This window comes from Agrobacterium sp. P15N1-A (assembly GCF_044626815.1).
Taxonomy (GTDB): Bacteria; Pseudomonadota; Alphaproteobacteria; order Rhizobiales; family Rhizobiaceae; genus Agrobacterium; species Agrobacterium leguminum.
Window position 1 is genome coordinate 342119 of sequence record NZ_JBIUPF010000004.1, and the last position, 115343, is coordinate 457461.

Annotated in this window: 99 protein-coding genes, 1 tRNA gene and 1 pseudogene (1 of these 101 cut by a window edge); 48 read left to right on the top strand and 53 right to left on the bottom strand. The window is 59.3% G+C overall.

The window, feature by feature from the left end; genetic code table 11:
• Positions 1–295 precede the first annotated feature (295 nt).
• Complete coding sequence (locus ACIK7D_RS16645) at positions 296–1288, bottom strand: site-specific integrase (RefSeq protein WP_400156846.1); 993 nt, start codon at positions 1286–1288, stop codon at positions 296–298.
• A 182-nt stretch (positions 1289–1470) separates the two neighbouring features.
• On the opposite strand from ACIK7D_RS16645, the gene ACIK7D_RS16650 reads away from it, so the two are divergent.
• The 3 genes from ACIK7D_RS16650 to ACIK7D_RS16660 all read left to right on the top strand — a co-directional run bounded on the left by ACIK7D_RS16650 (position 1471) and on the right by ACIK7D_RS16660 (position 4825).
• A complete protein-coding gene (locus tag ACIK7D_RS16650; protein ID WP_400156847.1) occupies positions 1471–2742 on the top strand; it encodes a PAN domain-containing protein in 1272 nt (423 codons plus the stop codon).
• A gap of 9 nt (positions 2743–2751) precedes the next feature.
• Positions 2752–3990, top strand: a complete 1239-nt coding sequence (locus ACIK7D_RS16655; protein WP_309510198.1) for a PD-(D/E)XK nuclease family protein — start codon at positions 2752–2754, stop codon at positions 3988–3990.
• Between the two features lie 160 nt (positions 3991–4150).
• The gene (locus ACIK7D_RS16660; protein WP_309510199.1) at positions 4151–4825 is read left to right on the top strand and encodes a hypothetical protein; all 675 of its coding nucleotides are present in this window, start codon (positions 4151–4153) and stop codon (positions 4823–4825) included.
• Between the two features lie 21 nt (positions 4826–4846).
• Here the strand turns inward: ACIK7D_RS16660 and ACIK7D_RS16665 are convergent, their stop codons facing one another.
• The 8 genes from ACIK7D_RS16665 to ACIK7D_RS16700 form a co-directional block, all read right to left on the bottom strand.
• Complete coding sequence (locus ACIK7D_RS16665; protein ID WP_174024419.1) at positions 4847–5689, bottom strand: DUF3037 domain-containing protein; 843 nt, start codon at positions 5687–5689, stop codon at positions 4847–4849.
• Positions 5686–6423, bottom strand: coding sequence for a HipA family kinase (locus tag ACIK7D_RS16670; RefSeq protein ID WP_174024421.1), 738 nt, complete (start codon positions 6421–6423; stop codon positions 5686–5688). The genes ACIK7D_RS16665 and ACIK7D_RS16670 overlap by 4 nt, the downstream gene beginning before the upstream one ends.
• A 167-nt stretch (positions 6424–6590) precedes the next feature.
• A tRNA-Ser gene (locus ACIK7D_RS16675) sits at positions 6591–6680 on the bottom strand.
• A gap of 197 nt (positions 6681–6877) precedes the next feature.
• A complete protein-coding gene (locus tag ACIK7D_RS16680; RefSeq protein ID WP_400156848.1) occupies positions 6878–7759 on the bottom strand; it encodes a dihydrodipicolinate synthase family protein in 882 nt (293 codons plus the stop codon).
• Positions 7756–9399 (bottom strand): ABC transporter ATP-binding protein, encoded by a 1644-nt coding sequence (locus ACIK7D_RS16685; RefSeq protein ID WP_400156849.1) that lies wholly within the window; start codon positions 9397–9399, stop codon positions 7756–7758. The genes ACIK7D_RS16680 and ACIK7D_RS16685 overlap by 4 nt, the downstream gene beginning before the upstream one ends.
• On the bottom strand, positions 9392–10315 hold the full coding sequence (locus ACIK7D_RS16690) for an ABC transporter permease (protein WP_080819582.1): 924 nt from the start codon (positions 10313–10315) through the stop codon (positions 9392–9394). The genes ACIK7D_RS16685 and ACIK7D_RS16690 overlap by 8 nt, the downstream gene beginning before the upstream one ends.
• A gap of 15 nt (positions 10316–10330) precedes the next feature.
• The gene (locus ACIK7D_RS16695; protein WP_035262398.1) at positions 10331–11245 is read right to left on the bottom strand and encodes an ABC transporter permease; all 915 of its coding nucleotides are present in this window, start codon (positions 11243–11245) and stop codon (positions 10331–10333) included.
• A gap of 76 nt (positions 11246–11321) precedes the next feature.
• The gene (locus ACIK7D_RS16700) at positions 11322–12830 is read right to left on the bottom strand and encodes an ABC transporter substrate-binding protein (RefSeq protein WP_127755496.1); all 1509 of its coding nucleotides are present in this window, start codon (positions 12828–12830) and stop codon (positions 11322–11324) included.
• A 323-nt stretch (positions 12831–13153) separates the two neighbouring features.
• Between ACIK7D_RS16700 and ACIK7D_RS16705 the strand changes: the two genes are divergently transcribed.
• From ACIK7D_RS16705 to ACIK7D_RS16715, 3 genes are read left to right on the top strand one after another with little or no spacing between them, the layout of a single operon-like run.
• Positions 13154–14350, top strand: coding sequence for an exo-alpha-sialidase (locus ACIK7D_RS16705; RefSeq protein WP_400156850.1), 1197 nt, complete (start codon positions 13154–13156; stop codon positions 14348–14350).
• Positions 14347–15303 carry a 4-hydroxythreonine-4-phosphate dehydrogenase PdxA gene (gene pdxA, locus ACIK7D_RS16710; RefSeq protein WP_400156851.1) on the top strand — a complete coding sequence of 319 codons (957 nt, stop codon included), beginning with the start codon at positions 14347–14349 and terminating at the stop codon, positions 15301–15303. The genes ACIK7D_RS16705 and pdxA overlap by 4 nt, the downstream gene beginning before the upstream one ends.
• Positions 15300–16427 carry an iron-containing alcohol dehydrogenase gene (locus tag ACIK7D_RS16715; RefSeq protein ID WP_400156852.1) on the top strand — a complete coding sequence of 376 codons (1128 nt, stop codon included), beginning with the start codon at positions 15300–15302 and terminating at the stop codon, positions 16425–16427. Before pdxA ends, ACIK7D_RS16715 begins: the two co-directional genes overlap by 4 nt.
• A 47-nt stretch (positions 16428–16474) precedes the next feature.
• Here ACIK7D_RS16715 and ACIK7D_RS16720 read toward each other — a convergent pair whose 3' ends face one another.
• From ACIK7D_RS16720 to ACIK7D_RS16735, 4 genes are all read right to left on the bottom strand, one after another.
• Positions 16475–17182 carry a FadR/GntR family transcriptional regulator gene (locus ACIK7D_RS16720; RefSeq protein WP_003506041.1) on the bottom strand — a complete coding sequence of 236 codons (708 nt, stop codon included), beginning with the start codon at positions 17180–17182 and terminating at the stop codon, positions 16475–16477.
• Between the two features lie 4 nt (positions 17183–17186).
• Positions 17187–18227: a four-carbon acid sugar kinase family protein gene (locus tag ACIK7D_RS16725; RefSeq protein WP_400156853.1), complete on the bottom strand. Its 1041-nt coding sequence runs from the start codon at positions 18225–18227 to the stop codon at positions 17187–17189.
• Positions 18228–18460: 233 nt separating this feature from the next.
• Complete coding sequence (locus tag ACIK7D_RS16730) at positions 18461–20704, bottom strand: polysaccharide deacetylase family protein (RefSeq protein ID WP_400156854.1); 2244 nt, start codon at positions 20702–20704, stop codon at positions 18461–18463.
• A gap of 161 nt (positions 20705–20865) precedes the next feature.
• Positions 20866–21255 carry an acyl-CoA thioesterase gene (locus ACIK7D_RS16735; RefSeq protein WP_035260778.1) on the bottom strand — a complete coding sequence of 130 codons (390 nt, stop codon included), beginning with the start codon at positions 21253–21255 and terminating at the stop codon, positions 20866–20868.
• Positions 21256–21389: 134 nt separating this feature from the next.
• Between ACIK7D_RS16735 and ACIK7D_RS16740 the strand changes: the two genes are divergently transcribed.
• Positions 21390–21623, top strand: a complete 234-nt coding sequence (locus ACIK7D_RS16740; RefSeq protein ID WP_127755489.1) for a hypothetical protein — start codon at positions 21390–21392, stop codon at positions 21621–21623.
• Positions 21624–21654: 31 nt separating this feature from the next.
• Here the strand turns inward: ACIK7D_RS16740 and ACIK7D_RS16745 are convergent, their stop codons facing one another.
• Positions 21655–23463 carry an ABC transporter ATP-binding protein/permease gene (locus ACIK7D_RS16745; RefSeq protein WP_400156855.1) on the bottom strand — a complete coding sequence of 603 codons (1809 nt, stop codon included), beginning with the start codon at positions 23461–23463 and terminating at the stop codon, positions 21655–21657.
• A 292-nt stretch (positions 23464–23755) separates the two neighbouring features.
• On the opposite strand from ACIK7D_RS16745, the gene ACIK7D_RS16750 reads away from it, so the two are divergent.
• From ACIK7D_RS16750 to ACIK7D_RS16780, 7 genes are all read left to right on the top strand, one after another.
• Positions 23756–27082 carry a DUF2126 domain-containing protein gene (locus ACIK7D_RS16750; protein WP_400156856.1) on the top strand — a complete coding sequence of 1109 codons (3327 nt, stop codon included), beginning with the start codon at positions 23756–23758 and terminating at the stop codon, positions 27080–27082.
• Position 27083: 1 nt separating this feature from the next.
• On the top strand, positions 27084–29489 hold the full coding sequence (locus ACIK7D_RS16755) for a circularly permuted type 2 ATP-grasp protein (RefSeq protein ID WP_400156857.1): 2406 nt from the start codon (positions 27084–27086) through the stop codon (positions 29487–29489).
• Between the two features lie 4 nt (positions 29490–29493).
• Positions 29494–30372, top strand: a complete 879-nt coding sequence (locus ACIK7D_RS16760; protein WP_080819591.1) for a transglutaminase family protein — start codon at positions 29494–29496, stop codon at positions 30370–30372.
• A gap of 168 nt (positions 30373–30540) precedes the next feature.
• On the top strand, positions 30541–31779 hold the full coding sequence (locus ACIK7D_RS16765; protein ID WP_080819592.1) for a TadE/TadG family type IV pilus assembly protein: 1239 nt from the start codon (positions 30541–30543) through the stop codon (positions 31777–31779).
• Between the two features lie 111 nt (positions 31780–31890).
• The gene (locus tag ACIK7D_RS16770) at positions 31891–33513 is read left to right on the top strand and encodes an ABC-F family ATP-binding cassette domain-containing protein (protein WP_003519640.1); all 1623 of its coding nucleotides are present in this window, start codon (positions 31891–31893) and stop codon (positions 33511–33513) included.
• 60 nt (positions 33514–33573) lie between these two features.
• On the top strand, positions 33574–34584 hold the full coding sequence (locus tag ACIK7D_RS16775; RefSeq protein WP_400156858.1) for a 2-hydroxyacid dehydrogenase: 1011 nt from the start codon (positions 33574–33576) through the stop codon (positions 34582–34584).
• A gap of 135 nt (positions 34585–34719) precedes the next feature.
• On the top strand, positions 34720–35472 hold the full coding sequence (locus tag ACIK7D_RS16780) for a FadR/GntR family transcriptional regulator (protein ID WP_127755484.1): 753 nt from the start codon (positions 34720–34722) through the stop codon (positions 35470–35472).
• Between the two features lie 55 nt (positions 35473–35527).
• Here the strand turns inward: ACIK7D_RS16780 and ACIK7D_RS16785 are convergent, their stop codons facing one another.
• Both ACIK7D_RS16785 and ACIK7D_RS16790 read right to left on the bottom strand, forming a co-directional pair.
• Positions 35528–36325: a carbohydrate-binding protein gene (locus tag ACIK7D_RS16785; RefSeq protein ID WP_127755483.1), complete on the bottom strand. Its 798-nt coding sequence runs from the start codon at positions 36323–36325 to the stop codon at positions 35528–35530.
• 10 nt (positions 36326–36335) lie between these two features.
• Positions 36336–38123 (bottom strand): heparinase II/III family protein, encoded by a 1788-nt coding sequence (locus tag ACIK7D_RS16790; protein WP_400156859.1) that lies wholly within the window; start codon positions 38121–38123, stop codon positions 36336–36338.
• A 247-nt stretch (positions 38124–38370) separates the two neighbouring features.
• Here ACIK7D_RS16790 and ACIK7D_RS16795 point away from each other — a divergent pair, with 247 nt between their 5' ends.
• From ACIK7D_RS16795 to ACIK7D_RS16835, 9 genes are all read left to right on the top strand, one after another.
• Entirely contained in the window at positions 38371–39300 is a 930-nt protein-coding gene (locus ACIK7D_RS16795; RefSeq protein ID WP_400156934.1) for a carbohydrate ABC transporter permease, read from the top strand.
• A gap of 3 nt (positions 39301–39303) precedes the next feature.
• Positions 39304–40140, top strand: a complete 837-nt coding sequence (locus ACIK7D_RS16800; protein ID WP_135397017.1) for a carbohydrate ABC transporter permease — start codon at positions 39304–39306, stop codon at positions 40138–40140.
• A gap of 4 nt (positions 40141–40144) precedes the next feature.
• Entirely contained in the window at positions 40145–41317 is a 1173-nt protein-coding gene (locus ACIK7D_RS16805) for a glycoside hydrolase family 88 protein (protein ID WP_400156860.1), read from the top strand.
• 13 nt (positions 41318–41330) lie between these two features.
• A complete protein-coding gene (locus ACIK7D_RS16810) occupies positions 41331–42440 on the top strand; it encodes an ABC transporter ATP-binding protein (protein ID WP_400156861.1) in 1110 nt (369 codons plus the stop codon).
• A gap of 19 nt (positions 42441–42459) precedes the next feature.
• Positions 42460–43164, top strand: coding sequence for a DUF624 domain-containing protein (locus ACIK7D_RS16815; RefSeq protein WP_400156862.1), 705 nt, complete (start codon positions 42460–42462; stop codon positions 43162–43164).
• A 47-nt stretch (positions 43165–43211) separates the two neighbouring features.
• Positions 43212–44492 (top strand): ABC transporter substrate-binding protein, encoded by a 1281-nt coding sequence (locus ACIK7D_RS16820; RefSeq protein WP_080819601.1) that lies wholly within the window; start codon positions 43212–43214, stop codon positions 44490–44492.
• 70 nt (positions 44493–44562) lie between these two features.
• Positions 44563–46428, top strand: coding sequence for a DUF2264 domain-containing protein (locus tag ACIK7D_RS16825; RefSeq protein ID WP_400156863.1), 1866 nt, complete (start codon positions 44563–44565; stop codon positions 46426–46428).
• A gap of 5 nt (positions 46429–46433) precedes the next feature.
• Positions 46434–48101, top strand: a complete 1668-nt coding sequence (locus ACIK7D_RS16830; protein WP_400156864.1) for an acyltransferase — start codon at positions 46434–46436, stop codon at positions 48099–48101.
• 50 nt (positions 48102–48151) lie between these two features.
• Positions 48152–49297 carry an alpha-hydroxy acid oxidase gene (locus ACIK7D_RS16835; protein ID WP_400156865.1) on the top strand — a complete coding sequence of 382 codons (1146 nt, stop codon included), beginning with the start codon at positions 48152–48154 and terminating at the stop codon, positions 49295–49297.
• Positions 49298–49336: 39 nt separating this feature from the next.
• On the opposite strand, the gene ACIK7D_RS16840 is transcribed toward ACIK7D_RS16835, so the two are convergent.
• Positions 49337–49681, bottom strand: a complete 345-nt coding sequence (locus tag ACIK7D_RS16840) for a hypothetical protein (protein ID WP_400156866.1) — start codon at positions 49679–49681, stop codon at positions 49337–49339.
• 234 nt (positions 49682–49915) lie between these two features.
• Between ACIK7D_RS16840 and ACIK7D_RS16845 the strand changes: the two genes are divergently transcribed.
• Positions 49916–50857: a GNAT family N-acetyltransferase gene (locus ACIK7D_RS16845; protein ID WP_400156867.1), complete on the top strand. Its 942-nt coding sequence runs from the start codon at positions 49916–49918 to the stop codon at positions 50855–50857.
• 73 nt (positions 50858–50930) lie between these two features.
• On the opposite strand, the gene ACIK7D_RS16850 is transcribed toward ACIK7D_RS16845, so the two are convergent.
• The 15 genes and pseudogenes from ACIK7D_RS16850 to ACIK7D_RS16920 all read right to left on the bottom strand — a co-directional run bounded on the left by ACIK7D_RS16850 (position 50931) and on the right by ACIK7D_RS16920 (position 64340).
• Positions 50931–51962 carry an L-idonate 5-dehydrogenase gene (locus ACIK7D_RS16850; protein WP_080854168.1) on the bottom strand — a complete coding sequence of 344 codons (1032 nt, stop codon included), beginning with the start codon at positions 51960–51962 and terminating at the stop codon, positions 50931–50933.
• Positions 51963–52027: 65 nt separating this feature from the next.
• A complete protein-coding gene (locus ACIK7D_RS16855; RefSeq protein WP_046799012.1) occupies positions 52028–52702 on the bottom strand; it encodes a 4-carboxy-4-hydroxy-2-oxoadipate aldolase/oxaloacetate decarboxylase in 675 nt (224 codons plus the stop codon).
• Between the two features lie 94 nt (positions 52703–52796).
• Positions 52797–53633 carry an ABC transporter substrate-binding protein gene (locus ACIK7D_RS16860; RefSeq protein ID WP_400156868.1) on the bottom strand — a complete coding sequence of 279 codons (837 nt, stop codon included), beginning with the start codon at positions 53631–53633 and terminating at the stop codon, positions 52797–52799.
• Between the two features lie 31 nt (positions 53634–53664).
• Positions 53665–54432 (bottom strand): amino acid ABC transporter ATP-binding protein, encoded by a 768-nt coding sequence (locus ACIK7D_RS16865; protein WP_127755471.1) that lies wholly within the window; start codon positions 54430–54432, stop codon positions 53665–53667.
• Entirely contained in the window at positions 54429–55190 is a 762-nt protein-coding gene (locus tag ACIK7D_RS16870; RefSeq protein WP_400156869.1) for an amino acid ABC transporter permease, read from the bottom strand. The genes ACIK7D_RS16865 and ACIK7D_RS16870 overlap by 4 nt, the downstream gene beginning before the upstream one ends.
• On the bottom strand, positions 55187–55894 hold the full coding sequence (locus ACIK7D_RS16875; protein ID WP_400156870.1) for an amino acid ABC transporter permease: 708 nt from the start codon (positions 55892–55894) through the stop codon (positions 55187–55189). Before ACIK7D_RS16875 ends, ACIK7D_RS16870 begins: the two co-directional genes overlap by 4 nt.
• Positions 55891–56709, bottom strand: a complete 819-nt coding sequence (locus tag ACIK7D_RS16880) for an SDR family oxidoreductase (protein ID WP_400156871.1) — start codon at positions 56707–56709, stop codon at positions 55891–55893. Before ACIK7D_RS16880 ends, ACIK7D_RS16875 begins: the two co-directional genes overlap by 4 nt.
• A 170-nt stretch (positions 56710–56879) precedes the next feature.
• A complete protein-coding gene (locus ACIK7D_RS16885; RefSeq protein WP_400156872.1) occupies positions 56880–57815 on the bottom strand; it encodes a 2-hydroxyacid dehydrogenase in 936 nt (311 codons plus the stop codon).
• Positions 57816–57824: 9 nt separating this feature from the next.
• A complete protein-coding gene (locus ACIK7D_RS16890; protein ID WP_400156873.1) occupies positions 57825–58580 on the bottom strand; it encodes an SDR family oxidoreductase in 756 nt (251 codons plus the stop codon).
• Positions 58577–59563: a D-erythronate dehydrogenase gene (gene denD / locus ACIK7D_RS16895; protein ID WP_400156874.1), complete on the bottom strand. Its 987-nt coding sequence runs from the start codon at positions 59561–59563 to the stop codon at positions 58577–58579. The genes ACIK7D_RS16890 and denD overlap by 4 nt, the downstream gene beginning before the upstream one ends.
• A gap of 42 nt (positions 59564–59605) precedes the next feature.
• Positions 59606–61118, bottom strand: a pseudogene (locus ACIK7D_RS16900) (tripartite tricarboxylate transporter permease).
• Positions 61115–61567, bottom strand: a complete 453-nt coding sequence (locus tag ACIK7D_RS16905; protein ID WP_262531813.1) for a tripartite tricarboxylate transporter TctB family protein — start codon at positions 61565–61567, stop codon at positions 61115–61117. Before ACIK7D_RS16905 ends, ACIK7D_RS16900 begins: the two are co-directional and overlap by 4 nt.
• Before the next feature lie 72 nt (positions 61568–61639).
• Positions 61640–62308, bottom strand: a complete 669-nt coding sequence (locus ACIK7D_RS16910) for a 4-carboxy-4-hydroxy-2-oxoadipate aldolase/oxaloacetate decarboxylase (RefSeq protein ID WP_135396989.1) — start codon at positions 62306–62308, stop codon at positions 61640–61642.
• Positions 62309–62404: 96 nt separating this feature from the next.
• Positions 62405–63358: a tripartite tricarboxylate transporter substrate binding protein gene (locus ACIK7D_RS16915; protein ID WP_400156875.1), complete on the bottom strand. Its 954-nt coding sequence runs from the start codon at positions 63356–63358 to the stop codon at positions 62405–62407.
• Between the two features lie 94 nt (positions 63359–63452).
• Positions 63453–64340: a LysR family transcriptional regulator gene (locus ACIK7D_RS16920; RefSeq protein WP_135396985.1), complete on the bottom strand. Its 888-nt coding sequence runs from the start codon at positions 64338–64340 to the stop codon at positions 63453–63455.
• Between the two features lie 198 nt (positions 64341–64538).
• Here ACIK7D_RS16920 and ACIK7D_RS16925 point away from each other — a divergent pair, with 198 nt between their 5' ends.
• Positions 64539–65468 (top strand): DMT family transporter, encoded by a 930-nt coding sequence (locus tag ACIK7D_RS16925; protein WP_400156876.1) that lies wholly within the window; start codon positions 64539–64541, stop codon positions 65466–65468.
• Here ACIK7D_RS16925 and ACIK7D_RS16930 read toward each other — a convergent pair.
• Complete coding sequence (locus tag ACIK7D_RS16930) at positions 65437–66363, bottom strand: DMT family transporter (RefSeq protein ID WP_400156877.1); 927 nt, start codon at positions 66361–66363, stop codon at positions 65437–65439. The genes ACIK7D_RS16925 and ACIK7D_RS16930 overlap by 32 nt on opposite strands.
• Before the next feature lie 193 nt (positions 66364–66556).
• Between ACIK7D_RS16930 and accB the strand changes: the two genes are divergently transcribed.
• Genes accB through ACIK7D_RS16960 form a run of 6 tightly spaced genes read left to right on the top strand, consistent with a single transcriptional unit; the run spans position 66557 to position 71335 of the window.
• Positions 66557–67012, top strand: a complete 456-nt coding sequence (accB, locus tag ACIK7D_RS16935) for an acetyl-CoA carboxylase biotin carboxyl carrier protein (RefSeq protein ID WP_400156878.1) — start codon at positions 66557–66559, stop codon at positions 67010–67012.
• On the top strand, positions 67009–68400 hold the full coding sequence (gene accC, locus ACIK7D_RS16940) for an acetyl-CoA carboxylase biotin carboxylase subunit (protein WP_400156879.1): 1392 nt from the start codon (positions 67009–67011) through the stop codon (positions 68398–68400). The genes accB and accC overlap by 4 nt, the downstream gene beginning before the upstream one ends.
• Positions 68397–68837, top strand: a complete 441-nt coding sequence (locus ACIK7D_RS16945) for a biotin/lipoyl-containing protein (protein ID WP_137453540.1) — start codon at positions 68397–68399, stop codon at positions 68835–68837. The genes accC and ACIK7D_RS16945 overlap by 4 nt, the downstream gene beginning before the upstream one ends.
• Complete coding sequence (pxpB, locus tag ACIK7D_RS16950) at positions 68834–69547, top strand: 5-oxoprolinase subunit PxpB (RefSeq protein ID WP_080819631.1); 714 nt, start codon at positions 68834–68836, stop codon at positions 69545–69547. The genes ACIK7D_RS16945 and pxpB overlap by 4 nt, the downstream gene beginning before the upstream one ends.
• Positions 69544–70542 (top strand): biotin-dependent carboxyltransferase family protein, encoded by a 999-nt coding sequence (locus ACIK7D_RS16955; protein ID WP_080819633.1) that lies wholly within the window; start codon positions 69544–69546, stop codon positions 70540–70542. Before pxpB ends, ACIK7D_RS16955 begins: the two co-directional genes overlap by 4 nt.
• A gap of 25 nt (positions 70543–70567) precedes the next feature.
• On the top strand, positions 70568–71335 hold the full coding sequence (locus ACIK7D_RS16960) for a 5-oxoprolinase subunit PxpA (RefSeq protein ID WP_065656631.1): 768 nt from the start codon (positions 70568–70570) through the stop codon (positions 71333–71335).
• 152 nt (positions 71336–71487) lie between these two features.
• Here ACIK7D_RS16960 and ACIK7D_RS16965 read toward each other — a convergent pair whose 3' ends face one another.
• Genes ACIK7D_RS16965 through ACIK7D_RS16980 form a run of 4 tightly spaced genes read right to left on the bottom strand, consistent with a single transcriptional unit; the run spans position 71488 to position 75435 of the window.
• A complete protein-coding gene (locus ACIK7D_RS16965) occupies positions 71488–72591 on the bottom strand; it encodes an ABC transporter ATP-binding protein (RefSeq protein WP_400156880.1) in 1104 nt (367 codons plus the stop codon).
• A 9-nt stretch (positions 72592–72600) separates the two neighbouring features.
• A complete protein-coding gene (locus tag ACIK7D_RS16970; protein WP_400156881.1) occupies positions 72601–73677 on the bottom strand; it encodes an ABC transporter substrate-binding protein in 1077 nt (358 codons plus the stop codon).
• A gap of 25 nt (positions 73678–73702) precedes the next feature.
• Positions 73703–74506, bottom strand: a complete 804-nt coding sequence (locus tag ACIK7D_RS16975; protein WP_400156882.1) for an ABC transporter permease — start codon at positions 74504–74506, stop codon at positions 73703–73705.
• Positions 74503–75435: an ABC transporter permease gene (locus tag ACIK7D_RS16980; protein WP_174022889.1), complete on the bottom strand. Its 933-nt coding sequence runs from the start codon at positions 75433–75435 to the stop codon at positions 74503–74505. The genes ACIK7D_RS16975 and ACIK7D_RS16980 overlap by 4 nt, the downstream gene beginning before the upstream one ends.
• A gap of 429 nt (positions 75436–75864) precedes the next feature.
• Here ACIK7D_RS16980 and ACIK7D_RS16985 point away from each other — a divergent pair, with 429 nt between their 5' ends.
• The gene (locus ACIK7D_RS16985) at positions 75865–77067 is read left to right on the top strand and encodes a pyridoxal phosphate-dependent aminotransferase (RefSeq protein WP_400156883.1); all 1203 of its coding nucleotides are present in this window, start codon (positions 75865–75867) and stop codon (positions 77065–77067) included.
• Positions 77068–77077: 10 nt separating this feature from the next.
• Positions 77078–77770, top strand: a complete 693-nt coding sequence (locus ACIK7D_RS16990; RefSeq protein WP_400156884.1) for an SDR family NAD(P)-dependent oxidoreductase — start codon at positions 77078–77080, stop codon at positions 77768–77770.
• A 63-nt stretch (positions 77771–77833) separates the two neighbouring features.
• Here ACIK7D_RS16990 and ACIK7D_RS16995 read toward each other — a convergent pair whose 3' ends face one another.
• From ACIK7D_RS16995 to ACIK7D_RS17045, 11 genes are all read right to left on the bottom strand, one after another.
• Positions 77834–78739, bottom strand: coding sequence for a LysR substrate-binding domain-containing protein (locus ACIK7D_RS16995; RefSeq protein ID WP_135396959.1), 906 nt, complete (start codon positions 78737–78739; stop codon positions 77834–77836).
• A 125-nt stretch (positions 78740–78864) separates the two neighbouring features.
• Positions 78865–81069, bottom strand: a complete 2205-nt coding sequence (locus ACIK7D_RS17000; protein WP_400156885.1) for a methyl-accepting chemotaxis protein — start codon at positions 81067–81069, stop codon at positions 78865–78867.
• A 273-nt stretch (positions 81070–81342) separates the two neighbouring features.
• Positions 81343–82842 (bottom strand): FGGY-family carbohydrate kinase, encoded by a 1500-nt coding sequence (locus ACIK7D_RS17005; RefSeq protein WP_162936885.1) that lies wholly within the window; start codon positions 82840–82842, stop codon positions 81343–81345.
• Positions 82835–83677, bottom strand: a complete 843-nt coding sequence (locus tag ACIK7D_RS17010) for a class I fructose-bisphosphate aldolase (RefSeq protein ID WP_262532831.1) — start codon at positions 83675–83677, stop codon at positions 82835–82837. The genes ACIK7D_RS17005 and ACIK7D_RS17010 overlap by 8 nt, the downstream gene beginning before the upstream one ends.
• A gap of 2 nt (positions 83678–83679) precedes the next feature.
• On the bottom strand, positions 83680–85404 hold the full coding sequence (locus tag ACIK7D_RS17015; protein ID WP_400156886.1) for an FAD-dependent oxidoreductase: 1725 nt from the start codon (positions 85402–85404) through the stop codon (positions 83680–83682).
• A 120-nt stretch (positions 85405–85524) separates the two neighbouring features.
• Positions 85525–86523, bottom strand: coding sequence for an aldo/keto reductase (locus ACIK7D_RS17020; protein WP_400156887.1), 999 nt, complete (start codon positions 86521–86523; stop codon positions 85525–85527).
• On the bottom strand, positions 86520–87494 hold the full coding sequence (locus tag ACIK7D_RS17025) for a sugar-binding transcriptional regulator (RefSeq protein WP_059757988.1): 975 nt from the start codon (positions 87492–87494) through the stop codon (positions 86520–86522). Before ACIK7D_RS17025 ends, ACIK7D_RS17020 begins: the two co-directional genes overlap by 4 nt.
• A gap of 41 nt (positions 87495–87535) precedes the next feature.
• On the bottom strand, positions 87536–88537 hold the full coding sequence (locus tag ACIK7D_RS17030) for an ABC transporter permease (protein WP_127755445.1): 1002 nt from the start codon (positions 88535–88537) through the stop codon (positions 87536–87538).
• A 12-nt stretch (positions 88538–88549) separates the two neighbouring features.
• Complete coding sequence (locus tag ACIK7D_RS17035) at positions 88550–90070, bottom strand: sugar ABC transporter ATP-binding protein (protein ID WP_400156888.1); 1521 nt, start codon at positions 90068–90070, stop codon at positions 88550–88552.
• Positions 90071–90140: 70 nt separating this feature from the next.
• Positions 90141–91154, bottom strand: a complete 1014-nt coding sequence (locus ACIK7D_RS17040; protein ID WP_127755443.1) for a substrate-binding domain-containing protein — start codon at positions 91152–91154, stop codon at positions 90141–90143.
• A 341-nt stretch (positions 91155–91495) separates the two neighbouring features.
• Positions 91496–91765, bottom strand: a complete 270-nt coding sequence (locus tag ACIK7D_RS17045) for an acyl carrier protein (protein ID WP_127755442.1) — start codon at positions 91763–91765, stop codon at positions 91496–91498.
• A 484-nt stretch (positions 91766–92249) separates the two neighbouring features.
• On the opposite strand from ACIK7D_RS17045, the gene ACIK7D_RS17050 reads away from it, so the two are divergent.
• The 8 genes from ACIK7D_RS17050 to ACIK7D_RS17085 all read left to right on the top strand — a co-directional run bounded on the left by ACIK7D_RS17050 (position 92250) and on the right by ACIK7D_RS17085 (position 101174).
• On the top strand, positions 92250–93308 hold the full coding sequence (locus ACIK7D_RS17050; RefSeq protein ID WP_400156889.1) for a LacI family DNA-binding transcriptional regulator: 1059 nt from the start codon (positions 92250–92252) through the stop codon (positions 93306–93308).
• 1 nt (position 93309) lies between these two features.
• Positions 93310–94920, top strand: coding sequence for an FAD-dependent oxidoreductase (locus tag ACIK7D_RS17055; RefSeq protein ID WP_400156890.1), 1611 nt, complete (start codon positions 93310–93312; stop codon positions 94918–94920).
• A 29-nt stretch (positions 94921–94949) separates the two neighbouring features.
• Positions 94950–96209, top strand: coding sequence for an ABC transporter substrate-binding protein (locus tag ACIK7D_RS17060; RefSeq protein ID WP_400156891.1), 1260 nt, complete (start codon positions 94950–94952; stop codon positions 96207–96209).
• A gap of 54 nt (positions 96210–96263) precedes the next feature.
• A complete protein-coding gene (locus ACIK7D_RS17065) occupies positions 96264–97190 on the top strand; it encodes a carbohydrate ABC transporter permease (protein ID WP_400156892.1) in 927 nt (308 codons plus the stop codon).
• Positions 97180–98022, top strand: a complete 843-nt coding sequence (locus ACIK7D_RS17070) for a carbohydrate ABC transporter permease (RefSeq protein ID WP_080813145.1) — start codon at positions 97180–97182, stop codon at positions 98020–98022. Before ACIK7D_RS17065 ends, ACIK7D_RS17070 begins: the two co-directional genes overlap by 11 nt.
• Before the next feature lie 15 nt (positions 98023–98037).
• Positions 98038–99081 (top strand): ABC transporter ATP-binding protein, encoded by a 1044-nt coding sequence (locus ACIK7D_RS17075; protein WP_400156893.1) that lies wholly within the window; start codon positions 98038–98040, stop codon positions 99079–99081.
• Between the two features lie 13 nt (positions 99082–99094).
• Positions 99095–99577 (top strand): hypothetical protein, encoded by a 483-nt coding sequence (locus ACIK7D_RS17080; protein ID WP_262531830.1) that lies wholly within the window; start codon positions 99095–99097, stop codon positions 99575–99577.
• Between the two features lie 181 nt (positions 99578–99758).
• A complete protein-coding gene (locus ACIK7D_RS17085) occupies positions 99759–101174 on the top strand; it encodes a SecDF P1 head subdomain-containing protein (protein ID WP_400156894.1) in 1416 nt (471 codons plus the stop codon).
• Between the two features lie 81 nt (positions 101175–101255).
• Here ACIK7D_RS17085 and ACIK7D_RS17090 read toward each other — a convergent pair whose 3' ends face one another.
• Positions 101256–102176 (bottom strand): LysR family transcriptional regulator, encoded by a 921-nt coding sequence (locus ACIK7D_RS17090; RefSeq protein WP_262531833.1) that lies wholly within the window; start codon positions 102174–102176, stop codon positions 101256–101258.
• A 129-nt stretch (positions 102177–102305) separates the two neighbouring features.
• Here ACIK7D_RS17090 and ACIK7D_RS17095 point away from each other — a divergent pair, with 129 nt between their 5' ends.
• From ACIK7D_RS17095 to ACIK7D_RS17125, 7 genes are read left to right on the top strand one after another with little or no spacing between them, the layout of a single operon-like run.
• On the top strand, positions 102306–103856 hold the full coding sequence (locus tag ACIK7D_RS17095; protein ID WP_400156895.1) for an ABC transporter substrate-binding protein: 1551 nt from the start codon (positions 102306–102308) through the stop codon (positions 103854–103856).
• Between the two features lie 23 nt (positions 103857–103879).
• Positions 103880–104761: a dihydrodipicolinate synthase family protein gene (locus ACIK7D_RS17100; protein WP_400156896.1), complete on the top strand. Its 882-nt coding sequence runs from the start codon at positions 103880–103882 to the stop codon at positions 104759–104761.
• 33 nt (positions 104762–104794) lie between these two features.
• Complete coding sequence (locus ACIK7D_RS17105; RefSeq protein ID WP_080819665.1) at positions 104795–105754, top strand: nucleoside hydrolase; 960 nt, start codon at positions 104795–104797, stop codon at positions 105752–105754.
• Positions 105751–106731: a nucleoside hydrolase gene (locus ACIK7D_RS17110; protein WP_400156897.1), complete on the top strand. Its 981-nt coding sequence runs from the start codon at positions 105751–105753 to the stop codon at positions 106729–106731. The genes ACIK7D_RS17105 and ACIK7D_RS17110 overlap by 4 nt, the downstream gene beginning before the upstream one ends.
• Entirely contained in the window at positions 106728–107702 is a 975-nt protein-coding gene (locus tag ACIK7D_RS17115; RefSeq protein ID WP_400156898.1) for an ABC transporter permease, read from the top strand. Before ACIK7D_RS17110 ends, ACIK7D_RS17115 begins: the two co-directional genes overlap by 4 nt.
• Positions 107702–108640: an ABC transporter permease gene (locus tag ACIK7D_RS17120; RefSeq protein ID WP_400156899.1), complete on the top strand. Its 939-nt coding sequence runs from the start codon at positions 107702–107704 to the stop codon at positions 108638–108640. The genes ACIK7D_RS17115 and ACIK7D_RS17120 overlap by 1 nt, the downstream gene beginning before the upstream one ends.
• A 4-nt stretch (positions 108641–108644) precedes the next feature.
• Complete coding sequence (locus ACIK7D_RS17125) at positions 108645–110450, top strand: ABC transporter ATP-binding protein (RefSeq protein ID WP_400156900.1); 1806 nt, start codon at positions 108645–108647, stop codon at positions 110448–110450.
• 298 nt (positions 110451–110748) lie between these two features.
• Here the strand turns inward: ACIK7D_RS17125 and ACIK7D_RS17130 are convergent, their stop codons facing one another.
• The 4 genes in view from ACIK7D_RS17130 to ACIK7D_RS17145 are tightly spaced (at most 54 nt apart) and all read right to left on the bottom strand, a layout consistent with a single transcriptional unit that may run on beyond the window.
• On the bottom strand, positions 110749–112359 hold the full coding sequence (locus tag ACIK7D_RS17130) for an ABC transporter ATP-binding protein (RefSeq protein WP_400156901.1): 1611 nt from the start codon (positions 112357–112359) through the stop codon (positions 110749–110751).
• A 1-nt stretch (position 112360) separates the two neighbouring features.
• Positions 112361–113491, bottom strand: coding sequence for an ABC transporter permease (locus tag ACIK7D_RS17135; RefSeq protein ID WP_400156902.1), 1131 nt, complete (start codon positions 113489–113491; stop codon positions 112361–112363).
• Positions 113484–114407: an oligopeptide ABC transporter permease OppB gene (oppB, locus tag ACIK7D_RS17140; RefSeq protein ID WP_080819678.1), complete on the bottom strand. Its 924-nt coding sequence runs from the start codon at positions 114405–114407 to the stop codon at positions 113484–113486. The genes ACIK7D_RS17135 and oppB overlap by 8 nt, the downstream gene beginning before the upstream one ends.
• Positions 114408–114461: 54 nt before the next feature.
• A protein-coding gene (locus tag ACIK7D_RS17145; RefSeq protein ID WP_174022899.1) for a peptide ABC transporter substrate-binding protein crosses the window boundary here: on the bottom strand, positions 114462–115343 show its 3' portion. The gene runs 714 nt beyond the window's last position; 882 of the gene's 1596 nt are visible here — the last part of the coding sequence; its start codon lies off the right edge, out of view — the gene reads right to left on this strand; it ends in the stop codon at positions 114462–114464.

A 115343-nucleotide genomic window follows, 5' to 3' on the forward strand; every position in this document is an offset into this window, starting at 1 on the left:
AAGGCTGCTTGGCTGATAGGAAACGAAGAGGAAGGCGCGAGATGCAACTCAAGCGCGTTGCATAACCTTTACATCAGCACCAAAAACGCTTGAAATGGGAAAAATCCGCAAGGTGATGTAAACATCATGACAAGGTTGGGTCTAAATCGGCAGCGTTTTTGAGGTTGGAGGCGAGGTATAACACAACCTAAGATACACATTTATGACCGATTTCGTCCCTCGACCTTGACGGATTTGGCGCTGAGGCAAGATTATGTAAACATAGCGCAAGGCGACGGCATTGGCGTAGATGGATCTACCCGAGACGAGTGACCAGATCATCAGCAGCAAGATGCGTGTAGCGTTTCAACATACGCATCTCCCTATGCCCGCTGATGCTGCTGACCTCGATCACGTTCAGCCCACGCTCGAAGAGGCGGCTGACGCCCTCGTGACGCAAATCGTGAAATCTTAGGCCGGTGATGCCAACCCGAGCCAACAGACGATACCACACTTGCTCCAGGGAACCGGGTTTCATCGGAAAGACGATAGCTTGATCTACGTCTGCGAGTGACTTCCAGTCCATCAGTGCATCGAAGGCACGCTGGGACAGCGGCACCTCGCGGCTGGTTCCGTTCTTAGTCATCGCCAGACTGATCACCCTGCGATTGTGCGAGACATCCGCCCATCGAAGGCCGAGAAGCTCGCCACGACGCATCCCTGTCTCGATCGCTAGGATTAGCAGCGTCCGGAAGTAGGGAATCTTTCCACCAGCACAGCCATCGAGCAGACGCTGCTCCTCGTCGCCGATCAGTCGGCGGCTCCGCTCATTTCTTATCACCGGACGACGAACCAACTTCACGACATTCTTTGCAAGCGGCAGCCCCCAATCGCGGATAGCGACCTCAAGGACATGGCTGAGGATGGCAAGCTCGCGGACAGTGGTAGATGGAGCCACCGACTGGAGCCTTTCATCACGAAATGACGCAATGTCCTGCTGGCTCAGTCCGATCATCGTCCTGTATGCGAGTTCGTGGCGACGGAGCACGTCGATCCGCTGTATCTCTTGGACCGAGCCACGCTTCAAAGGCGACACTTCGCGCTGGTAACGTTCAAGAAGCTGCCCGAGCGTAGTGATTTCGAGTATTTTTGTGTCCGGCGCAGCTCCAAACCTATCAACCTGCGCCTCAAGGTCGCGCGCCCACTTCTCGGCTTCGAGCTTCGTGTCGAAAGATTTGCAACGCGGCTTCATACCACGCCGACGAACCTGCGCCTGCCATCTTCCCCTGAGTTTTCTGATTGTCGCCATCGTGATCTCCAACGTTCATTGTCGATCAAGCGTAGGATGCCCCGACGAGGGGGCCAAGGATTAACCCTGCGCAGCAATCACACGCTTTAACTGCAATCAAAAATCATAGGCGATTTATGATTGAGCGCCTTGCATGCGCGGCGTCAGTATAGTTTGATATGCATGGGTAAAGGGTATTGCGTATGCGTGGATTACTTCGCTTTGTTAGCGCCAGCGTTATTTTAGCGGCAACTTTTTCCGGAGCATTTGCCGGAGAGAGAACATTCGGCCCTTTTGCTGTAAGTGACGCAAATCCGGACGTGATCGCATTGAATGGCGACATCGACGTCAATTCAGGCCTAAATTTTCGCCGCGCGCTCCAAGCAACGCCAAATGCGAAGCTCGTCACTCTCAATAGTCCCGGTGGCAATGTCCAGATGGGCTTGCTCATTGCGGACGATATCCATCAACGTAAGCTGGCGACCTACATTCCAAAAGAAAGCAAGTGCTTATCAGCCTGTTCGTTCGTCTTTCTCGCCGGTAATGAACGGAAGGTCGATGGAGCCCTGGGTGTTCATCAGATTTCGTCCGACTCGCCAGACCTCGTAGGCGCACAACTCGCGATCTCGGACATTATCGAAGTCCTCAATCGCTTTGGGACGCCCGTGGACGTCATGCACGTCATGTTTAAGACGCCGCCTGATGATATGCATATATTCAGCCAAGACGAGGTGGATAAATACAAGCTCAATCGAACGGCGCATGAGCGATCAACGACGCCGACGATTGTCGACGTTCCCGTTGCAGTCGCTGGCCAAGATAGTGACCAGAAACCAAGTGATGCGAACCTTCTGGGAGATGGTCCCACGTCGCCCTCTGCGCCAGACTCAAAACAGCAGGCAAAACTGTCAACCCTCGACGAATTTACCCGGCGACCCAATCGCATTGCTATCTACACCGGGCTGGACCTCTTCGGTGACGACATCTCATCGCAGCGTGTCGTCGACGCCAGCGAATGTGCTCAACGTTGCCTGATCATGAACGGCCAGTGCAAAGCTTTCACATACAATGCCAACCCCAAAATCAAGAGAGGCCCGAACTGCTTCCTGAAATCGAACGCGGGACGAGCCGATGGAAATAGCGTTGCGTTTTCGGGCCGCTTTCTGAGTGGAGCCGAAGCAGATCCATCTGCCATCACGCTTGGAACGATCGATCCGCAATCAGCGCTGTTTGATGACGTCGATTTACCCGGTGGCGATTTATCTCGGCGTCCAGAACGTTCGGCGAAGACTCCTCTGGAATGTCGTCTGGCTTGCATCGATGAGAAGCAGTGCGTGGCCTTCACGTATATTAAGCCAAAGAAGGAATGTTGGCTGAAAGGCACGCTCGGAACGCCCATGCCTGGCAAAGGAATGGTATCCGGACTGAAAAAGCTGGAACGGTTTGCACCCGCCAAGATCATTAGCCTAGACTGAGAAATTTCCATGAACTCACCATCCCCTAATATTGAGTTAGATCTTGAAAAGCTCCTTAACGACAGCGAATTCCAGCACCTTGACAAAGAATTTGATCATTTCTGCCCTTTCGAAGCATTGGGGATGGTTCGCTCGGAGGTTCGGCACGGTAATTTTCTTGCCTACATGCTCAATCCGGGTCGGCCTCACGGGTTCCATAGCGAAGTGCTCAGAGCATTTCTGCTGGCAATCTCACGAACAACTCTACCTGCGAGCGGCGAGTTTCATTTGAAACCTTTGGATGTTCATCTGATGGATATCGAGCAGGCTGACGTTCGACGCGAGTGGCGCAATATTGACCTACTCATCATCATTCAATCGGAGAAAATAGTTATCCCGGTGGAATTGAAAGTGGAATCGACGCAAGGCACCGATCAGCTCCGTCGGTATCGAAAAATCGTCGAAAGCCAGTGGCCCAAGGAGCAAGGATGGAAGCAGGTTAACGTATTCCTCACGAAGTATGAGGAGGAGCCGCTTGACGGAGACTATTGGCAGCCTCTGGTAATAAATGATCTTGCAAAAGAGCTGGAACTGATCTCTGGCAAAACAAATACGGGTCCGGGCAGTGAAAGCTTAGCAGCGTATCTTAGGATGTTAAGGAGACACCATTTGGATGACGTTCGCTTAGAAGAAATCGCGCGCAAGCTTTGGTCTCGTTATGGACAAGCGCTTGATTTCCTGTCCGAGAGAAAACCCGACGCCGCTGGGAATTTTTTCGAAGCCCTAAAGGACCGAAAGGTCGATATTGTTAAGTCGCTGACCGATAGCGGACTAAGCGTCGTTTTGGACGCAGATTATAAAACCATCATTCGCTTTGCGTTTGAATCTTGGGATTCCCTTCCAGGATTCAAAAAATCTACCTGGACGGAAAGCAAACGTCTAGTTCTGTTGGAGCTTAAACGTGAGGGGTCGAAAGTTAACGCCTATCTTTATCTTGGACCTGGTGAAGAAGAGTTCCGAAAGGATTACGTGTCGTTGCTAGTCGGAACTAGGTTGCATAGGCCGAACGCGAAAGTTGGCAGGGATTGGATGTGTCTTGCCAAAGCTGAGATGCTCAGCGGTCAAATCGATGATGACACAGATTTGGACAGGTCGATTGAAATTGTAACAAAGAACCTGCAGTTGTTCGCGCGCCGTGTCTTTGACCATTTCGATCCAATTCTTTCCCGCATCCCACCGGCGCGAGTGAGCATTGGCGTGCCGTCGTAAATCCGGTGTGTTATGCTGAATCTGCATGATTGGCACGCTGGCCTCCGAGAAGGAGACAAGAATCACATAGACACTTTCATCTTCCAGCCGTCAGCCACACTGACCGAGCGGGACCGCAGGACCATCACGCGATGGATCAAGCCAGTGACAGGATGCGTCGTTGAACAATGAGGAGCCAGCAGAAGTGCTGATCGTGCCAGAACATCCCAGAAAAATTTCACGAATTGCAGCAACGGTCGCGGTCATGGGATCGCTTATCTGGGTGCAATGGCCAATTGATCTGGCAAAAATCGGTATCGCTCCCGTAGTTGCTCTCATTGCATCTTCTTTAACCTGGATCAGTGTCGAACTCGCGGAATTCGTTTCTGACAACAGCACACGCGACAGCATCCTGGTTGATGACGTAAAGAAGTTGAACGCGATCCTTAAGCTCGTAGATCGACATCAAGCTTACATTTTACGTGAGCACGCTATTGAAACATCTATTCGAGACACCGACTATGACGGCATCCGAGAACTCGTCCATTATTACAAGGACGACATTTTTCCGTTCCACAACGAAGGTCTCCAAGCCCGCTACGAACAGCTTTGTCGCGATGCTGAGCATTTTCTTCACGATTTCTTCAATCTCTACACCTCGGATGGGCGCGGTTGGATGACTTGGCGCGCTGCCGAAGATGGTTGGGTGCCACAGGACGTATATGATCGAGTAATGGGCAGAATCGCAAACTTGAATCGTCAAACCACGGCGCTAAGTAGCGCATGGGAAGAGCTTGTAGCACTCGCATTGCAAGAGCTCAAAGGGGCTTCTGTGGCTATCGACCGCTATGAGTAGAACTCTGCAAGCGCACCTATCCTATGGTTTGAAAGTAGCTATAGCGCCTACTAGTTCGCTCTCTTTTGTAGCATCTACCACTTGAATATCGTTTTCACGAAACTGTTCAACAGTCTCACGGAATGCTCGCTGTCGCAATGAAGGTCCGTTTGGCCCTTCGACCGCGAAAACAATATCTTGAGGAAGCAACTGTCTTAGTCGTTTGATTGTAAATAGCCACTTGTTTCCGTGGTCAAGAATGCGGGTAGGGTCATCTTGGCCAAGATAGATCGGTTTTAAAATTTTGATCGGCTTGTCCCCGGCAATTTCGACGAATGGGAACGTCGCCGAATAAACTCCGTCGTTGAACGTCCGCCGCTTGAAATTTTTGTCGATCGCCTGGAGCCGGAGCATGTTACGAACATGCTTTTCCAACAAGCCCTCGCGGTAAACCGAATTCGCAAAATTCCGCTTCACATAATAATTGAACAGTTCTTCGAGCTTTGCCTTGGGATTTTCAGTCATCGCAAAGCGAACGTCGCTGAATCGGATGATCCCCTCGCGATCTTTCGTCAAGGCGTGAAAAAGGTGCTCTGCATTGTCGCTCAGCTCGAACTCAAATCTACTTTGCCCATCGCCTGTATGTCTGGCGAGATCTTTAATGCGCTTGAGCTCTGCGTTGTAGCTTTTGAGAACGCTACGAATAGTCGTTGCTTCAACGCTGTCGAAGAAGCTGGTCAGTCTGCCCAAGCGTCTTGTTTCGAGCCTAAAGTCTAAATAGCTTAAGCGAGGCGCGACAAGCACTATACCGATGTTCGCGAATTCCTCCGTCTCGATGTGAGGCTGGAAACGGATTATCGCATAGCTTACAGCATGCTTTTTCATGTTCGTTCCCAAAACGCAGGCACTCTATGTCGCTCCAATATGGCCTCAATACGGTCTAGCGACAAATTAATATCGACCGTGCAGGCATCGTCTACATAAAACCACCGTTCCGGTATGTCACGAAAGATCTGGGGCAATTCTACAAAAGCTTCCTCAAACCGAGCGGTATAGCGCGCGCGTAGATCTGCCCGGTCACATATTTCAGACAGAGACTGACGAAAGATATGACTTTCAAGCTGTGAACGAAGCGTTACCTCTTCGTCAAAAGCTAGATTATGATCAATGACCACGAGACGATGATCTGTCTCGGACCAAAGAAGGTTGGGATTACCTCCAGCCTCCGTTAGCGTTCGATCGCCATTTTTTATCCACCAGTCAAACGCAGCAATGTCACGCTTTAGCTCTGCCGGGGCCTGATCAACGTTCACGAAAGATATTTCGTTGACATTCTCGACGTTCTCGGAACCGAACAGCAGCCCTGCCCCCAAATCACCTAGAGGTCCACTCCGACCGGCCTCATATAGACCCTGCGGCACGTCGACGAAGCAAAAGGTTGGGATTGGCAACCCTAATCGGCGCGCAAGTTGACCCGCAACCCACTCTTTTACCAGCGAGTCATAACCAGCCCCTCTCCCCTTAACAAAATAGAGTTTTCCGTCCGAGCCACGACAGATGTAGGGCTCAGTTGCTCCCTGCTCAGAACGTCTCAGCACTTCATCGATCTCGATCGGCATCGGTCCCCACGCACGCCACATAGTAGCAAGCGTTTAGATCACACAGTCACGAGAAGTCCAAGCGCAAGAGCGTGCCGCGATCGTGGCCCTGACCAATTTTGCGTTGACAGCGAATATCAACAGAAGTCTGCTGACGGGGAGAAACCCTACCTACCCAAGGAATTTTATGGCGGAGAGGGTGGGATTCGAACCCACGATACCCTTGCAGGTATGCCGCATTTCGAGTGCGGTGCATTCGACCACTCTGCCACCTCTCCGCATGCGCGAACGCTTGCGTTGCGCGCTCCTCTTAAACATCAATGGCGTGACTGACAAGGGGAATTTCGTGTTTGTGTCACAAATTATTCGTCATGGGTGAGGCTGGGGAAAGGCATCGGCTTCTGGCCGTTTTCACAGATATTTTCAAGATGACGCGCACGATCCGCAGGGGTGCGCGCCACATTCGATAGCAGCGTCAGATCCGTTGATAACGCCGTAAGATTTCCAGGATTTTTTCATCCTGCTCTCTATCGGGCAGAAGGGCTGGTTGGCGGCTGGCGCCGACGGAAGAGTCCTGGAGATAAAGCGAGCGTTTGACCATGGCCGGTGCGAAGCCGAGGGCATAGAGATCGGTGCGGAAGTCGGCATAGATTTCCTGCTGGCGTTCGGCCTCGGTGATGTCGCCGGCGTTGAAAGCATTGAGAATGCCGGCCAGCACATCCGGCAGCGCGTTGCCGAGGCCGGAAATGCAGCCTGCGGCACCATTCTGCAACGACCAGAGAACGAGGTGATCCGGGCCGGAATAGACCTCGAAACCGGGCATCTCCTTTGCCACCTGAAGATAGGCTTCGAGCGTCTGCTGCGCGCCGCCGGAATCCTTGATGCCGGCGATATTGCCATGGGTGGCGAGTTTGCGCGCAGTTTCCGGCTCTATGTGGTTCTGGGTGCGGGCGGGAATGTCATAGAGATAGACCGGCGTTTTAACGGCGTCAGCCACTGCCGAGAAATGGCGGATCAAGCCGTCCTGCGTGCAGGCGATGAAGAAGGGCGTGATGACGGCGATGCCATCGACGCCGATGCGGTCGAAGGCTTTGGCAAGTTGCAGGGTTTCGAATGTGGCGGGCATGCCCGCATTCACGATCACCTTGGCACGGCCTGCAACTTCGTCCACCACCTCTTCCGTCAGCCGGATTTTTTCCTCATGCGTGAGCGCGGTAAAATCGCCATTGGTGCCGGCGCACATGATGTTGTTGCCGGCCGCCACCTGACGGCGCACCTGCGCGCGGGTCGCTTCGTAATTGATGGTTTCGTCCTCGTTGAAACAGGTGACGAGCGCGACGAAAGCTTGTTTGCTCATGAAAGAACTCCGCTTGAATTTGCGATGGCGTCGCCGGCGACGGCCGGATGACGCTGAGATTGCATATCGGGGTCGGGATCGAGGCTCGCGGATAGAAGGGCACGGGTATAGGCCTCGCGCGGCGTTTCGAACACCTGGCGGACCGTTCCGAACTCCACAACCTCTCCCCGCTGCATAACCATGACGTGATCGGCAAAATCCCGAACCACCGGCAAATCATGCGCGATGAAGATGAAGGAGAGGCCCATTTCGCGGCGCAGCTTGTCCAGCAACGCGATAACCTGCGCCTGAACAGAAACATCGAGCGCCGAGACCGCCTCGTCGCAGATGATGAGCTTCGGCTCCAGCGCCAATGCGCGGGCAATGGCGATCCGCTGCCGCTGACCGCCGGAGAACTGGTGCGGATAACGGCGCATATGTTCCGGCGAGAGACCCACCTGATGCAGCAATTCCGCAACCCGCTCACGCCATCTTGCCCTGGGCAATATCTCCGGATGGATGACCCAGGCCTCGGAAATCAGCTGGAACACCGTCATGCGCGGATTGAGCGACTGGGTGGGGTCCTGAAACACCATCTGCAGATCACGCCGGAGCGCGAAGAGTTCGGCAGGCGAAAGCTTGAAGAGATCACGGCCCTTCCACAAGGCGCTGCCCGCATCCGGCTCATCGAGGCGAAGTAGAATACGCGCCAGCGTCGATTTGCCGGAACCGCTTTCGCCGACGACCGCGATGGTTTCGCCTTCCATGAGGTCGAAGGAAACGCCCTTCAGCGCCTCGAAGGCGCCGTAACGCTTGCGCACATCACGCACGCTGAGCAGCGCTTCGCCCACCGCGTGCGGCTCGTGCATGTCGCCCCTGCCGGGTGCTGCGCTGATGAGCTTGCGGGTATAGGGGTGCTGCGGATTGCGATAGACCTCGCGAACCGTGCCAGCCTCGACCAGAACGCCCTTTTCCATCACCACCACGCGATCGGCGATTTCGGCGACGACGCCGAGATCGTGGGTGATGATGAGCACGGCCATGCCGGTTTCCCGCTGCAATTCCTTGAGCAGCGAAAGCACCTCGGCCTGCACCGTTACGTCAAGCGCCGTGGTCGGCTCATCGGCGATCAGGAGATCGGGCCGAAGCGCCAGCGCCATGGCGATCATCACGCGCTGGCGCTGGCCGCCGGAAAATTCATGCGGATATTTCTTCAAGGCCCCGTCCGGGTCCGGAATGCCGACGCGGGCGATCAGCCGCCTCGCCTCCGCTTCGGCCTTTGCCTTGTCCATGCCGTGGGTGGTCATCGCCTCACGGATCTGCCAGCCGACGGTATAAACCGGATTGAGGTGGCTGAGCGGGTCCTGAAAGATCATGGCGATACGCCGGCCGTTGATCTCGCGGCGCGCCTCGGCCGGCATGGTCAGAAGATCCTGGCCGTCGAGCAATATCTGGCCGCTGCTGATATGTCCGGGCGGCATGTCGATGAGGTTCATGATGGCCGAGGACGATACCGACTTGCCCGAACCGCTTTCGCCGAGGATGGCCAGCGTTTCGCCACGGTCGATATGGTAGGAGATATCCTTCACCGCATGGACGACACCGCTTGCGGTGTGAAACTCCACGGAAAGGTTGCGCACGTCGAGAAGATGGTCAACCATGCTTGCGGCCTTTCATTTCCAGCCGCCAGCGCTGCACGGGATCGAGCGCGATGCGCAGCCAGTTGGAAAGCAGGTTGAGCGACAGGGTGGTGAGAATGATGGCAAGTCCCGGCCAGAAGGACAGCCACCAGGCATTGGTGAGATATTGCCGTCCCTGCGAAATCATCAGGCCCCAGGTGATTTCCGGCGGCTGAATGCCGATGCCGAGGAAGGACAGCGCGCTTTCCGCCAGCATCACATAGGCGAAATCAAGCGTGGCGAGCGTCGTCAGCGTCGGCAACACCACAGGCAGGATGTGGCGGAACAGGATGCGCTTGCCGGAGGCGCCCATCACGCGCGCCGCCTGCACGAACATGCGCTCGCGTACCTCCAGCACCTCCGCCCTCGTGGTGCGGATGTAAACGGGAATGCGGGTGATGGCGAGAACCAGCATCAGGTTGAGGATGGAGGAGCCGAGCAGATAAAGCACGATGACCGCGATCAAGAGCGACGGGAACGACATGATCACATCCGCAAGCCGCATGATGATCTGGCCGACACGGTTGGAGGAAAAACCGGCGATCAGCCCGAGCACGGTGCCGGTGATGGCGGAAAGAAGCACCGCACCTGCGGCGATCATCATCGTATTTTGCGTGGCGGCGACAATGCGAGCGAGAAGCGAACGGCCGAGCGCATCCGCCCCCAGCCAGAAATACCACTCGCGCTGCCAGTCGAACGGGGCGAGGTTGCGCCCGCGCAGGTTCTGTTTCGTCGCCAGATCGCCAAGCCAGGCCGGGCCGACAAAAGCGAGGATAACGACGATGACGAGGAAGATCGCGGCGCAGAGCGCGAATTTATCCGCCCACAACATGCGCAGCATGCGCGTTGCAAAGGACGGCTCGGCGATGATCTCGGTGTCGGCGCTGGAAAGGCTCATGACTGAACGGCCTCCTCAGTGCCGGATACGCGGATCGAGGAGCGCATAGGCGATATCGATCAGAAGATTCATCAGGAAGATCGCCAGCGCGGTGACGAGAATGGCGGCGAGCACGACATTGAAATCGCGCTGAAGAATGGAATCGATCATCAGCTTGCCGACACCGGGAAAACCGAAAATGGTTTCGACGATGACAGCACCGTTGAGAAGGCTTGCCGCCTGGTCGCCAATGACGGTGATGACCGGCAGCATGGCGTTTCGCAAGGCGTGAATGAAAATGATCGGACCCGACTTCACGCCCTTGGCACGCGCCGTTTTGACATAGGCCGAGGACAAAGCGCCGATCATCGAGCCGCGCACCACCTGCACGATAATGCCGAAGGGGCGCACGAACAGGACCGCGATCGGCAATATCCAGTGCAGCACGGAGCCCGTTCCTGACGTGGGCAACCAGGCGAGATTGACGGAGAAGACGACGATTGCAACGATCGCCAGCCAGAAATCCGGCACGGATGCACCGATGAGCGAGATGCTTGAGGCCATGCGGTCGAAGAAGCCGCCGGAGCGGAAAGCCGCAAGCGAACCGATGACGATGGCGGCGGTGGTGACGAGCGACATGGTGATGACCGCAAGCCAGAGAGTCCAGACGAAAGCCTCCAGCACCACATCCAGCGCCGGGCGGGCTTTTCTGAGCGATTCTCCGAGATCACCCGTCATCACATCGCCCGCGTAACGCAGAAACTGCACCATCAACGGATCGTTCAGCCCGTGCAACGCCCGGAACTGCTGCTTCAACTCTTCCGAAGCCTCCACCGGCAGAAACAGCGCGGCCGGGTCCCCCGTCAGGCGCGACAGGAAGAAAACCATGACGATGAGGCCAATCAGGGAAATCAGGCTCGCAACGGAACGTTTTCGGATGAAGCTCAGCATGGTTGCCTCCGGTTTTTCAATGCGGCGGCGAGGCTTTCGCCGCGCCGCCGCTTCTCAATTGATAAGACGCGGGGTCCTATTTGATGCCGATTTCCGAAAGCTGCAGCATCGAGTTGGTGGCGATGGTGGGCTTGAAGTCCAGCCGTTCCGAGACGCGGGAGAAGCCAACCATATGGAACAGCAGCACATCCGCCACCACGTCATCGTGCAGGTAGGCAATGAGTTCCGACCACAGCTTGGCGCGCTCGTCACCGACGGCTGCCGATGCGCGTTCGATCAGATCGTCCACCTTCTTGTCCGAGAAGCCGGACTGGGTACCCTTGGTGGCATATTTGAAGAACATGGTGAAGGACGGATCGCCCTTGGAATTATCGTGCATGGCAGCGACGATCTGCGGTCCGCGGCCTTCCTTAAAGGGCTTGGAGTAATAGCTTTCGTGCTCGGCCACCTCCACGAATTTCAGGTCGATCTTGAAGCCGACTTCCTGCAATTGCTGCTGGATCGCCTCCATGATCTCGGTGACGTTGGGGAAATTCGCGGTGCGCGCGATGATGGTGATCGGCGTATCCACCTTCACACCGGCAGCCTTTGCTTCCTCGAGCAGCTTTTTTGCGCCCTCGGGGTCATAGGGGAAGACCTTGACGTCGGGGTTCCAGCCAAGCGTGGTCGGCGGAACGAGCGCGGTGGCCAGCACGGCACCTTCCGGAACCAGCGTGCCAAGGAAGGCCTGCCGGTCGATGGCGAGGTTGAGCGCACGGCGTACCCGGACATCGTTCAGCGGCGCGATGTTATGGTCGAGACGCATATAGACCGTCTCGCTGTCGAGATAGGAAAAGTCGGTCTTGGCGTTGGTGGCGTCTAGCTGGGAAATGGAAGGCGACAGATCTGCTTCGCCGGTCTGCACCATGGCGGCGCGGACCGAAGGATCGGCGCGGAAAAGATAGGTCGCTTCCGTCACCTGCGGCTTGGCGCCCCAATAGTCGTCGCGTGCGGTGAGCACAATCTGTTGGCCCGGCGTCCAGTTGGTCAGCTTGTAAGGCCCGGTGCCGACAGGCTCGCGGATGAATTCCATCTTGGTTTCTTCGGGAACAATGGTGACGAGCGACATCAGCAGCGGCAGAATGGGCTGGGCCGGTTCGGTCTTGAAGTCGATCGTGTGGTCGTCAACGATCGACGGGGTCACCGTCATGCCGCCGAAATAACGGCGGGACTCGCAGGCGTTCTTGTCGCTCATGATGCGTTCGAAGCTGTGCTTGACGTCCTTGGCATCGAATGCCGTACCGTCGGAAAACTTTACGCCTTCACGCAGGTGGAAACGCCAGCTTCCGTCGGCATTCTGCTCCCACTTCTCGGCAAGGCGCGGCTGAACGCCCTTCTTGCCGCGCACATCGAGCTCGGTCAGCGTCTCGCTGACATTTTCCATGATGATGCGGCCGATATTGGAGCGGGTGGCCATGCAGGGCTCGAGCAGGTCCGCCTCTTCCGCCAGCACGATCTTGATCGGCCCCGATGCAGCGAGCACCGGCGAAACCGCGGCGCTGAGGGAACCCAAGACAAGGGCGCCCGCAATCAATGACTTCTTCATTCCGTTCTCCTCCCAGATTCAGAAATTCAGCAACATGGCGGCGCACCGCAAGGGGCATCTTAAAAATCCCCATCTCCTGCATTGAGGAGCATGGCGTGCGGATGATTGTCTCCTCCACCCGTAAGCAGAGCATCGGCGTTATCGCATTTTTTGTCAATTTATTTTTAGATGCCAAATTTTATTCGAGCCAAGTCTCTTAATTTTATTTTTTAAAAACAAATGTTTAGCTAAAATAATCAAAAATAATAGATCCCATTTTTTTATCAAAAAAACTTGACAACTTTTTGAATATGTCATTTTCATCAGGACAAGAGGAGACCACGATGACCCCTGATGACATCGCTCACGCCATGACCGGAGCCATGCATGCCGTGTCGCAAAACCGGCAGGAAGCTTTCCTGCCGTCGCCCATGATCCAGAACCATGCGAGCTTCCTACACCTTCTGGAAGACGGCACCCTGCTCTGCGCCTGGTTCGGCGGCACGCTGGAGGGAAAATCGGATATTTCGATTTTCGCATCTGTGCTGACAGCGGGTTCAACCCGCTGGGGACCGCCGCAGCGCCTGAGCCACGACCCCGCCCATTCCGAACAGAACCCGGTTTTCTTCACCGCGCCGGATGGCGTTCTCTGGCTGTTTCATACCGCCCAGCCCTCCGGCAATCAGGATGAATGCCGCATTCGCATGGCGCGAATCCACCGCGACCCGACTGCACCGGAAAAGCTTGTTTCCGAAGAAGGACGTTTTCTCGATCTCCCCCGGGGCTGTTTCATCCGCGCGCCGCTGCGCATCCGCGATGATGGCGTCTGGCTGCTGCCGATCTTCCGCTGCGTCCAGCGACCCGGCCAGAAATGGAACGGCAGCCATGATACGGCAGCGCTCGGCATATCCACGGACAATGGTGCGACTTGGCAATTGCAGGAGCTGGAGGAATCGACCGGCTGCGTGCATATGAGCCCGGTTGCGGTGACGAATGGGGGCTACGCCGCCTTCTTCCGCCGCCGTCAGGCCGATTTCGTCTATCGCACGGAAAGCGCCGATGGCGGTCGCTCATGGTCAAAGCCGCAGCCGACCGATGTGCCCAACAATAATTCCTCCATTGCGGTCATCAGGCTGAACGATGGCAGGCTGGCTATGATCTGCAACCCCGTCAACGCCGCGCAGTCGAGCGATCGCCGCGCCTCGCTTTATGACGAGTTGGGAGAGGAAGACGACAGGCCCGATGCCGATCCAAGCGGCGGTTGTGTGCCGGTCTGGGGTGTGCCGCGCGCGCCGGTTTCGATCTGCCTGTCCGATGATGACGGGCGCAGTTTTACCACCCGGATCCTGATCGAAGACGGGCCGGGCACCTGCCTTTCGAACGATTCGACCGATGGGCGTAATCTGGAAATGTCCTATCCGTGGCTTCTGGAAGCGCCGGACGGTACGCTGCATGCGAGCTACACCTATCATCGCCGCGCAATCAAATATGTCCGGCTGGCGCCCGGCTGGGCTGACGAGAACGACGGGAGACAAAGATGAGCAACATCATTGGCATCACCATGGGCGACCCCTGCGGCGTCGGCCCCGAGATTACGGTGCGGGCGCTCGCCGAAATGTCCGCCCCGGATCGTGCGGCGACGCGGATTTACGGCAACCTCGCCACGCTGGAAGCGGCGCGGGAGGCGCTCGGCGTTGATATCGATCTTTCTCAGCACGTGGTCGACCTGCCCGTGGAGGGCGCGCCGCTGCCCTGGGGTAAATTGTCGCCAGTGGCCGGAGACGCCGCTTTCCGCTTTATCGAAAAGGCCGTTCGCGATGCCGAAGCGGGTGCAATCGGCTGCATCGTCACCGCGCCGATCAACAAGGAAGCCCTGAATCTCGCCGGTCATCATTATGACGGGCACACCGGCATGTTGCGAAGCCTCACCGGCTCCTCGGCCGCCTATATGCTGCTCGCCTCCGAACGGCTGAAGGTCATTCACGTTTCCACCCATGTCTCCCTGCAGGAGGCCATTCGCCGGGCGACGACGGAGCGGGTGCTGGCGACCATCCGCGCCGGCAACGCGCATCTGAAACGCATCGGTTATGTTCAACCGCGCATCGCGGTTGCCGGCATCAACCCGCATTGCGGTGAAAACGGCCTGTTCGGCACCGAGGATGACGACCAGATCGCACCGGCGGTCGCAGCCGCCCGCGCCGAAGGCATCGAGGTGCAGGGACCGATTTCCGCCGACACCGTGTTCCACCGGGCTTATTCCGGCGCTTTCGATCTCGTCGTCGCGCAATATCACGATCAGGGCCATATCCCGATAAAGCTTGTCGCCTTCGACACCGCCGTCAACGTCTCGGTCGATCTGCCGATAGACCGTACCTCCGTCGATCACGGCACGGCTTTCGATATCGCCGGCAAGGGCATCGCCAATCACGGCAACATGAATGCGGCCATCGCATATGCGCGCAAGCTGGTTGCGGGCAAGGAGCGGAAGGAATGAGCACCATGTCGACAGCTCCCATTCTCATCCACCAGCCACGACGGCTCGCCGTTGGTGCCGGCACCATTTCACAGGTCGGCGCCTGGGCGGAAAAAACAGCATCGACCCTGATTATCGCCACACCGTTGACGGCAAAATTTGCCGAACGGCTGCAATTGCAGGGCCCTTTCACGATCTTCGACGCCATTCCCGGCGAGCCGGACACCGCAACGCTCGAAGCCGCCCTTGCCGCAGCAAGCGCCGCCAAACCGGATCTCGTCATCGGCCTCGGTGGCGGTTCGGTAATGGATGTGGCGAAGCTGGTCGCTGCCCTCTGGAATTCCAGCCAGTCGCTTGAAGACGTGGCGGGGCCGAACAGGGTTGCCGGGCGCGACACACGGCTGGTGCAGATCGCCACCACCGCCGGCACTGGCTCTGAAGCCGGCATCCGTTCGCTCATCACAGACCCGGTGAAAGGCAACAAGATCGCGGTCGAAAGCCCTCATCTGATCGCGGATTTCGCCGTGCTCGATCCGGAACTCACCTATTCCGTTCCATCAGCCGTTACGGCGGCAACCGGGGTGGATGCCATGGCCCATTGCGTCGAAGCCTTCACCAACCGCAAGGCCCATCCGATGATCGACGGTTTCGCCCGCATGGGCTTTGCGCTGGTCGGCAAATATCTGGCGCGCGCCGTCCGCGATGGCGCAGATACTGAAGCACGGGAAGGCATGATGCTCGCCTCCTATTATGGCGGCATCTGCCTCGGCCCGGTCAATACGGCGGCCGGCCACGCCATCGCCTATCCGCTCGGCACGCTTCTCAACCTGCCGCACGGGCTGGCGAACGCCATCGTCTTTCCGCATGTTCTGGCATTCAATCAGCCTGCGGTTTCGGCCAAGACAGCGGAAGTGGCGGGAGCGCTCGGGCTTCGCGAACACCTTTCGCCTGATGATCTGCGCAAGGCGGCAACGGATTTCTGCGCGGGGCTCGGCATCGAAATGTCGCTCGCACGGCATGGCGCGACTGAGGCCGATCTTTCCCGCTACGCTGAGGATGCGCATGCCATCCGCCGGTTGATGGACAATAACCCCGTCGACATGAGCATCGAGGACGTGCTCGGCATTTACCGCCACGCCTTCTGAGCAAAAATCCGATGCGCGGACGCGCGCATCGGTCTTCGGTCACCCGCTTAATCCGTGTGCGAAGACTCGAACAGGCGGTCGCGCGATCCGGTCAGGTGCTGGAGCATCAACTGGCGCGCCGCCTCTGCGTCCCCATCGGCAATCGCCTTTGCGATTGCCTCATGCTCGGCGAAAACACGCGTCAGGCCGGATGCCTCCCGCTTCACCGACATGCCGTGGAACTTCATTCCCACTGCAATATGGTCCTTCAGCGCTTCCATCGCAGTGGAGAAATAGCTGTTTCGCGCCGCCCGCGCGATGGCGAGATGGAACTGATAGTCGGCATCCTCGCGGTGCGACTGGCGATTGGTCGCATCCCGCATCAGTTCGAGCGCCTTCCGGATCGCCGCAAGCCTCTCGCCATCGTGCCGCAAGGCTGCCGCGGCCGCCGCTGCCGGCTCCAGCGTCAGCCTGAATTCGTAACAGTTGAGAAGATCAGCAACGTTTTCGAGCTGTCCGAAGCCGAGCGGCTCGCGCAGGCCAAAAGCCCTGACATAGCTGCCGGAGCCTCTGCGGGAATAAATAAACCCCTGCTCGCGCAGCCGGCGCAACGCCTCGCGCACGACGGGTCGCGACACTTCGAATTCCATGGCGAGTTCATGCTCGGTCGGCAGCCGCTCATCCGGCTTGTAGGCGCCGGATTTGATCGCCCGGTGCATTCTCTCGAAAATAATGTCCGGAAGTGCCTTGCGCGCCGTTTCTTTCATCAGCCCCATCTGGTCAGCTCTCTCCAGCGTCATTGTCGCCAAGCATCATTTTCGCGATCCGTTTCAACGTGTCAGCTTGCCCAAAACCGCCGGATTTCGCAATGATGCATTGATCTCCGGACCAGCCGACCCCGAGACCCGGCAGGCATTCGCCAGCAAGACGCAGACGCGAAATGCCCATGGCCCGTAGCACGGCTTCTGCCGTGGCTCCGCCAGACAACAGCAGCCTGCCCGCCCTGGCGGTAAAATGCGGCACGACGCCTTCCGCCAACCGGTCTGAAACCGCAAGCGGCGACAGATTTTCCTTACCCTGCGTCGCTTGAACCAACCTCAGACCGGCATCGTCATCGGGGTGTCGCGGCATAACGCCATTCGGCGCCTCAATGATCGAGACAGGCCCAGCGCTTTTGAGAACGTCAATCTGCTCCACGGTGATCGGATCGCGAGACCCGATGACAAAAAGCCCCCTGCCGGGTGGAACGAACGCCGCTTCAGGAACAGCCTGCGCCGTCATCGCTTCAGCCAGCGCCTCGGCAAGCCCACGCGCGCCGACCAGAAGATCGGCCCCCTCCACCTGCGCGGCGGCGAGAGCTTCCCTGATATCGCCCTTTGATCGCGTATCGGGTATCGTGCAGCGGCCGGCATGTCCGCCCAGCCTTTCATGAACCGGAATGGCAGCTTCGACGCCAAAGCCGGAAACGGTTCCGCCCATAACGAAGCGTCCGAAATCCGGAATGGCGGGCGCGACAAGCGCGTGCCGATAGGAAATCGCATCCATTTCCGCCGCAATATGCCCTTTCAGGCGGGAATCGATCTTCTTGAAAAGGATGGTATCGGCCGGAACCAGCCCCAACAGTTCCTGCGTGCGAAGCCGGGCTTCATCCGCTTCGCCATCGCGGCAGCCGAGATTGACGCTGAGGACGGCAGGCGCATCTGCGAGCGCCGCACGCACACCGTCAAGCCCGATGGCGACCTCGGTCGCCAGCCCACGCCCGGCAAAGGGGGCGGCGGCGTCGAGCGCTCCGGTCAGATCATCGGCAAAAATCAGCAGCACGGGCGAGGCCTTCATAAAAGTTGTAATGTTTTGCGTCGATAAATTTATTTATAATCAATAGATAAATGGATGTGAATAACAAAAATTATGGCGCAGCTTTTCGGACTGGCCAATCAGCCGCAAAGAGGCTCAAAGGACGAGAGAAAAAATCGGAAACGGCAAAAAAGAACGCCAAACGCGGGCCGCAGCCATATATGGAGAGACGGTCGAGAGATGGCGAACGAACAACGTCGCTAGATGAACCGGAAGGGCAGGCCCGAGATGAGTGCCTTGACGAAGCGCTTCTTCTGAAAGCGTCCATTCAACGATACACGCGGCAACTGCGTCGGCTTTTCAAGGCTGTGGGGACCGATAACGCCAGCCTGCGTGGTCACGGCCGCGGAAAATCCTGCATCGTGAACCGCTTTCGCTTCACGTTCTCCCACGGCCTTCACCCAACCATAGGGATAGGAAAAGGACCGTGGCCGGTTGCCGGCATAGGCTTCCACACGGCGCGCCGATTCCGCAATCTCATAAGCCAGACGCGCCGCATCGATCTTGCGCATATTCACATGCGTCATGGTATGCGCGCCGAAATGCACCAGAGGGTCCTTCGCCAGCACCCTGAGCTCATCTTCATCCATGACAAGTTCGTCCACGATCGCGATGGGATCGACGCCATGCTGCCTCGCGACACGATCGATCCTTTCCACCGCCTCGTCTTCCGAAAAGTTCTGGACAAAATCTTCAAGCCGCGTGAATGCCTCCACTTTCTGCGAAGGGCTGGCGCATGCCACCTGCTCCGGCCCCGCACCGAAATCGAATTCGAAAGACGTGGCTTTCTGCGTCAGGGCAGCAGCGGTTTCCCACCAGAGGCTGCGTGTTCGCTCCACAAAACCCGGCGTGATGAAAATCGTGTAGGGAACGGCATATTTACGGAAGATCGGCGCGGCATAGTCGGCATTGTTTCGATAGCCGTCATCAAGCGTGAAGGCGCAGAACGACCGGCCTTCGTGATTATCGGCAAGCAGAGCCGGCAGATCGTGCAGATGCACGGGAACGAGACCGCATTCGAGTGCGGCCTGTATCGCCTCTTCCAGAAATTGCGGCGTGACGGACAATTGCACATTGGGTGCGAAAGCCGAAACAGCCCTTCCGGGGCGCACGTGATGAAGCGTGAAGATCACACCACGACCGGCAAAAGACGGAAATGCCGAGCGGACGGCCGGGAGAGAACTCACCTCCAGCCCCGCCCTTATGGCCCCATATTTCACAAGGCGTTTTATCGGCTGAAAAAACATCCTCCCCGATTGTCCTGATGTCAGGCCGGGAAGAAGGCGTTTTCTCACGACTCTCGAGATCGTCAGCGGCAGGTCGATCAGACCCGGCAAGGGATCATTCGGCGCAAAGGCGGCCCAACTGCGGATCTTGACCAGAGACGCGAAATAGTCGCCGATTTTCGCCTGCCCTCTCCGGGCCAATGTGAAGGCGGCAACGGCATCGCGGACAAGATAGGACCAGGAGACGCCCTGCCGCGCATTGCCGGGCTGGCCGACCGGCTCGCCATTGGCGACCCGCCATAGCAGGGCGCCAAGGTCGATGCCCGCCGCAGAGCAAAGGCCAAACCATGACCATGGGCGCGGATTAACATCGAGAAGCTTCAGTTTCCCGTCCCGGCCGTCGAGCTTGAATTCCGCCTCGACCAGCCCGCTATGGCCGGCCGATTTCAGTATTTTTCGGGCCGCATCCACCGCTTGCCCGTTGTCGACGACCTCGACGCGGGTGCTGGTATAGCCGAAATCGACAGGATATTGCCGGGCGCGCCGGGCAGTGAATTCCGCTACCGGCTCTCCATTCAGCCAGAGCGCGGCGTAGGAGAACTGGCTTTCTCCCCCACCCGGAATGAGTTCCTGCACAACGACATTGCCGGCGCCGATCTCTCCGCTCGCATCGGCAAAAGCCGTTTTCAGAGCATGTCGGTCATCGGCGCGAATGACTTTCGCCCGGGCGATGGTGGTATCGCCACCCCCCATATTCGGCTTGAGAATGACGGGAAACAATATGTCCAGCGTATCGATGTCAGCGGCCGATGCCAGCGCATAGGTTCGCGGAATACTGACGCCAAGTTCTGCGGCGCGCTGGTAAAGCAACGGTTTTTCGCAGAGCCATTGCAGGGCCGTCCAATCCGGCAGGATGATTTTGTAGAGCGAGGACAGTTCCTCACGATGTTGCGCAACGAGCTGGACCTCTCCGTCGCCGGACGGCACGAGCAGACAGCCCTTCAAACCATGCTTGTCCGCCATTTGACGCAGGAACGGCAGTGCCCCGGCATCATGCGGGCCGGCCCAGCGGATCGTTTCCCGCACGAAACGCGACCAACCCGGCAAAGGGGAATCGTGAGTGAGGTAATAAACAGGCACATTCAGGGCGCCGAGACTTCGGGCAAGGGCGAGCGTGCCGTGAGCGCCGCCGACAATAACAACACCTGGAATGGTCAAAGCCTGATCCCCGTCCTATTCCATATCTTGATCGCAAAAATTGATAAATAAATTGGATATTTCTAAAGTATTGGGCGGACGGATATCGAATTGCGAAAAATCCGAAACGCCTGATCTTTTGCAGGCGTTTCGGAATTGCTTTGAAAAAAGGAGAGGCCGCCTCACGCCTCCTTGCGGACGGGGCGTGGATCGCCGTTGTCATCCACCGCGACCATGATGAAGACGGCCTCCGTCACCTTTTCGCGTGAATCCTGATAGTGTCTGCGGGTCCAGGCTTCGATCTTCAGCGTGACGGAGGTGCGGCCGATCTTTTCGATTTTGGTGTAGACACACAAAGTATCGCCGATCTTGACCGGCTTCTTGAAGACGATCTCATTGACTGCGACGGTAACGGTGCGGCCCCCGGCCACATCATTGGCGCGGACGAAAGCGGCAAGGTCCATCTGCGACATGACCCAGCCGCCGAAAATATCGCCGGCCGGGTTGGCATCGGCGGGCATCGCAAGCGTTCTGAGCGTGAGTTCCATATCGGCGGGCGGTTGCTGGTCCATGTCTCAAAGTCCTTTCACAAGCCTCCCGCTGCCGGACTTAAACAACCGCACCTCATCCGCCAATAGCCGATTTGTCGCGGCAGCCCTTCCAAAACAGCAAGGAATCACAGAGCCATCGTAAGCTTCGGTTAACCATGATGAGGCACGATTCCAAAAAACGCGAGGGCGTGCGAATGGCCTATGACTGGAGCGGAAACAACACAATACAGCAGCGCTACGACCGTATCGTCCTGGTGGTCGCCAGCGTCGTCGCCATCAGCCTGGCGACCGGCACCCTTGCCCTGCGTTCGCAGGTGGAGCCGGACACCACCATAAGCCTTGCCAAACAGCAGCGGCTCGATTCGGACAAATGGCATTTGCGGCTCTAGCCCGCCCCGAACAGGCGAATGGCCCGATGACCTATTCCGGAGCGCTCCCGGCCCTGGAGATATTTTCCTTCTGCGCGGTGTGGTCGAGATGCGCCACAGCCGGGGCGAGAACCGACAGGAATGTTTCCGACCGGCCGATATAGAAGATCGCCGCACCGTCGATCCCGTTCAGAACCTCCGCCAGCGTATCCTGCGTCTGTTTTTCCAGCCCCTCAAGCAAATCGTCGATAACGACGAATTTCGGCTTCAGCAGCAGGGCATTGGCCACCCGGATACTGGCCTGCTCGTCTGAATCCAGTTTTTTGTCCCAGCGAATATTTTCCTCGAGACGAGACGCCATCTCGCCAAGCCCGCAGGCTGTGAGCGCCGAGACATAATCCGCATCGGCGAAACGCTGGGGCGCGCGCGGATAGGCGAGGATTTCACGCAGCGATCCCGCCGGCAGATAGCCGTGCTGGGCAATGAAAAGCGTGTCGGACTGCTCGGGCATCTCGATCCTGCCCTGTCCCCAGGGCCACAGGCCTGCCATCGCCGCAAACAGCAGCCTTCGGTTCACGCCCTGCTCGCCATTGATCATCAGCCGTTCGCCCGGCCCGATCTCGACTTCGCTCTCACGCAGCTGGAAGCCGCGATCCAAATCCTGCCCACCCGCATCGCGGCAGATCACTACCGACTGGAGGCGGATTTTTTCATTCTCCGCGCTGCGTTGCAGATCGATCGTCAGGCCGTGCTGTTCGACGCTGTCCATCTGGATAAGAGCGTTGCGAAACACCGAAACGCGCTGCAACGTCGCCTTCCAGCTGGCGATCGGCCCGAAATTGTCGATATACCAGCGCAGCGCCGTGTTGACCTGGTTGAACGCACCGACGGCCATCATCAGCCCGCCGAAGGTGAGGTTGCCGGAGAAATAAACCGGAGCCGCGATCAGGATCGGCGCCACCACCGCCAGCCAGCCATATCCCGCCGAAACCCATGTCAGATGCGTCAGCGCCATGGCGAGCCCACGAATGACGCCGAGCACCGCATCAATATCGATGCCGATCCGCCGCCTTTCGTTCTTTTCGCCGCGCGCAAGGGCAATGGCGGCAAGATTTTCGCTGGCCCGCATCAGTGAGAAGCGAAGCTCCGCCTCTTTGGAATAACGCTCGGCATTGAGCCCCACCAGCCGATAACCGACGAGATTGCTGAGCAGGGAAGCCGAACCGGCGTAAAGGATCGCCGCCCAGACCATATAGCCGGGGATCGCATAGGTATCGCCGCTGATGGTGATGGTAAAACCAGCCGAGAGCGACCAGAGGACGCCGATAAAGCTGACGAGCAGGATCGTCGCATTGACGAGACCGATGGAAAGCGCCGTGCTGCTTTCAGCAAGGTTGCGGACATCGTCATGCAGGCGCTGGTCGGGGTTGATCGCAATGGTGCCGAAACCGGCAAGACGGGCGGCCCGCCCCGGTTTCAGCCATTGATCCACCATATCCTTGGCAAGACCCTCGCGCATGTTCAGCGCCGTCATCTGGTTCAGCCAGGTCTGGATGACGTTGAGGAGAAGCAACAGCCCCGCGATGATGGCGAAGACCTCCAGCTGGTGAATGAAGGCGGCAAGATCGCGCCGCTCCAGCGCGTTGTAAAACGGCGCGTTCCATTCATTGAGCCTGATCTGCCCATAGGCGGTGAGCAATATCACCGTGAGCAGCGCTATCGACAGCAAGATCAGCCGGGTGCGCACCGGCGAGGTCCAGAAGGCACGCCCCATCATGCGCAGCTGCGCCGGGAAATCGAGATCGAAACCCGAAAGATTAGCCGCGCTTTTGCGCTGATCGTCGGTCACCGTTGTTGCCATTCATTCCATTCCGAAACGTCAGTCGGCAAAGAAAGCGGGTCGCGATTCTGCGCCTTTCGTTGCCAAGCAATAACACGCCGTTCGACCTTGTCCACAATCCCGGCGAAATCTCAGCTGCGATGATTGAAAAGCCCGGACAATTCTTACCGCAGGCAAATATCGCGGCCTCGACCAACAATGCGGTTGCCCCCGGAAATGATCCTTGCTTTCTTTTCCTGCATTGCACAAAATCCGAATAATTTCAGAGGGGCGGACAAACCGCATAAGCCGGAAAACCGGGCAAGGCAGATTAATGGCGATCAAAGCGAGCATCTATCATCTGACGCATTATAAATACGACAATCCGGTTCGCCTTGGACCACAGATCATAAGATTAAAGCCCGCCTCGCACTCCAGAACCCGCGTTATCAGCCATTCGCTCAAGGTTTCGCCCTCCAATCACTTCGTGAACCTTCAGCAGGATCCCTACGGCAATTACCTCGCCCGCTTCGTTTTTCCCGAGCCGGCGACGGAATTTAAGATCGAGGTCGATCTTGTCGCCGATATGACGGTTTACAATCCGTTCGATTTCTTTGTGGAGGAAGAGGCGACAAAGTGGCCCTTCGACTATCCGCAGGAATTGCGTGACGACCTGTCCATCTACACGAAGCCGGAGCCGACAGGCCCGCTGCTCGCCGCCTTCATGGCCACCGTCGACCGCACGCCGGGGCAACAGACGGTGGACATGGTCGTTGGCCTCAATGCCCGCCTGCAACAGGAGATCGGTTACGTCATCCGCATGGAACCGGGCGTCCAGACGCCGGAGGAAACGCTTGCTTCCGGCAAGGGGTCCTGCCGCGATACGAGCTGGCTGCTCGTGCAGGTTCTACGCCATCTTGGCCTTGCCGCCCGTTTCGTGTCGGGATATCTCATTCAGCTCACCCCCGATCTCAAGGCGCTGGATGGCCCATCCGGCACCGAAGTGGACTTCACCGATCTGCACGCCTGGGCCGAAGTCTATATGCCCGGCGCCGGCTGGATCGGCCTCGACCCCACCTCGGGGCTTCTGACGGGCGAGAGCCATATTCCGCTGGCGGCAACCCCGCATTACCGCAATGCGGCGCCGATTTCCGGCGGTTATTACGGCCATGCCAATACGGAATTCGCCTTCGACATGCAGGTCCGGCGGGTTGCCGAAACGCCGCGCATCACCAAACCTTTTTCGGATGAAAGCTGGGAGGAACTCAATGCGCTCGGCCAGGAGGTCGATGATGTTCTGAACAGCCATGACGTCCGGCTGACCATGGGCGGCGAACCGACCTTCGTTTCCATCGACGATTTCGAATCCGACGAATGGAACACCGGCGCGGTTGGGCCGACAAAGCGTGAAAAGGCCGATGCCCTGATCCGCCGCCTGCGTGAACGTTTCGCACCGGGCGGTTTTCTGCATTACGGGCAGGGAAAATGGTATCCGGGCGAAAGCCTGCCGCGCTGGACCTTCTCGCTCTATTGGCGCAAGGACGGCCTGCCGATCTGGCAGAACCCGGCGCTGATCGCCGAGGAGGGCGCAAATACAGGCGTCAAGGCGGAAGATGCGCAGAAACTGCTGGGCGGCATAGCCTCCCATCTCGGCATCGAGCCGGAACTGGTGCTGCCGGCCTATGAGGATCCGGCCGAATGGATCATCAAGGAAGGCAGCCTTCCCGACAATGTCGACCCGTCCAATTCCAAACTCAAAGACCCGGAGGAGCGAAACCGCATGGCCCGCGTCTTCGAGCGGGGACTGACGACACCGACCGGCTATATTCTTCCCGTTCAGGCGTGGAATGCGCGCGCCATGGGCAAACGCTGGATCAGCGAAAAATGGAAGACGCGGCGCGGTAAAATATTCCTCGTTCCGGGTGACAGCCCGGTGGGTTACCGCCTGCCGCTCGGCACCCTGCCCTATGTGCCGCCATCCGCCTATCCCTATATTCATGAAGCTGATCCTTCGATCCCCCGCGGTCCGCTTCCCGACGTCCTGACGCCATCGGGCCGCGCCATGCCCGAAGCCTCCTTCCATGCCAGCGAGGCCCCGGGGCAGGAGCGCATAGAACAGACGCTCGGCGAAATCGGCGGCGCGGTGCGCACCGCCATGTCGGTGGAACCGCGTGACGGTCGGCTCTGCGTCTTCATGCCGCCGGTGGAGCGTATCGAGGACTATCTGGAACTGATTGCGGCAGCGGAAGCGGCAGCCGCCGATCTTGGCTTGCCCGTCCATATCGAGGGTTATGCGCCGCCGCATGACGAGCGCGTCAATGTCATTCGCGTCGCACCCGATCCCGGCGTCATCGAGGTCAACATCCACCCCGCCGCGGGCTGGAAGGATTGCGTCGACATCACCACGGCTGTTTATGAGGAGGCGCGCCAGTCGCGTCTCGGCGCCGACAAGTTCATGATCGACGGCCGCCACACCGGCACCGGCGGTGGCAACCATGTGGTCGTGGGCGGCGCCAACCCCAATGACAGCCCCTTCCTGCGCCGGCCCGATCTTCTCAAAAGTCTCGTTCTGCACTGGCAGCGGCATCCCTCGCTCTCCTATCTCTTCTCAGGTCTCTTCATCGGCCCGACGAGCCAGGCGCCGCGTATCGACGAAGCCCGCCACGACAGTCTCTACGAGCTGGAGATCGCGCTTGCGCAGGTGCCTGCCCCCGGAGAAGGCGTGCCGCCGCTGCCATGGCTGGTCGACCGGCTGTTCCGCAATCTTCTGACGGATGTGACGGGCAATACCCATCGCGCGGAAATCTGCATCGACAAGCTGTTTTCGCCTGACGGGCCGACCGGCCGCCTCGGCCTTGTGGAATTCCGTGGTTTCGAAATGCCGCCCAACGCGCGCATGTCGCTCGCCCAGCAATTGCTGGTGCGCGCCCTCATTGCCCGCTTCTGGAAAAACCCGGCCGCCGGCAAATTCGTGCGCTGGGGTACGGCGCTCGCCGACCGCTTCATGCTGCCGCATTATATCTGGGCGGATTTCCTCGACGTGCTTGCCGATCTCAGGGAAAACGGTTTCGACCTCAAGCCGGAATGGTTCACCGCCCAGCAGGAATTCCGTTTCCCCTTCTTCGGCGAGGTGGAATATGAGGGCGCGAAGCTGGAACTGCGCCAGGCGCTGGAGCCCTGGCATGTGATGGGTGAACAGGGCGCCATCGGCGGAACGGTGCGTTATGTCGACAGCTCCGTCGAGCGCCTGCAGGTGCGGCTGGAAACCTCCAATCCCGCCCGTTACGCGGTGGCCTGTAACGGCCGCGCCGTTCCGCTGACGCCGACGGAAAACCGCAGCGTCGCGGTCGCCGGCGTTCGCTTCAAGGCATGGCAGCCCGCTTCCGGCCTGCATCCCGTTCTGCCCGTCAATTCACCCTTGACCTTTGACATTTATGATACATGGTCGAGGCGATCGATCGGCGGATGCATCTACCATGTTGCTCATCCGGGCGGGCGCAATTACGAGACGTTTCCTGTCAACGGCAATGAGGCCGAGGCACGCCGCCTCGCCCGTTTCGAACCATGGGGGCATACGGCAGGGCAATATCCGCTACAGGCGGAAACCATGTCGCCAGAATTTCCGCTGACGCTCGATCTGCGTCGGCCTTACGGAGTGTAAATTGTCCAAAGCCCCGGCAACGGAACGCAAGACGGAAACGAGCGCGCAACCGCGTGGGCTTGAATATTCCCCCTTGCCGGGCGTTGCCGACGAAATGCTCGATACCAACGGCAAGGTCAGGCCGGTCTGGAAGACCCTGCTCGACGCCCTGTCGCGCATGTCGGAACGGGAATTGCACGAGCGCTTTGCGCGCACCGACCGCTATCTGCGCGATGCCGGCGTGTTCTATCGCGATTACGGCAAGGGCAGCAGCGAAAGAAACTGGCCGATCTCCCATATTCCGGTGCTGATCGACGACAGGGAGTGGGCGGTTCTTTCCGAAGGGCTGAAACAGCGCGCTAATCTTCTGGAGGCCATGGTCGCGGATTTTTACGGCAAAAACCGGCTGGTCAAGGAAGGTTTCGTGCCGCCGGCCCTGATCGCCTCCAATCCGGAATATCTGCGGCCCATGGTCGGCGTAAAACCGGCAAGCGGCCATTATCTGCATTTCTGTTCCTTCGAGATCGGGCGCGGACCTGACGGCAACTGGTGGGTGCTGGCCGACCGGACACAGGCGCCTTCCGGCGCGGGTTTCGCGCTCGAAAACCGGGTGGCCACCACCCGTGCACTTTCCGACATCTATGCCGAAACCCATGTGCATCGTCTGGCCTCGTTCTTCGGCGCTTTCCGCGACACGCTGCAGGCGCAAAGAAAGCACCCCGACGACCGGATCGCCGTGCTGACGCCCGGCCCCGCCAACGAAACCTATTTCGAACACGCCTATATCGCCCGTTATCTCGGCTTCATGCTGCTGGAAGGCGAAGACCTCACCGTTGTCAACGGCCGCGTCATGGTCAGAACCGTAGCGGGACTGAAACCGGTCGGCGTTCTCTGGCGGCGTCTCGACGCCTCCTATTCCGACCCGCTGGAACTGAACCAGCAATCCCATATCGGCACGCCGGGCATGGTGCAGGCGCTGCGCAATGAAGCGCTTACCGTCGTCAATGCGCTCGGCAGCGGCATTCTCGAAACGCGGGCGCTGCTCGCCTTCATGCCCCGCATCTGCCGCCACATTCTGGGCGAGGAGCTGAAACTGCCCTCCATCGCCACCTGGTGGTGCGGGCAGGAATCGGAACGCCGCCATGTCGCCGGCAATATCGAAGGCATGGTCATCGGCCCGGCCTACTCAAGGCTTCCCTTCTTTGACGACAACGGTCAATCCGTGCTCGGCTCATCGCTGCGCGAAACGGCGAAGGAGTCGATCAGCGACTGGCTCGCCTCCGACGGCCACAGGCTGGTGGGACAGGAGGTGGTGACGCTTTCGACAACCCCGGCCTATATCGACAACAAGCTCGTCCCGCGCCCGATGAGCCTTCGCGTTTTTGCCGCGCGCACCCAGGACGGCTGGCAGATCATGCCCGGCGGCTTTGCGCGCATCGGCAGCGGCGACGATGTTTCCGCCATCGCCATGCAATCGGGTGGAAGTGCTGCGGATGTCTGGATCGTCAGCGACAAGCCGGTGGAACGCACCACGCTTCTGCCGGCGGAAGAAAGCTTTACCCGCAATATGCCGGGCAGCCTGCCGAGCCGTGCAGCCGACAATCTCTTCTGGCTCGGCCGTTATATCGAACGTTCGGAAGGCGCCCTGCGCATACTGCGCGCCTGGCACGGGCGTTATGCCGAATCTGCCGATCCGCGCCAGCCTTTGCTCGCGCATGTGACACGCTATCTCGAAGCGCTCGATGTGGAGATGAGCGATGCCGTGCCGGAAAGCCTGCTGAACAACATCAACAGCGCGCTTTATTCCGCCAGCAATATCCGCGACCGCTTTTCGCCTGACGGGTGGCTGGCGCTGAACGACCTTGCCAAAACCGCCCGCCGTTTCCACGCGAAAGTCGCCCCCGGCGACGACGCTACCCATGCCATGACGATCCTGCTGCGCAAGCTTGCGGGCTTTGCCGGTCTCGTGCACGAAAACATGTATCGCTTCACCGGCTGGCGTTTCCTCTCGATCGGCCGTTACCTGGAACGCGGCCTGCATATGACGCGTCTTCTCGGCCATATGACCGGCCCGGATGCGCCCGACGGCTCCTATGACATGCTGCTCGAAATCGGCGACAGCGTCATGACCCATCGCCGCCGCTACAACGTCAATACGGCCGGCCTGACCGTGACCGATCTTCTGGCGCTCGACCCGCTCAATCCCCGCTCGATCCTGTTTCAGCTGAACGAGATCCGCACCGAGGTGGAGCAGCTTCCGAACGCCTTCGTGAACGGTCAGATGTCGCCCTTCTACCGCGAGGCGATGCGGCTGCATTCCGGGCTTGCGGTCATGACGCCGGAAAACATGAACGGCGCGATCTATCGCCAGCTCGAAACCGACATGGAACATCTCTCCGATGTTCTGGCCCGGACCTATCTCGGATAATCCTATGCTTTACGATCTTTCCCTGCATATGGGTTACACCTACGACACGCTGGCCCACGGCGCGCGCCACATCATCCGTGTCCTGCCGCTCTCCATCCCCGGCCGGCAGCGGCTTGTCGCCGGCTCCATCGATGTTTCGCCGGTGCCGGAAGAACGTGCCACCTTCGAGGATTTCTTTCATCAATCGGCCACGTCAGTGCATCTGCGCGCGCCGCATGAGAAGCTGGATATCCGCATGCAGGCCCGCGTGATGGTGGAGGCGCCGGCGCTGACGGCGGATTTCTCTCCGGAACTCTCCCGCCTGCCGCAGGACCTAGCCGATGTCTGGTCGCTCGATTTCCAGTCGCCGCACCACTTCATCGGCGCAAGCCCAAGGATCGGAATGGATGCGGCAATATCCGCCTATGCCCGGGAATTGCTGAAACCCGGAATGACCATTCGCGAAATCGCGCTCTCTTTGTGCAAGCGCATCCATAAGGACTTTACCTATGACGGCGAGGCGACGACCGTCGATACGACGCCATCGGAAGCCTTCAAGCTGAAGCGCGGCGTGTGCCAGGATTTTTCGCATATCATGATCATGGCGCTGCGCAGCCTCGGCATTCCCGCCGGTTATGTCAGCGGTTTCCTGCGCACCATTCCACCGCCGGGCAAGGAACGGCTTGAAGGCGCCGATGCAATGCATGCCTGGGTTCGCGTCTGGTGCGGAGAAGCCGCCGGTTATCTGGAACTCGATCCCACCAATGATATCGTCGCCGGAAGCGACCATATCGTCGTCGGTTACGGCCGGGATTATTCCGATGTCGCCCCGGTGATCGGTGTCTTGAAGAGCTATGGCAATCAGCAGATAAAACAGGCCGTCGACGTCGTCCCCGTCCAATAATGACACGATGTGTATTATTGCGGCCATCGCGCCAAACAATTCTTGAAAATACTTCGAAAACTGCTCCAATTTGAACGCTTCTTAAAATTGAACCGATCGCGTTAGCGGATTTTACATCGTTTGCGGCTTTTCTGCGCTCAGTCGAATATTCTAATCCGTGAGCCCGTCATGACCGCCTCTGCAAATCAAAAACCGAAGCGCCGTTTTTTTGCCGATACCAGCGGCAATTTCGGCATGATGACGGCCATTCTGCTGCCGGTGTTGCTGGGTTTTGCCGGCGCCGGCATGGAGTTGGCGAATGTGATGCAGGTGAAAGCGGATATGCAGAATACCGCGGATTCTGCAGCCCTTGCGGCAGCGACCGAGGCCCGTTTGAAAATGGGCGACCTGACGGACGAGCAGATCAAGGCAATCGCCAGGAACTTCATCGCGGCCCAGATGGAAAAGAACCTGACCGCAGAAGAGAAAAAGGAACTGGAGCAGAATTCTCCGACCAATATCACGACAAGCGAAAATGCCCGCGGCAAGACCTACACCGTTGAGACCACGATCAACCACCGCGTACAGCTCAATCCGCTGCTGGGATTCATTGGCGCAAAAACACTCGATCTTTCGGTAACGGGCACCGCAAAGAGCACCGTCAACAAGGGCGCACCGATCTCCATGTATCTGGCGCTTGATCGTTCCGGTTCGATGTCATTCAAGACGGACACCATCAATACTGCGAAAAAATCGTGCCCGGTTTATACGGCTGACAATTGGGGTACCAGCGAAGCGAAGGCCACATCCAGTCCCTGCTATGTCAACAAGGCCACGTCGCTCAAAACCGCCGTCGGGTTCCTCGTCGCAACATTGAACAAGGCTGATCCGACCTACACGGCTAACGGCGGTTCAGAGCTCGTCCGCACCGGTGCCTCGGTCTATACGCACGAGACATATGCTGCTCAGCCCATCAGCTGGGGTACGGGCAGTGTCGCCAGCTATGTCAACAAACAGATCCCGGAATTTCCCTCCGGCGGCACGGATGCCCGCAGCAGCCTGAACGCCGCCTATAACGCCCTTAAAAAAGCCAACACCGACGAAGCAAAAGCACACAAAGACAAAGGCAGTGAATCGTTCGAGCGCTACATTGTTCTCATGACCGACGGTGAAATGACGGGCAACAGCGCCTCGTGGAACTCCAGCATCGACCAGTCCGTGCGCACGACCTGCGAGACCGCCAAGAAAGACGGGATCAAGATTTTCAGCGTTGCCTTCATGGCGCCGGACAAGGGCAAGTCGCTGTTGCAATATTGCGCATCCAGCCTCGACAATTATTACGCGCCGGAAAACATGGAGCAGATCGTCACAGCCTTTGGCGAAATCGCGCGCAAGGCTGCCGGCAGCATAGCCACGCTCACCAACTGATTCTGTTTCCGGAGCGTCTTGTCGGCTGCATGGCTGACAAGACGTGTGCGGCAGGTGACAGCGGCGGCGGCCCGTGGCATAGGAGGGCCGCTCCCATTCACAGGCCCTGTCATGATCCGCATCGAAAACATCAGCAAGTCGAACAGTCACCGTATTCTTTATATCGAGGCCTCCGCCGCGCTCAATCGCGGCGAGAAGATCGGCCTTGTCGGTCCGAACGGTGCCGGCAAGACCACGCTGTTCCGGATGATCACCGGCGAAGAGCAGCCCGACGAGGGCCAGGTCGTCGTCGAAAAGGGCATGACGGTCGGTTATTTCGATCAGGATGTCGGTGAAATGTCCGGCCGCTCGGCCGTCGCGGAAGTCATGGAAGGCGCAGGCCCCGTCAGCGAAGTGGCGGCCGAACTTCGGGAACTGGAAGCCGCCATGTCCGATCCTGACCGGATGGACGAGATGGACACCATCATCGAACGTTACGGCGAAGTGCAGGCGCGTTATGAGGAACTGGACGGCTACGCGCTGGAAGGCCGTGCGCGCGAAGTGCTGGACGGGTTGAGCTTCAGCCAGGAGATGATGGACGGCGATGTTTCCAAGCTTTCCGGCGGCTGGAAGATGCGCGTGGCGCTCGCCCGCATCCTCTTGATGCGCCCGGACGTGATGCTGCTCGACGAACCGTCGAACCATCTCGATCTCGAAAGCCTGATCTGGCTCGAGGATTTCCTGAAAAACTACGACGGCGCTTTGCTGATGACCTCGCATGACCGCGAATTCATGAACCGCATCGTCACCAAGATTATCGAAATCGACGCCGGCAATCTCACCACCTATTCCGGCGATTACGGCTTTTACGAACAGCAGCGTGCGCAGAACGAAAAGCAGCAGCAGGCGCAGTTCGAACGCCAGCAGGCCATGCTCGCCAAGGAAATCAAGTTCATCGAACGCTTCAAGGCCCGCGCTTCGCACGCCTCGCAGGTGCAGAGCCGCGTGAAGAAACTCGAGAAGATCGACCGCGTCGAACCGCCAAAACGGCGTCAGACGGTGGCTTTCGAATTCGCGCCGGCGCCCCGGTCGGGCGAGGATGTCGTGGCACTGAAGAAGGTGAACAAGGCCTATGGCAGCCGCACGATCTATGGCGAGCTCGATTTCATGGTCCGGCGCAAGGAACGCTGGTGCATCATGGGCGTCAACGGCGCTGGAAAATCGACGCTGCTGAAGCTGGTGACCGGCACGGCAGAACCGGATTCCGGCAATGTCACCCTCGGCGCCAGCGTCAAACTCGGCTATTTCGCCCAGCACGCCATGGATGTTCTGGATGGCGACAGCACCATTCTCGAATGGCTGGAGGAGCGTTTTCCGAAGGCGGGGCAGGCGCCGTTGCGCGCCCTTGCCGGCTGTTTCGGCTTTTCCGGCGACGACGTGGAAAAACGTTGCCGTGTTCTGTCCGGCGGTGAAAAGGCCCGTCTCGTCATGGCCGCCATGCTGTTCGATCCGCCGAACTTCCTCGTGCTGGACGAGCCGACCAACCATCTCGATCTCGACACCAAGGAAATGCTGATCAAGGCCCTGTCGGATTATGAAGGCACGATGCTGTTCGTTTCGCACGACCGCCATTTCCTGGCCGCGCTTTCGAACCGGGTGCTGGAACTGACGCCCGATGGCATCCACCAATATGGCGGCGGCTATACCGAATATGTCGAAAGCACGGGACAGGAAGCACCGGGCCTTCGCAGCTAAGATAGCTGCCGGACGCGTCGCACTGTAACGGCAGCTTTCGTTTGGAGACTGGAGAAACAGATGCGGATCGTGGTCTACAGCGCCAAGCCCTATGACAGGCAGTTCCTTGACGCTGCCGCCCACGCTGGCATGCGGATGCAATATTGCGAAGCACGCCTGTCTCTCGAAACAGTGGCGCTGGCGGAGGGAGCGGCGGCGATCTGCGCCTTCGTCAATGACGACCTGTCGCGGCCGGTGCTTGAAAAGCTGGCGGAAATGGGTGTTCGGCTCATCGCCCTGCGCTGCGTCGGTTTCAATCAGGTCGATCTCGCCGCGGCCGAAAAGCTCGGCCTGACCGTTGCGCGCGTGCCGGCCTACTCGCCCTATGCGGTCGCCGAACATACCATGGCGCTCATCCTGTCGCTCAACCGCAAGATCCATCGTGCCTATAACCGTGTCCGCGAAGGAAACTTCGCCCTCGACGGTCTTCTCGGCTTTGATCTTCACGGCAAGACGGTTGGCATTGTCGGCACGGGTAAGATCGGGGCGATTTTCGCACGCATTGCGGCCGGCTTCGGCTGCCGTCTCGTCGGCCATGACGTCCGGCCAAATCCGGATTGCGAAGCACTGGGCATGGTCTACGTCACGCGCGAGGAACTGTTTCGAACATCGGACATTCTGGCGCTGATGTGCCCGCTCACACCGGAAACCCGTCACCTCATTCGCCGGGAGACGCTGCCTCTTCTGAAAAAGGGCGTGATGCTCGTCAATACCAGCCGCGGCGCCATCATCGACACGCAGGCCGCGATTGCGGGTCTGAAAGACGGCAACATCGGCAGTCTCGGCATCGATGTCTATGAAGAAGAGGCCGATCTCTTTTTCGAGGATCTTTCCAACGACGTGCTGCGCGACGATGTTTTCGCGCGGCTGCTGACCTTCCCCAATGTTCTGGTCACCGGCCATCAGGGCTTCTTCACGCAGGAGGCCCTCAGGAACATCGCGGACACCACGATCGGCAATATCGAAAGCTTTTTCGATACCGGAAAGGCGCTGCATGCGGTTTCCACCCAGCAGTTTGCCGGCCCGGCCTAGTGTCTCCGGGACGATTTTTAATACCATTCCGCGCGTCGTTTATATGAAAGCGGGTAAAATTGGTATGATCATTGAGTTTTACTGAAATTCATCATACATATTTGACAGGCTCTATGCCTGCCTCGATTTCAATGCATGGTGACCGACGTGCCTGAACAGCAAAAACAGCGCAGCAAATCCTCCGGTTCTCTGGTCAGCAGAGTTAGCCTCAGCCTGAGAAACGCGATTGCCTCCGGGCAATATGGACCCGGCGACCGCCTGCCCAGCGAAATCGAAATGACGGAAACCCATGGCGTCAGCCGCACCGTGGTGCGCGAGGCGGTGACGGCGCTACGCTGCGACGGGCTGGTGGAGGTTCGTCAGGGTGCCGGCATCTTCGTGCTGAAACGGGAAAAGGAGGCGTCGCAGACACCCGGTATCGACCGCGCCCGGCTCTCTTCCGATCTGGAGGTGCTGGAAATCAGGACGCCGCTCGAAATCGAAGCGGCAGGGCTCGCCGCCCTCCGTCGTTCGCCATCGCAGGAGGAAGCGATTTTCGACTGTCACGCCCGGCTTCTGCAATGTATTGAGGAGAACCGCTCCATTCGCGAGGCGGATCTGGCGCTGCATCTGGCCATTGCGGCCGCCACCAACAATCCGCTTTTCACACAGTTCCTCGAGCTGCACGGTCAGGCCGTGATTCCACAATCGCGCGTGGTTTCCGAAACCGGCGAGAACGACCAGACAGCTTACCGGCGATTGATCCACAAGGAACATGAAGCCATCGTCATCGCCATATCGGACCGGAACGAACAGGCCGCGAAGCTGGCGATGCAGGCGCATCTGCGCGGCAGCCAGCACCGCTACCGCGACATGATGCGGGACCTGCGCGGCATCGCGCACAGCTAAAGGGTTTTCAGTAAAACCGGGTTGTAGCTCTGTGCCCGAAAGGGGCGATCAGGAGCTACGGCGCTTCCCGCAGATCCGCTCCCCAGACCTCGATTTGCGTCAGCGCGGGAAAGGGCGAAGGGTCGTCCGCCTTTTTAAGATCATGCAGACGAATCCATTCCACCTGGCGCGGCGCGACCGGGAAGGTTTGGGCCGCGCCGGTTTTTTGCAGGGAAAAGCTCGCGCTTTCGCCGTCGGAAAAAGTGACGCTCGCTTTTTCCCACCAGGCATCGTGGGGGAAGTCCGCCCGCAGGTAAAAAGTCAGCTGGTCGATGAGGACCGCGCGGCCAAATACAAGCGTCAGCGAAGCTTCTGGATCGCGGTTGATGCCCCAGCTTGTATAGGGCCAGAAGCCGTGGCCCGCGCTCGCTTTTTCGCCATCGATGACATTGCGGGCTGCGAAGGCCGCCTCCCCGCGCGTTTCCGTGCTCGCATAAACATGCGGAAACAGCGAGGTGTTTTCATGATCGTCAAACGGGTTGAGGGCCAGATTCCTGCGAACTCCGATTTCACCGGCAAGTGTGCGGCGCGCGGCGATCCGGTGAAGGTTACCGCTGAAAGCCTGCGGCGGATAGGATTTGCGTTTCGCCGCGGAAGGAACGGGCAGGATGAACTCGTTTCCGTGCAGGAAAACCAGCGTCGGCGGCATGCCGGCGTCAAGCGCAAGCCAGATATGACCGGGCTGCGAAACCTCAACGACGAGCCTGTCGCCCTCGCAATATTCTGCGCGATAGACGAGCAAAGCTTCGTCCTCCGCTCCGGCTTCCGCCAGAACATCACCCAGCGCATTGACGACCTTGAGTGTAAGTTTCATCGGCACTTCCTTAACTGATCGTCAGGCACAGACGCTGGGCTGCGATGGGGATGAGAATGCGATAGATCACCGGCGGCCAGGACTGGCGAAGGCGGGCATCGTCGATTGTTATGGCTTCGATGGCGGGTTCTCCTGCACCTTCGCAGGCTATCTCTCCCAGCCCCGCAAAGATCAGCCGACCCGGCGTGACAATGGGCTTTTCGGCAGCCATCAGCGACAGAACCGCCTCCTGCCCGCCCTGATAGTCGTCAACGATTTCCACATGGCTGCCACGCAGCAGTCGGACGCGGCGGCGATAGTGCTCAACACGCGCCACAGGGGGATAGGCCCCGGCTATATCGAAAGAGACTTCCGCCTGCTCTTCAGAGAATTCTGTCACAAAATCTCTCGCCGCAAACTCTGCCCCGGCAGCCTGCATGATCCCGCCGAAAGTCGGCAGATTGTGAAAGGCCGATTGCATCGTCCAGATCTCGTAGCGCTGCGGCGAGAAGGTTTTTGCGGTGTAGGTCTCCACCCCGACATCGATGATGAACGGGCGGCCGTTCTTATAAAGCGTGAAACTGCCGACATCGTTGTGGTTATGGCTCTCGCCATTATTGCCCGCCTTCACGGCAAGATCGAAGACCCCGTCGCGGGCAATCGCCAGACCGATACCTGGATAGGCGATATCGGTCTTTGCCGGTTGCGCCGGAACAGGCCCGGACAATTCCGGGACGGCAAGCACCGCCTGGACCCGATACCAGAGGTTCCACTCCTTGCACATCAGCCGGTCCGAGGAGCGGTTCCAGCAGGCGGCAGCGAAAGCCTGGAGTGGCGGCGAAGAAACGGCCTTGCCGAAAAGATATTCCCGCACGCCGGATGTCTCAACCTTCGCCGGCGCATCGGCGAAGTTGAAGAACCGGTCTTCCGCTACGTGCATGTTGAGAATGAATTCGGCCATGCTGCGCAGCTTCGGCGCATGAAAGAGCGGCGCCATGGAGCCGGGCGCGGAGGCTTCGAGAATGCTCATCGCTCCGAACAGGCAAAGTGCCGCGTGGCCATAATAAAGAACGCCCTCTTCGCAGGCGCCGTCTTCCGCATAATCCTTCTGAAACGCATCGAGACTCTTGAGCGCCTTTTCCACGACCGAACGTCTCGTCGACTGGTCTGTGGGCAATAGCAGGGTCGAGAGAAGGACGTTCTGAGTGATCCAGGCCGTCCAGTTGTTCATCCGCTCGTCGCCATTTCCCACCCACCAGAAATGCCGGGCGAGATAGGGCTTTGTAGTGCGCCTGTCGATCTCGGCGCGGACGCGGGAAACAAGGTTTGCATTTGCCCTTTCCAGTTCCGGTGCCAGCAAATACAGGCACAAAGCGAGGTTGGCGCCCGTTTCGGCGGCGAACAGGTCGATCACCGGGTTTTGCGGATCGGGCAGAGGATCTCGCGGGCCGCCGCGAATATGGGAATTATGGGCGGGCAATTGCCAGCCGCTCTCCTCGCATATCAGCCAAAGACCATCGATGATGGCATCGAGAAAGCGGCCCTGCCCCTCGGCGCATTCTCCAAGAACCAGCGCGTTCAGCTTCAGTCGTCGGGAAAAATAAAGCGCCTCGAAACGATCGCGATTGCCGGTGCGGCTATATTCCCGGTAGTCGCCCGCCAGAATGACGGACCAGGGCTCGTCAAGCGTCTGTTCCGCCGCCTCGATGAGACTACGGGAAACCGCGCCCGGTGCTGAAGACCGAATTTTCTGTGCCGTCAGTTCCGCGCCGAAATCGGCGAACCGTTCCGGCAGGAGCCGCATCATTTCGACAAACACGCCCTCAAACCTCCCGCGCGTTCCGCAATCCGATATGGGCCTCCTATCATACGTATTTTTGAAAAACCAGAAAATTTGTCTGACTTTATGCAAAGTTGTTTGACCAATATCGATATTGTGTTATCCAGAGCGCGGGAGGCGGCAGGGCGAAGACCCGGACCGCAATGGAAAATGCAGGCAGCCGACACCGACGAAACAGTGAAGCGGCGTCAATGGGAGATATGCTGTGGCAATCGCAACCGCGACCATGTCCGACAAGCAGGCGACTCCGTATCGCAGAAAAAAACTCCGCATCGTCTCCAAACGGCGGCGCAGAATAGAAAATGCGCTCGTCGCCTATTCCTTCATTGCGCCCAATTTTCTCGGCTTTGCGATTTTCACGCTCGGACCGATCCTCTTCGCCTTTGCGCTGGCCTTCATGCATTGGGATGGCTCCAATGCCATGCGTTTTGCCGGTCTCGATAATTTCTGGCGACTTTTCGAGGACAGGGCCTTCATCGCGGCCTTCTGGAACACGGTCATCTACACCGTCGCGTCGGTGCCGGCCACGCTTGCCTGCGCGCTCGGCCTTGCGATCCTGCTCAACCAGAAAATCCTCGGCCGCAATTTCTTTCGCACGGCCATGTTCTTTCCCTATGTCGCATCGCTGGTTGCCGTGGCCGTCGTCTGGAACATGATTTTCAATCCGGAGATGGGTCCGGTCAACATGCTGCTCTATACGTTCGGCCTCGATCCCGCCGACATGCCGGGATGGGCGGCGGACCGACACTGGGCCATGGTCACGGTCATTCTCTTCGGCGTGTGGAAGAGCATGGGTTATTACATGGTCATCTATCTCGCCGGACTGCAGGGCATCAATTCGGAGCTTTATGAAGCAGCAGGGCTGGATGGCGCCAATGCCTGGCAGAAATTCATCCACGTTACCCTGCCGCAGCTTGCGCCGACGACCTTTTTCGTGACCGTCATGCTGACGATCCAGTCCTTCAAGGTTTTCGATCAGGTCTATATGATCACGCAGGGCGGCCCCGGCACTTCGACGCTGGTTCTCGTCTATCACATCTACAATGAGGCCTTCATCTCCTGGGATCTCGGCTATTCCAGCATGATCGCCCTCGTCCTGTTCTTCCTCGTCTTGCTGGTCACCGTCGTCCAGTTCAAACGGCAGCGGGAGGATTGATCCATGCGCATCATGGGCCGCAAAATCCCCGCCGCCAAAATCAGCATCTATCTGACGGTGATCGTCGTCACCATCGTCATGCTTCTGCCCTTCGCATGGATGCTGTCGGCGTCGCTGAAACTCAGCCGCGACGTCTTCGCGTTTCCGATCGAGTGGATACCCTCGCAGCCGCGCTGGGAAAACTACGTGGAAATCTGGACGAAAATCCCTCTGGCCCTATTCATCTACAACACGTCGAAGCTGACGATCATCGTCACCTTGCTGCAATTGCTGACCTCAAGCTTTGCGGCCTACGCCTTCGCCAAGCTGCATTTTCCCTACAAGAACACGCTGTTTCTCGGCTATATCGCCACCATCGCCATGCCCTGGCAGGTCTATATGGTGCCGCAGTTTCTGCTGATGCGCGAATTCGGGCTCAACAACACCCATCTCGCCCTGATTTTCCTGCAGGCCTTCACCGCCTTCGGCGTTTTCCTGATGCGGCAGTTCTACATGTCGATCCCGAACGAGCTTTGCGAGGCGGCGCGCATCGACGGCATGAACGAATACCAGATCTGGGCGAAGATCATGCTGCCGCTTTCCAAACCGGCGCTTTCCACCTTGACGATTTTCACCTTCGTCACGACCTGGAACGACTTCATGGGTCCGATGATCTATCTCACCAAGACCGAGCTGAAGACCATCCAGATCGGCCTGCGCATGTTCATTTCGCAATATTCGGCGGAATACGGATTGATCATGGCCGCCTCGGTCGTGGCGCTTGTCCCGGTTCTCGTCGTTTTCCTGGCATTGCAGCGCTTCTTCGTCGAAGGCGTCGCCTCCACCGGCCTCAAGGGTTGATTTCATGCTCGATTTGACCACGTCCCTCCCAACCCCGATCACAGACGCCGAAATCGATGCGGCGCTGGCCGTGGCCGTCGCGCAGGTCAGGCGCAACCTGCCGCAATTTACCTATGCGGCGCAGAACCATTCGAGCGTGAATAACTTTTACCCGGCAGTCGCCAACGACCAATGGACCGCCGGTTTCTGGCCGGGCCAGATATGGCTCGCCTTCGAGCACACCGGCGACAGGACCTTTCAGCATGCGGCGCAAATTCAGGTACAGAGTTTCCTGCACCGTATCGAAAACCGCATCGAGACCGATCACCACGATATGGGCTTCCTCTATTCGCCCTCCTGCATCGCCGCATGGAAACTGGTGGGCGATGAGGATGGAAGACGCGCGGCGCTGATGGCGGCGGACCAGTTGATGGAGCGGTTCCAGCCGGTCGGGCAATTCATCCAGGCCTGGGGCCGCAGGGATAATCCCAACGAATATCGTTATATCATCGACTGCCTTTTGAACCTGCCGCTGCTTTATTGGGCGAGCCGCGAAACAGGCCGGGAAGACTACCGCACCGTGGCGCTTGCCCATGCCCGCACCACGCTTGCCCATTCCGTCCGGCCGGACGATTCCACCTATCATACATTTTACATGGACCCGGAGACCGGCGCGCCGGTGCGCGGTGTCACAAAACAGGGTTACAGCGATGAGAGCTACTGGGCCCGCGGACAGGCCTGGGGCATTGCCGGCATGGCCATTTCCTATCGATACGAGCGCCTGCCCGCCTATCGCGACACCTTCGAACGGCTTCTCGCCTTCTATCTCAAACGCCTGCCCGACGATCTCGTACCCTATTGGGACCTGATTTTTGCGGATGGCGATGGTGAACCGCGCGACAGCTCGGCGGCGGCCATCGTCGCCTGTGGCCTCCTGGAAATGGCGGAGCTGGAGACGCCGGAAAAGGTGGCGGAATATCGCGATCTGGCAAGGCGCATGGTGAAAAGCCTCGCCGATATCTATTCGGTTCGCGATCCCGCGATCTCCAACGGGCAGCTTCTGCACGGCACCTATTCCAAGAAGACGCCCCATAATACCTGCCGGGGCGAAGGCGTCGATGAGTGCGTCTCCTGGGGCGATTATTATTATCTGGAAGCGCTGATCCGGCTTTCGCGCAACTGGTCTTCCTATTGGTGAGCGCGAGGAACAGATGGCTAGCATTTCCCTGAAAAAACTCAACAAGACCTTCGGCGCGCTCAAGGTGGTTCACGATATCGATCTGGATATTGCCGACAAGGAATTCATCATTCTGGTCGGCCCTTCCGGATGCGGAAAATCCACGACGCTCAGGATGATCGCCGGGCTGGAGGAAATTTCCGGCGGCGAGTTGCGCATTGGCGAGGACGTGATGAACGATGTCCCCTCGAAGGATCGCGACATCGCCATGGTGTTCCAGAATTATGCGCTTTACCCGCATATGACGGTCTACAAGAACATGGCCTTCGGTCTGGAACTCAGAAAGGCGCCGCGCGATCTCATCGACACCAAGGTCAAGGATGCGGCGAAAATTCTCGACATCACCCATCTCTTGAACCGCAAGCCGAAAGCGCTCTCCGGCGGCCAGCGGCAGCGTGTCGCGCTCGGCCGGGCCATGGTGCGCAATCCGGAAGTCTTCCTGCTCGATGAGCCGCTTTCCAATCTCGACGCCAAGCTGCGCGGCACCATGCGTTCGGAAATCTCCAAATTGCACAAGCGGCTGGACGCCACCTTCATATACGTCACCCACGATCAGGTGGAAGCCATGACCATGGCGGACCGCATCGTGGTGATGAAGGACGGGCATATCCAGCAGGTGGATACGCCGCAAAATCTCTACGACCGGCCGATCAACATGTTCGTTGCGGGTTTCATCGGCGCGCCGCAGATGAACATGCTGCCAGTCACGCTGCGCCGCGACGGCGACCGCTTCGCCGCCCTGTTCGACGGCAATCCGCTGCCTCTACCGGCTGATATCGATGCCGGGCGGCTGCGATCTTACGAGGGAAAGGACATCATCCTCGGCATCCGCCCGGAAAATTTCCACGAATTCGCCCCGGCGGATATCGATGCCGCCAATGTCGCACCCTTCCGGGCGGCGGTGGAACTGGCGGAGCCGATGGGATCGGAAGTGCATCTCAACCTTGTCTCGGGCGGCAGAAACCTCGTCGCACGCGTCTCACCGCGTTTCAGGGCGAAGATCGGCGATCCCGTCGAACTGGTGGCCGATCTGACAAATGCACAGCTTTTCGATCCCGCCACCGAGCGATCGATCCTTTATTGAGGCGACGGGGAGAAACGCGATGCAATGGCTGGAAGGGTTATGGACGAAGGAAGGGGCCGGGATCGACAAGAACGCCCCGCCGCTGACCGGCCTTGCCCTGTTCCTCGATATCATCAAGCGCGAATGGTGGGAGATGGTGAAGCTCAATCTCCTCTTCATCATCGCCAGCCTGCCGGTGGTGACGATGCCGGCGGCGATGCTGGCCATGGCCCGTGTCTCTGTTTCCTTCGCAAATGACGAGAATACCTACCTGCTGCGCGACTTTCTCGAGGCCTTGCGGAAATTCGCCCTGCGCGGCACCGCGCTTGTGGTTTTAAGCGCGCTGCTGGTGAGCGCCGGTGCTTATGCGACTGTCAGCTATGCCGGGGCCGCCCGGCTTCAGCTCGCTTATAGCCTTCCTTTTGCGATCAGCCTGGCGGTCACGCTGTTTCTCATCCTCCTCAGCGCCTATGCCAGTGTTGTTCTGGCCAGGCGGGACCTGCCGCTTTCGGAAACCCTGCGGCAGGCGGCGTTTCTGGCGCTCACCAGGCCATTGCCGATGCTTGCGGCGCTGGGTTTCGTCGCAGCGCTCTGGCTCGCGCATGTCCTCTTTTATCCGGTGTCGGTGTTCATGCCGGCCACCATCAATTTTTCGCTCGGCATGTTTGCCCTCTGTTTCGCAGCGAAAAACGCTGCTGCGAAAACACGCGCGCGGATACCCGAACCGGCGGGGAGCGGCACTTAAGCAGACCAAAATCAAAACGACATCAGTCAGGGAAGGAGAAACGGGCTATGGAGTTTAAGACAACCAGACGTGCATTCGCTCTCGCAACCGCCGGTCTCGGCATTGCCATGGGCATGGGAGGAACGGCGTTCGCTGCGGGCGATGCGCCCGTTACGCTAAAATGGGCGCTGTGGGATCTGGACAAGGGCGCTTATTTCAAGCCCCTGATGGAGGCTTACAAGCAGAAGCATCCGAATGTGACGTTCGAAGTGGTGGACCTCGGCTCGCAGGACTATACGCAGATGATATCCACGCAGCTCACCGGCGGCTCCAAGGATATCGACGTCGTCACCATCAAGGATGTTCCCGGCTACGCCAATCTGGTGCGCGCCGGCAACATCACCGATCTCAGCGGCTTCATCAAGGACCAGAAAATCGAGACGGCCCCCTATGGCGGCCTGATCGAGGAACTGACCATCGACGGCAAAATTTACGCCCTGCCGTTCCGCTCGGATTTCTGGGTGGTCTATTACAACAAGGATATTTTCGACAAGGCCGGCGTGCCTTACCCCACCAACGACATGAGCTGGGCGCAGTTCGATGAAATCGCCGGCAAGCTGAAAGGCGGCATGGGCGCCAACCGCACCTATGGCGCGTTGCTGCACACCTGGCGTTCGACGGTGCAGCTGCCCGGCATTCAGGACGGTAAGCACACGCTGGTGGACGGCAATTATGAATTCCTGAAACCCTGGTATGAGCGTGCACTTGCCCTGCAGAAAAGCGGCGCGATACCGTCCTACGCCTCGCTGAAAACCTCGAACACCCATTATTCCGCGCTGTTCTTCAATGGAACGATCGGCATGTTGCCCATGGGCACATGGTTTGTCGGCACCCAGATCGCCAAGGTGAAATCCGGCGAGTCGAAAAGCGTAAACTGGGGTATCGTGAAATTCCCCCATCCGGATGGTGTGGCGGCCGGCGCGACGGCCGCGCAGATTGCCGGATTGTCGGTCAATGCCAATTCCGGCCACAAGGAAGCGGCGCTGGACTTCATCCACTTCGTGACCGGGCCTGAGGGTGCGGCGATCATCGCCTCCACCGGCACTTTCCCTGCGCTCAGAACCGATGATGTGGCCGAGAAGATCGCGGCGCTGCCGGGCTTCCCGCAGGACCAGAACAGCAAGGATGCGCTGCAGGCGGGCAAAGCCTATCTGGAAATGGCGGTCAATCCGAATGCGGCCAAGATCGAAGTCGTCCTGAACCGCGTGCATGATGCGCTGATGACCGACAATATCTCGATCGATGACGGCATCAGGGACATGAATGACGGCGTCAAGGCCATCAAATAATTGCCACAGGGCCGCGGGCGGGAAGCCTGCGGCCCTTTCCTTTGATCATGAATTCCGGACATTCGTAACCGTGCCTCACGAGACCGCCACAGCCAATCCGCTCTTTCACAATCCGCTTCTCGGCAGGGACGATCTCGCAAAGGCGGTGATCGATCTCTTCAACCCGCTGCTTGCCTGTTTTTCACCGGGCGGCGCGCGTGTGCGGCTTGGAGCAACGGGGGCCATTTTCGATTTTCCTGCGGCGGAACTGGAGGGTTTTGCCCGACCATTATGGGGCATCGTTCCACTTGCCGCCGGCGGTTATGACTTTCCCCACTGGGATCTCTACAGGCGTGGACTGGCCAATGGCGCCAACCCCGCCCACCCCGAATATTGGGGCGACACGGCTGATCGGCACCAGCGGCTGGTCGAACTGGCGGCGATAGGATTTGCGCTCGCCATGGTTCCCGAACATATCTGGGAGCCGCTTGCCGAAACGGACAGGCAGGCTGTCGTCGCCTATCTTCTCGCCGCCCGCGAGCGGGAATTCGTCGACAATAACTGGAAATTCTTCCGTGTTCTGATCGATCTCGGGCTGGAGCGGGTCGGCGTGGAATTCGACCGGACCAAAACCCAAACCTATCTCGATGAACTCGAGGCTTTCGATATCGGCAACGGCTGGTATCGCGACGGGCCGGTGCGCCGGGTCGACCATTATATTCCCTTCGCCATGCATTTTTACGGCCTGATCTATACGGTGCTGGCAAAAGGTGACGACACGCGAAAAACACGCTTGCTCGAACGCTCGCGCATTTTCACCCGTGACATACGCCACTGGTTCGGGCCCGACGGGGCGTCGCTCGCCTTCGGGCGCAGCCAGACCTACCGTTTTGCGGCGGGCGGTTTCTGGGGCGCTCTTGCCTTTTCCGGTCTGGAGGCGCTGCCGTGGCCGGAGATCAAGGGCTATTACATGCGCCATATCCGCTGGTGGTCGAAGCGGCCGATCGCGGACCGCGACGGCGTCCTGTCGGTCGGATATGGCTACCCAAATCTTCTGATGAGCGAAAGCTACAATTCTCCCTGCTCGCCCTATTGGGCGCTCAAATTTTTCCTGCCGCTGGCGCTGCCCGCCGATCACCCGTTCTGGACTGCGGAAGAGGCCGAACCGCAGGAATTTGCCGAACCGGTTCCCTTGGCGGAGCCCGGCATGGTGGCCTTTCATACGCCGGGCAATATCGTTGTCCTTTCCTCCGGGCAGCAGCACGACAGGATGCGCGGCGCGCAGGAAAAATATTCGAAATTCGTCTATTCCACCCGTTACGCCTTCAATGTCGAGGCGGATGACCGGCATTTCGCCGCCGCGAGTTTCGACGGCATGCTCGGCCTTTCCGACGATGGCGTGCACTTCCGCACCCGCGAGACGATGGAAGAGGCGTTGATCGCCAAAGACTGCCTCTATTCCCGCTGGCGGCCATGGGCGGATGTCGAGATCGAGACCTGGCTCGTGCCGCAAAACCCCTGGCACATAAGGCTGCACCGCATCCGCACCCCGCGCCCGCTGCAGACATCCGAAGGCGGATTTGCCATAGAACGCGCCGATTTCAACCGCGACCGCACCGAGGCGAGTGAAGGTCGCGCCGTCTGTTACGGACAGACTGACACCAGCCTCATCGCCGATCTTTCGGCTGACATTCAGCGCGAAGGCGTGTGCCATCAGGCAATCGCCAATACCAACCTCATTCACGCCAGGACCCTCGTTCCGCAATTGCGCGGCGCCATCGCCTCCGGCGAAACGCTGCTGGTGACGGCGGCCATGGCACTGCCGGCAGGTAAAGAAGCAGGGGCCGCATTGGGTGTCTTCCCCGAAAGTCCCGATCTCCCGAGGCTGGAAGAAATGTTCAGGCGGGAGGGGCGACGCGTTCCCGCCTATGCTCTCGATGAAAACCGCGCAGGCTGACGGAGATGACCGACGACACACCGGGTGTTTCCCAGAGACCTGATCGACTGAACATCCTGACCTGGGAGCGGAAGCAGGAGGATATCGCCAGCCTCAACCATCAGACACGGCTGCGTGGCCTCGAGCGCTCTGCCAACGCCGTTTTCGGGCAGGGCGTGTACATTGCCGACAAGGCGGAGGTGCATACCGACAGGCTATTGATGGGTGCGCAGTCGTGGATCGCCGGTTACGCAATCGTGCGCGGTGATATCGAACTCGGCGAGAATGTCTCGATCAACCCCTATGCCTGTCTTTCCGGTAAGGTGACAATCGGCAATGGCGTACGCATCGCCTCACATGTCAGCATCGTCGGCTTCAACCATGGTTTCGACGACATTGAAACTCCGATCCATCGCCAGCCGCTGACCTCGCTCGGGATAAAGATCGGCGACGACGTCTGGATCGGCGCCAATGCGGTTGTGCTGGATGGCGTGAAGATAGGGCGCGGCGCTGTTATTGCCGCAGGCGCGGTGGTGGCGAAGGACATTCCCGCCATGGCCATTGCAGGCGGCGTTCCCGCCCGGGTTCTGCGATATCGCGGAGAAAAAGCGGCCGCGCCGAAGCTGACAAAGCCCGATGGCCTGCTGCAAGAACTCGGCAAGGAGATTGTCAACGACTGGCTTGCCGCCATCCGCTCCTATGGCGAGGATGGCATCTATCGTTCCGCCGATGCATCCGGACGTGAGGTCGAAAGCGTCAGGCATCTGTGCGATGCCATCGAGATCGCAGCAGCCTTCGGGCAAGAAAAGATCGCTTTCGATGCCGGAAAAACGGTCGTCAATCTTCAGGCCCTGCAGGATCGGGAAACGGGGCTGTTTCTTAACCGTCACCACCGCCCCTCGACGCCTCCCGAGAAGGACCCTGCTGTCCTCTATAATATTCTGGCTGTCGGATATGCGCTTGAATGTTTCGGTGCTGCGCCGAAACAGCCGATCGCTTTCGTGGAGCGTCTGCGCGCCGAAGAACTCATCCTCCTGCTGGAAGAATTGCCATGGCAAAGCCGGGCATGGCATTGCGGCGCCACCATAGACGCCATTGCCACCGCGCTTTATTTCAACAGGCGCTATTTCACATCCGGCGACAACCTCACCGTTCTCTTCGGCTGGCTGGCGATGAATGTGGATAAAACCACCGGGCTTTGGGGTGAGCCGACTGCCGCACAGGGCCTGCTGCAACCGGTTAACGGTTTTTACCGGCTTAGCCGCGGCTCTTACGCACAGTTCGGCCTGCCCGTCCCCTATCCGGAAGCAACAATTAACTCCGTTATCGCCAATTATCGTGCCTATGGCGGTTTCCATGGCGCGGATTTTAATGCCTGCAACCTGCTCGATACGATCCATCCGCTTCTTCTATGCCTGAAACAGACGGACCACCGGCAGGACGAGGCGAAGGAAATCGCCCGCGAAATTCTGCACCGAAATGAGGGACGCTGGCAAAGGAACAGGGGATTCGCCTTCGCGGAGGGACATCCGGCCGGGCTGCAGGGCACGGAAATGTGGATGTCCGTTCTCTGGCTTGCAGCGAAGCTTCTCGATGCGGAACATCTCCTGCCGTTCCGACCTCGAGGCATCCATCGCTTCGAGCCTGCGGAAATCGTCCGTGGCCTGATTGCCCGCTCTAAATCTCCGGTATAGGTTTCCGACACTCTTTTGAAAGCTTTCAAACCGGACCGGTCGAGTAAAAGATGCAACTCAAAGACTGCTATAATTTCCACGATTTTCGCCGCATGGCCAAACAGCGTCTGCCCGGACCGATCTTCAACTACATAGACGGCGCAGCCGATGACGAGGTGACGTATCGGCGAAACACGGCCGCCTTCGAAAAATGCGATCTCGTTCCCGATGTGCTGCGGGGCGTGGCCGATGTGGATATGTCGGTTACCGTGATGGGGCAGAAGCTGTCCATGCCGGTCTATTGTTCGCCGACGGCGCTGCAACGCCTCTTCCACCATCAGGGGGAACGGGCGGTTGCGGCAGCGGCGGGGAAATACGGCACGATGTTCGGCGTCTCCTCGCTCGGCACCACGAGCCTTGAAGAAGCGCGCCGGATCAGCGGCGGCCCGCAGGTCTATCAATTCTATTTCCACAAGGACCGCGGCCTCAACCGCGATATGATGGCGCGCGCCAAGAGCGCCGGTGTCGAGACGATGATGTTGACGGTGGACAGTATTACCGGCGGCAACCGCGAGCGCGACAAGCGCACCGGCTTTGCCATTCCGTTCAAGCTCAATCTTTCCGGCATCGCGCAATTCGCCATCAAGCCGGCCTGGGGCATCAATTACCTGACGCATGAGCGCTTCAGCCTGCCGCAGCTCGACGATCACATTAAAATGGATGGCGGCGCTCTTTCCATCAGCCGCTATTTCACCGACATGCTCGACCCTTCGATGAACTGGGACGACGTGGCGCAGATGGTGCGCGAATGGGGCGGGCCATTCTGCCTAAAAGGCATCATGTCGGTGGATGACGCCAGACGCGCCGTGGAGATCGGCTGCAGCGGCATCGTGCTTTCCAATCACGGCGGCCGCCAGCTGGATGGCTCCCGCAGCGCCTTCGATCAGCTGGCCGAGATCGTCAATGCGGTCGGCGACCGGATCGATGTGATGATGGATGGCGGCGTGCAGCGCGGCACCCATGTTCTGAAAGCACTGTCCCTCGGTGCAAAAGCCGTGGGGCTCGGCCGCTATTACCTTTTCCCCTTGGCTGCTGCCGGGCAACCGGGCGTCGAACGGGCGCTCGAGCTGATGCGTATCGAAATCGAGCGCGGCATGAAGCTGATGGGCTGCACCTCCGTCGATCAGCTCACACGCCGGAACCTTCGGTTCCGTTGAACAAGCGGGACGTTAGAGAAGAACTGCGGCGGAGCGCGGTCACAACCGACTACTGAAACCGCATGCCGTTTCAGCCGCGTTTCGCCGATGCTCCTGAAGCGCCATGCCGATGTTCCAGACGAGCGCCAGACAAACAAGTCCGCAAAAACAGGCTGAAATCAGCGAGCGATGGCGCTTGGCTCCGGAGAGAAACATCCAGCCGATAATTGCATAGACCGCAAGCGCCGGCACCGCCGCAATCAGAACGGATATGGGGCCATCGCAATCGACGGCCTCGACGCCGATGGCGCGATACTCATTCGGAATTGCCACCAGACCGAGCACGGCCACGGGAAACATAGCGACTAAAACCGCGTAGCGGAAAAATCGGGGCGTGTCGGGCATGCCTGCTCCATAGCCGGACAATCAACAGCCGCAACGGCGCAGGTAAAGTTCCGCCGTGCGATCTCAGCGAATATCCATATTGCCGATAATATCGGTTTAGCCGCCATTACTGGCGACCGGAAGAGCAGATTGCCCGCTTTTGCAGAGAAAGCCAGCCTTTTACGTCGGGAGCAATCTTGGCAAGTCAGGCGGAATGTGGTTATGGTTGCATGATGCAACCATAATGGATTGAACGTGCCCCAACAGCCCTTCCCCATAAACGATATCCGTTCCACCTCCCGCCGGCTCGTCCGCGAACTCGGCTTCATGGGGGGAGACTTTGCCGGCACCGATCTGCCGCCTTCCGCCGTGCATGCCCTGATCGAGATCGAGGCATGCCCCGACATCACGGCGCGGGATCTGGGAAAACTTCTGCGACTTGAAAAATCGAGTGTCAGCCGCATGCTGCGCAAGCTCGTCCTGTCGGGCGATGTTCGCGAAGAAACGGATGAAGGGGACAGTCGCATCAAGCGGCTGCGTCTTACGGGTCAGGGACAAGAACAGGTGGGCGCCATTCATGGCTTCGCGAACCGGCAGGTCTCCGGCGCCCTGACGCAGCTTACGTCGGCGGATGCTCACACGATCCTCCAGGGGCTTCGTCTTTACGCCGATGCGCTGGGAGACAGGACCGATATAGTTGCTCCCTCCATAGAGATCCTGGAGGGATACAGGCCCGGCATCATTGCCCGGATCACGCAGATGCATGCGCTCTACTACGCCCGGACATCCGGCTTCGGCCAGCGTTTCGAATCCGTCGTGGCCGAAGGCCTCGCCGCTTTTTGCAACCGGCTCGAAAGCCCGAAGAATGCGATCTGGGTCGCGATGCGCGGACAGGAGATCATCGGCTCCGTTGCTATCGATGGCGAAGATCTCGGAGGGGATATTGCGCATCTGCGCTGGTTCATCGTTGATGACGGGGTGCGCGGTGGCGGTGTCGGGCGCAGACTGCTGGAAACCGCGCTGGCATTCGTCGATGAAAAAGGTTTTTCCGAAACCCATCTCTGGACGTTCAACGGCCTCTTGGCCGCACGACACCTTTACGAAGCCCATGGCTTCACATGCGTCGAGGAACATCCGGGCAGCCAGTGGGGAAGCGAGGTTCTGGAACAGCGGTTTGTCCGGTCACGGCCTGAATGACCTTTCAACCGCGCATGAACGGCCGCAATCGGAATCTTCCTGCGGCCATTTCGAAATCAGGTACCGGCACCCGTTAAAAGGCGAGTTGAACCTTCATCGACCTGCTTCTATCGCCGGCGGCTTCGAATGCCGCAACTGCCTCTTCCAGCGGAAAGGTTCCAGTCAGCAGGGGCTTCAGGTCGACACGGCGCTGATTGATGAAATCGACGGCAAGTCCGAATTCCTCATGGAACCGGAACGTGCCCTTCATCTCGATTTCCTTGGCGACCACCATATTCTGCGGAATGGACACATCGCCGCCAAGACCGAGCTGAACCACGGTGGAACGCGGTTTCAGCGCTTCGAGGCCCGAACGGACGGCTCTTTCATTGCCGGACGCCTCGAACTGGACGTCGAAATAACCCTTGTTTGCCGAATAGGCGGAGAGCGCATCCGGGTCATCGGCGACATTGATGACACGGTCGGCGCCGATGGCGAGCGCCTTTTGCAGAACCGCATCCATGACATCGGTTGCAACGATTTCCCGGGCGCCATGCGCGCGGGCGGCGATGATGGCGAGTGCGCCGATCGGCCCACAGCCGGTGACCAGAACGCGTTTGTCGGTCAATGCGCCGGCGCGGTTGACGCCATGCAGCGTTACCGCAAAAGGTTCGGCCATGGCCGCTTCATGAATGGAGATGCCATCCCGCACCTTGTGGCACTGATATGCCTCGGCTACGAGACGCTGACGGAATGCGCCCTGAATATGCGGCATGGGCATGGCGGAGCCATAGAAGCGCATGTTCAGGCACTGGTTCTGCTGGCCTTTCAGGCAGAATTCGCAATGGTTGCAGGGCCGGCTCGGCGATACGGCAACGCGGTCGCCGACGGCGAGACCGGAAACACCCTCTCCCAAAGCCTTGATGGTGCCGGCGACCTCATGGCCGAGGATCATCGGCTCCCGCACGCGCACGGTGCCGAAACCGCCGTGATTGTAATAATGCAGGTCGGAACCGCAGATGCCCCCCGCTTCGATGGCGACCTCCACCTGCCCGGGACCGGGCTGCTCGGTCTCCCGTTCTTCGATCCGCAGATCTTTCGCCGCGTGGATGACAACCGCTTTCATAGTCTCTCCTCCCATAAGGCTCACACGGCGGCAGACGCCGCCGTTGCCCATTGTCCGGACCTGTCTCAGATATCGACCACGAGGCCCTTGGCTTTCAGAACCGGCTCGAGCTTGCTGACCTCGATCACCGACTTGCCCTGCTTGTAAGCTTCGATGTAACCAGCCTCGGCATCTTCGCGGGCCTGCGAAAGCTTGGCCGCTTCCTGCGCTTCCTCGCGCCTGACGACGACGAGACCATCGGCGTCGCCGACGATGATATCGCCCGGATTGATGATTTCGCCGCCGACGATCACCTGATCGTTGACCGCGGCAATGGTCTCCTTGACCGTGCCCTTGATGCAGACGCTGAGCGAAAAGACGGGAAAGCCGAGGTCTCGCAGCTGCAACGTGTCGCGCACGCCGGTATCGGTCACCAAACCGCCGATGCCTTTTGCGAGGCAGGCATTGGCGAGCACGTCGCCGAAGGAACCCGCTTCTTCATATTCGCCGGCGGAAACGACGATGATGTCACCCGGCTTGGCATAGTTGATGGCAAGCTGCAGCATGATGTTGTCGCGCGGCGCGCATTTGACCGTGAAGGCCGGGCCGCAGAGCTTCATGCGATAATCGACCGGCTTCAGCCGCGAAGATAATGCGCCACGACGCCCCTGTGCCTCATGGATCGTCGCAGGAGAGAATTTGGCAAGGGCCTCGACATCGGCCTTGGCCGGACGCTGCGCGATATCTTTAATGTGGATCATGAAAACCTCCCACGTTGAAACCGTCGGCGAGAACGTCTCGCCGACCGGTGATGGTGTTGAATGGATGGAATGATGACTGAAGCTGAGCCGAAGCTCAGGGGATCGGGTCGAACTTCAGTTCGGACAGAGGCACGACCTTGTCGGTGCGCGTCATCTTGTATTCGGTGTTCGGGCCAAGCCACTTGTCCCAGATGCGGTTGATCTCACCATCCGCATCGAGCTTGCGCAGAATCTCGTTGATCTTGGCGGTCAGCGCCGGATTGTCCTTGGCCATGCCAATGCCGATGGGCTGGAAGAGCATCGGCTCTTCGATCATCCGCATCTGCTTGCCCTTGGTCTTGGATTCGTTGACGAACTTGGTCATCGTCATGGTGTTGCCGACGATGCCGCGCGCCTTGCCCTGCTGCACGGCGAGATAGGCGGATGCCGTATCCTGGAATGTCAGCGGCTCGGACTTGTTGAGCTTAACGGAGAGTTCCGATGTCGAGCCCTTGCTGGACGCGATGCGCTGGCCGACGAAGTCGGACTTCTTGGTGCCGGGGTCGTCAACCGGAACGATCAGCATTTCCTTAGCCAGATAATAGGGATCGCTGAACTGGATCTGCTCGGCGCGGCTCTGGGTGTAAGCGAGGTTGGCGACCGAGAGATCGACGCGGCCGAGCTTGACTTCGGGAACGCGCGCTTCGACCGACACCGGCTTGATCTCTGCCTTGACGCCCAGTTCCTTGGCGATGGCGCCGCAAAGGTCAACATCGAAGCCCGCCATTTCGCGCGTCTTCGGGTCCGGCGACGCGAAAGGCGGCACATCGGCGAATGTCGCGCAACGCAGCGTCTTGTTCGCAATGATCGTGTCGAGCTGGTCGGCCTTGGCCGGAATGACCGCAGCCGAGGTTGCCAATACGGCGGTAAGAGTAATGCACTTCCGGTTCATTTCAGTTCTCCCGTTATTATAGAGGTTGGGTCTAGTGTCTCAGATCGGCAAGAAACCGCTGCGCACGCGGATGTTGCGGATTTTTGAAAAACTCGTCCGGCTTTGCGGTTTCGAGAATGCGCCCGGCATCGATGAACCAGATGCGGTCGGCCACTTCCCGGGCAAAGCCCATTTCGTGGGTGACGCAGAGCATGGTCATGCCTTCGGCGGCGAGGCTCTTCATGACGGCGAGCACCTCACCCACCATTTCCGGATCGAGCGCTGAGGTCGGCTCGTCGAACAGCATGACCGGCGGCTCCATGGCGAGCGCCCGCGCGATGGCGACGCGCTGCTGCTGACCACCGGAAAGCTGGGCGGGATAGGAATTGGCCTTGTCAGCCAAGCCGACGCGGTCGAGAAGCTTCAGCGCCTTGTCATGGGCGACGGCCGGAGAAACACCCTTCACCCGGATCGGCGACATGGAAACATTCTCGACCACTGAAAGATGCGGGAAGAGGTTGAAGCTCTGGAAGACGAAGCCCACACGGCTGCGCAGTGCGTTCAGCTCCTTTGCGCGCATCTGGGCATGGATGTTCCTGCCATCCAGCATGATCGAGCCGCTGCTGATCTCCTCCAGACGGTTGATCGTGCGGATGAGGGTAGACTTACCGGAGCCCGACGGGCCGCAGATGACAACGACTTCGCCACGGGTGACGTTTTCGTTGACATCCTTGAGCACCTGATAATCGCCATAGCTTTTGCAGACCTGCGAAAGCGTGATGGTGTAGGCGTCCTGAGAGGCGGAAACTGGCGCGGTCATAGCTGCTCCGTAACGATATTGGCGGGGGCCGGTGCCGTGTCTGCGGCAAGCTTGCCGCGCGGGCCGGCCCGGCGGCGGGCGATGCGCCGCTCGAGAAGATTGGCGACATGGGTGAGCGACCAGCAGATGATGTAATAAACCAGCGCCAGAATGAGGAAGACCTGGAAAGGCTGGGTCAGGAGCTGGTTGTTCACTTGGTTCGCCGCAAAAGTCAGGTCCGGCACATTGATGACATAACCAAGCGTCGTATCCTTGATGGTGGACACGAACGTCGAAATGAGGCTCGGGATCATGTTGTAAAGCGCCTGCGGCAGGATGACATAACGCATCGCGCCGAAATAACCGTGGCCGAGGGCTCGTGCCGCATCCATCTGCCCCGTGCCCAGCGATACGATGCCGGCGCGGACGACTTCGCTCATGAAAGCGCCCTGATAGATGACGAGCGTGGTCAGCATCGTCACGAAGCTCGGCACATCGGCGCCGGTCCAGAGCGGAACGAGGAAATAGCTCCAGAGAATGAGCATCAGAAGCGGCACGCCGCGGGTGAAATAAACCACGGCAGTCACCGGCCAGCGCAGGAGCCGCCATTTCGACAGCCGCGCCAGCGCCATCAGGATGCTGACGGGAAAGGCGAGCGCGATGCTGAGCGCCGACAGGATGAGCGTGTTGGCAAGGCCGCCCAGCGGGCCGTTGGGATATTGGCCAATCAGCAGAAGCAGCCAGTAATCCTGCACGATTGCGATCATGTCATGGATCATGCCCGTGCCCTCCGCAGTGGATCGGCACGCATGGAGATATAGGCTCCGAGACCCATGATCAGCAGCGAGAAGAACAGATAAAGCACGGTGGCGACCAGATAGACTTCAAACGTCCGGAAGCTGAGATTTTCGACTTCCTTGACCGCATGGGTGAGTTCCGGTGCGCCGATCAGAACACCAAGACTGCTGTTCTTGAACAGCGAGGTACTGTGGTTGATCAGCGGCGGCAGTGCGTTGCGAACGCCCTGCGGCATGATGACGAAACGCATCGCCGAGACATAGCTGTGCCCGAGCGCACGCGCCGCTTCCATCTGGCCGGGATTGATGGAACGCACGCCGGAGCGCAGATCTTCGCTGAAATAGGCTGCCTGACAGAGGCCGAGACCGATAATGGCGAAGATCGCTTCGGCATTGTGGCTGGAAAGCCAGTTGGCCAATCCGCTTGGCAGTAGCGTGAAGACGCCGAAATACCACAGCATCAGCTGCACGAGTGTCGGAACGTTGCGGTGATAGGAAACATAGGCCGCCACCAGCGGATCACCGAAGCGGAAAGGTGACAGGCGAATGGCAAGCAGCACAATGGCCAGCGACATGGCGAGCAGCCATGAGCCGGCATAGATGATGAACGTCATCTGGATGCCATGCAAAAGCATCGAGACGTAGTCCGCACTGCTCAGGATTGCCCAGAGGTCAAAACCGCTCACGCGACTTTTCCTCCGGCTCCGCCCGCCGCGGCCTTATTTTCAGCCGGTCGATTTTCAATCGGCCGACTTTCAACCGTCTGTGGCTTGGCAGTCTGCAGCCCGCCCATGACCTGAAGCGTCGGGGTAATTTCCATGTGGCCGATATTCATGGCCACGGGGGCAGCGATGGCAAAGGCAATCGCATCGGCGATATCGGATGCCTGCGGCAGCTCGAAACCATCGATGAAACGTTCGCGAATGCTCGGATCATTTCCATGCACATGGTTGAAGATATCGGTTGCGACACGTCCGGGGCAGATTTCCGTTACCCGCACGCGTTTGCCGAAGGCATCGATGCGCAGCTGGTTGGACAGCATCGCCACGCCCGCCTTGCTGGCATGATAGATGGAGTTGCCGCCGAAATTGTAATTGCCGGCAATGGAAGAGATGTTGATGACATGGCCACGATCGCGCGCCACCATGCCCGGCACCACCATGCGGCACAGATGCAGCACGGCGCGCAGGTTGACGTCGATCAGGAGATCGATATCGCTCTCATCCGCTTCCAGGAACTTCTTCGGGCGGTCGACACCGGCATTGTTCACGAGGACATCGAACGCAACTTCGCTGGTGAGCTTTGCAAGCGCCGGCCGGTCCGTCACATCGATGGCATGGGCGAAGCAGCCCGTGCGCTTCGCCAGCTTGTTGAGAGCGTCCGCGCTTCTGGCAACCGCATGTACTTCCAGCCCTTCGCGGCAAAGGCGCTCAACGACGGCGGCGCCAATTCCGGAAGATGCGCCGGTTACGAGTGCGGTCTTGTAGTCTGAGAATGGCATGTTTGTCCCCTATCGTTGAGCAAACATTAGTGAAGCTTTCATCGCTTGCCTAAGACCGATTTTTTTTGGAGTAATAAGCAACTTGTATGGATGGCGATTGCACCACTTTCAGCGATGCGGCAATCCGGCCGGCGGGGGCATATGTTCCCCTTGCCGGCCACCGGCTCATTCTAGACCACCGCCGTCGGCAGGTCCTGTCCTGCGAAATGCGCATCCAGATTGGCGAGAACCAGAGCACCCATCTGGAGCCGCGTCTCATGGGTCGCAGCGCCTATATGCGGGGCGAGAACGACATTCCGCATACCGATCAGCGCCTCGGGAACATGCGGCTCGTTCTCGAAGACATCGAGCGCCGCACCCTTCAGCCCGCCTGCCAGAAGAATATCGACCAGCGCCTTTTCATCCACCAGCGATCCTCTGGCGACATTGACGAGCACGCCATCCGGCCCCAGCGCCGCCAAGACCTCGCGGTTGATCGCGTGTCTGGTCTCCGGCGTCGCCGCCGCCGCGACGATCAGGACATCGCAGGCGCTTGCGAGCGACACTGCCGTTGAATGATAACCATAAGCCACGTCCTGTTTCCGCCGGCTGAAATAGGAAATCTCCGCATCGAAGGCCTCCAACCGTACCGCAATGGCGCGGCCTATGCGGCCAAGCCCGTAAATCCCGTAACGCCGCCGCGAGGCCTTGTTGCCAAGCGGCATCTCGGCTTTTTTCCACTCTCCCGAGCGAACATGGTGATCCGCGCTGACAAGCTGGCGCAGCAGCATGATGGAAAGGCCGATGGCGAGATCGGCAACGTCCTCGGTCAGCACATCAGGCGTGTTCGTCACCCTGAAGCCGCGCGCGCGGGCCTGATCGAGATCGACCCTGTCGAAACCGACGCCGTTGATGGCGACGATTTCGAGAGCGGGCAGGCAGTCGGCGAGATCGGGGGCGAGGCCGATATGGCCACCGGTGACGACGGCCTTTATCGAAGCCGCCTCCGCCTGCAGAAACGCCTGTTTGTCGGATATTTCGTGCCATCGATGGACTCGGAAGCGTTTTTGCAGTTCGGCTTCTATTTGTGGCTGGAGCGGATAGGTTTGCAAAAGATCGGGCTTCATGCGCACTCCTTACCCGCGACCGACGAAAGGCATGCCGCTCGCCATCACGGTCATGGTTAGCACATTCGCCTCAAGTGGCAGCGAGGCCATGTGCACCACGGCCTTGGCGACGATGCCGGCGTCGATGGTCGGTTCGATGGCGGTGCTGCCATCCGCCTGCAGCACGCCGGTCGCCATGGCGCGCGTCATTTCGGTGCTGGCATTACCGATATCGATCTGCCCGCAGGCAATGTTGAATGCCCTGCCATCCAGCGCGGCCGACTTGGTAAGGCCGGTGATCGCGTGTTTGGTCGCGGTATAGGGCGCCGAACGCGGACGCGGCGTGGTGGCCGAAATCGAGCCATTATTGATGATGCGCCCGCCCTGTGGTGACTGCGCTTTCATCTGGCGAAACGCCGCCTGCGTGCAGAGGAAAGCGCCAGTGAGGTTGGCCCCGACCACCGCGTTCCAGGTTTCGAACGGCACGTCTTCGATATGGACCGCCGGTGCCGACATGCCGGCGTTGTTGACCAGAAGATCGAGACGGCCGAAACGACCGGTGACCTCGGCGAACAGCCGTTCGACATCGGCCGGAACGGAAATATCTGCCGCGACGGCCAGAACGCGGTCTCGATGTTCGCACCATTCGCCGACAGCGGCGTCCAGAACTTCACGCCGCCGCCCTGTGATCGCAACGCTGTAACCATCTTCCAGAAGCGCCTTGGCAATCGCCTTGCCGACGCCTGTTCCTCCACCCGTGACGAGTGCGATCTTTCCCCCACTCATGCCGTTTTCCCTTCCAGTTCATCTTCCACATGCGCCTGAATGATTTCGGCAAAGGATGTTTCCGCCCGGAAGCCGAGCGACAGAGCGAGCTGTGGATCGTAATCCTCGGCCCAGCCGTCGACGATCCGGATGATCCGCTCGTCGGGAACACGCTTGATAAGCGCCACCGCCTTTTCGCCGGCGAAGGCGCGCAGGGCCTCGATCTCATCGGCGACCGTGGCCGAAAGCCCCGGCATGATGAGATTGCGACGAACGCCAAGCCCGGAAAGATCGACGGTCGCGGCGCGCAGCAGGAAGGCGACGGCCGAACGCGGGCTGGCGAACCAGTGGCGCACGGTATCGGCAACGGGCAGCACCGCTTGCTGGCCCACCAGCGGTTCGCGCAGGATATTGGAGAAGAAGCCGGAGGCGGCCGCGTTCGGCTTGCCGGGGCGGATGCAGATGGTGGGCAAGCGGATGCTGACGCCATCGAAGAAACCACGGCGGCTATAATCCGCGAGCAAAAGCTCCACGATCGCCTTCTGCGTACCGTAGCTGGTCAGCGGAGCCGTCAGGAACTCATCGCCGATCACCTTCGGGAATGGCGAGCCGAACACGGCGAGCGACGAGCAGAACACCACACGCGGCCGGTATCCGTCCTTCTGATGCTCCAGACGAATGGCTTCGAACAGCGAACGTCCGCCATCGAGATTGATGCGATAGCCCTTCTCGAAATCGGCCTCCGCCTCGCCCGAAACCACGGCGGCGAGATTGAAGATCACATCCGGCCGTTTTGCGATCAGCTTTTCGGCGACGCCGGCGTTCGACAGATCGCTACGCTCGAGGGTCACCGTGCCGCCAAAACCTTTTGGCGCAACCGGCTCGAAAACATCCGTCAGCGTCATTTGGCTGATCTTCACACCGCCAAGCGTTCCGTCCGCGGTAAGGCGTTGCGTCAATTTACGGCCGATCATTCCGGCCGCGCCGATTATCAGAATATGCATGGTTCACCTTTGATTGACCGGCATTGCCGGCTCGATTGATTGTCAGTCCTCGTCACCCTGAAACACCACTTCGCGGCGGCGCATGATCGCCGGCATCGCCATCATGATGACGACGATGGCAGACAAAGCGAGCAAGGTGGCGCTGATCGGATGGGTGACGAATGTCGAAAAACTTCCCTGCGAGATCAGCAGCCCGAGGCGCATGTTCTGTTCCAGAAGCGGACCAAGCACGAAGCCCAGCACCAGAGGTGCCGGCTCACAGCCAATCTTGCGCAAGAAGAAGCCGACGATGCCGAAGACCCGCGCAGAACAGAACATCGACGACGCTGTAGGACAGGCCATAGGCGCCGATGGCGCAGAACATCAAAATGGCGGGGCACAAAAACCGGTAGGGAATGCCGAGAAGGCGAACCCAGATGCCGATCAGCGGCAGGTTCAACACCAGAAGCAGCAGATTGCCCACCCACATGCTGGCGATCAGCCCCCAGAAAAGGTCTGGCCGCGACTGCATGACTTCAGGTCCCGGTGTAATGCCCTGGATCATCATCGCGCCTACCATCAGCGCCATCAGCCCGTTGGCGGGAATGCCGAGCGTCAGAAGCGGAATGAAGGAGGTCTGCGCGCCGGCATTATTGGCGCTTTCCGGCCCCGCCAGCCCTTCGATTGCGCCCTTGCCAAACCGGGACGGATCCTTGGCGATCTTGCGTTCCAGCGCATAACTCGCGAACGAACTCATGATGGCACCACCACCGGGCAGTACACCGAGGAAAGAGCCGAGCGCGGTACCGCGCAACACGGCGGGAAAGGCCTGTTTGAAATCCTGCCGGGTCGGCATCAGCGATCCGGTCTTTGCTGCCCCTGCATCCCGCTCCACGCCCTGCTGCAGGTTGAAGAGAATTTCGCTGACGCCGAGCAACCCGATGGCAAGCACCACGAAATCGATGCCGTCGAACAGTTCGGCCATGCCGAAGGTGAAACGCTGCTCCCCGGATGTCGGATCGATGCCGACGAGGCTGAGGGCGATACCGAAGGCGACCATGCCGACCGCCTTAACCGGCGATCCGCTCGACAGGAATACGGCAAACAACAACCCGAAGATCACCAGACTGAAATAATCGGCCGGGCCGAAGGCAAGCGCAACGGCCGAAAGCGGCTTTGCGACAACGACGATCAAGACAGTCGCCACCGTGCCGGCAAAAAACGACCCGAGCGCCGCCGTGGCCAGCGCCACACCCGCCCTGCCTTGGCGCGCCATGGCATAACCATCGATGCAGGTGACGACGGACGAGGATTCACCCGGCAGGTTAACGAGGATCGCCGTTGTCGAGCCGCCATATTGCGCACCATAAAAAATGCCCGCGAGCATGATCAGCGCCGCCGTATCCGGCATCGTATAGGTGATGGGCAGAAGCAGCGCGACGGTGGCGGAAGGACCGATGCCCGGCAGGATGCCGATCATCGTGCCGAGCGTGACGCCGAGCAGACAGTAAAAAAGGTTTATCGGCGTGACGGCCACACCGAAACCGAGGATGATATTGGAAAGAAGATCAGTCATGGCAGCAGCGGTATCCTCTGTCCGAGGCCGACAACGAAAATGAGGATGCAGGCGAGGATGAGCACCGCCGAAAGCAGCAGAGCTTCAACCGGCCGGATCCTGCCATAGGCGATGCAGGCGAGCACGATCAGCACGAAAGCGGCGGCAATGAAGCCCAATGGCTCGATCAGCAGCGCAAAACCGACAATGCCGGCGACCGACAGAAACGGACGCATTTTCGGCGCCACCCAGGCTTCGGACGGCGTCTTTCCCAGTAAATCCTGCAAAAGCAGCGCGATGCCGAGTGCGAACATCAAAGCCGCGATGACCGTCGGCATATAGCCGGGTCCGGGCTGGAAATTAGTGCCCATGCTCAGCGGCCGCGCGCCGTAATAAAGCCCGGCGGCAGCCACCAGAAAGAAAGCCCCGGACAGAATATTCGCCGTCAGTTTCGAGCCGTGTTCGGCCATGATTATCTCCCCTCCACACTGAGAATACGCCGCGCCTCCCGACACGGCGTATTCAGATATCGAAACACTCGCTCAGTCGGCCCAGACACATCCCTTCGAGCGCATCATTTCGTAGCGATCCTCGATATCCATCTTGCCCTGACGGTGCAGCTCCATCATGTGGTTCTCGTGATCGTCGCGCTCCCGGCAGGCCTTGACGAGTTTCGGAATATCGCTCTCGCGAACGACGACAACGCCGTCATCATCGCCGCAGACGATATCGCCGGGGCTGATCAATTCGCCGCCCACCACGACCGGATGGTTGATGGTGCCGAGCGTGTCCTTGGAGGTGCCCTTCATGCAAAGGCCGAGTGAGAAAACCGGGAAGCCGATCTCGCGCAGACCCTTGCCATCACGCACGGCGGCGCTGACCACGAAGCCGACAATGCCCTTGCCGATGCAGGCGGCAGCCAGCACATCGCCAAAGCCCCCCTGATTGGGATTGTCACCGCCATCGATGACCAGCACATCACCGGGCTTTGCCAGATTGATGGCTTCGAAAATCATCAGATTGTCGCCGATATGGCATTTCGCGGTGATCGCCGGGCCGCAGATTTTCAGGCCGGGTTTGATCGGCTTGATACGATAATCGAGAGCGCCGAGCTTGCCCTGCGCCTCATGAATGGTGGCGGGGCTGAATTTGCTGATCGCCTCGATATCGGCTTTGGAAGGGCGCTGGAAATTGCGGATGACATGGGCCATTGGCCGGATTCCTTTCAACAGTGGGTCATGCCTGGGCCAAACGCGGCCCAAGCGTCATTTTCATTGGAGATGAGAGAAGCGGTCGGTGCCGGCCGCCTATTTTGTCCAGGGCTTGCTTTTCCAGAGCTCGGCCAGATTGGCGTTGCCCTTCTTGAGGGCGTCGGCAAATTCGGCCTGGGTCAGCGGCAGCGTGGTCAGTTCGCGCTTCTTGGCGTCGGCAAGATAATCCGGGTCCTTCAGCGCCTTCTGGAAGGCATCCACCAACTTTGCCTCCACATCCGCCGGCAGACCTTTCGGCGCACCGAAACCGGCAAGCAGGCTGAACTGAACATCGTAGCCCGCCTCCTTGAAAGTCGGCACGTCAGGCGAGAGCGGCGAGCGCTCGGTACCTGATGTGGCCAGTACACGAAGTGCGCCGGAACGATTGTCGGCAAAAACCTCGTTGAGGTTCATGAAACCGAGCGTGACGTGGTTGCCAAGCATGGCGAGCCTTGCCGGGCCGCCGCCATTGAAGGGCACGAAATTGAGCTTCACGCCCGCCGCATCTTCAAACAGCAGCGCAGTGATCTGGCTCGGATGACCGATGCCGGTCACGCCGACGACGACCGGGCTAGCCTTGGCCGCCTCGACAAACTCCCTGGCGGTCTTGATCAGCGACACCTTGTTGACGGTCAGCGCCAGATCGCCGCCGATCTGGTTTGCGAGCGGCGTGAAGGCATCCTCCTTGTAGCTGGCATTGCCCTGCACGATCGGCGAATACATGGATGGAAAATTCAGAGCGCCGATGGTGTAGCCATCAGGCTTGGCATTGGCGATATAAGTCGCGCCGATCAGCCCGCCGGCACCTTCGCGGTTTTCCACCACGACCGATGTGCCGAGATATTTTTCAAGATAAGGCACCAGCGCCCGCGACTGGATATCGGTGCCGCCGCCGGCCGGATAACCGATGACCAGCGTCACCGGCCGCTCCGGATATTCCGCCGCCGCCCCTCCCGCAGCAAGGATTCCCGCGGCCGCCAGCATGCCAAACAGAGATGTCTTCAAACGCATATCTTTTCCTCCCCGATACGCTTTCACCGGGGAGGCTAGGAACAAGCCATCAACAACACAAATACCGAGTTTTCAAACTGCCCATACAAATCTTTTATGGGTTGAAAGAAGGTTCGCGCCTTGCGACCGACCGCAGCAGGTCCCGAAACAGCCTGAAGGTGCGCTCATCCACCTCCCTGCCCTTCAGCAGATGGATGGAGCGATAAATAACCGGATCGGTTATATGCGCGGCCTGAAGCTGGCCGGCCTCGTGCTCCTGCTGAACCGAATTCCATGACAGGATCGTCGCACCGATGCCGGCGCCGACAGCCCGTTTGATCGTATCCTGCCCGTCTATCTCCATCGTCACATTCAGGCCAATACCGGCGCAGGTAGCGGCCTCGTCTATCGATGCGCGCAGCGGATTATCCCTCGGCGGCAGGATCAGATTGAGCTTTGCCGCAGCCTCAAGCGGCATCGACCGGCCGAGTGGCCTTGAGGAGACTGCAAACAAGCTCTCCTTGACGATGAGATCGTCGGCCTTCTCTTCCGCACCGACAAGCGCAACCGCCATATCCACCTTGCCAAGACGAATGAGGCGCAGCGATTCATCATTGCGTGCCTCTATCAGCCGCAGCGAAACCTTGGGCATCGAAGCGGCAACTTCGCTGATGATACTTGGTGCAAAGGCCGTCGCCCAGGAAGGGATGAGGCTCAGCCGGATCACCCGCTCATCCAGATAGGCCATGGCGCGAATTTCCGCCTCCGCCTGCCTTACCTTCTCGGTGATCTCGCGTGCATGGGCGAGAAGCACTTCACCCTTCTCCGTCGCCTTCACGCCACGCGCCAGCCGGTGCAGCACGGGAAAACCCACCAGCCGTTCGAGTTCCGTGATGTGGTGGCTGAGCGCCGGCTGGGCTATCCCCAACTGCCGCGCCGCAGCCGACATTGAGCCGCAATCGGCAATCGCGACCAGATATCGCAGCCTGCGCAAATCCAACATGCCCGCTTCCACCTCCCGCCGGTTCAAGAGGTGATCATGACACCAAATCGCCGCCATGACCTAGGGCAAAAAGCCCTTTTCCGCGAAAGGTGGGCAATGGGGCAAGTGATGGGGTAAGACAAGATTCTTATGACAGCCGGCTAAGGCTTTTCTCTGCTTCTTCCCCATGACACGGTCCTGGCTGCGATGGGGAGCGGAATGGATCCTAAGACCGGTATTTTGCTCAAGCTGACGGCCATGCTGGCATTCACAGTCATGTCCGCCTGCGTGAAAGGCCTGGACGGGGCGATCCCGGTCGGCGAAGTCGTTTTCTGTCGAGGATTTTTTGCCCTCATTCCCCTCTGTCTCTGGTTCATCGCCTCATCCGAGCGGATAACCGTGCCGGCCGCGAAAAACATCGGCAGCCTGCTCGCGGGCAGCTCGGCCGGGCTTGGCGGCATGTTCTTCGGCTTTCTGGCGCTCGCCTATCTGCCGCTGGTGAATGTCACCGTGCTGAGCTACACGACGCCGCTTTTCACCATCATGCTGGCAGCGCTGCTCTTGCGCGAAAAGGTGCGGATTTACCGATGGTCCGCCGTGCTCACCGGCTTCATTGGCGTCTTTATCACCTTATCACCCAATCTGGTCTTTGATGCCGCATCAGGGCCCGCCCGGATCGACGGCGTTGCAATGATCGGAACCGCACTGGCGCTGACCGGTGCGCTTTGCGCCGCCTTTTCGTCCATCGCCGTTCGCCACCTGAACAGCATCGAAAAGCCGTCACGCATCGTGCTCATCTATACGTTAACGGGTGTGGTGGCCGGCCTCGCCACGATCATATTCGGATGGAAGATGCCGGATGTTCACCAGTTCCTGCTGCTCGCTGGCGGCGGCCTTGCCGGCGGCATCGGCCAGATCGCCATGACGCTCAGCCTGCGCCACGCCCAGGCCTCGCTGCTGGCGCCGTTCGATTACACCACCATGATATGGGCAATCGCCCTCGGTTATCTCTTCATGGCCGAAGTGCCGACGGGTGCGACCATCATTGGCGCCTTGACTGTCATTGCCGCCGGACTTTTCGCCATGTGGCGCGAAAACCGGCTGGCGAAACAGGCCGTCAGGGAGCCGACAGCGTCAGCTGTTCCGTGACCCGCTTTCTGTGCAGCCGCCTTTCCCGCCACAGCGTGAACAAACCGGCGGCAACCACGATAGAAGCCCCCAGAATGGTCGTCAGGGCCGGAACCTGATCCATGAAGGCATAACCGATCAACAGCGCCCAGATCATCGTGGTGTAATCGAACGGCGCCAGCAGCGAGGCCTCGGCATAACGCAGGCTGAGCGTCACCAGTATCTGCGCGGTTCCGCCTATAAGACCGGTGCCGATCAGCAGTGCCCATTGCCACGCGGTCGGCATTTTCCAGCCCATGCCGATGCTCGCGAAACCAATGACGGTTGTGAGCAGGGTGAAATAGAAGATGATCGCGCCGGTATTTTCCGTCTGCGTCAAATGCCGGATCTGGATCATCGATATGGCGGAGAAAAAAGCCGCCGCCAGGCCGAACAGACCGCCGAGCATGGCAACGCCGGAACCGGAAGCGACATCCGAAACATCGAAGGAAAAATGCGGCGACAGGATCAGCACGATGCCGCAGAGCCCGACGACCACCGCCGTCCAGCGATAAATCCTGACGACTTCCTTGAGAAGCAGCACCGCCAGAATGACGGTGAAGAGCGGTGTCGCGTAGCTGATGGCCGTCGCGTCGGCCAGCGGAATATAGGCCAGCGCCAGATAGCTGAAGACCATGCCGCCGGTGCCGGAAAAACTCCGCACCAGATGGCCGCCAATATGGCTGGTTGCCACCTGCCTTCGAAAACCGCCCTGCGCCGCCATCCACAGACAAAGCGGCAGCATGGCCACCGCCGACCTGAAGAAGAGCACCTGCCCGATGGGTATTTCGCCCCTGAGGCCGCTGATGCAGGCGCCCATCAGCACCAGAGCAAGCGCTGCGGAGATTTTGAGGAGAATGCCTTTGCGGGAATCCATGGTTCGTTCCTTCGGAGTCTTCGAACCGTTTCACCACGCGGCGGCGGGATATCAAACCGGAAAGCAATGTCCATAGGAACTTCGTCTGACCCCATCAATCCCGCCCCCATGGTAGCTATTGCTGATGGACAGGGTGCGGATTCCGCTCCGCCCGCCTGCCCCCGTGGGGACAAAAAAGACGTTGGAAACCAATATGGATCTGGAAAAGATCAAGAAACTGATCGAGTTCGTCGGCTCTTCGCGAGTGTCCGAATTGACCGTGAGCCAGGAGGGAACCACGGTCCGGATCATCCGCGAAAACAATGCCGTTTCACTGCGGGCGCCATCATCGCAGCCCCGGCCCGTTGCGGTGGCGGAAACGGCATCCGAGACACCCCGCGCCGAAGAACAGGCGCCCGCAGCCGCACCGGCCTCATCCGGCATCGTCGCAGCACCCTCATTCGGCCTTTTCCATCGCGCCCCGAGCCCGGGCGCGGCGCCTTTCGCCGAAGCCGGCGACGAGGTGAAGGAAGGACAGGAACTCTTCATCATCGAGGCGATGAAAGTATTCAACACCGTGAGGGCCGAACGAAGCGGCAGGATCGCCAGATTTATCGCCAATGACGGCGAAGACGTCGAACTCGGACAGCCAGTGCTGGAGTTCGAATGATGGATGCGACACTCCCAAAAGTAGCTGAGCCAAGAGCATTCGACAGCGTGCTGATCGCCAATCGCGGCGAGATTGCCCTGCGGGTGCAGCGCGCCTGCCGTGAACTCGGCCTGAAGACCGTCATGATCTATTCGGAAGCCGATAAGGATGCCGACTATCTGAAGGCGGCCGATACCGCCATCTGCATCGGCCCCGCCTCTCCCGGCCAGAGCTATCTCAACGCGCCGGCCATACTGCTTGCGATGGAGCTGACCGGCGCTGGCGCGGTTCACCCCGGCTATGGTTTCCTGTCCGAAAGAGCGTCTTTTTCTGAAGCCGTGGAGGCGGCGGGGGCAGTCTTCATCGGCCCGCGCGCCGATGCCATCCGCACCATGGGTGACAAGATCGCGGCGAAGCGGGCGATGATGGAGGCCGGCGTGCCCTGCGTTCCCGGCCCCGATTCCGCCCTGCCGGATGACATGGCCGAAGTCTCGAAAATCGCCGCCGAAATCGGCTATCCCGTCATCGTCAAGGCGGCCGGCGGCGGCGGCGGGCGCGGCATGCGTGTCGTGCACGATGCCTCCGCCCTTCAGGATGCCGTTCTCGTCACGCGTGAAGAGGCGAGCCGGGCCTTCGGAACACCGGAACTCTATATCGAGAAATTCCTCGAACATCCGCGCCATGTTGAAATTCAGGTTCTCTGCGATGGTCAGGGCAACGGGGTCTGGGTGGGCCTGCGCGATTGTTCCATGCAGCGCCGGCACCAGAAGGTCGTCGAAGAAGGCCCGGCCATCGGCATTCCGCCGGATGTCGCGGCTTTCGTCGGCAATCGCTGTGTCGAAGCCTGCCGCCAGATCGGTTATCGCGGGGTCGGCACCTTCGAGTTTCTTTACGAGAATGGCGAATTCTATTTCATCGAGATGAATACCCGCCTGCAGGTCGAACATCCGGTCACGGAAATGACCTCGGGCGTGGATTTGGTGCGCCAGCAGCTTCTCGTCGCGCTCGGCCATCCGCTTGAGATTTCGCAGGAGGATATCGTCTGCGAAGGCCACTCGATCGAATGCCGCATCAATGCCGAAGACCCCTATAGTTTCATTCCCTGCCCCGGCCTTATCACGGCGCTTCACCTGCCGGGCGGCCCCGGCGTCCGGGTCGATACCCATGTGACGGCAGGTTACAGGGTTTCCGCCCATTACGATTCGCTGATTGCCAAGCTCATCGTCCATGCGCCGACCCGCGAGCAGGCGATCCTGCGCATGCGGCGCGCACTTGGCGAAATGCGCATCGAAGGCGTTTCCACCAACCTGCCGCTGCATCGGGAAATATTGCAGGACCCGGCCTTCTCCGAAGGCGGCACGGATATTCATTACCTAGAACATTGGCTTGCAGCGCGGAGTGCAAAGTGAAGCGACAGCCTGTTTCCATATCCCGCTACAGCGAGCCCGGCACGATTGCCGATCTTGCCGCTCACCTCGAGCGCAACAACGTCTCCGCCATCGAGATAGAGACCCCGGATGGGTCATTGAAGATCGTTGCCATGGCAGTCGGCCAGGCCCCTGCCGCGCTGCGGCCCATTGAAACGAACAAAGCGCCGGTAAAGGCAGGGGATATTCTTGCCCGTGCACCGATGGCCGGCATCTTCACAGCAGCCCATCCGCAGCGCCCCAACCGGGCGGTTCGGGCAGGACAATCCGTAGCGAAAGGCGAGATCGTCGCATTCGTGGCAGCAGGCCCCGTGCTTGTTCCGGTCATCGCCGAAAAAGCCGGCACCGTTAGCGAAACCGTGACGGAAACCGGCGCGCTTGTCGGCTATGGCTCCACCCTTCTCAAGACCGAAACATGATGGTGACGTCGATGAGCAACCTCCCGCTGAAAACGCCCCACCTGACCCCCGCCCATCTGGGCCTGCCGAAAATCTCGATGATCGGCAACAAGACGTTTCTGATCGAAGCGCCTGGCGAGCTGGACCTGCCCGCCCAGCGGCGTATCTGGGCGCTGACGCGCGCATTGAAGGACCGCCCCGACGTGCTGGAACTCATACCCGGCATGACCAACCTCTTGATCGTGCTGCGCGGCACGCCTGAAGATGCCGGGCGTTTGCAGGATGAGCTTCTCGACCTCTGGCAAAGGACTGCGGAACTCGATCTTCTCGGCAAGACCATCGAGGTGCCGACGACCTATGGCGGCGAGCACGCCATCGACCTTGCGGCGATCTGCGATTATTCCGGTCTGCCGGACAAGGAGGTCGTGCGCCTGCATTTCGAGCGGACCTATACGGTTTTTGCCGTCGGCAGCGCGCCGGGCTTCGGTTATCTCGGCGGTCTCGACTCACGCATTTTCATGCCGCGCAAGAAAGTTCCGTCGCTTCGCATGTTGAAGGGCATGGTGACGATTGGCGGCATGCAATCCGGCATCTCGGTGCTGACCGGACCGAATGGCTGGAATTCCCTGGGCTTCACCGAAATCACCATGTTCGACGCCACCGCCGAACAGCCTGCGGTGCTGGCGCCCGGCGACCGTGTTCGTTTCCTTCCCGAAAGGATCGAACTATGATCCATATTCTTGCCTGCGGACCGCTGAACACCGTGCAGGATCTCGGCCGCGCGGGTTACCGCAATATCGGCATCACCGCCACGGGCGCGATGGACCCCATCGCGCTCAGGGTCGGCAATATTCTCGTCGGCAATGGTGAGGATGCCGCCGCGATTGAAATCCAGACCTTTCCTTTCCGCATCGAATTCGAAGAAGCGTTGACCTTCGCGGTAACCGGTGCGGACTGCGCCGCACTGCTCGATGGTGCGGATCTGCCGCCCTACTGGTGTGTGCGGGCAGAAAAGGGTCAGATCCTCGAATTTTCGACGCCGCTTAAAAATGCGCGCGCCTATCTCTGCCTTCAGGGCGGCGTCGACGTGCCGGTGGTGATGGGATCACGAAGCACCTCGCTTCGCGGCTCCTTCGGCGGCCATGAGGGACGCCATCTCACCACCGGCGACAGGCTGTCCGTTCTGCCGTGCGAGCCATCGGCGCTGCCGGCAGGCGGCCTCGGCGTCGTGCCGCTTGCCGAGGCGACGCCGGACATGTTTCCGGTATCTGACAAGGGCGAATTGCTGCTGAGAGCCATTCCTGCGGCCGAACACGATCTTTTCGGCGAAGGTGCGGAACGTTTCTGGTCCGAAGCCTGGAAAATTACCTCGCAGAGCGACCGCACCGGTTACCGGCTGGCCGGAACGCCGCTAACGCTTTCGGCTCCCGTCGAGTTGCGCTCCTATGGCGTCATTCCGGGTGTTGTTCAGGTGCCGCCGGGCGGCGAGCCGATCATCCAGATGAGCGACGCCAACACGGCCGGCGGTTATCCCAAGATAGCCGGTATCATCGACAGCGATCTGTGGCGGCTTGGACAGGCGCGCATCGGCAGCCGCATCCGTTTCGTGCAGGCAACGGTGCGCGAGGCGCTGGAAGTCGAGCAGGCGATCGACGCCTATTTCGCCGATATCCGCAAAACCCTGCCGCTGGTCACCGCCGCACTCGGCACGCTCACAAGACGATAATCCTGAAGAACACGGAGAGGGAACCATGAAGATCGATGTTAATTCCGATATGGGCGAAGGTTTCGGCGTCTATAAGGTCTGCGACGACGAGAAGCTTATGGAAGTCGTCTCTTCGGCGAATATCGCCTGCGGCTTCCATGCCGGCGATCCGGAAATGATGGCGCGCATGGTGCGTCTGGCCAAACAGAACGGCGTCGGCGTCGGCGCCCATCCCGGCCTTGCCGACCGTCTCGGCTTCGGCCGCCGCGAAATTCCCGTCGATGCTGAAGAAATGGAACAGCAGGTTCTCTACCAGCTCGGCGCGCTTTCGGCGATTGCGAGAGCGCAGGATGTCTCCCTCTCCCATATCAGCTTCCATGCCGCCATGGGCAATATGATCAACCGCGATGCGGCACTTGCGGAGCGGATCATGAAAAAGATCAAAGCGGTCGATCCCAATCTCATCGTCTTTTCGATGCCGGACATGCTGATCGAAAAGGCGGCTCTGGATTGCGGGCTGAAAGTGCTCAACCTCTTTCTCGCCGACCGGGCTTATGATGTGAAGGGCCAGCTCGTGCCACGCAAGCTGCCCAATTCCGTCATCAAGGAAGAGGGAAAAGTGCGCGCGCGGGTGCGCCAGTTTTTGGAAAAAGGCACGGTCACGACCATCGAGGGCGAGACCATCCCCGTTCGCGCCAGATCGATCCTCGTTCATAGCGACACACCCGGTTCACTTGAGCTTGCGCGCACGGTGCGCAGCGAAGTGGAAGCCTGCGGCGGCAGCGTCGTGCCGGCTCGCGAAGTGGTCGCCTGAAGCGGGAGCCGCCTCATATTCTGAAGCACAAAAAGCACGGCACCGCATTCCATGTCAGGAGCGCGGTGCCGTAATTTTGTCGGCTATGGAATACGAAACGGATTTCGATCCGTCGCCGGCCGGGCCGCCTGAGCGACCCGGCCGCGAAATCATCAATTGAGCTGGATCACGTGATTGCTGTCGCTCGTCCAGCTCAGTCTCACCCGGTCGCCAGCGGCGCTGACGGCATTGGTGAAGCCTTCCGTCTGGGTCTGCCGGTAGGCGATCATCGGCTCGCCATTGTCCAGACGCAGATAGTAATGCAGCATGAAACCGCGATAAACGACCTGCTCCACCCGCGCCGTGGTGGAATTGCTGGCGTTTTGACCTGCGTCCACCGCAAGTGGTGAGACCGAAATCGCTTCGGGGCGAACGGTGACGACGACCTTGTCGCCCTGAACCGCCCCCATATCCTCGACATCGAGCCGCACGCCGGAACCGGTGACCAGCCTTGCGGAACGACCATTGCGCTCCGCCACGCTTGCCTCGAAGAAGTTCGAGGCGCCGATGAAACCGGCGACGAAGCGTGTCAGCGGCTTCTGGTAGATTTCGCCGGCCGGTGCGATCTGCTCGAGATTGCCGTCACGCATCACGGCAATCTGGTCCGCCATGGTCAGGGCCTCGTCCTGATCGTGGGTCACCATGATGGTGGTGAGGCCAAGCCGTTGTTGCAAGCTGCGGATTTCGACCTGCATGCTTTCCCTCAGGCCCTTGTCGAGCGCACCGAGCGGCTCGTCGAGAAGCAGCATCGAAGGTTCGATCACCAGCGCACGCGCCAGCGCCACACGCTGCTGCTGGCCGCCGGAAAGTTGCGCCGGCAGCCGGTCTCCGAAGGCGTGCAGCTGAACGAGATCGAGCGCCTGTTTAACGCGCCCTTCCCGGTCGGCCTTGGAGATACCCCGCATCTCGAGACCGAAGGCGACGTTTTCGGCAACGGTCATATGGGGAAACAAGGCATAGTTCTGGAAGAGCATGCCAACGTTGCGGCGGTGAACCGGGGTGCGCGTGGTCGGCTTGCCGCCGACCACGATTTCACCCGAGGTGGGATCGACAAGCCCCGCAATCATGCGCAGGCAGGTCGTTTTCCCGCATCCGCTCGGGCCGAGAAGCGCCAGGATTTCCCCTGCCTTGACGGTAAGCGAAACATCATCGACGGCAACGACCTGACCGCTGTAATGCTTGGTCAGTCTTTCCAGGCGGACTTCTACGGATTTCATCAGCGTTCCTCAGCCGTTAAAGGTCTGGTTGTATTTTTCGAGCCATTGGGCGCGGCGTGGAATGATGTATTTCCAGTCCGGCGTGAACAGGTTGAGCGATTCCATCTTCGCTTCCGGATAAGCGAGAAACTTCGCCGTATCTGCGCCAAACTCGATGCCCTTGACGGAGGGAGCGCTCAGCGTCGCTTCCGAAAGCATCTTCTGCACACCGGGATCGAGGATGCGGTTGATATAAGCAAGTGCCAGATCGCGGTGCGGCCCGCCCTTCACCAGCGCGATGGAGTTGATGCCGGTGAATGCGCCTTCCTTAGGAAAGGTCATGTCCAGCGGCACGCCCTTCTTGGTATGCGGATAAACCGCCTTGGAATATTCGATGCCGCCGAAATCCGCCTGGCCCTGCGCCACCATCATCGTCTGCGCTTCCGCGTCATAGATTGAGAGCACGTTCGGCTTCAGCTCTGCAAGTTTCGCCCAGCCGGCATCGGTGTCATATTGCGCCTCTTTTAGCGGCTTGCCGGTCGCAAGCGCTGCCGCCACCATCAGCATCAGCACGCTCTGGGTGTTCTTCGGTGTGTTGAGAAGCATGCGGCGGGCATATTTCTTGTCGAACATCTGTTCGTAGCTTTCGAACGGCTTGCCCGTCGTCGGATTATAGAACAGGCCGGCAATCGAGATTGCAAAACCGACGCCGAAATTGTCTTCGAAAAGATAACGCGAATAGACATTCTTGAGGTTGGGGATTTCGTCCATCGGCAATTGCTCGATCAGGCCTTCCTCCTTGGCCTGCGGAACGCCGACATCGTCCATCGACATCACGCTATATTGCGGATTTTCGCGGGTGGCGCGCAGCGTGGCGATATTGGCGAGCGTCGCGCCTTCGGTCGTCAGCACCCGGCACTTATATTCCTTTTCGAAAGCCGGGATCACTTCCTTCTTGATCAGCCCGCCCTGCGCCGAATTGTAGACGCCGACATACATGGTGCGGTCCTGCGCGGAAGCCGCGGTGTAGAAATAGGGTGTGGCGAGCGCGCCTGCGGTGACTGTCAGGAAACTGCGCCGTTTCATGATGATGATCTTGTCTGTCATTTCCGGTACCCCTCTTGTTGTTGATTTACATAGCCATTGCCCGGCGCAGACCCACCAGCCTGTCGAGGACGAGCACGACGGTCACCGCCAGAAGGATGATGATGGTGGACATGGTCGCGACCGAAGGATCAAAGACCGTGCCGATCTGGCGATAGAGAACGATGGGTACCGGCAGGTTCGCGGAATCGGCCAGCCACATCGAAACGGGATAATTGTCGAAAGAAACCATGAAGCAGAAGATCGAGCCGGAGGCGACGCCGGGCGCGATCTGCGGAAAGATCACCCGCGTGAAAGTTTTCCAGCGCGTGGCGCCAAGCGTGCGCGCCGCCTCCTCGAGGCTGACATTGACGAGCTGAAGGCTGGTCAGCACCGTGCGGATTACATAGGGCGAGGTGACAACGGTATGGGCGATCAGAAGTTTCAGCTTGGTATCCATCCAGCCATAGCCGGAGAAAAGCTGCAGCAATGCCAGGCCGGTCACCAGCACGGGAAAGATCAGCGGCGAAAGCAGCAGCCCCTTCATCAGCGAACGGCCGATGAATTTTCCCCGGGAAAGCGCGAAGGCTGCCGGAACGCCGAGCGCCAGTGAAAGGATGGTGGTCGCCACCGCCAGCGCCGCACTGAAGGTGATGCCAGCGGTAAATTCCTCGTTCTGCATTACCGCCGCATACCAGCGGAAGGTGAAACCCTGCGGCGGGAAGGTGACGAAATAACTGTCGGAAAACGAGATGGCGACGACGAGAACGATGGGGGCCAGGATGAAGACCATCATGGCGGCGGTGATCGCGTAAAGGACGATGGCGGAAGTGCCGGTCAGCTTGTTGTTCATGACGCGCTTGCCTTGATACGACGCCCGCCGAGCAGCCGCATCGAGACGGCGTTGATCAGAATGACGATGAAGACGAGGATGGTGGCGATGGTGGCGCCGAACGGCCAGTCATAGACGGCGAGAACCTGCTGTTCGACCATGTTGCCGAGCATCTGCGAACCGGGCCCACCGATCAGAGCGGGAATGACGTAGGATGCCGAGGCCAGAGAGAAGACCAGCGTGAAACCCGCGACCAGACCGGGAAGGCTGAGCGGGAAGGTGATCCGCAGGAACACTTTCCAGGCGGGCGCGCCCAAAGTTCTGGCGGCCTGTTGCAGATTCGGATCGATCTTCCCGAGAGCGGAGGACAGCGGAAGCACCATCATCGGGAAGAAAATGTGCAGGGAGCCGATGATGACGGCGGCATCCGAAAACAGCAGCGTCATCGGACTATCTATGATGCCCAGATTCATCAGCACGTAATTCAAGAGACCAGTCGGGCCATTACCGAGAATGAGCTGCCAGCCGTAAGCACGTACCACGACGCTGACAGCCAGCGGCGCAATCACGATCAGTGTAATGATACGGGTCGTGACGATATTGCCGCGCACGAGAACGGTCGCGACCGGATAGGCCAGTATGGCCGCAAGAACCGAGGTGATCAGGCTGATGCGGATCGTCGCCCAAAGCACCTTCTGGTAAAGATCGACCTCGAAAAACCTGACATAATGGGCAAGCGTGAAGGGGGAGCCGATCAGCCCTTGTGAATTCTGGGTCATGACGCTGAAGCTCATCAGCCGAACCGCCGGCCAGAAGAAAAAGATCAGCAGAAAGATCAGCAGCGGCAGGATGAGGATGCCGGGCGAAAACAGTCGACGCTCAAGGGCTTTCCAGCCGGAAACTCCACGGCGTGGCGGGGCATGTGGTTCCATGATCGCAATATCCGACATCTATACTCCCGTCGCGTTGAATACGGCACGAGGCATCGCTTTGAGCCGAACGAGATCGTCCAGGCCCTATGACTAGAATTTGCTGGGTGTGCTCCCTGTCGAGGCATCGGTCTTGTGCCGGTGTCTGTCGCATGTTTCTGCATTTTCGCGCCGGTTACCTCTCTGGGTAACATTGCCCGACGCGTCGTTCCCTTGTTGTTGAGCCAAGCTTAGGGGCTAAGCCGACGGGCTGCATAATAGTTTATTCCTCTGAGGTCATCGCATACGAGTATGGACTGCCCACCCCATTTTGATGGCGATGCATCAAAATCCCGTATGACCTCACATCGAAGTCGTATTGGGGAAACGGCGGAAAATTCCCGTAACCTCTTTGTCATGCATTGGCGTCGCGACGATGCCTGCCTTCACCGTTACAATCGGAAATAATCCATGCCCACTATCGCCCAACGCCTTAACAACGTCACCGTGTCAGCTTCGCTCGCCATGACCCAGAAAGCCCGCGATCTTGCCGCTCAGGGCATCAAGGTCATCAGCCTGTCATCCGGCGAGCCGGATTTCCCGACGCCTGCCCACGCGGTCGAGGCGGCGCATGCGGCAGCCCTTGCCGGCGACACGAAATATCCGCCATCCGACGGAACGCCGGCGCTGCGGGCCGCGATCCAGCGGAAGTTCAAGCGCGACAATAATCTCGACTACGATCCGAGCCAGATCCTGGTGGCGGGCGGCGGCAAGCAGATCATCTTCAACGCCATCATGGCCACCTGCGACCCGGGCGATGAAGTCGTCATTCCCGCGCCGTCCTGGATCAGCTACGCCGATATCGTGAAGTTCGCGGGCGCCGTGCCCGTGCCGGTGGTTTGCCCGGAAAATAACGGTTTCCGCCTGCGCGCCGAAGATCTCGAAGCCGCCATTACCCCGAAGACCAAGTGGTTGCTTTTCAACTTCCCCAACAACCCCACGGGCGCCGCCTGCTCCCGCGCGGAAATGAAGGAAATCGCCGAGGTCATGCTGCGGCATCCGCATGTCTGGATCATGACCGACGATATGTATGAGCACCTGATCTATGACGACTTCGAATTCTGCACCATCGCCGAAGTCGAGCCGCGCCTCTACGATCGGGTCCTGACCGTCAACGGCGCATCGAAGGCCTATGCCATGACCGGCTGGCGCCTCGGTTTCTGCGGCGGCCCGAAAGATCTCATCAAGGCCATCAGCAACGTCAATACGCAGAACAGCGGCGGTGTCGCGACCATCGTGCAGGCTGCCGCCGTCGCGGTTCTCGACGGCCCGCAGGATTTGCTGAAGGAGCGCGCCGACATCTACAAGACGCGCCGCGATTTCGTGCTCGGCAAGCTTTCGGAAATCGAGGGGCTTCGCTGCCACAAGCCCGAAGGTGCCTTCTATATCTTCCCGAACATTGCCGCGCTGATCGGCAAGACGACGAAGGGCGGCACGAAGATCGAGAACGATACCGATTTCGTCATGGCGCTTCTCGCCGAACATCATGTTGCGACAGTGCAGGGCGCGGCCTATGGCCTCAGCCCCTTCTTCCGGCTTTCCTATGCCACCAGCATGGAAAACCTTGCCGAAGGCTGCGCCCGCATCGCCGAATTCTGCAATGGAATGAAATAGGGAGAACAGCATGTTGGGAGGAAGTGGCCGTGTCATCATGGTTTCCGGCGCATCGCGGGGCCTTGGCCTTGCGATCGCCAAAAGGCTTCACGACGCCGGTTTCACCGTCGCGGCGGGAGCGCGAAATCCGGCCGCCGTTGCGGTGAAGGACCGACTTTCGGCCGATCGCTACGATGCGGAAGAGGCTGGTTCGGCGGAGGCCTGGGTCGAGGCCGTTGCCGCCAGATATGGCCGGATCGACGGGCTGGTGAATTGCGCCGGCATCAACCCCAAAGTCCGGGTCATGGATGCGGGTGAAGAAAGCCTCGACCAGATGTGGCGCATCAACGTCAAGGGTCCGCTGAGGGTCACGCGCGCCGCCATTCCTCACCTCGTAAAAACCGGACAGGGCAGGGTCATCAATGTCGCCTCGCTGGCGGGACGCCGTGTGGGGTCGAATGTGGGTTATGCCATGACGAAATTCGCCGTCGTCGCCCTCACCCATGGTATCCGGCAGGAATTGTGGGACAACGGCGTGCGCGCTACCGCCCTTTGCCCCGGCTATATCGCAACCGATATGACCGTCGGCGAAACGGAAGTCAGCCGCGAGGACATGACCCAGCCGGAAGATCTTTCCGAAATGGTGGAAACCCTGCTTCGCCTGCCGAACAACCTTTCGGTGGCCGAATTGCTGGTGAACTGCCGCAAGGAAGCAATGCTTTGATCTTATCCCCGCGCGGCACCGAGAAACGGTGCTGCGCATTGCGTTAGAACCGGCCTGACCCTTTTATTTCAGGGTCTCCGCCAATTGCAGCAATATCTCCTTCACGGCAAGCGCGGGCTCGGAGAGCGGCGTATTGTCCGATACGCAGAAGGACAGCGTTTCCTCGATCATCGGGCTGGCGATCTGCCTAACGACGATGTCCTCATTGGATTCCGCCACGATACGGTCGGCGATGGCTTTGGGCGTTATGGTCGCGCCAAGCCCGGCATCCACGCCGCGCGCGATGGTCCTTACCGATTCCAGCTCCGCCATCACGAGCAGATCCTTGCGGCTGCGGGTGAAGGCGAGATTGATGGCGCGGCGCACGAAATTATAGGTCGGCGGCAGAAGAAAGGGTAAAAACGCCAGATCGGCGACCGTGATCGGCGCATCGCCCGGTTCCACGCCGAAGCTGCGATGCACGACCAGAACGAATTCCTCACGCAACAGCGGTGTGAACTTGACACCCCGGATCGGCCCGGTGCCGTGGATCAAACCCATTTCCAGACGGCCATTCATGATCATCTGGCTATAGGGCTGGCTGACGCTTTCCGTGATGTGCAGCAGAATGCCGGGATGAAGCCGCTTGGTTTCCTCCATCAGACGCAGCGAAAGCGTGGCGGCGCTGCTGAAGGGCGCAAGGCCCACGGATACCTTGCCGGAAAGTACAGCGCCCGCCTCCAGCGCCTCCGCCTGCGCCTGCTCCATCTGCCGCAAAATGACCTGCGCATGCCTGTAGACAACCTTGCCGGCATCGGTCATGACCACGCCCTGCTGGCTTCGGGTCAGCAGTTTCTGGCGGAAATGCTCCTCGATGCTTGCCAGCTGCTGGCTGAGCGCCGGCTGGGCAATATGCAGCACATCGGCCGCTCTAGTTATGCTACCCATGTCGACAATCGTGATAAACGATTTCAGGCGCCTGATATCCATCTGCTGTTGATCATCCCATTACTTGCTTGCAGGAAATAAGATGCTCAATTTGCAGACAAAGTCCATCTTCCATTTCCCCGCCGTGCCCATCGGAGCCGATGGACACGGCCGTTCAGGGCGCCCAGTCAGGCCGCCTTCAGAGACCCCCGATGCACACCTGTTCCCTGACCGAGTTCGAACTGGCCAAGCAGCCGGTTCAGCGCATCGACCTCCGTTGCCAGCGTGTGGCTAGCGGCCGTCATCTCCTCGACCATCGCGGCATTTTTCTGCGTGTCCTGATCCATCTGGTTGACGGCGACGTTGATCTGCTGGAGGCCGGACGATTGTTCCTGCGCGGATTCCACGATCGCGGCGACATGCTGGTTGATCTCCTGCACTTCGGCAACGATGACATCGAGCGCCTTGCCGGTATCGCCGACCAGATGCACGCCCTCTTCGACCTGCTGGTTCGACTTGGTGATCAGCGACTTGATTTCCTTCGCCGCGGCGGCGGAGCGTTGGGCAAGCTCCCGCACTTCCTGCGCCACCACGGCAAAACCCTTGCCCGCCTCACCGGCACGTGCCGCTTCCACCCCGGCATTCAGCGCCAGCAAATTCGTCTGGAAGGCGATCTCATCGATCACGCCGATGATGCTGGAAATCTCGTTCGACGATTTCTCGATCCGCTCCATCGCCATCACGGCCTGGCGCACGACCTCACCCGACCGTTCCGCTCCGATGCGCGTGCGGGAAACCAGCCGGCCCGCCTCATGCGCACGGTTCGCGGCGTCTTTTACCGTTGTCGTAATCTCTTCAAGGGCCGCAGCGGTTTCTTCAACGGCCGCAGCCTGCTGCTCCGTTCGCCGCGCCAGATCATCCGACGCCGCCTTGATTTCATTGGCGCCGGCGTCGATGCCGGAGGCGTTTTCCGATACCCGCAGAAGCGCGTCCTGCAATTTCCCGGCCGAGCCGTTGAAATCGCCACGCACCGCGTCGAGCTGCTCGACAAAGGGATTGTCGATACGGCAGGACAGGTCGCCGTCAGCGAGCTTCGCCAGCGCATAAGCCAGGCTGTCGACGGCAAAGCGGATGCTGCCCGCCTCATCGGCGGCCTTGCGTTCCCGGGCCGCACGATCCTCTTCACCAAGCGTGCGGTTGGTCTCGGCCTGCTGTTCCAGCGAGGCCTTCTGTCGATTGTTTTCGCGCAGAACATCGAGAGAGCGGGCAAGATCGCCGATTTCGTCCCTTGTCCCGATATCCTTCAATGTCAGATGAAGATTTCCCTGTGCAATCTGGGCGGTCTCATCGATGATGTTTGCGATGCGCCCGATGAACCGCCGCGCGATGAACCATCCCGCCAGCGCCAGCAGTACGGTGGCCGTCACGATGGTCAAAGCGGCGTCACGCATCATGGCATGCAGCTGCGCAAACACCGTTTCTTCCGGCACCGAGATGATTGCGTACCATTTCATGTCCTGGGTAAGCATGACGGGCAAGGCGATGGCGAAGGATGCCGTTCCATCCTGTGCGGTGATCTCGCGCTCAGCACCGGGATTTGCAATCAGCTGGTCCCAGCCAGCGGTCTTCGCACCGCCGTCCGCGAGGCTTTTTCCCATGATCGCCGCATCCGGATGACTGATGATCTTGCCGCCGCCACTGACGAGACTGACGAAGCCCGTTCCCATGGGCCTCACCGCCGAAAGCGCCTTGCTTGTTTCATCGAGCGACAGGTCGAGGCCGGCAACCCCCTGAGGCTTGCCATCGACCATAACCGGCTTGGCGATCGAGGTAATCAGGACTTCCTTGCCGTCGATTGCATAGGAATAGGGCTCGACGACGACCGTTTTCTTAAGGGTGAAGGGCAATTGATAATAATCGCCCGGGCCTGCGGTCGCATAGTCGGTCAAAGCGGTATTGCTTATTTTGCCGCCGCTGCGCACCCAATAGGGTATGTACCGGCCGGTCGCGTCATGCCCTTCCCTGTTGGCGAAATCCGCATCCTTGCCGTCAAACGCATTTGGCTCCCATCCGGTCCAGAGACCGAGCACATCGGGGTTGTTTGCCAGCATGTGATGAATGATCTGATCGGCCTTACCCCGGTCGGCATCGCCTGACTGCTTCATCGATTCCAGAACCGAGGCGAGGCTGTTGACGATATGGATCGTGCCGCCGATATTCTTTTCGGTCGCCAGGGCCTCGCTATGGGCGATCTGCCGCATACGCTCGAGACTGTTGGCCCTGGTATCCTCAATGGACCGATAAAACAGCACGGCCGAGGCCGCGATCGTCGCAAACACGCCGCATGCGGCAACCGCAAAAATATTCCGACCCGTTGTCGATTTAAAAAGCATGTCCCATCCCCCAAAACTATGCTGCGACGGTGGCGCGAGTTACGGGTGCGTGCGCAACTGTTGGCGACCGGGCTGGAGGGTGAGCTTAAGAGGTTATGTTTAAAATTTACTTTCAATTCTGTTTTTCAAGCGCCATAAACAAACATCAATACTTTATAAAGTTGCAATATTGAAGTATATACAAACTATTGCGCGATATCCTCACCCCCTGCAGAGATACTTTCGCTCTGCGCAGGGATGAGGCGAGCGATTGCGCTCTGCCGAAGCCGGAGACTATTGCGGTAACCGCAAAGCGCTCCAGAAGCCACGCAACTGCTCGGTCAATTCTGCATAGAGACCATAGCGCCGCCCATAATGCGAGACTTGCGCAGCATCCGGCCGGTAAGCCTTCGCAACCCGTGTCATCGCCGCAACCGCCTCCTCATAATCAGGATAAAGCCCAATCGCCACGGCCGCGCCAATGGCCGCGCCGAGCGCGCCCGTCTCGCGGGCCTCCGCGACACGCAGCGGAATTTCCAGAACATCCGCCATGATCTGCGGCCAATGCTGGCTGCGGGAACCGCCGCCGGACATCACGGCGCTTTCCACCGGCAGCCCCGCTTCGCGCAGGACGCCGATATGGCGGCGATGCTCGAAACACACCCCTTCGAACAGGGCCCGCAACATGTGACCTTCGCCGTGCCATCCCGCTAGGCCGTAAAAGCCGCCGCGAAATTCCGCACCCAGCCGCGAGCCGAAAATGAACGGATGGAAGAACGGATCGTCGGCGCGCGGTGAGACGGAGCCAACCAATTCGTTGCAGCGCTCGAAGGCATGGTCGCCATGGTCGCCGCGAACACGGTGCACGTACCATTCGAGGTTGGCGGCGGAGGTGGCGCTGGATTCGATATTGACATAGCGGTCACGGCCGAAGGTGGTGACCATGAAGACATCGGGACTGATGACCGGCCTGTCCGCGAAAACCTGATTGATGCTCCAGGTGCCGGCGATGATGGACGCTTCCCCGGCATTGATGACCCCCGACCCCATGGCGCTGGAGACCACATCGAAGAAACCGCCGATGACGGGCGTGCCTTCGGACAGCCCCGTCATCGCCGCAGCCTCGCCCGCCACATGGCCGACGATGTCAGCCGATTCCACGCGACGGGGGAAAAACGCGAACGCGTCCTCAAGATCGTAAAGTGACAGAAGCTCGCGGTCGAGCCGCGCTTCCGGCAAGGCAAGCAGCCCCGCGCCGCTGAGATCGGAAATATCATTGGCAAGGCACCCCGTCAGGCGGAAATTGACGAAATCCTTGCAGAACAGGACCGTACCGGTCCGGGCATAAAGATCAGGTGCATGTCGCTTCACCCAGGCCAGAAGGCTGGGTGTTTGCGCAGGCCATGGCCGCTGCAGGCAACGGGCCTGCAATAACGCACCGCTTTTCCGATCAAGCTCGGCCGCCACATCGGCAGCGCGGCTGTCGAGCGACTGGATGCCGATCAGGGGCTGTTGGTCCTTGTCCAGAAGGTAAAGACCGTTGCCGTGGCCGGCGCAGCCCACGGCCAGGATGCTGCGGGGATCGACGGACGATTTCACCAGAAGCTGGCGGATCGCCTCGCAGCCGTTCCGCCACAACTCCTCGAGATCGCGCTCGACATAGCCGGGCTGGGGGAATGTCGACTGTCCGTCGATGGCATGTTGCGCAACCTGCCGGCCTTCCGTGTCGAACAGCACGGCCTTGATGACCGTGTTGCCGACGTCGAGACCCAATATGTAATTTTTGTCAGCCACGATTATAGATATCCCATGCTTCCTCACCGCCCGCACCCTGATGGATGATGGCCATCAAAGCCGCAACGACGGCCTTGGGATTGTCGTGCTGGTAAATATTGCGCCCATAAACCATCCCGTTCGCACCTTCGGCCACAAGTGCCGCCGATTTCGTAAGCACGTTACGCAAGTCCTCACGCCCCCCGCCCCGCACCAGCACCGGGCACCGCGCGGCCTCGATCACCTTGTGAAAATCATGCGGATCGCTGGTCGGATCGGCCTTGATGATATCGGCTCCCATTTCCGAGGCAAGACGCACCAGCGTGACGATCTTTTCGGCATCGCCATCCACCTGATAACCGCCTCTGACATCATTGGGCAGCATCACCAGCGGCTCGATCATCAGCGGCATGCCGAAACGATGGCAATCTGCCCGCACACGGCTGATGTTTTCGACGCATTGACGAAACAGCTCCGGCTCATCCGGCAGCATGAACAGGTTCACGACAACGCAGGCGGCGTCCATTTCCAGCGCACCGATGATCGGGTCCTGATGGTTCTGGAGCTGCGACCACATGGTTCTGTGGCGCGTGGAATTGTAAGGGTTACCCATGTCGATACGCATGACGAGGGCCGGCTTGTCGCGCTCCGGCCTCTGCTGCAGCAGGTCCGCCTGCCCATAGGCCATCTGGATGGCGTCGGGACCGGCCTCGACCAGCCTGTTCACGGTCTGCGCCATATCTTCCAGCCCGACGAGGAAGCTTGGCTCGTTGCAAACCCCGTGATCGATGGCCACATCCAGGCAACCGCCATTACGGAACAGCCGGTTCATGCGCGCCTTTTTCGAAATCCGCATCATCATGCATTCTCCTTGCATCTGTGTTGAAGCATCGCCGGCGTGACCCCATAAAAAGTCTCCAGCTCATGGATAAGCCGCTGCCGTTCCGCCGCCGCCTGGGTGGCCGGCCAGCCAAGCTCGCGGGCCGCAACGGCGAGGATCGCGTCGATCAGATCGGCATCGATGACACCGGTGATGGCGAGCGTCGTGCGCCGCAGGGCGAGATCGGTCAGGTGTCGGACATGTTCGAAGCGGATCAGCCAGACCACCTCCGCGGCCGTGATCGGCGATTTTTCTGAAAGCCGCACATCATCCGCACGATCCCGGCAAAAGCCCATCAGATCGAAGGCACGGGAGCCGTAAGCCAGAGCCAGATGCTCCGCCCGGTCTCCGGCAATCGAAAACTCCTCCGACAGCAAGGCAGGAAGGCTGCTGGCGCCAGTGGGAAAATTCCTGCCGCCGCCGATCGGGCGGTCCATGGTGCCGGCCAGCCGCCGGCGGCCAAGAAAGGCCAGAACCTCGTCGGTCACCTGTTCGCCGAAAGCCCTGAAAGTGGTCCACTTGCCGCCGATCATGCAAAGCTGCGGCGGATCGCCCGCGACGCGGTGGATGAAATGGCTGCGGGAAATTCTTCCGGTAAAGGCGGCATCGCTGCGCGGCAGCGGACGTATGCCGCTGAAACTGAAAACGATGTCGCAATGGGTAATGGCAATCTGCGGAAAGACCTGCCGGATCGCGTCCAGAATATAATCCCGCTCCTCGGGCTCGCAGCGCACCCGCTCGGGGCGATCCACCTTGATATCGGTTGAGCCTGCGAGAACCCGGCCGAGATAGGGAAAGAGGATACAGACGCGATTATCGTCATTCTCGAAGAAGATCATATGGCCGTTCAGGGCCTTCAAAAGCGCCTCGTTGGCAATGATCAGATGCGATCCCTTGGTTCCGGAGACGGTCGGTTTTGCTGTCTCCGCCGCCGGGGGGGCAGCCAGCGCGCCAATCGTCTCGTCGATCCATGCGCCGGTCGCATTGACGATGATCCTTGGGCGGATGGGCAGGGCTTCATCCACGCCCTCCAACCGAAGATGGTACTCGTCGCCAAGACGGACAAGCTCCGCATAGTTGAGCGCAATGCTTTGCGGCGCATCGGCACGGGTGTCGATCAAAAGCTCCAGAGCCAGCCGTTCGGGCTGGCTGATCCACGCATCGTAATAGGTGGCCGAATATCTGATCTCCGGCGTCAAATCCGGCCAACGCTGCAAAGTCCCGGGCGCACCGCGAAAGGCGTGACGGGGCAGGATACGGTTTTTGCGGGTGACGAAATCATAGAGCATCAGACCCGCCTTGATGGCGAGCGCGCCCCGGCTTGCGGGTTTTCCGCCGGAACCGGCAAAGGTTGCCGCCGCGTTGAACAGGCCGCTGAAAGTCGAAAAAATCGGGATCGTGGTCGGCAGCGGATGAACCATATGCGGCGCGAGCCTGAGAAGCGCATCCCGCTCCCGCAAAGATTCTGCCACGAGGCCGAATTCACCGTTTTCGAGATAACGCAGGCCGCCATGGATCATGCGTGAGGGTGCTGCGCTGCAGCCTGAGGAGAAATCGTTGCGCTCGACCAACAGCACCCGCAGCCCCTGCAAGGCGAGATCGCGATAGGCGGCAATTCCGTTGATGCCGCCGCCGATAACGACGGCATCGAAATCACCATCGAGCCGGATACGGCGCAGAGCGTCCTCGCGAAAACTGGGCATAGAAGTACCGTTCGCTGGCTGATGACCAGCGTCCCAATGTTGTTGACCGTTTAAAGCGACGTGAGAGACGGGACGAAAATGATGCGCTGTTCGCCTGAAGTCCCGTCTCAGCCTACATAATCAGCTATCGAGCCCCACAAGATGCTCCGCGACACCGGCGCTGATGAGTGCCAGCTCATTCTGCGTGAGGCGAAGACGTGCCGCCGCGGCGTTTTCAACCGCCTGAGCCGGATCGCGCGCGCCGCACAGCGAGAATGTTATGCCCGGCTGGGCAATCGTCCAGGCGATCACCACCTGCGCGACCGACGCCCCGTGGGCAGCCGCCATCGGTTCCAGCACGCCCATCAACCGCGCGATTTTCTGACGGTTCGCCTGGCTGAAGCGCGGATTGCCGTGGCGCTGGTCGTCTTCCGCAAAGACCCGTTCAGGCCCGACCTTGCCCGAGAGGAGACCGAGCGCCAGCGACGAATAGCTGAGGACCGAGACATCGTTCTTTCGGCAAAGCGGCAGCAGCGTCGTCTCGATATCGCGCTTCACCATGGAATATTCTTCCTGAATGGCATCCAGCGCGCCGGTGGCGATATAGGCTTCGAGATCGCGGGGCGAGACGTTGCTTGCCCCGATGGAGCGGATCTTCCCCTCCTCTTTCAGCCGCACCAAAGCCCCGACCGTCTCGGCAACCGGCGTCGTGGCGTCCTGCCAATGGGTCACGTAATGATCGATATAGTCGGTTCCGAGCCGTTTCAGGCTCTCTTCGACCTCGTGCCGGATGGAAGCGGCACCGAGATAACGGTGAACGGGCTTGCCATCCTGATGGAAGAAATAGGCACCCTCGTTCACATGCCAGACCAGCCCGCATTTGCTGACCAGCACCACCTTCTCGCGCCTGCCGGCAATTGCCTTGCCAACGATGGTTTCCGCAAGCCCCATGCCATAGGCCGGTGCGGTGTCGATCAGGGAAATACCCGCATCGATGGAGGCCTGGATGGCGGCGATGGATTGCCGCTCGTCGGTGCCGCCCCACATCCAGCCGCCGATGGCCCAGGTGCCGAGCCCCACGGCGGATGCGTTAATGCCGCTTCTGCCAATCGTCCGGGTCAATATTGCATTGTCCGTCACGCGGTCTCCCCTCCTTCATGATCCAGTAAATAGCCGGCTATCGCCTCGTCCACGACGAGCGAGGTCAGATAGCGGCCGGCAAGCGTGGCCGCCACCGGGCCGGCCTTGATGGCGCCTGCCGCAACACCGATGATATTCGGGCACCGGGCAAGCTGCCCGGGGTCCAGCGCCACCACGCGCGAGTTGAGATCGATGCGCGCCAGCTGTCCGTCCGCCATGGTGAGATGGGCGAGAAACTCGCCGGCAATTCCCGCATCCACCAGCGCCTGCCCGCCACGGGCCGCATCCGGCAGAAGATCGTAATAGCCGGAGCCCGGAGCCTCCACGGAGCCGATGCCGACCAGCGCCACCTGCGCCTGCCGGGCCAGATCGAAGACTTCGCGTATCGATGCGACATTCATCAGCAGATCGCGCTGTTCCTCATCCTCGGCAAACAGCGGCGCATGGACGAGCGATGCGCTGCCGCCGAGTTTCTCCGCCAGTTGCGTGGCGAGATGATTGACATCCGTATAGTGCTTGCCCTGCACACCGCCGGTCAGCGGCACCACCCGCACATCGAAACGACGCTCCGCCTCCAGATTGTCGACAACGGCACTCACCGCCTTGCCGCCGGTAATCGCGATCACATCGCCGTCACGAATGGTCTCCAGCAAGTGGTTGGCAGCCACCCGACCCACCATCTGCAAGGCGGTTTCCGGATTATCGGAGACCGTCGGCGTCACCACCGACTGCCTGAGACCGAAACGGCGGGTGATCTCGTTTTCGAGGTCCACCAGCCTCTGGTAGGGGCTGGCGATGGTGATCTTCACCATGCCCGCCTTGCGGCCGGCCGCAATCATGCGGTTTACCTTGGTATGGGAAAGATTGAGCCGCTCGGCGATTTCCGACTGCTTCACACCCTCGATGAAATGCAGCACCAGGACCGAATACATCTGTCTCTGTTGATCGAAATCATCCTTGATATCCAGCATGGTCGTCTTTCTCCAGTTACCCTCGGGCGAGCGAAGGGCGTTCAACGGCGGCGCCTGACCAGATAGTGGTCGAACAGGACCGCAGTCAGCAATATGCTGCCCCTGATGATGTCCTGCCAGTAGACAGACACATTGAGCAAGGCAAGCGAACTGGAAACCACCGAAAGAAGGATCGCCCCAAGGATCGCGCCGAGAATGGTGCCCGAGCCGCCCGAAAGGCTCGCGCCGCCGATGACCGCCGCCGCAATCACGTTAAGTTCCATGCCGACGCCGAAGCTTGGCTGGGCAGATCCGAAGCGGGCCATGTAGATAACGCCTGCAACACCGCACAACATCGAACAAAGCGTGGTGGTGGCAAACACCACCCGGCCGACGCGGATGCCGGAATAGGCCGCGGCCTTGGGATTGCTGCCGGTATAGAACACCTTGCGGAAGGCGGTCGTGCGCCGCAGCAGCAGATCGAAAGCAACAACCACCACCGCGAAGATGATCAGCACCAGCGGGATGCCGCCAAGCGCGCCCTGACCGATGAACTTGAATTCCGGCGGCAGGGAATAGAGGCCGAGCGGCCGACCGCCCGTCGCCAGCAGGCACACACCGCGCGCAATCACCATGACGCCCAGCGACACGATGAAATGATGCAGACCGATCACCGTCGTCAGGAATCCCATGGCCATGCCGATCAAGGTCGTAAGGCAGATCGCCAGCCCCGCCGCCACCCATGGGTCGACGCCATTGAGGAACAGCCAGCCAGCCGCCACCATCGCAAGTGCGGTGACTGAACCGACCGAAAGGTCGATACCGCCAGAGATCAGCAGGATCGTCATGCCCACCACGACGATGCTTTCGATGGCGAAGACCATGGCCATGGCCCGCAGATTGTCCACGGTCAGGAAATACGGAGATATGAAGGACATCACCGCAAAAAGCGCGAGGATGATGACGATCAGCCCGGTTTCCCGCGCCTTGAGCGCCGGCTCCCACCAGGCAGTGCGGCGAACCGCCGTCTCGGCAAGGCTTGAAGGTGTTTCCGATGTTGCCATTTTCCCGCTCCCTCAGGCCCTTTCCGGGCTATGCACAATATTGATCGATGCGAGCTGCATGATCTTTTCCTCCGTCATGTCGTCGCCCTCGACCTCACCCGTAATCCGACCTTCGCGTACGACCAGCACGCGGTCGCTGACGCCGATAAGTTCCGGCAGTTCCGAAGATATGACGACCACACCGACCCCCTCACGCGCCAGCTCCCTGATCTGGCGATGGATTTCCGCCTTCGCCCCCACATCCACCCCGCGTGTCGGCTCGTCCAGAAAGATGACCTCCGGCTCCACCGACAGCATTTTCGCCAGCGCCACCTTCTGCTGGTTGCCGCCGCTCAGCGTCGATACCGCATCGCCGACGCTGTTCGCCCGAAGTTTCAGGCGGCGTCCCAGCTCATCGGCACGCTTCGTTTCCTTGCGCCGTTCGATGAAGCCCATGCCGTTCGATACCCTGCCGATATCGAGCGCGGAGACATTCGAGGCGATGGACATATTGAGGAAAAGCCCGTCCCCCTTGCGATCCTCGGACAGATAGACCAGCCCCTCGCGGATGCTGTCGCGATAATCCTTGAGCCTCAGCGGCCGGCCGCGCAGCGTAACCTCGCCTCTCGGCTTACCCTCCAGCCGACAAACGGCGCGGGCGATCTCGCTTCTTCCCGCACCGATCAGCCCGGCAAGCCCCAGGATTTCGCCGCGGCGCAGATCGAAATTGACATCGAAAACCCGCTTTCCTTCATTCAGGCCCCGAACCGAGAGAATGACGTCCTCCGATTTTTCATCGTCCGAAAGTTTTGGCGGATAGAGCTTGTCGAGCACCCGTCCCACCATGCTGTTGACGACTTCCTCGGGGGAAATATCGGTAATGTTCTCCGTCCTGATATGGCAGCCGTCGCGCATCACCGTGATGCGGTCGCAATGTTCGAAAATCTCCGCCATACGATGCGAGATATAAACGATGGCAATGCCCCGTTCCGCCAGCCGGTGCATGATCCTGAAAAGAGTCTGGGCCTCGGTCTCGGTCAAAGCCGCCGTCGGCTCGTCGAGGATAAGGATGCGGCAATCGAGTGTCAGCGCCTTGGCGATTTCGACGATCTGCTGTTGCGAGATCGACAGGTCGCCGGCCCGGCGGCCGGGATCGATATCACCGATTTCCCGCAGCACAATTGCCGCCCGCTTTTCGAGATCGCGATAATTCATGAACCATGATCGGCTTTGGCCCGTCTGCGACATAAACATGTTCTCGGCGACCGAAATCTCCGGGCAGAGGGCGATCTCCTGATGCACGAAACCGATGCCGAGCCGGTTCGCCGCATTGGGCGAGGATATCTTGACCGGTTTGCCATCCAGCACGATCTCCCCGCCATCCGGCTGCAGAATACCGTCGATGATATGCATCAGCGTCGACTTGCCGGCGCCGTTTTCACCCGCCAGCGCATGGATTTCGCCGCGCCGCAACTCAAGCGCCGCATTGCGCAGCGCCCGCACGGGGCCGAACGCCTTGTGAATATTCGTCATGCTGAGGATGACCTCACCCATAACGCCCTCCCGAACCTGCTTCCCCTTGTGGCCGGCGAGGCGCAAACCTCGCCGGGTCCAGTGCGGCGCGTCAGCGCCCCTTCATATAATCGTTGAGATCGAAGGAAGCGGCGTTCGCCTTGGTGATGACCGCGAAACCATTGTCCATCGAAGGAACCTGCATCGGGTTGAAGCCGGAGACCTTGTAGTCGTTGAACGGGTCGATCAGGTCCGAATGGGCGCCCAGAAACGTGTTCATGAAACCCATGAAGCCCTGCACGCCCTGATTGGGATTGATGGACATGTAGATATTGCCCTGCTTGATATGTTCCAGCGTCGCGGGTGTGATATCCGCATGCAGGATCAGGACCTTCTTTTTTGCCTCGAGAACGGCGGTGGTCGCGCCTTCAGCCGAACCGGCCTCGGGTATCCATAGTGCTCCGAGATTTGGATTGGCCTGCAGCAGGGCGCCAACCGCCTGATAGGCGACATTCGCATCCTGATTGGTCGCCTGGCGGCCGACGAGCTTCATCTGCGGATAGGTGCGCCCCATATAGTCGATGAGGGCGGTGACGCGCAGATCGTGGTTGCTCTGTCCGGGATTTTCCAGAACGGCATATTCGCCTTTTTCGCCGAGTTTCTTGACTATTTCATCGGCCGCGAATTTCGCCTCGGCGACATTATCAGAAGTGATGTAGGCGGTGCGCTTCGACTTCGGAGAATCCGCCGCAAAAGTCGTCACCGAAACGCCGGAGCCGATCGCCTTGTTGATCGGTTCAATAAATGGATCGGCCTGCATCGGGTGCAGCAGGATGCCCTTCGGCTTCTTCACCAGCTCCTGCTCGAAAGATGCGATCTGCTTGGTGATGTCGTATTCCGGGGTGCCGGTGAAAACGGCCTCGCAGCCGAGAGCCTTTGCCGCCTGCTTGAACCCCTCGAAGACCGGCACCCAATAGGGGTGGCTGGAAACCATGACGTTCATCACATAGGTCTCACCCGGCTCGCAGGCAAATTTGCCCGCAGCGGTGGCCTGCGAACCGGCACCAGCGGCAATCGCCACGGCTAAAACACCAGCGGCAGCGGTCGATTTCAGAAAAGCCAACATATTCCCCTCCCAAGGACAATGACTTAGTCCGCAATAAATTTTATTCGATGTAATTTATTGCATGTGAATTGGGATAGCCGGAAACCGAGCAGCCGTCAATGCTGTTTGAATTTTATTTTATGGTGTGAAATTTATTTCGGTTGGTATGGTGAAGGAGCCTTCTGATTGGGGAGCTTGAACACAAACCGGGGCCGAAAGGCGCGGACGCGATGACCGGCGCCTAATCGGCGCCGAGCAAATAGAGGATGAATTTATAGAGGACATAGGTGCCGACGACGGCGGGAAGAAAGTATATGAAGGGATGGATTATCGCCATATCGAACGCCCCCTTTCCGGATCGACTAAGTCGTTGCCAGCTGAATGAAGCGAATGGCATCACCGACAGTGGAAAGACTGTCTGCGGCAGCATCGGGAATTTCGATGCCAAATTCCTCTTCGATCTCCATGACGATCTGAACGACCTCAAGCGAATCGGCATTCAGATCTTCGGAAAAATCAGCTGTATCGACTATTTTATCATCAGCTATCCCGAGCTGTTCGCCGATGATTTTTGCCACCCGTTTTCTTATCTCGGATACTGCGGTGTCTGTCGGGACCGAAAAACTCACCATCTCGATTCCGACTTCCTGTTTTCCGTGCCGATGCCATCCGTCATCCATCGATAGAAGGCGAAAATGCCTGTCGCGAAGACAAAAAGGGATGTGAGGCTACCCAGGTTCGACATTGCTCTCTCATTTCTCCCCCCGATAAAATCTAAGCTCCGGAATGAGTGACCTGCAATGAAGATTTTGTAATTTATTGTTGCCCGTAACCGGCTTTTAGACCGCTCTCTGTCTCGGAACTTTTCCGGTTTTCATGAATTGTATCCGGCTCGCAGGCGCACTCCGGTGACATGGATGGCCATGTTTCATCCTGCCCTAAGCGAAATATCTGGGAAAGACTGTCTGCTGGTGAGGGCCCCCGCGGACGCTGGATTGCATGTGCCGGAACCAACACATCATCGTGGAGCACCTCACTCTTGACATCCCCTCGCAAACCTTGTTTATACGCATAAGCAACTAATACGAATTAGCAGCCGCAGAAAACGAGGTTTCGATGGTTAGGCGTGTGACGCAACGTGATATTGCGATCTTCGCAGGCGTCAGTCAGGCAACGGTTTCGCTCGTGCTCAACGAGGCGAAATCCGCTGAAGGTCGCATTCCGCCTGAAACGCGCGAGCGTGTGCTGAAAGCCATTCGCGACACCGGTTATGTGGCGGATCCCATCGCGCGCAGCATGGTCAAGGGCGCCAACCGGATACTGGGTGTTTTCACCTATCAGCCGGCTTTCCCGATTGCGCAGGCGGATTTCTATACACCTTTCCTGATGGGAATAGAGGAGGAAGCGGAGAGGTTGAGCTACGACCTTCTGCTGATGACGGCTGCGGCGCGCGACGATAACGGCCGCAAGCGCATCTTCGGGGAAACAGGGCGGCTTCGACTGGCCGACGGATGCCTCATCCTGGGCAGCCAGTTCGATCGTGATGAGCTGGCCCAGCTGGTTGCCGGTGACTATCCCTATGTCGCAGTCGGTCGCCGTGACGATGCCGGCGGACCGGTGCGTTATGTCGGCGCGGATTATGTGACAGCCACACATGCTCTTGTCCGAGAAGCACTTGCCGCTGGCCATCGCCGCTTCGCCTTTATCGGCGCGACGGGTCCGGCGGAATCCATCAGCGACCGCTGGCATGGTTTTCTCGCCGCAATCAAGGGCGCGGCGGAGCTGGTCTATTCCCACGAAAGCGAAAATGGCGATCCGGCCGAGCAACTGGCCGCCGTTCGCGCCAGCGGCGCAAGCGTCGTTTTTTTTGCCGAGGTGGCCGAAGCGGTGGTCTTCGACAATTATGCCCGTGCCCAGGGGGTGAGCGTCCCCGCCGATCTTTCCATCGTGGTGCTGGGCAGCGGCACCCGCACGCATACGCTTCGGTTGCAACGCGTCTTCACCTCCTATGCCATCCCCCGCGAAGAAATGGGCAGGCAGGCAACCTCCATGCTGGTCGAAACCCTCACCAGCCCCCCCGGCCCCGTAAAGCAGATATTGCTGGGCTGCGACATCGTGGCGGGCGAAACGCTCGCCTCCCCAACTCGAGGCCCAACTCAAGGAAAGAGAACCTGACGTGAGAGAATACAATGCAGATATTCTTGTGGTTGGCGGCGGACTTGGCGGCGTGGCGGCGGCGCTTGGGGCCCTGCGCAATGGCCGCAGCGTTATCCTGACAGAAGCATTCGAATGGATTGGCGGCCAGCTGACCAGCCAGGCCGTACCGCCCGACGAGCACAGCTGGGTTGAACAGTTCGGGATCACCGCCAGCTATCGCGCCCTGCGCACGGGTGTGCGGCAATATTACCGCGACCACTATCCGCTCACCGACACAGCCCGCGCCGATCTGACGCTCAACCCCGGAGACGGCAACGTGTCTCGCCTGTGCCATGAACCACGCGTTTCGCTGGCGGTGATGGAGGCAATGCTTGCGCCTTACGCGGCGGGCGGCAAGCTGACCATCCTCAAGCCCTATGAGCCGATATCAGCAGAGGTCGACGGTGATACCGTGCAGGCCGTGACGCTGCGCCATTGCAATACCGGTGATCTCGTTTCCTGCTCGGCCCGCTATATCATCGACGCCACCGAACTGGGCGATCTGCTGCCGCTGACCGCAACCGACTATGTCACTGGTTTCGAAGCCCAGTCCGAAACCGGCGAGCCGAGCGCGCCGGCCGAAGCGCAACCGCATAATCAGCAGGCCGTCTCGATCTGTTTCGCCGTCGATCAGGTTGACGGCAATCATGTCATCGACAAACCCGCCCGGTATGACCACTGGCGTCAGGTTGCCCCCGAATTCTGGGGCGGCCCGCTATTGAGCTGGGACTCGCCCAATCCGCGGACACTGGAGCGCAGCCGCCGGTTCTTCGATCCCAACCCGGTGGACAACGCAACACGCGACGTTGCCGACCAGCGCCACAGCGCCGGCGATATGAGCCTGTGGATATTCCGCCGCATTGCCGCCCGCCACACATTTCGGCCCGGCGCCTATGCCAGCGATATCTGCCTCGTGAACTGGCCGATGATCGATTATTTCGAGGCGCCGATCATCGACGTTACCCCCGAACAATATGCCGAGCGGCTGGCCGATGCGGCAAGCCTTTCCTATTCCATGTTCTACTGGATGCAGACCGAAGCGCCCCGCCCGGATGGTGGTCAGGGTTTTCCGGGTCTGCGCCTGCGCGGCGACATTACCGGCACGGAGCATGGCTTGGCCATGGCGCCCTATATCCGTGAAAGCCGTCGCATTCGTGCTCTGACCACGGTGGTGGAACAGGATCTGTCGCTTGCCGTGCGCGGCGATCGCGGCGCGGTGCATTACCCTGACAGTATCGGTATCGGTATGTACCGCATCGACCTGCACCCCTCGACGGGCGGCGATAACTATATCGATGTCGGCGCCTGCCCTTTCGAAATCCCGCTGGGTGCTCTTATTCCCCGCCACAAAACGAACCTGCTGGCGGCATCCAAGAATATCGGCACGACGCATATCACCAATGGTTGTTACAGGCTGCATCCAGTCGAATGGAACATCGGCGAAGTGGCCGGCATGCTGGCCGCCTATTGCCTTGACAGAGGCGAGACCCCGCATGGCGTGCATGCCGATGAAAAGCGGCTGGCGGAGTTTCACACCCACATAGAACGCCAAGGGGTGGAGCGCCATTGGCCTGATATTCGCGGCTACTAGCCAAAACGTATAATCTGGGAGGATTATTCATGCGCAGGAGTATAGTCAAAATTGCTTTGACCGGTTTTCTGGTCACATCCGGGCTGGTTTCGCCAGCTTTGTCGCAGGAATTGCGAATGGCGATCTGGAGCGCCAACGAAGCCCATCTGGCCCTCTTCAACGAGATCGCCGATGAGTTCGAGGCCAGCCATCCCGGCGTCAAGATCACCTACGATTCGCTTGCCTACGAAGGCTATGCCACCACCCTGACCACCCAGATCGCCGGCGGCAACCCTCCCGATCTGGCCTGGCTGTTCGACACGACCGCACCTGACTTCATGGCGGCCGGGGCGCTTTATCCCCTCACCGAAACCTTTGCGAATACCCAAGGTTACGACATGGGCGACTTCCCCCCGGCAACACTCACCGCCTGGTCGTATGAAGGGGTACAATATCTCTATCCCTTCTCGACATCGCCCTTCGGCGTTTTCGTCAACAACGACATGATCCGGGCGGCAGGCGCAAAGACGCCCGCGGAGATGATCACTGCCGGCGAATGGAACTGGGACAATGCCATTGCGACGGCCGCGAAAGTCGCGGCCACCGGCAAACAGGGATTGATCATTCGTGATTTCGAATACAAGGCCTGGGAAAACCTTGCCGAAGTCTATACCGGCTGGAATGCCTATCCCTGGTCGAAGGATACCAAGTCCTGCGCTTTTGCCAGCCCGGAGATGGTTGATGCCATGCGCTTCATCCACGATGCGATCTTCGTGAAGAAAGCCATGCCGGGACCTGGCGTTTCGGCCGATTTCTTTGCCGGAGATGCGGCGATGACGACCACCCAGATCAGCCGCGCAGCGCTGCTGCCGAAAGGCGACAAGGCCTTCGACTGGGATCTCGTGCCGTTGCCTACAGGACCTGCAGGTGACTATGCCGTAACAGGTCGGGCAGGCATTGGCGTCATGGCCAGCGGCAAAAACCCGAAGCTTGCGGCGGAATTCCTGGCGTTTTTCTCCTCCAAGCCTAATGTGGCCAAGCTCGCGCGGTTTTTCCCGCCGGCACGGCAGAGCCTGCTCACCGCCGATGTCCTCGCTGCCGCCAACCCGCTGCTGTCGCGCGAACAGATAGAGGCCGTGGTCATTCGCGGCGTCGCCACCGGTCAATCAACGCAGCAGGTCCGCAATTTTGCCCGGCTGCAACAGACCGTTCGCGCTGGCCTTGACGGTCTCTGGCGTCCCGATGCCGATGTCGCGGCTGTCCTGCAAGCGCTTTGCGGCCGTCTCGATCCGTTGCTAGCGGCCAATTGACGCTGGTAGCCATCCGATTTTCCGTGGATGCGAAAGGCAGAAGGAAGAAAAGCCATGACGCTTGCCCTCCAGACAGCGCAGAAAGAGGCCCGACGCGGCTTCTGGACCATGGCGCGCCGTGACGCCGCCACCGGTTATCTGTTCATAGCGCCGCAACTCATCGGTATCGTTGTCTTCGTGCTCGTGCCGCTGGTGCTGGTCTTCTGGTATTCACTGCATGAGTGGAACGTACTGGCGGGGTCATTCCGGTTCACCGGCGTCGCCAACTACCAGAAGCTGCTCGGCGACCCGGCCATAGGCGAAGTGCTGGCGGTGACCGCCGTGTTCTCCGCCGGGCTTGCCCTGCTCAATATGAGCCTGGCGCTGGGGCTTGCGTTGCTCCTGAACCAGAAGCTGGCCTTCATGACCGTGTTCCGCACACTGTTCTTTTCCCCTGTCGTGGTGTCGCTGGTCGCCTGGACAATCGTCTGGAGTTTCCTTCTGCAGAACAATGGCGGCATCAACGGCCTCCTGCAAATGATCAACGTCGAGGGGCCCAACTGGCTGCGCCACCCAACAACCGCGATGATCTCGGTCATCGTTGTACAGGCACTCAAGAATCTCGGTCTCAACATGATCCTGTTTCTTGCCGCACTACAGGGCGTGCCGCGGGAACTGTTTGAAGCCGCACGCGTCGATGGCGTGCCGCGCTTCAAGCAATTCTATCGCATCACCCTGCCGATGATCAGCCCGACGATCCTGCTCGCCTCCATCGTTACCATCGTCGGCGCGTTGCAGGTCTTTGCGCAGATCATGATCCTCACGCAGGGCGGGCCGGGCTTTTCCACGACGGTTCTCGTTTATTACCTCTACCAGCAGGCCTTCCAGTTCTACCTCTTCGGTTATGGCTCGACGCTCTCCATCATCCTGCTGGTCATTGTCGGCGCGCTCACCTTCATCCAATGGCACCTGCGCAGAAAGTTCGTATTCTATGAAAACTGAACTCAGCCCACGCGCGCAGACGCTGATCTATTTCATACTCTGCGTGCTGCTTGTCCCCTTCGTTTTTCCGACCTGGTGGATGGTCACGTCGTCGGTCAAACCCGTCAGCCAGATATTTGCCTTTCCACCGGATATCTGGCCGCGCGCCTTTGATTTTTCCTCCTATTCCGACGTTTTCAGAATACAGCCCTTCGCGCTGCAATACTGGAACTCCGCCTATATCGCCGCAATCGTCACCATCGGCACCATGGCTGTGGCGTCGATGGCCGGATATGCCTTTGCACGCATCAGGTTCCCCTTCGCCAACGCCATCTTCATGGTGGTGCTGGTGGGGTTGCTCATCCCGTCAGAAGTGACGCTGGTTCCGCTGTTCCGGATGTTTCTCAAATGGGGCATGATCAACACGCACTGGCCGCTGATCCTGGTGCCGATCTTCGGTGCGCCGGCGGTCTTCGCCACCTTCATCATGCGCCAGTTCTTCATTTCCCTGCCGGTGGAACTGGAGGAAGCCGCGCGGGTCGATGGCCTCGGCCGGTTCAAGATATTCTGGACCATCGCCCTGCCGCTTGCCCGTCCGGCGCTGGCTGCCGTTGCGATCTTCACATTTCTCGGCAGCTGGAACCTCTATCTCGAACCCATCGTCTTTCTCTCCAGCCCCGACAAGTTCACCCTGCCCCAGGCACTGACACAATTTACCGACGCCTATGGCGGACCGATGTGGAACATCCAGCTTGCCGCCGCAACAATGACCGCCATTCCCGTACTCATCGTCTTCATCGTTGCGCAGAAACAATTCGTCGAAGGCCTCGCCCATACCGGGCTTAAAGGCTAACCGAAAGGCTGACCCATGGCACCAGTTACCCTTAGATCCGTCAAGAAAAGCTATGGCGCATTCGCCACCATTCATGGTGTCGATATCGATATTGCCGATGGCGAATTCGTTGTCCTCGTCGGCCCTTCGGGCTGCGGAAAATCCACCCTGCTGCGGATGATTGCAGGCCTTGAAACCGTGACCAGCGGCGATATCTCGATCAGCAGCCGTGTCGTCAACGAGATCGAGCCGAAAGACCGCGACATCGCCATGGTCTTTCAGAACTACGCGCTTTATCCGCACATGAGCGTCGCCAGGAACATGGCCTTCTCGCTCGAGCATCGCGGCGGCAGCAAGACCGAGATCGCCGAGCGGGTGAGCTGGGCAGCTGACATATTGGGGCTGACGCCATTGCTCGAACGGTTCCCCCGCCAGCTTTCCGGCGGGCAACGGCAGCGTGTCGCCATGGGCCGCGCAATCGTCCGCAATCCTCAGGTTTTTCTGTTCGACGAACCGCTCAGCAATCTTGATGCCAAATTGCGCGTGGTGATGCGCGGTGAAATCAAGGGGCTGCACCAGCGTCTGGGGGTCACGACCGTTTATGTCACGCATGACCAGGTGGAAGCCATGACCATGGCCGACAAAATCGTGGTCATGAATGCCGGACGGGTGGAGCAATGCGGGGCGCCGCTCGAACTTTATGACCGGCCCGCCAATCCCTTTGTCGCGGGCTTCATCGGTTCGCCGGCGATGAATTTCATCAAGGGACAACTTACGGCCAATGGCTTCGAGGCTGACGGCGTCATTTTGCCCCTCCCGGCAGGCTCCGCCACAGGCGAAGCGATATACGGCATCCGCCCGGAACATTTCGAACTGGTCAACCATGGCCTCACCGCAACGGTTTTGCTGGTGGAACCAATGGGGTCGGAAACGCAGGTCACGATGATGCTCGGCAATCACCAGGTCGTCGGTGTCTTCCGCGAGCGTGTGCAAGCGCAGCCGGGCGCGACCATCCAGATTCAGCCGGATCTGGCATCGATCCACCTTTTCGATGCCACGACCAGTCAACGCCTCAACTAGCGGACCGCTCGCCATGACACGCCGTCGCAAACCGGGCATGAAGACGCACCGCTCCGACACGCCACCTCCCGGCATATTTTCACCATCCGAAATTGCATCCGATCCCTCTTGGGTTCCGGATATGGCTGCTTTGGGCGAGCCGGCAATGACTGCGGAAACCTATATTGCCGCATATATTGCCGACGTCGATGCATGGTGGTGGTCAACGAACCAGCATCACGAGCCAGCAGATCTGGCGTTAAAACGCACCCTCGCCATTATCGCGAAAGCAAAGATGCCCGATCACGAACGGGCTCTCGGCCAATTGGGCGTCGACCCGTTAGAGAACATGATGTCCGATGAGCTGCTCGATCTTTTGAGAGCCTGGATGCCGTTCACTCCCGCAATGTGCTACGCGCTTGGCTGCGTGCGGATGGAATTCGAACCGCCCGAGCTGCAACACCGCCTGAGTGCAATGGTGGCGGAATCGCGACGCAATACAGAATTCAATGATTAAAAATCACTGCCCACAGAAGCCATGTGGCGTTGAACTTGGGATAGACAGTACAAAATCGGCATGTCAGGTGTTGAATACGCCGTAACCGGAGGGCATTCAAATTCACACGAACGTAACGCGCCGCAATATCGCTCTAGTCCCTCTCCTCTTTCTCGCTGCCGGGCTGATATTCCAGGCAACGATGGCAACCGGCCCGGCCCAGGCGGCGGAGAGCGTGACCGTTCCCCCTTATGAACCTGCCATCGGGGCTGAGAGCCATTATCGCGTTCAAAAGACGACCGAGACCGACATGTCGCTTTGGCTCGACAAGCCGGAAGCATCGTCCGTTGTCATGCGTGGTGATTTCCGTCAATCGGCAACAGTGCTGTCGCGAAACGACGAGGGGATGCGGGTGAAATGGAGGCTTTCGGCCGACCTTCCCCCGGACGCGACAGGCACTGCGGATTCCTATGCGATGAACGCCATGTTTCGCAATTCGCTCGCCGCTTATGGTGTCAAAGAGCTGGAATTCGAGGCGGATCCGAGCGGTACTCCTATGACGCTTGTCGGCGCCGATCAGATCATCGCCAATATGGAAATGCTCCTGTCCACGTCCGCGTCGGATAACACGGCCTCCCGCATGCTCCAGGCCGTTAAAGGTAATCCTCTTGTCGTCATTAACGTGCTCGCGCCGGAAAGCATGATCCTTGCACTCGGGCAATCCTCCGAAGCTTTCACAACAGATATCGGACAGGAATGGACGGTTGCGGGGAGCGAAGAACTGAAAGGGGTGCTCGTTCCGACAAGCACCGTCTGGAAACTCGAAGCCGCCGACAAGGCCCGGCAAACAGCCACGTTCAGCGCGAAGGTCACCTACGATCCGGCTGCCCTGCTCCAATCCCAGCAATCTTCGATCGATGGCATGATCGCAAGCTTTGCAGATCGCGCGAAGCAACTGACCGATGCGCAGCTGGCGCAGGCCAGAAGCGCCGGCAAGTCGCGGACCGTGACCTACGTGAATTCGACACGCGACGGCTCGACAATCGAAGTGCTGGAAAACACGGTCGCAAGTGTTGGCGGCATGAAGCTCACCGTGGCTACGCATATCTGGCGAGAGGACCAGCCACCGGTCCTGCCCGCGCCGCATGCATGGACTGCCGAGACCCTGTCTGGCCAACGCGTTGAGCCGCTACCCGAAAACAATAGGCAGGCTTCAATCGATCTGAACCAGTACCGCGCGAAGACCAATGCCGATACCGCTTCCTCTCCCGACCAGAATGAGGGTGGCAAAACTGCTGCCGACAGCAGCGGGAACATTGCACCGATTTCACTCAAGGTCGCAAAGGTGAAAACCTCGGTCGATCCCGCTGCCGGACCTGCGGTGGAAATTGCGTTGACACCGGAAAGCGCCAAGGTCTTCGAGGATTTCACCCGCGCGGCTCTCGGGCAGAAGACCCAGTTGCTGGTTGATGGCGACGTGGTCTTCGAGCCGGTCGTGAGAGAGCCGATTATGGGCGGCAGCGTCACCATCAGTGGCCTTGATTCAGGGCAAGCTCTGGCCGTCGAACGGAAATTGTCGTCTTCCGAGGCCACGATCATTGTGCGGTTGGCGCCATAATCCCGCAAAGAGGGAAATCGCGATCGCTGCTGGTCGCCAAGGGACGCGAACAAAGAAATACCGGGAACGATCCGTATCCCTTCAAGACTCTCGTAATGCTAGGTACGAACCAAGATCTCCGGCGGTGCTCATCATTTGGCGGATGCGCTCAATCAATTCATCAAGAACAGCAATTCTCTGCGCACCGATTGGCCGTATCGCGTAGTAGGACACTTCGATCTTCGGTTCGAATGGTATCGCCACCACTTCGGCACCGGCAGAGCGCAGGCTGGTATGATCCACGATGCCAACGCCCATGCCCGCCGATGCAAAGTGGCAGCAGTTCAGCATTGACGTTTCCATTGTGCTTATCGGTTGGTGGTCTTCGATTGAGAAGGCGCGGTCGAGTGCTAGCCTGAGCGGAGAATTGCGGCCGGGAATGAGCACTCGTTCATCGAGAAGGTCATTTGGCGTGACGACCCGGCGGGATGCCAGTCGATGATCTGCCGTCATTGCGGCAACGGCATAGGAGCTGTGCAGAGGCGTGGCGTTCTTGTCCGCCATTCTGGGAGAACCGAAAACCAGCCCGAGATCGTAGCGGTTCTGGTCGACCATATCCCATATATGCCGGCTGTTTTCGACGTCGATCACCAGCGGAATATCCAGCCGGTCGCCAATGGTTTCGACAATCGCCCGATGCAGGTAGGGGCGAACCAGCGACGTCACACTGCCAATGCGCAGAACGGTATTCTTGTGCGCGCGTATGTCATCGGCGGCCTGAGCAATCTGGTCGAGGCCGAGATAAAGCCGCTCGACCTCCCGATAAAACTGTGTGGCTTCCGCGGTTGGCACCAATCTGGCGCCCACACGTTCAAACAATCGCATTTGAACGATCTCTTCGAGATCGCGGATAAGGCGACTGACGGCCGGCTGTGTGACGTTAAGGGCTTCGGCCGCGGCAGTAATGCCACCGGTCATCATCACGGCTCGAAACGCTTCGACCTGCCTTGGTTTCAGTCTCACCTGGTTTCCTTCCATAACATTGCGGCATGGCTTAAGTACAAAATGCAATTTTTCTTTTGCCAGGTAAAACGTTAATTCGTCTTTTACCCGCAGGGAGCGCGGGCCGGACAACCTGGAGGAGTCCCCGTCATGAAGTTTTCTGTTTTCGCAGCCGCATTGGCAGCGTCTGTTTTCGCCATGCCGTTCGCGAGCGAGGCCCGGGATATGACCGTTGGTCTGTCCGCCTCCACGACGTCCATGGACCCGCAATTTTATGTCGTCGGTCCGAACAGTGCGATGGCGCGCAACATTTTCGATGGTCTCGTCAATCAGGACGACAAGCAGCAGATCCAGCCGGCGCTCGCTGTTTCCTGGAAAATCGTCGATGACAAGACCTGGGAATTCAAGCTGCGCGAAGGCGTGAAATTTCACGACGGCAGCGATTTCACCGCTGAAGACGTGGTCGCCAGCATCAAGCGCATTCCACTTGCCTCGACCAACAGCCCAAGCTCCTTTGCCGCTTACGTGAAGGCTATCACCGAGGTCGAAGCCGTCGATCCGCTGACGGTCCGTATCAAGACTGCCGGCCCGACACCGCTTCTGCTCAACAATCTCAGTCGAATCGCGATGCTCCCGGCCGAAATGGAAAAGGTTACGACGGGCGAAATGAACACCGGCAAGGGTGTTATCGGCACCGGCCCGTTCAAATTCGTTTCCTGGTCGCCGGACGACAATGTCGTTGTTGCGCGCAATGATGCCTATTGGGGCGAAAAAGCTGCCTGGGACAAGGTGACCTTCCGGGTCTTCAAGAACCCGAGCGCGCGCGTTGCCGCCATGCTTTCGGGCGATGTCGACATGATCGAAAGCATCCCGACGGCCGATACCCGCCGGCTTGAGGCATCCGACAAGCTGAAGGTCGTCAACATTGCCGGTAACCGCATCATGTATCTGCACATGGACCAAGCCCGCGAAGAATCGCCTTTCGCCAAGGGTCCGGATGGCAAGAACCCGCTCCTGAAACCGGAAGTGCGCCGCGCTCTGTCCCTGTCGATCAACCGCGAAGCGCTGGTCGACCGCATCATGGACGGGCAGGGCGTGCCGGCCGGCCAGGTCGTGCCGGAAGGTTATTTCGGTTATGATCCCGCCATCAAGGTAGACGCCTATGACCCGGCCAAGGCCAAGGAACTGTTGGCGAAGGCCGGTTATCCCGACGGTTTCCAGCTTACCTTCCATGCATCGAATGACCGTTATCCGAACGATAGCAAGATTGCGCAGGCCATCGGCCAGTTCTTCAGCCGCGTCGGCGTGAAGACCGAAGTCGCCACCCTTCCGGGCAGCGTCTATTTTACCCGTGCCTCGAACCTTGAGTTTTCGTTCATCATGGGCGGTGCCGCCGTCGAAACCGGTGAGGCTTCGGGCGTTCTTGGACCGATCCTCGAGACCTACGGCGAAAAGGCCGGTCAGGGCAATCGCGGTCGTTATTCCAACCCGGAATTCGACAAGGCCCTGAACGAAGCCCGCTCGACGCTCGACGACGCCAAGCGTGAGGAACTTCTGAAGAAGGCCACGGAAATCGCGATGACGGATCTCGGTGTCATTCCGGTTTTCTATCTCGCCAACACCTGGGCGGTGAAGAGCGATATCAACTACGCGGGTCGTTCCGACGGTTACACGCTTCCCTATTACGTGAAGCCGAACTGATTGAAGAAAAGGAGCGGTCCACCATGTCTTTCAGCGGTGTATTTCCCTATCTCGTTTCCCCGGTCGATAGCCGCGGTGAGGTGATGCAAGGTGTGCTGACGGATCTGGTGGACCACCTGGTCGACGCGGGCGTGCATGGTCTGACGCCGCTCGGCAGCACGGGTGAATTTGCCTATCTCTCCCAGGAGCAAAGACGCCGCGTTGTCGATACCGTGATCTCGGCCAATCGCGGCCGGGTTCCCGTTGTCGCCGGCGTGGCGTCGACTTCTACTGCCGACGCCGTTGCCCAGACGGAATATATGGTCGCGGCCGGTGCGGATGGCATTCTGGCGATCCTCGAAGCTTATTTTCCGGTCAGCGACGAGGGTGTGGAAGCCTATTTCACTGCGATCGCCAGGGCGGCCAAAGGCCGTCCGGTGGTGCTCTATACCAATCCGCAGTTCCAGCGTTCCGATCTTTCGTTGCCGGTTATCGAGCGGCTGAGCCGGGTCGATAATATCCGCTACATCAAGGACGCCTCGACCAATACGGGGCGCCTGCTCTCCATCATCGAGCGGACCCGCGGCCGGATGGAAGTATTTGCAGCCTCCGCGCACATCCCGGTGTGCGTGATGATGATTGGCGGCGTGGGCTGGATGGCCGGTCCGGCCTGTATCGTGCCCAAGCAGAGCATTGCGCTCTATGAGGCGGCCAGGGCCGGTGACTGGACGCGTGCGATGGACCTTCAGCGACCGATGTGGAAGGTCAACGAGATTTTCGCGAAATATTCGATCGCTGCCTGCATCAAGACGGCGCTCGATCTGCAGGGTTTTGCCGTCGGTGCGCCGATGCATCCGCAAATGCCGCTCGGCGAAGCCGCGCGAGCGGAAATCGCCAGTGTGCTGCGCGGTGTCGGCGCGCTCTGAGTTTTCTGATCCCACACATTGAAGGCATTGAGAATGAAGCCGATTTCGATCATCGTCGATTGTGATCCGGGTATCGATGACACGATTGCCCTGTTGACCGCATTCGTGTCGCCGGAACTTAAGATTCTGGGCATCACGCCGGTCTGTGGCAACCAGCCGCTGGAGCGCACGGTGCGCAATGCGCTGCAGGTCTGCGAACTCGGCAATCGCGCCGACATCCCGGTCTATGCCGGCTGCTTCCGGCCGATGCTGCGTGAGCCGATCCATGGCCAGTTTCATGGCAAGACGGGTCTCGGCAACACCGTATTGCCGGAACCGGTGAAGAAGGCGGAAGAGACTTCCGCCGTCGATTTCCTGATCGACGCGCTGGGCAAGGCCGCCGAACAGGGCGAGCGTATCACGCTCTGCTGCCTGGGGCCGATGACCAATATTGCCGTCGCGCTGCGTATGAAACCGCAGATCGCTGGAGGCATCGAGCGTATCGTGATGATGGGTGGCGCCTATCGCGAACCCGGCAACCGCACGATGACCTCAGAATATAATGTTCTGGCCGATCCGCATGCCGTGCATGTGGTGTTTTCCAGCGGCATCCCGATTGTCGCGCTGGCACTCGATGCTACCCATCAGGTCATGCTGAAGCCGGAACATGTCACTGAGTTTTCCCGCGTCAGCGGTCGCATTTCCCAGACGCTTGCCGAACTGATGGCGTTCTGGGATCGTAACGACGTACCCCGTTATGGTTCGCGTGGCGGTCCGCTGCATGATCCCCTGGTCATGGCCTATATTCTTGCGCCGCATCTGTTTGAAACCCAGAAAGCACGTGTGTTCGTCGAATATGAAAGCGAGCTTTGCATGGGCCAGACGATTGCCGACTGGTACGGCAAGAGCGGCCTGGAGCCGAATGCCGACATCGTCACCAGGGTCGATGCGGAAGGCGTGATAGCATTCTTCCTCGAGCGCCTGTCGCGTTATGCCGAAAAGGTCGTCGCATGAAACCCCACAAGGTCATCATAGATGCGGATCCGGGCGTGGACGATGCCGCCGCCATTCTGATGGCGCTTGCCTCGCCGGAAATCGAGGTTCTGGGACTATCCATTGTCGCCGGCAATGTGCCGCTTCGCGATACGGTCACCAATGCGTGCAAGCTGGTTGGCCTGAGCGGACGGCGTGATGTGCCGGTTTATGCCGGTGCCAGCGGTCCGCTGGTGCGCGAACAGGTCTATGGGAAATACGCTCGCATCGGCGCTTTCGACGATACGCTGGTCAAGGCCGGCGATATCGTTGCAGCGGAAGAAAACGCCGTGCGTTTCATCGTCCGCACGGCGCGGGCGGCGGCAGCGGCAGGCGAGCCGGTCACCATCTGCGCTATCGGGCCGATGACGAATGTGGCGCTGGCGTTGATCCAGCATCCGGACGTTGCCCGCGGCATCCGCCGGATCGTTTCGATGGGGGGAGCTTTCACCGCACTTGGCCATCGCACGCCATGGGCCGAATTCAACGTCTATGCCGATCCGCACGCCGCCGAAATCGTCTTCCAGTCCGGCGTTCCGATTGTGCTGATGCCGCTCGACATGACCTTCCAGGCGCTGTTTACCGCCAAACATTTTGAACGGTTCCGTGCCGGCGGCGAAGCGGGCGATGCCCTTTTCAATCTTTTCTCGACCTTCGACCGCAGCGACGTCAAACGTTTCGGTCGACCGGGCGGACCGATCCATGATGCGACGACGATCGCGTGGCTGATCCGACCCGAATTGTTCACCAGCCGCGAGGCTTTTGTCGGCGTTGAGGTCACCGGCCTCACGATGGGTTACACCTACGCCGATTTCTACAAGAAGATGGACCGGGCGGCGAACACCACCGTCGTCACCGATGTCGACGAAGCCGGTTTCATCGAATTGCTGATCGAGCGCATCGCCCGCCATGGCGGTGCAGCGCTCGCCAGAAAAACCCTGGGAGGCTCAAGCTCATGAGCGGATATCTTCTAAGCCGGTCGCTACAAACCGTGCTCACGCTTTTTGTCATGTCGGTTCTGGTTTTTGTCGGCCTCTATCTCGTCGGCAATCCGGTTGACGTTCTGCTGAGCCCGACTGCGACACCGGCGGAACGCCTGCAAGTCATCCAGTCCTTCGGCCTCGACAAGTCGGTTTGGGAACAATACTGGCTGTTCCTCACGCGAGCGCTTTCCGGCGATCTCGGCAATTCCTTTGTGTTCAACCAGCCGGCGCTGACCTTGATTTTGAACCGCATGCCGTCAACGCTGGAACTTGCCTTCGTCGCGCTGTTCATGGCGCTTGTTATCGGCATTCCGCTCGGCGTTTATGCCGGCCTCAAGCCGAAGGGCTTTATTTCCAAGTCGATCATGACCTTCTCGATCCTCGGTTTCAGTCTGCCGACCTTCTGGATCGGGCTCGTCATGATCATGCTGTTCAGTGTCTATTTGGGCTGGTTGCCTGCATCGGGTCGCGGCGAGACTGTCAACGTCCTTGGCGTGCCGCTCAGCCTGTTCACGTTCGATGGTTTGGCGCATCTTCTGTTGCCGGCATTCAACCTGGCGCTGTTCAAGATTTCGCTGGTCATCCGTCTTACAAGGGCTGGTGTGATGGAAACCATGCAGCTCGATTTCGTTCGTTTCGCCCGCGCCAAGGGTCTGCCGGAACGCCGTATCGTTACCGTGCATGTGCTGAAGAACACGCTGATCCCGTTGATCACCGTCATCGGTCTGGAACTCGGCTCGCTGATCGCTTTCGCTGTCGTCACCGAAACGATCTTTGCCTGGCCGGGCATGGGCAAGCTGATCATCGACGCTATCGGCGTTCTCGACCGTCCCGTCATCCTTGCCTACCTGATGATCACCGTGGTGATGTTCAGCATCATCAATCTTCTGGTCGACATTCTGTACTCCATCGTCGACCCCCGCGTTCGCCTTGAGGGGAATTCGTGATGACCGACAACAACAGCTCGACCGTTTCGGTTCATGCCGCAGCAAACAGCGGCGCGAAATCCATCTCGCGTTCCCCCGCACGGGAAGTCGTCCATGCGCTGCTGCACGACAAGCTCGCGCTCGTCGGCATCATACTGGTGACGATCTTTATCGTGGCTGCCATTTTCGCGCCGGCCGTCGCGCCGCAAAATCCGTATGATCTGGCTCAGCTCGACATTCTCGACGGTCGCCTGCCACCGGGTTCGGAAAGCATGTCGGGCATGACCTATCTGATCGGCACCGACACGCAGGGCCGCGACCTGTTCAGCGCCATTCTCTATGGCCTGCGCACCAGTATCCTCGTCGGCCTCTCCAGTGCGGCGATCGCGCTCGTCATCGGCGCATCGATCGGCCTCACCAGCGCTTATGTCGGCGGCCGGCTGGACTCGGTGCTGATGCGTATTGTCGATATCCAGCTGAGCTTCCCCGCGATCCTGATTGCGCTGATTTTTCTCGCCATTCTCGGCCAGGGCGTCGACAAGATCATTCTGGCCCTGGTGGTGACGCAATGGGCTTATTATGCCCGCACGATCCGCGGTTCGGCGCTGGTCGAGCGCAAACGCGCCTATGTCGATGCCGCCCGCTCGATGGCGCTGCCGGACCGCAACATCCTTTTCCGGCACATCCTGCCGAACTGCCTGCCGCCGCTGATCGTCGTCGCCACCATGCGCGTCGCTTATGCCATCATGCTGGAAGCAACGCTTTCCTTCCTCGGTATCGGCCTGCCGGTGACGGAGCCGTCCCTTGGTCTGCTGATCTCGAACGGCTTCGAATATCTGCTTTCCGGTGACTACTGGATCAGCCTATTCCCCGGCATCGCCCTTCTGTTGCTCATCGTCGCGATCAACCTGATCGGCGATTCCCTGCGCGACATCCTCAATCCGCGTCGTGAGGGCTAAGATCATGACCAATCCAATTCTTTCGATTTCCAATCTCAACACGGCCTTCCGCGTCGGTGGCGAGTGGCGCAATGTCGTGCATGATGTCAGCTTCGATATCGCGCCAAAGGAAACCGTCGCCGTTGTCGGTGAATCCGGTTCGGGCAAGAGCGTCACGGCGATGTCGATCATGCGGCTTCTGTCGCCGGGCAATTCGCGCGTGGCCGGAAAGATCGAGTTCGAGGGCAAGGATCTTCTGTCGATCCCGCTTGAAGACATGCAGAAAATCCGCGGCAATCACATTGGCATGATCTTTCAGGAGCCGATGACATCGCTCAACCCGGTGCTGAAGATCGGTGCGCAGATCACCGAGGTCCTGCGCCAGCACCGCGGCATGACGGAAACCGAAGCTCAGGCGGAAGCCGTGCGGCTTCTGGAAAAGGTCCGCATTCCCTCGGCAAAGTCGCGCCTTAACGAATACCCGATGAATTTTTCGGGCGGCATGCGCCAGCGTGTCGTTATCGCGATTGCACTTGCCTGTGATCCCAAGCTGCTGATCGCCGACGAACCGACGACGGCGCTCGATGTAACCATCCAGGCGCAGATCCTCGAACTCATCAAGACACTGCAGGAAGAGGAAGGCATGTCCGTTCTCTTCATCACCCATGACATGGGCGTTGTTGCGGAAATATCCGACCGTACGGTGGTGATGTATCGTGGCGAACAGGTTGAGACCGGCACGACGCATGATCTATTTGCCGGCGCCAAACATCCCTATACCCGCGCGCTGTTGTCGGCAGTACCGCAGCTTGGCTCGATGACTGGCAAGGATCGTCCGTTGCGGTTTCCGCAGGTGGACATGGCAACCGGGGAAATCCAGCCGGTCAAGCCGACCGAGGATACGGTCAAGCGCAATCACCCACCGATCCTCAAGGTCGACAACCTGATTACGCGCTTTCCGATCAGGAAGGGTTTCCTGCGCAAAACCATCGGCTGCATCCACGCGGTCGAAGGCGTATCGCTGGAACTGCGTCAGGGGGAAACCCTGTCGTTGGTCGGCGAATCCGGTTGCGGTAAATCTACCACCGGCCGCTCGATCATTCGGCTTACCGATGCGGTATCCGGTGAAGTGCAGATTGGCGGTAAGAATGTACTCACGGCCGGCAAGAGCGACCTCGCCGATATCCGCCGCGAAGCGCAGATGATCTTCCAGGACCCTTTCGAAAGCCTCAATCCACGCATCCGCGTCGGCCAGGCGATCGCCGAGCCGATCGTCACCCATGGTCTGGCGCCAGCTTCGCAAGCGCGTCAGCGCGTCGGTGACCTTCTGGAACGTGTCGGCCTTTCCGCTTCGATGGCGGACCGCTTCCCGCACGAATTTTCCGGCGGCCAGCGTCAACGCGTCTGTATCGCCCGCGCCCTGGCGCTGGAGCCGAAGCTCCTGATTGCCGACGAGTCGGTGTCCGCGCTCGATGTCTCGGTCAAGGCGCAGGTCATCAATCTGATGCTGGACCTGCAGGAAAAATACGGTCTCGGCTATCTCTTCATCAGCCATGACATGGCGGTTGTCGAGCGCATCAGCCACCGCGTCGCCGTGATGTATCTCGGAGAGATCGTCGAAATTGGCCCGCGTCAGGCCGTCTTCGAAAACCCGCAGCATGAATATACCAAGCGGCTGATGGCGGCGGTCCCGATTGCCGATCCGTCGCGCCGACAGACGCGCCGTATCTCCAATGACGAGATCAAAAGCCCGTTCCGCGCTGCCGATTATGTGCCGCCGAAGCGGACCTACGAAGAAGCCGGCGAAGGTCACTTCGTTCAGATCGCTTAAGGAAACCGCGTCATGATCATCACCTTCGTCGACGTACAGGACACAACGGCAGCCGGCGATTGTTTCGTCGGCGTGCTGCCTCAGGATTGGACTGCGGCTTGCCACTCGAGGCGGCCATGCGGCGGGCGCCGATCGCTGCGACGCTGACATGCTCACGAAAAGGCAGTCAGAGCAGTATTCCCGAGCGGCGGGTACGGATTCGGTCGAAAATAGGTGCACCTAGCCCGGCCGCATGACATTGCCGCTCTTTTTCAAGTGGTTCAGGGCCAGAGAAGGCCTGCCGCGGCCGTGCGATAATCTATGGTGCCGCTTCCACCGAAAAAGCAGATTTGATGAGTGTTTCAGTATATTCAGCCGTCGGACTGCTGAATATGGTATCCGTTTCTCCTTCCTCCACAATCTTCCCGTTTCTCATGACGATGACGTAGTCCGAAATCGCCTTGATGACAGAAAGGTCGTGACTAATGAAGATGTAAGAAAGGCCATGCGTCTTCTGCAAATCACGCAGCAGGTCGATAACCTGTCCCTGAACGGATCGGTCCAGTGCGGATGTCGGTTCGTCGAGAATGACGACATCCGGTTTGAGGATGATCGCGCGGGCGATTGCGATACGCTGACGTTGTCCGCCCGAGAACTCGTGAGGGTAACGGTTGCGAGCGGCGGGATCGAGACCGACTTCTTTCAGCGCTTCTATTGCCCGCTTGTCCCGTTCCGCTCGGCTCAGTCGTTGCTCATGCACAAACAGGCCTTCCGTGATGATCTCTCCGACCGTCTGTCTTGGCGAAAGCGAGCCATAGGGGTCCTGGAACACAAGCTGCAGACGCCGCCGCAATGGCCGCATTGCCTTCCGATCAAGTCCGGTAATTTCCCTCCCGTCGAAGAAAATGCGGCCATCTGCCACAATTAGACGCAGAAGCGCACGACCGAGCGTGGACTTGCCTGATCCGGATTCACCGACGATGCCTATGGTCTGTCCCTGGTGAAGGTTGACATTGACGCCGTCGACGGCTCGAAACCTGCGGGACTTCGACAAAAAGCCACCAGGAATTGTATAATCGATCGTCACGCCCTGGCCGGAGAGGACGACCGGCGCCTCTGCACTAATGGCCGGCTTGTGCCCGCTGGGCTCGGCATCGAGAAGCATCCTGGTGTAATCCGCCTGCGGGCGATCGAAGATATCTTCCGTCGTGCCGGACTCGACAATCTCCCCACGGCGCATGACGGCCACACGATTGGCAAAATGGCGGACCACGCCGAGATCGTGCGTGATCAGGACGATGGCCATGCCGAAGCGTTGTTGCAACGACTTCAGAAGGTCGAGGATCTGCGCCTGGATCGTCACGTCAAGCGCAGTGGTCGGCTCATCCGCAATCAGAATATCCGGTTCATTCGCGAGAGCCATGGCGATCATGACGCGCTGGCGCTGGCCACCGGAAAGTTCGTGGGGATAGCTGTCTATGCGCCGCTCCGGATCGGGAATTCCCACGAGCTTCAGCAGTTCGAGAACGCGGGCGCGCGCCTCTTTTTTGCTGCCGCCCCTGTGGTGGAGGATCGGTTCGGCGATTTGCGCGCCGATCCTGTAGAGAGGATCGAGCGAGGTCATCGGCTCCTGGAAAATCATGGTGATTTTCGCACCCCGGATATTGTTCAGTTCGCCGACCGGCAGACCGATCAGCTCGCGTCCGCGATATTTTGCCGAGCCCTCAACAACGCCGTTGGATGCAAGCAGCCCCATGATGCCCATCATGGTCTGGCTTTTGCCGGAACCGGATTCTCCGACGACGGCAAGCGTTTCGCCCTGCTTGACGTCAAGATCGATACCCTTGACGGCTTTCACCGTGCCGTCCGGCGTTGTGAAATCGACCTTGAGATTACGGACGGTGAGGATGGTTTCAGATGTCGTGTTCATGTCAACGATCCTTGGGATCGAGTGCATCACGCAACCCGTCACCCACAAAATTGAGCGAAAACAGGGTCAGTACGAAGAAGATCGCCGGAAATATCAGTAGCCAGGGGGCCGATTGGATATTGTTGGCACCTTCGGAAATCAGCGCACCCCAGCTCGTAAGCGGCGCCTGCACGCCAAGACCGAGGAAGGAGAGGAAGCTTTCCAGAAGAATGACCTTGGGCACGACAACCGTGACGAACACGACGACGGGCCCGATCGTATTCGGGATGATGTGACGGCGGATGATCTGCCAGTCGCTCAAACCCAAAGCCTGTGCGGCGCCCACAAATTCCCGCCGTTTCAGGGCAAGCGTCTGACCGCGGACGATACGCGCCATATCCAGCCATTCCACCGCGCCGATGACCAGGAAGATCAGGATGAAGCTGCGGCCGAAAAAGACCACCAGAACGACCACCAGAAAGACAAAGGGCAGCGAATAGAGGATTTCGACGAAACGCATCATCACATTGTCGACACGCCCCCCGATATATCCCGCAGTTGCGCCGTAAAGAACGCCGATTCCGAGCGAAACGAGGCTGGCGAGAACGCCAACGGCGATTGAGATTTGTCCCCCCAGCATCACGCGAGCCAGCATGTCGCGACCGTTCGAATCCGTGCCGAAGAGGAAGTATTCGCGGTTTACTTCGCCTTCCAGCTTCAGTGTTCGCCCCTCATCTTCGGTGGCGACGACCTTCGTGTTTTCGAATTCGTTGGCGCGATCGAAATAACGTGTCGTGCGCGGGTCGATCGGGCTGCTGGAGGTGACGGTTGCCGTGAAGGTCTGCCCTTCGACGGAGAATTCCTTCAGCTCCACGCGCGCCCGGCTGGCAACGCCCTCCATCACGCCCTGAAGGTTGTTCACATCCGGGCGCGGCTCAAGGCTTGGAGCGACGGAGACATAGGACGAAAACACCTGATCGTAGGTGTGTGTGAGGAAATGCGGACCGATGAATGAGAAAAGCGTAATCAGCAGGAGCATGATGGAGCCCGCCATGGCGGCTTTGTTTCGTCGGAAACGCAGCGCAGCCAGTTGGAACAGGCTTCGGCTTTTCACCAATGATTGATGGGCGGTATTCCCGGGGATATCAGTCATGTCTGACCCTCGGATCGAGCAGGCCGTAAAGAATATCGACCACGAGATTGAACACGATGACGAAAATGGCGACGAGAACGACGGTTCCCATGACCAGGGTGTAGTCACGATTGATCGCACCAAGAACGAAGTAGCGACCTACACCCGGAATAGTGAAGATCGTCTCGATGACTGCCGAACCCGTCAGCAGAGCCGCGGCACAGGGAGCCAGATAGGAAACGACCGGAAGCATCGCCGCACGCATAGCGTGGAACACCACCACGCTGCGCGCCGGAAGGCCGTAAGCCTTGGCAGTACGGATATGGTCCATCCGCAAAGCCTCGATCATTGCACCGCGTGTCAGGCGCGCGATAACCGCAAGCTGCGGTAAAGCGAGCGCGATCATTGGAAGGATGAGATACCTAAGCGATCCGTCGCCCCAGCTGCCTGCTGGCAGAAGCCCGAGCATGACGGCAAAGATAAGCGTGAGAACAGGTGCTACAACGAAGTTCGGCACGGTAACGCCGACCGTCGAAATGGACATGATCGAAAAATCGAAGGCACTGTTCTGCCTGAGCGCGGCCAGGGTCCCAGCGAGAACGCCGCCCACCAGCGCCAGCAAAAGCGCATAGCTGCCGAGTTCCAGCGAATAGGGCAGACCTTTGCCGATCAACTGCGCGACGGTATTGTCCTTGTAGATGTAGCTCGGACCGAAATCGCCGGTGACGGCATTGCCGAGATAGATGAGATACTGGCGCCACAATGGTTCGTCCAGATGATAGGTTCTCATCAGGTTTTCCATCGTCTGCGGCGGCAGGGGACGTTCAAGATTGAACGGACCGCCCGGTGCAAAACGCATCAGGAAAAACGAAATCGTGACGACGATAAACAAGGTCGGCACGGCGCTCGCCAAACGGCGCAGGATAAACGAGATCATGGTTTTTCGAGCTCCGACATGGCACGGTGGTGTTGGCCACCGTGCCAATGCTGCTTATTCGGAAACGCTCAGGAAGCGGCTGAGGTGTTCGTTGGCAGCATTGTCTACCCAACCCTTGACGCGATTGGAAACCAGCCAAAGGTCGGCCTGCGTCAGAAGCGGGGCAACCGGCTGCTCCTTCATAAGAATGGTCTCCGCTTCATGAAGCAGCTTGGAACGTGCTGCAGGATCCTTTTCGTCGTAGGATTTTTGCAGCAGCGCATCATATTCCGCGTTGTTGAACTTGGAATAGTTGAAGGTCTTGTTGGAGGAAACTGAAAGCGCAAGGAAGTTTTCAGCATCCGCATAGTCGGCAACCCACCCGGCACGCGCAACGTTGAATTTGCCGCCTTCCTGCAGGTATCCATAGTGTGAGGCGACGTCGAGGTTCACCAGCGACACATTTGCGCCGAAGGTGTTTTTCCACATGTCCGCGATGGCTGTCGCGACGCGTTCATGGTTCGGGTTTGTGTTGTAACGGATTTCGATGGAAAGCGGCTTGCCGCCCTCACCATAACCCGCTTCCTTCATAAGTTTGAGGGCTTCGTCCTCACGATCAAGCTGCGACAGCGTGGCAAAATCGGCCTTCGCCGGCTCTCCGTAAGATTCCATACCCGGGGGAACCATGGAGTAGGCTGGGATCTGAGAACCGCTATAGATTTCCTTGGCGAGGAAATCGCGGTCCACCGCCATGGACAGGGCTTGGCGAACACGGACGTCGTTATATGGGGCTTCGCGGGTATCGAAGGTGTAGTAGTAGGTCGCAAGCGTCGGCGAAACGTGAACCTGCTCGCCATAGGACGTGCGCAGACGGTCGATCTGGTCCGCAGAAAAGTTGTACGCGAGGTCCATTTCCTTTGCTTCGAAACGACGAACGGATGCGGCCTGGTCGTCGAT

Excerpts from the sequence above, each read along its gene's own strand:
- ACIK7D_RS16990 (WP_400156884.1), top strand. The coding sequence starts at position 77,078 with ATGTTGGGAGGAAGTGGCCGTGTCATCATGGTTTCCGGCGCATCGCGG.
- ACIK7D_RS17095 (WP_400156895.1), top strand. The coding sequence starts at position 102,306 with ATGAAGTTTTCTGTTTTCGCAGCCGCATTGGCAGCGTCTGTTTTCGCC.
- ACIK7D_RS16975 (WP_400156882.1), bottom strand. The coding sequence starts at position 74,506 with ATGAACAACAAGCTGACCGGCACTTCCGCCATCGTCCTTTACGCGATC.
- ACIK7D_RS16655 (WP_309510198.1), top strand. The coding sequence starts at position 2,752 with ATGAACTCACCATCCCCTAATATTGAGTTAGATCTTGAAAAGCTCCTT.
- ACIK7D_RS16795 (WP_400156934.1), top strand. The coding sequence starts at position 38,371 with ATGTCCGACAAGCAGGCGACTCCGTATCGCAGAAAAAAACTCCGCATC.
- ACIK7D_RS16830 (WP_400156864.1), top strand. The coding sequence starts at position 46,434 with ATGACCGACGACACACCGGGTGTTTCCCAGAGACCTGATCGACTGAAC.
- ACIK7D_RS16760 (WP_080819591.1), top strand. The coding sequence starts at position 29,494 with ATGCTTTACGATCTTTCCCTGCATATGGGTTACACCTACGACACGCTG.
- ACIK7D_RS16955 (WP_080819633.1), top strand. The coding sequence starts at position 69,544 with ATGATCCATATTCTTGCCTGCGGACCGCTGAACACCGTGCAGGATCTC.
- accC (WP_400156879.1), top strand. The coding sequence starts at position 67,009 with ATGATGGATGCGACACTCCCAAAAGTAGCTGAGCCAAGAGCATTCGAC.
- ACIK7D_RS17080 (WP_262531830.1), top strand. The coding sequence starts at position 99,095 with ATGACACGCCGTCGCAAACCGGGCATGAAGACGCACCGCTCCGACACG.
- ACIK7D_RS16750 (WP_400156856.1), top strand. The coding sequence starts at position 23,756 with ATGGCGATCAAAGCGAGCATCTATCATCTGACGCATTATAAATACGAC.
- ACIK7D_RS16665 (WP_174024419.1), bottom strand. The coding sequence starts at position 5,689 with ATGAAAAAGCATGCTGTAAGCTATGCGATAATCCGTTTCCAGCCTCAC.
- ACIK7D_RS17135 (WP_400156902.1), bottom strand. The coding sequence starts at position 113,491 with ATGACTGATATCCCCGGGAATACCGCCCATCAATCATTGGTGAAAAGC.
- ACIK7D_RS16870 (WP_400156869.1), bottom strand. The coding sequence starts at position 55,190 with ATGATCCATGACATGATCGCAATCGTGCAGGATTACTGGCTGCTTCTG.
- ACIK7D_RS17085 (WP_400156894.1), top strand. The coding sequence starts at position 99,759 with ATGGCAACCGGCCCGGCCCAGGCGGCGGAGAGCGTGACCGTTCCCCCT.
- ACIK7D_RS16720 (WP_003506041.1), bottom strand. The coding sequence starts at position 17,182 with ATGGGGCTGATGAAAGAAACGGCGCGCAAGGCACTTCCGGACATTATT.
- ACIK7D_RS16880 (WP_400156871.1), bottom strand. The coding sequence starts at position 56,709 with ATGCCATTCTCAGACTACAAGACCGCACTCGTAACCGGCGCATCTTCC.
- denD (WP_400156874.1), bottom strand. The coding sequence starts at position 59,563 with ATGCATATTCTGATAATCGGCGCGGCCGGAATGATCGGCCGTAAATTG.
- ACIK7D_RS16835 (WP_400156865.1), top strand. The coding sequence starts at position 48,152 with ATGCAACTCAAAGACTGCTATAATTTCCACGATTTTCGCCGCATGGCC.
- ACIK7D_RS16690 (WP_080819582.1), bottom strand. The coding sequence starts at position 10,315 with ATGAGCCTTTCCAGCGCCGACACCGAGATCATCGCCGAGCCGTCCTTT.
- ACIK7D_RS16775 (WP_400156858.1), top strand. The coding sequence starts at position 33,574 with ATGCGGATCGTGGTCTACAGCGCCAAGCCCTATGACAGGCAGTTCCTT.
- ACIK7D_RS16770 (WP_003519640.1), top strand. The coding sequence starts at position 31,891 with ATGATCCGCATCGAAAACATCAGCAAGTCGAACAGTCACCGTATTCTT.
- ACIK7D_RS16855 (WP_046799012.1), bottom strand. The coding sequence starts at position 52,702 with ATGATCCACATTAAAGATATCGCGCAGCGTCCGGCCAAGGCCGATGTC.
- ACIK7D_RS16910 (WP_135396989.1), bottom strand. The coding sequence starts at position 62,308 with ATGGCCCATGTCATCCGCAATTTCCAGCGCCCTTCCAAAGCCGATATC.
- ACIK7D_RS16695 (WP_035262398.1), bottom strand. The coding sequence starts at position 11,245 with ATGCTGAGCTTCATCCGAAAACGTTCCGTTGCGAGCCTGATTTCCCTG.
- ACIK7D_RS17025 (WP_059757988.1), bottom strand. The coding sequence starts at position 87,494 with ATGCTGGATATCAAGGATGATTTCGATCAACAGAGACAGATGTATTCG.
- ACIK7D_RS16685 (WP_400156849.1), bottom strand. The coding sequence starts at position 9,399 with ATGGTTGACCATCTTCTCGACGTGCGCAACCTTTCCGTGGAGTTTCAC.
- ACIK7D_RS16905 (WP_262531813.1), bottom strand. The coding sequence starts at position 61,567 with ATGGCCGAACACGGCTCGAAACTGACGGCGAATATTCTGTCCGGGGCT.
- ACIK7D_RS17115 (WP_400156898.1), top strand. The coding sequence starts at position 106,728 with ATGAGCGGATATCTTCTAAGCCGGTCGCTACAAACCGTGCTCACGCTT.
- ACIK7D_RS16705 (WP_400156850.1), top strand. The coding sequence starts at position 13,154 with ATGACCCCTGATGACATCGCTCACGCCATGACCGGAGCCATGCATGCC.
- ACIK7D_RS16780 (WP_127755484.1), top strand. The coding sequence starts at position 34,720 with ATGGTGACCGACGTGCCTGAACAGCAAAAACAGCGCAGCAAATCCTCC.
- ACIK7D_RS17065 (WP_400156892.1), top strand. The coding sequence starts at position 96,264 with ATGACGCTTGCCCTCCAGACAGCGCAGAAAGAGGCCCGACGCGGCTTC.
- ACIK7D_RS17120 (WP_400156899.1), top strand. The coding sequence starts at position 107,702 with ATGACCGACAACAACAGCTCGACCGTTTCGGTTCATGCCGCAGCAAAC.
- ACIK7D_RS16670 (WP_174024421.1), bottom strand. The coding sequence starts at position 6,423 with ATGCCGATCGAGATCGATGAAGTGCTGAGACGTTCTGAGCAGGGAGCA.
- ACIK7D_RS16925 (WP_400156876.1), top strand. The coding sequence starts at position 64,539 with ATGGATCCTAAGACCGGTATTTTGCTCAAGCTGACGGCCATGCTGGCA.
- ACIK7D_RS17100 (WP_400156896.1), top strand. The coding sequence starts at position 103,880 with ATGTCTTTCAGCGGTGTATTTCCCTATCTCGTTTCCCCGGTCGATAGC.
- ACIK7D_RS16980 (WP_174022889.1), bottom strand. The coding sequence starts at position 75,435 with ATGTCGGATATTGCGATCATGGAACCACATGCCCCGCCACGCCGTGGA.
- ACIK7D_RS16805 (WP_400156860.1), top strand. The coding sequence starts at position 40,145 with ATGCTCGATTTGACCACGTCCCTCCCAACCCCGATCACAGACGCCGAA.
- ACIK7D_RS16860 (WP_400156868.1), bottom strand. The coding sequence starts at position 53,633 with ATGAACCGGAAGTGCATTACTCTTACCGCCGTATTGGCAACCTCGGCT.
- ACIK7D_RS16840 (WP_400156866.1), bottom strand. The coding sequence starts at position 49,681 with ATGCCCGACACGCCCCGATTTTTCCGCTACGCGGTTTTAGTCGCTATG.
- ACIK7D_RS17110 (WP_400156897.1), top strand. The coding sequence starts at position 105,751 with ATGAAACCCCACAAGGTCATCATAGATGCGGATCCGGGCGTGGACGAT.
- ACIK7D_RS16785 (WP_127755483.1), bottom strand. The coding sequence starts at position 36,325 with ATGAAACTTACACTCAAGGTCGTCAATGCGCTGGGTGATGTTCTGGCG.
- ACIK7D_RS16995 (WP_135396959.1), bottom strand. The coding sequence starts at position 78,739 with ATGGATATCAGGCGCCTGAAATCGTTTATCACGATTGTCGACATGGGT.
- accB (WP_400156878.1), top strand. The coding sequence starts at position 66,557 with ATGGATCTGGAAAAGATCAAGAAACTGATCGAGTTCGTCGGCTCTTCG.
- oppB (WP_080819678.1), bottom strand. The coding sequence starts at position 114,407 with ATGATCTCGTTTATCCTGCGCCGTTTGGCGAGCGCCGTGCCGACCTTG.
- ACIK7D_RS16680 (WP_400156848.1), bottom strand. The coding sequence starts at position 7,759 with ATGAGCAAACAAGCTTTCGTCGCGCTCGTCACCTGTTTCAACGAGGAC.
- pdxA (WP_400156851.1), top strand. The coding sequence starts at position 14,347 with ATGAGCAACATCATTGGCATCACCATGGGCGACCCCTGCGGCGTCGGC.
- ACIK7D_RS17125 (WP_400156900.1), top strand. The coding sequence starts at position 108,645 with ATGACCAATCCAATTCTTTCGATTTCCAATCTCAACACGGCCTTCCGC.
- ACIK7D_RS17045 (WP_127755442.1), bottom strand. The coding sequence starts at position 91,765 with ATGGTGAGTTTTTCGGTCCCGACAGACACCGCAGTATCCGAGATAAGA.
- ACIK7D_RS16800 (WP_135397017.1), top strand. The coding sequence starts at position 39,304 with ATGCGCATCATGGGCCGCAAAATCCCCGCCGCCAAAATCAGCATCTAT.
- ACIK7D_RS16890 (WP_400156873.1), bottom strand. The coding sequence starts at position 58,580 with ATGAGTGGGGGAAAGATCGCACTCGTCACGGGTGGAGGAACAGGCGTC.
- ACIK7D_RS17105 (WP_080819665.1), top strand. The coding sequence starts at position 104,795 with ATGAAGCCGATTTCGATCATCGTCGATTGTGATCCGGGTATCGATGAC.
- pxpB (WP_080819631.1), top strand. The coding sequence starts at position 68,834 with ATGATGGTGACGTCGATGAGCAACCTCCCGCTGAAAACGCCCCACCTG.
- ACIK7D_RS16650 (WP_400156847.1), top strand. The coding sequence starts at position 1,471 with ATGCGTGGATTACTTCGCTTTGTTAGCGCCAGCGTTATTTTAGCGGCA.
- ACIK7D_RS17075 (WP_400156893.1), top strand. The coding sequence starts at position 98,038 with ATGGCACCAGTTACCCTTAGATCCGTCAAGAAAAGCTATGGCGCATTC.
- ACIK7D_RS16820 (WP_080819601.1), top strand. The coding sequence starts at position 43,212 with ATGGAGTTTAAGACAACCAGACGTGCATTCGCTCTCGCAACCGCCGGT.
- ACIK7D_RS16970 (WP_400156881.1), bottom strand. The coding sequence starts at position 73,677 with ATGACAGACAAGATCATCATCATGAAACGGCGCAGTTTCCTGACAGTC.
- ACIK7D_RS17060 (WP_400156891.1), top strand. The coding sequence starts at position 94,950 with ATGCGCAGGAGTATAGTCAAAATTGCTTTGACCGGTTTTCTGGTCACA.
- ACIK7D_RS17040 (WP_127755443.1), bottom strand. The coding sequence starts at position 91,154 with ATGTTGGCTTTTCTGAAATCGACCGCTGCCGCTGGTGTTTTAGCCGTG.
- ACIK7D_RS16815 (WP_400156862.1), top strand. The coding sequence starts at position 42,460 with ATGCAATGGCTGGAAGGGTTATGGACGAAGGAAGGGGCCGGGATCGAC.
- ACIK7D_RS17030 (WP_127755445.1), bottom strand. The coding sequence starts at position 88,537 with ATGGCAACATCGGAAACACCTTCAAGCCTTGCCGAGACGGCGGTTCGC.
- ACIK7D_RS17130 (WP_400156901.1), bottom strand. The coding sequence starts at position 112,359 with ATGAACACGACATCTGAAACCATCCTCACCGTCCGTAATCTCAAGGTC.
- ACIK7D_RS16960 (WP_065656631.1), top strand. The coding sequence starts at position 70,568 with ATGAAGATCGATGTTAATTCCGATATGGGCGAAGGTTTCGGCGTCTAT.
- ACIK7D_RS16715 (WP_400156852.1), top strand. The coding sequence starts at position 15,300 with ATGAGCACCATGTCGACAGCTCCCATTCTCATCCACCAGCCACGACGG.
- ACIK7D_RS16865 (WP_127755471.1), bottom strand. The coding sequence starts at position 54,432 with ATGACCGCGCCAGTTTCCGCCTCTCAGGACGCCTACACCATCACGCTT.
- ACIK7D_RS17050 (WP_400156889.1), top strand. The coding sequence starts at position 92,250 with ATGGTTAGGCGTGTGACGCAACGTGATATTGCGATCTTCGCAGGCGTC.
- ACIK7D_RS16850 (WP_080854168.1), bottom strand. The coding sequence starts at position 51,962 with ATGAAAGCGGTTGTCATCCACGCGGCGAAAGATCTGCGGATCGAAGAA.
- ACIK7D_RS17070 (WP_080813145.1), top strand. The coding sequence starts at position 97,180 with ATGAAAACTGAACTCAGCCCACGCGCGCAGACGCTGATCTATTTCATA.
- ACIK7D_RS16920 (WP_135396985.1), bottom strand. The coding sequence starts at position 64,340 with ATGTTGGATTTGCGCAGGCTGCGATATCTGGTCGCGATTGCCGATTGC.
- ACIK7D_RS16885 (WP_400156872.1), bottom strand. The coding sequence starts at position 57,815 with ATGAAGCCCGATCTTTTGCAAACCTATCCGCTCCAGCCACAAATAGAA.
- ACIK7D_RS17000 (WP_400156885.1), bottom strand. The coding sequence starts at position 81,069 with ATGCTTTTTAAATCGACAACGGGTCGGAATATTTTTGCGGTTGCCGCA.
- ACIK7D_RS16965 (WP_400156880.1), bottom strand. The coding sequence starts at position 72,591 with ATGAAATCCGTAGAAGTCCGCCTGGAAAGACTGACCAAGCATTACAGC.
- ACIK7D_RS16645 (WP_400156846.1), bottom strand. The coding sequence starts at position 1,288 with ATGGCGACAATCAGAAAACTCAGGGGAAGATGGCAGGCGCAGGTTCGT.
- ACIK7D_RS16735 (WP_035260778.1), bottom strand. The coding sequence starts at position 21,255 with ATGGACCAGCAACCGCCCGCCGATATGGAACTCACGCTCAGAACGCTT.
- ACIK7D_RS17035 (WP_400156888.1), bottom strand. The coding sequence starts at position 90,070 with ATGGGTGAGGTCATCCTCAGCATGACGAATATTCACAAGGCGTTCGGC.
- ACIK7D_RS16985 (WP_400156883.1), top strand. The coding sequence starts at position 75,865 with ATGCCCACTATCGCCCAACGCCTTAACAACGTCACCGTGTCAGCTTCG.
- ACIK7D_RS16740 (WP_127755489.1), top strand. The coding sequence starts at position 21,390 with ATGATGAGGCACGATTCCAAAAAACGCGAGGGCGTGCGAATGGCCTAT.
- ACIK7D_RS16765 (WP_080819592.1), top strand. The coding sequence starts at position 30,541 with ATGACCGCCTCTGCAAATCAAAAACCGAAGCGCCGTTTTTTTGCCGAT.
- ACIK7D_RS16745 (WP_400156855.1), bottom strand. The coding sequence starts at position 23,463 with ATGGCAACAACGGTGACCGACGATCAGCGCAAAAGCGCGGCTAATCTT.
- ACIK7D_RS16810 (WP_400156861.1), top strand. The coding sequence starts at position 41,331 with ATGGCTAGCATTTCCCTGAAAAAACTCAACAAGACCTTCGGCGCGCTC.
- ACIK7D_RS16700 (WP_127755496.1), bottom strand. The coding sequence starts at position 12,830 with ATGAAGAAGTCATTGATTGCGGGCGCCCTTGTCTTGGGTTCCCTCAGC.
- ACIK7D_RS17010 (WP_262532831.1), bottom strand. The coding sequence starts at position 83,677 with ATGCGGATTTCGAAAAAGGCGCGCATGAACCGGCTGTTCCGTAATGGC.
- ACIK7D_RS17015 (WP_400156886.1), bottom strand. The coding sequence starts at position 85,404 with ATGCCCAGTTTTCGCGAGGACGCTCTGCGCCGTATCCGGCTCGATGGT.
- ACIK7D_RS16930 (WP_400156877.1), bottom strand. The coding sequence starts at position 66,363 with ATGGATTCCCGCAAAGGCATTCTCCTCAAAATCTCCGCAGCGCTTGCT.
- ACIK7D_RS16915 (WP_400156875.1), bottom strand. The coding sequence starts at position 63,358 with ATGCGTTTGAAGACATCTCTGTTTGGCATGCTGGCGGCCGCGGGAATC.